This window comes from Zooshikella ganghwensis (assembly GCF_018263875.1).
Lineage (GTDB): Bacteria > Pseudomonadota > Gammaproteobacteria > Pseudomonadales > Zooshikellaceae > Zooshikella > Zooshikella ganghwensis.
The window spans coordinates 1-115,343 of record NZ_JAEVHG010000008.1 but is presented as its reverse complement, the minus strand read 5'-3'; the positions used below and the strand labels follow the sequence as shown (position 1 = coordinate 115,343).

Genomic DNA, 115,343 nt, shown 5'->3' with positions numbered 1-115,343 from the left:
TACTGATAGATCCAATAGGTCCAATAAGTACATCAATGTTTAAAAAAATCATCACTAAGGTTTAATACCGCAGCAGTGGTAGGAGTATGAGGCTTTGACTAAGCTGATACTGAGCTGATTTTCAGGTTATATATGGTGCACTTTCCAAGTAATAAGCTATTCATTTTGGAATGTGCTACCTACAGCAGTTGTTGTGGTGTATAGCTAATTACTTCACGAACAATCCTTTACCCAAATCACTCACCAGATAATTATTTCCATTTTCAAAGGATAATGAAATGGCCGTTCAAGCGCATTCAACAGAAGTGGTACTTTCTCCGACCAAAGTAACCGCAACTGAATTTGAGCTGGTTTTAGCACTTCAACATGGTAACCCCGTATTAACCATAACTGCTGAAGGGTATGCTGAGGGAATAACTGGCGCACATGTCGTTGCTGTTGACCTTAATTCTAAAATACCTGTATTTAAAGTGGTAGCTCATACAACAACCGCTATAGGTTACTTCCCCTATACTGCAAAAAACAGCTTTGAAGGTGTAAACCCAGATTTACAAGAAATTGCAATCCAAACATCTGTAGGTATTACTAAATATAAAGTAACACACTTACTTTCTAATAATGAAACACAAGCTGTTCCAGCATCGGTTAAAGCTTTAAATGAAAATCAGGTAGTGGGATACGCCTATAACCAAAGCAATCTTGATTTAGCTTTTAGCAATGCGGTAAACCAGCTTTATACTAAATTTGCAGGGCATATTTCGGCAAAAGTTGTTGACTCAGGTTTTATCGCTGCCGGTTCTCCCGTAGGTATTGCTTACACCTATGTTGTGGTTGAACAGCAGCAATAAAAGTTAGTATAAATAAAATTATATATCTGTAACGTATTTTTAGTGTACAAAAGATATATATTATATTTCTACATCATCAAGTATTTTAGCTAATTACTTGATGATATACCCAATACGAATGATTTTAAGAGTTTGTTGCACCCTAAAGGGCATCGTAATCATCGCTATTGACGGCCGTTCCTAAAAATAATTCGCTGCGGGTATAGTATTCAGCGATTCACAACTTAATAATATTTTTCTTTAAGGAGAAAGAAATGGCTAATACCAACCAACTAGTTGGCGCATATGGACCTTTTTCATCGAATATTGATAAAGAAGCTCAGGTTGCTTTCAGCGAAGCTATGGAGCATTTCACTGGTGTGAAATATCAACCAGTAGCAGTCGCATCTCAAGTGGTTTCAGGTGTCAATTATGCGTTTTTCTGTAATGCAACACCCGTTTATCCAGGTGCCCCCACGGTCCCAGCAATGGTTACGATCTATAAGCCCCTAAATGAGCCAGCGTGTATTACTCATATTGAAAGACTGCCTTATTAATTAAAGCCATTTTAATATTTATGACTGTCTGTTAACAGGCTTTGGTTGCAGGGTCATTTTTCCCTGTAACCAACTTCATTAAACTATTTTCTTCAAACTTATCTTAATAAGTGACTAGGGTGAAGTATATATTGTAACCTGGTTTCGCTCCTCTATCCGTAATCATGCATCCCAACAACTTCTCATTGCGATTATATACCCAAAACGAAGGATTTTTAGTGGGGCTAGTCTGGTCTGTTAAGACTAGCGATAGCATCAACAGTTTTTTAATGGTGCTAGCTGTGCCGTCAAGCGATGAAGCCCCTGGGCAAGTTTACTGCTGTGAAACTTGCGGTAGCCACTTTAATTGATATAACAGCGCTGCTGGGCGGTTATATTAATAAGTGACTGGGGTGGCAGTTAAATGCTCCTGCATAACCCCCATCGAACATGCCGTAATTCCTCCCCTGGAGACGTGCTTAAAAAATAACAAAAAGCAGGTTAGCTATTCTGGAATCGGCACAGTCTCTTTCCACCACAAACTACTCTTATGACAGATTTGGGTTTAAACTTGAGTACAAAGTTATTAAAAAAGGCAGTATAAATGAGTGGTCTACTAATTTTTTTAGGTATCGTAGTATTACTTTTAACCTTTTGGGAGGTAAAAGAAGAAAAAACGGACATGTCTGGCCTATTTGATTATATCAACCCTTTAGATTACCTAGATATTTCTCGCGATAAAAACCCACTTATATTTTGGAGCATTATACTTATTCAATTTTCTTTTGGAGTGGGCTTAATTATTTACGGACTTGGTGGCTTATAATATCAGGACAACCACATATATACCCTTCACGAATGATTTCTAGGTTTTGTTATCTTCATTCCTCGCCCCAATCACCTATTATTTATAGGCTCATGGGGTCTCGTTACTCGATGGCCGCACCTAAAAAACATTCGTATTGGGTATAGTTTTATTTTAAAAGCCTTTTACTGGAGCACTATTATCCCAAGTATTTATAATTTTTCTCAAATGCACCATAAAACCTTCCCAGAAAGCCTGCTTGTGAAACACAATTAACGGTTTACATAGCTATCAGTTAATTGCATATTACCAATATGTCATGATTACACAAGGAGTTATCTTATGCAGCTACGCTTGTTAGACAAAAAAGACGATAAGGCTTTACTGATGTTTGAACTTAAAAACAAAGCATGGTTTGAGTCCTATATTGAAGCAAGAGAACCCACATTTTATAGTCCAAGGGGCATCCAACAACACATAGCAGACTTCCTTACACAGTACCATAAAGGACAGCGCTTACCGCTACTTATTTTGAATGATGATAATGACATCATTGGTCGGATCAATTTACACAAAATCTGTCGTCAAACAGACAGTGCATATCTTGGTTATCGTGTAGGAAAGAATAATATCAACCGTGGTGTGGCATCTTATGCTGTTAAGCAGATACTCACATTAGCACCACAAAATGGCGTAAAGTATATTATCGCATTAGCTTCAACAGCAAACAAACCCTCCCAAATTGTGTTAATAAAAAATGGATTCTACAAAAAAAGGCTTATATTCAATAAAGCTTTCGTAAATGGCCAACAAATAGACTGTATTGAATACCAAAAAGAAATCAGCCTATAAAGTCACGGTACGGTCTGTAGCGTATAATTACCCCCGCTATAATTGGATCATTTGAGCTGAGGGCATATTTGTACAGGTTTGCAGTACGCCTAGGTTATCACCAACAACAGCGCATATGAAAACGATGTTTGAATACCATACATTTAAAATAATAACTTATTTTTACTAATCCTCCATTTTTTTACCCTGCAATAAAGCCAGCTTTGAAGTTGTCAGTGCTTGTAAATCTATACCTTTTTCCTTAAGCAACTGTTCCAATACTGGATACAGCTTACCTAAACTATCTTCTAATGTAGTTTGTATTGTATCAACAACAACCTGAGTTCCACGCTCTATCTCAATATTGACATTATCACCGGTACGCTTTTCCTCAAAAGTTGTCATACGGCGGGTTTCAGGAATTAACCAAACCTCGAAATAGCCCTTTTCCTTATCAACTTCTGATACTGTCAAACTGGCCCCATTAATTGCAATATAGCCTTTGGGGAAAATATATTTACGCCATGACTCAGGCAGGTCAAACCGAATACGACAGTTGCCTTCCATTTCACTAATTTCTAGAATAGCTGTTCGAAAATCTACATGACCAGATAAAGGATGACCGCCTATCTCTGCCCCTTCTTTTGCAGCTCGTTCAACATTAACCCGATCGCCCTTTTCATGTTCAGCCAGAGTAGTAATTAATAAGCTTTGTAATATGACATCGAACTTCACCACCGTTTCAGTCAGTATTTCAGTAACCGTTAAACATACACCATCAACTGCAATGCTGGCGCCTATTGTAAGGTTCTTACAAAACCCCTCAGGGAATTCAATTTCAAATGTACGAATACTGTCGTGATCGTGAATACATCTAATTGTCGCCACAGATTGAATGATACCCGTAAACATAAAAGCCTCCTGTGTTAAAGGGTAGTCCCCTCAGAGCTATTGCATACATCATGATATTTCGATGCATGGTATGACAACGCTAAGACAAGGTCACGTACGTCGAATATGTGTTATTATGGTTGCAGCTCAGGCTCTGCTTTCCTCTGATAACGACTTCTAATGTCATTCCCGATAACCTGACTATCTATCAGTGTAAACCGAGCAGCCTCTGTCAGTTTTGTAGTCTGCACCTGATAAAGCATTTGCGAGCCTTTCCCCATAAGCATTGGAGCCTGGTAAACAACCAGCTCATCCAACAAATGATGCTGCAAGAACTGACTCATTAAGGTAGGCCCAGACTCAACCATTACCTCATTATACTCCGTTGTTTTTAACCATTGCTGCAATACATTTAGATCAACCCCTTCTGTACTCACTGGCAGTGTAATGACTTCTACCCCCATCGAAGACAACTGTTGTTGCCTTTTTTTATCAGCCAGTCCTTCACCAACAATCACTACTATATTTCTACTGTCTAGGGTTGTGAGTAATCTAGCATCTAGTGGCAGAGAAAGGCGGGTATCTAAAATAATCAGGTCTGGCTGACGCACCATAGGTTTTGGTATTTTATCCAAATGATCTAAGCGCACATTTAAGAGGGGGTTATCCTGAATAACCGTTTTTACACCAGTAAGAATGGCACAGCTTTGCGCTCGAAGTGTCATAACATCCTGACGTGCTTTATCACCCGTAATCCATTTACTTTCACCAGACGCGAGTGCCATCCCACCATCAATACTTATCGCAACCTTACCAAACAGCCAAGGTCCCTGTTGTTTCATTCGTTTAATATAACCACGATTAAGCTGTAAAGCCTCTTCTTCCAATATCCCTACATCAACTTGAAATCCTGCTTGCTTAAGTACTGAAAGGCCTCGTCCTGATACCAGCGGATTTGGATCAGTCATTGCCACAACAACACGTTCTAAATTCAGCTTAGCCAATGTCTGGCAACAAGGTGGTGTTCGCCCAAAGTGCGAGCATGGTTCTAATGTCACATAAGCAGTAGCACCCGTTAAACTATCTTTAGTCTGATTAATCGCTGCAACTTCAGCATGTGGCCCTCCTGCGCGCTGATGAAATCCTTCAGCAATGACTTTACCCTGTTTCACAAATACACAACCCACTCTCGGGTTCGGTGAGGTAGACCACAGTCCTTGGCTAGCTAACGCCAAAGCTCGGCTCATAAATACTTCATCGTTCATCGTCAATCCATACTCAGCTTATAACAACTTCAGCCTACGCATTACCCAGTTCTAGCGATTTTCTACCCGGAAAACACGAGTTATAAATTAGGCTCTAAACTCATTCATTTAACCTGAATAATACGCTTAATCACTGAACCAACAACGTAAGCTATACAACATATGTCCATCTAAATGCAGCTATGCTATCAATATACGTAACATCAACCAAGCGCAATTTCCTTCAACACGAAAAGAAGAAATGCCCTGACAGAGACTTAACGAAAAAACTTATAAAAATGAGTAGTTTTAATTATACGTGAGCGAGAGATAGATGCTCTTAAGAGCTAATCAATAAGGGGGGCATCAGAAGTGACTCCTTTTACATATTTTCACCATTTATTTGAAATAATACTCATAGACAAGACATATCTTTTCCTTGTACAGCACAATCACAATAAATTACTTTTTACTGATATTTTCCGGGCCATAAGTATTCTTTTCAGCTTCAAAAAATGAGTGAGCAAACTTACCCATACCATGCTTACTTAAGTTCTATACTAATGAGTGTATGAAACTTAGTGGACAGTATGATGTTTTTAAAACGTTTCATCATAATATACTTACTTATTATATCGTCTTGCCTGCATGCAGATAATATTCGGATATTAACCTTGTCTTTTCCGCCCTACGCTTATGTCGAGTCAGGTCAAGTTAAGGGGTTTGTTGTCGATATTGTCAAAGAAGCTATGGACAGATTACAGCAAGACTATGAACTTGTAGTTCAACCCTGGGCCAGGTCACTACATGAGATGAAAACGGGCAAAGGCGATGGGTTGTTTCCTATGTTTATCACAGAAGATCGAATTTATTTTACAGAGTACTCCACTAAGCCGTTAACCTATGAATATAAATCACTCTTTATTCGTGCTAGTGACGCTATCCAATATGATGGTGATTTGGCTCTTTTGGGTGATTACCGCTTTTGCCGAGTAAGAGGTTACAGTTCAGGCCCTGTTTTCGACCAAGCTGAATTAAATGGAACACTTCCTTATGTTGATCTTGCTAACTCTTCCTTGCAGAATATTCAAAAAATACTACATAACCGTTGTCAGATATTGGTGGATGACCGAAATGTAGTCGCTCACCTGCTGAAACGTCTAAAACAAAGTAACGAGTTATCTTTGTTGGTTGATCTTGAACGTATTCCTAGTTATATGGGCTTTTCAAAATTTGGCAAAGCTAAATCGCTTGTTAAAAAATTCGATAAAGTACATCAAGGAATGCTTAATGATGGAACCATTGACAAGATTCTTTCAGACTACTTAGGAGACCATTCTCAACGTCAGTGATATACACTACATTTACCATCAAATTAAACTAAAAACATAACCTTGATTGCTTACTTATTATAAAGTTTCCTATACTTCTCATCAATTTCATCTAACACGCCTGTTTTTTTTAAAAGCAACAATTGATTATTTATCTTAGTGTACAGTTCAAAAGCCATCGGTGATCTCTTTGAAATAAATAGATGCAGCGTTTCAGGCTTAATGCTTTTAATACGTGACGCTCTAATTACCTCCGGTACTTTTCCTTTTTCAATAAGCTTTAAACCATAACCAGCCTGAATAGCTAATGGCATAATTTGGCAACGACTTACTTCTAGCATTTTAAAACCTGAAATTATGGATGAAACCCGTACAAATTTAGACTCTTGAGTTAATCCATACTCTTTATAACTATACCCCAAAACACCACAAACTGAGTCAAACTGAGCAAGATCTCTCACTTTATTCACTTCAATACCTTTGGGATATTGCCCTATCGAGTAAAAAACACCAGGATAAACTTCAGTAAATGGTGATGTTATATAATATTTATCAGCTCTTTCTACAGTATATGACCCAGTTGAGAACATTTCATAACGCTTTCTTTTATCATAATTTTCAACTTCAAACAGACATCGCTTCCAGGGTATATGATCAATTTGATAGGTAAAGTCTAGGGAGGCAAATATCGCCGTTAACGTATCTTTAGTAATACCTTTCACTTTTTTTGAAGGTACGTTATTAACTCTTTCATAATATGAATAAGGTGGGTATTCAACCTCATCATCACAAATTTTCACCTCATAGGCAAAAACAACGTTATTTAGCAGCACACCAATAACAGCTAATATCAACATAAATTGTATACAAGGCATTATGATACCCTAAACACTATTAGCCACTTAAATTATTAAGCTTATTACAAACAGGTCTACATAAATCATAAATCTTCTTAAAGAAGAAAGATATTCAAAAAAAAGCAATAAATTAAAAAAGCTAACACATCTTACAAACAGCTATAATCTCAAATAGCACACCCCATAACTAGCTATATAAAAGCCACATAAAATTAACCACAATCGTTTAGTATTTATACTTTTTTTGATATAAGCTCATTAACATCACCTGCAAACACATTATTACAAGTAATACTAATTTATTCTCATTTAAACCCGCTAAGGCTTTTTTATAATTCATCATCCAAAGCCACGAAAAAAAAAGTTTTAACCAGGCTTATCTTTATCATAGCAATACCATTACGATAAAGATTTATTAAAACTCACATCAAGGAATGATGACCATGCAAAACCCAACAAAAACTCTTTGTAAAACAAGTTTTACATTACCACTTTTTGCCTTTGCAACCTCACTATTTGCCAGTGATATTATTCCAGTCTCTATTAACCTCGTTAAAAATTCTGGAACGGGATGCCCATCAGGTACCGTATCGGCCATAGTTGCCCCTGACGGAAAATCATTTGTACTAGGATTTGATGCTTATATTGCTGAGGTAGGCCCCAATATTCCGAGAAGAGAAAGTCGTAAAAACTGCACGCTCACTGCACAGCTGAATATCCCAAATGGTTTATCGTTTACTATTGTTGATGTAAATTATCGTGGCTATGCAGCCCTTGATGAAGGTGTCACTGCACTTCAACAATCTCGTTACTTTTTTGCTGGCTATCCGAAAGAAGCACGGTTTAAAAGAGATTTTCAAGGTCCTTATGATGATGACTACTTAATTAGTGACCGTTTAGGTGTGAGACGATTTGTTTGGTCAAGCTGTGGTGCCAAGGAGCCAGTGGTTGTTACAACGGAACTGCGATTAAGTAATAATGGTAATGTTAATGCCAGAGGCTTAATCACGACAGACACTATTGATGGTAAATTAACCCAGCAGTATGGTATTCAGTTCAGAAAATGTGACGAAACATTGACTACAGGACTGGCTACAGGCTCAAGTACAAACACAGCCTCAGTCAATTACTATTAAACTGTTTTATGTACAAGACTTAAAATAATTCTACTGTTGCCGGACTAAACAGCTTTTCCATTTTCCGGCAGCATTTCTAACAATATCAAGAATAATATACCCAATACGAATGGTTTTTAGGTGCGGCCATTGAGTAACGAAGCCCCATGAGCCTATATTAATAGGTGATTGGGGTGAGGAGAGAAGATAACAAAGCCTAGAAATACTTCGTGAAGGGTATACGTGAGGCGTATATCCTTCAAGAGTCTACCCAACGAATTAAGTATTCTTGCCAATCCTCCTCAGCTACCTGCGTTTCACAAAGTGTTTTACCCCTGACTGAAACACCTTCCTCATGAACACTGTCTGCTTGACCAGTAACTAATGGATGCCAGCCTGGTAAAGGCTTGCCTTCAGCCAATAGACGGTACGCGCAAGTTGGCGGCAACCAGTGAAACTCTTCTATGTACTCTGGTGAGAGAACAGTACACTCTGGAATATGTTGGGTACGATGCTCATATTCTTGGCAACGACAACTATCATCGTCCAATAATCGACACGCAATTTGAGTGTAATACACCTGCCCATCATCTTCGTCTTCCAGCTTGTGTAAGCAACATAGCCCACAGCCATCACATACGGATTCCCACTCAGCTTTGGAAAACTGCTTTAATGATTTTTGTTGCCAAAATGGAATGACTATATCACTCATAACTTATACTTATTCCGGATCATTAAAACACAGTAGCTCATCAGGCAATGCCACTAAATACTCTTCTTTAGGAGGTGGCATTTGCAGATAAAAACCTTGCTCAGTGATTGCATCTAACACCTGATCTGCCGTAACGCGTGCAAGCTTTTTCTCTGAATGCAATACCAACGTCATAACAGGTTGAGGCTCACCAAAAACAGTTAATAATGACTCAGGTATTTTATTTAAACCATCTTGTTTTTTAACATAAAGATAGGTTTCATCTTTACGACTGCTTTTGTAAACAGCAACAACCACTTTGTCTGCAATCACGATACCAAACCTTGTTTTATCTCATTTAAATAAGCTACCAGTTCTTGGCCAAAACAATGATATCGCCAATTATCTTCATCCATTGACCAACGAAATACATTGTCATATAAACCAGAGCGGATTATCGCTTGAAAAGGTTTTTTGGGCATTAATACTTCGACAGGAATTTGTAAAGCTTCAGCTTTAACTGCCAACCACTGCTTTCCTTTTTTAACATAGCGTTTACTTGAAGGAGGAAGTGGTTTCGGAAGACGCTCAGGCAGGTTTTCTTCTTTTATGATCATTCCCTGTCTAACACAGTTTAAAATAGTGTCCCCATCTCGCTTAATGACACTGGATTTAATCCCTTTAATCGTGGCAAGTTGTGCTTTATAACGAGGCTTGCGGCGAGCAATTTGCCACAATAATTGATCGCCCAATAAATGATTACGAGGAATGTCACGTGCTAATAACTGCTGCTCACGCCAAGTGGCCAGTGCTTGTAATATTGCTAACTCCCTTGGATATAAACGCCATGCCTGCTTTATCTGACGATAATAGTTTGTTAAATCCGTAGTAACTTGATATTCAGCACAAAGAGCTGCACCATCGTTCAGTACCCACTGAGTTCGCCCCTGAGCCGCTAGCAATTTAACTAAAGCATAATACAACTGATGTAAATACCATACATCATCTACCGCATACTGTAATTGTGCTGATGAAAGCGGGCGGTCTTGCCAGTTTGATCGTGTCTCTGCTTTACCCAGAGACTTATCCAATACTTCAGCCACCAGCCGTTGATAGCCCACACTATTACCCAGCCCTGCAAGCGCTGCAGCTAACTGAGTATCAAAAAGCGGCTGGGGTAACCGCTTTACTGTACGCTGTAACAACTGAAGGTCTTCAGAACACGCATGCAATACTTTGGTAATTCCAGGCTCAGCTAATAAGGCACCCAAAGGAGTTAAATCAGGTATAGCTATAGGGTCGAGTAAATATACCTTCTTTCCATCACAAAGCTGGATAAGACATGGTTGAGCAAAAAAAGTATGACTACGTTCAAACTCAGTATCCAACGCAATGACTTCAGCGCTTAAACAGTCTGCAACCATTGCTTCCAGCGCTATAGGAGTATCAACCCAATGTACTGGGCAGTCTGTTGTCATTCACCCAATCCCATTTGTTTGCGCCCAGCAAAAGCATGTAGCAGAGTGCCACCGTCAACGTATTCAAGCTCTCCCCCTACAGGCACCCCGTGCGCTATTCGAGTCACTTTAACACCCAGCGCAATAGCTTGTTGTGCAATAAAGTGAGCTGTTGCTTCCCCTTCTACTGTAGGGTTAGTGGCTAATATCATTTCTTCCACAGCACGTTGCTGCAACTGAGCTAACAAGTCATCAACACCGATTTCTTCTGGCCCAATACCATCAATAGGAGAAAGGTGCCCCTGCAGAATAAAATAATGCCCCCGATACCCTCCTGCCTGCTCAATAGCCAACATATCAGCAGGACTTTCAACCACACACAAAATGCTTTTTTCACGCTTGGGATCAGCACAAATTGAACAGTAGTCCAGCTCTGTCAATGTTCGACATGAGCGACAATGGCCTACCTCACTCAAGGCAGTAGCAAGGCTAGCGACAATTCTTTCTGCACCTTTTCGGTCACGCTCCAGCAGGTGAAGTGCCATACGCTGGGCGGACTTTGGTCCAATACCAGGTAAACACTGAAGTGCTTCAATTAATTGTTTAATCAGAGGACTAAAAGCCATCTTTAACTCCACAAGCCAAAGCGCTAATGACAAGCAACGCTCAGTCAATACGCGAAATGCTCATTAAAAAGGCTTAAAGCCGCCTGGAATGTTTAATCCCAGCCCATCCGTTAAACTCCCCATACGTTTTTGGCTTTCTGCTTCTACTTTACGAACAGCATCATTTACAGCAGCCGCAATGAGGTCTTCAAGCATTTCCTTATCTTCTTTTAATAAACTAGGGTCAATCGATACTCGGCGCACATCGTAACGGCCATTCATCGCCACAGCGACCATTCCAGCACCAGCCTCACCTTTTATTTCCAGTTGTTCCAGTTCTTGCTGGTTTTTTTTCATTTGTTCTTGCAGTTTTTCCTGAGCCTGTTGGAGCTGGCCCATTAAATTTTCCATACCACCTTTAAACATACGTACCTCAATAAACGGGTTATGGTAAGTAGTTAATGCTTCTCATCTATCGGGGTGATCGATTGTTCCACGATTGTAGCAGAAAACTGTGCTACCAACGCCTGTACAATATGATCACTTTCAATGCTTTGTTTTGCCTCTGCTAACCGCTTAGCTTTCTTTTCCTGTAGCCAGCGAGCTGGGGTCATATCTGTCACTGGTGCAGTCGATATCTGTAAGCGAACCGATTCGCCAAACCAGTTACTCACTGCCTGTTCAATGCGCGAATGGTGCGTATCACTAAACAACATGGAGTGTTTTTCATCTAACACCAGTGACCATACATTTTGCTCAATGCTCATGAGTGCCATATGCGAACCTAAATTTTGCGTCACCCCCCCTAGCCCCAGCAACCAAAATAGCTCAGGCCACTGAGCACGCGACATGCCTTCAAGTGCTTTAGCTACATTAATATCATTAGCCTGAACCTCTGTAGCTTCAGACGACCCAACCTGCTCACGAGCATCAAGCTGGCCGGCTAAAGAGGCTCTATCAACTGGCGTGTTTTTATCCGTAACGTTTTCTTGTTTTGGGGTTTCTCGTCCACCATGGGCCTGCTGTACAGCTGGTCCTGAAGAGTGAGCTACTCCTAATGGGGGAGCACTCGCCTCCATATCTTGCAGGCTAATATGTTGGGCTGTTGCTGACGGGCTTTCCGCTCTAGGCTGTTCCTGTCCCTTACCTTTTTGTGAAACCTCTGCACTACCCTGATCACCAATATTGCAATAAACATGGCTCGTTGCCTGTTGTGAAGTTACATGTGAACCCTCTGGCTGTTTAGCCAGATGGTCTTCAGGTAATGACTTTGGGGATGAGGGTGTCTCCTTGACGTGTGGCTCACCAAGCTCATCAATATTGGCTGAAGGTGTTGAGGGAGCAGCCAGTGAAGATATCTCAGACGTTTCCGGCTGTTCACCTGAATCCTTGGTGAGAGGCTGTTGAGGTGGCCCCTCCACAGGTGTAGGACGAAATGCCAGCATTCGCAGCATGACCATTTCAAATCCTCCCCGTGGATCTGGGGCTAGCGGCAAGTCTCGCCGTCCTAAGAGACCAATTTGGTAGTAAAGCTGAACATCTTCAGCAGTCATTTTGGCAGCTAATGCTAATAAACGCTGTTGATCACCTTGACTATTATCAACTGCATCAGGAACCATTTGGGCAAGTGCAATACGATGCAAAATAGACAATAAATCAGCCAAGACGCTTATATAGTCAGGTGCAAACTCAGCAAGATGTGCAATTGTGTTCAACAGTTGCTGTATATCGCCCTCAGCAAGTGCTTCGACCACATGAAAAACCTGATGGGGATCAATAGTTCCCAGCATAGCTGCTACATCGGGTTCACGAACTTCACCGTTACCAAAAGCAATTGCCTGGTCAGTTAAACTCAGCGCATCGCGCATACTGCCATCTGCAGCTCGAGCAAGCTGCCAAAGTGCAGGCATATCAAAGCCCACACTTTCTTCAGCCAAAATAAACTGTAAGTGGCCAACAATTCGCTCTGGCGACATATTTTTGAGGGCAAACTGCAAACAGCGAGAAAGGATCGTAACAGGTAATTTCTGAGGATCTGTGGTTGCCAGCAAAAACTTAACGTGAGGCGGTGGCTCCTCCAAGGTTTTTAATAATGCATTAAAGCTGTGGGTAGACAGCATGTGGACTTCGTCAATCAGGTAGACTTTGTAACGGCCACGGGTTGGCGCATACTGGACATTTTCCAGAAGTTCACGGGTATCTTCGACTTTGGTGCGTGATGCAGCATCCACCTCAATTAAATCAACAAAGCGCCCTTCATCAATTTCACGACAAGCGTCGCATTGCCCACAGGGTTCAGAGCTAACACCATGCTCACAGTTCAGGCACTTAGCAAGGATACGCGCGATAGTGGTTTTACCTACACCTCGGGTACCAGTAAACAAATAGGCATGATGTAAACGATCATGATCTAGCGCATTGACCAGCGCCTTGAGCACATGCAATTGCCCTACAAGTTGTTTAAATGTGCGTGGTCGCCACTTACGTGCCAGTACCTGATAACTCATGCAAAGATTTTTCCGCTGTGCACTACTTTAATTGAATAGAGACTACTTAAGCCAAACCGAGTATGTTAGCTGAGAAGCCTCGTAATTGCACCCTCTCCATGGAAAACACATGCTGTCTATCTAAGGTGAAACACTCAGCCAATAACCGCTGTCTTTCGCTAAAACCTTATTTACCGTTACACACCCAAAGTGACAAATACAGCACACGAAACAGCACTGTTAGCAACGATAACTTGTCAGGACTTAAGAACCCTGATTTAATTAGCAATCGTTAAATGCTGCTTATAGCAACAATTTTTTGTGACATTATTTAGTACCTATTGCGGTATTTAGGCTTATTCTGGCTATGTCGCGAAAGCAACATTTAAACCAGTACGTAATATCTAAACCCGTAATAACATCAAGAGTAGGACTGACGTCCTCGCCAACCTGCTGTCCCTAGGCAAGGTGGATTCCGCAAAGCGGAGATGTGGCCCTTAGGCAATTAAATAGGCCCCCTTAGTCAGCGTCAGTTCTCTACAGTTCCAGGAGAACACCATGCAGTGTGATTTTGTGGTAAGCCAGTACGCACCACACCCTAAAAAAACGACACCTGTCCTCTCCCTTCGCGACCAGGCGTCAATGAGTTGGTTTATCCATCACCAACACTATGACTGCTCATTATTTGTCTGGATCTCTCAAGCTTGGCTTAAACAACCCAAAAAATTCAGCTTGCCACGTTATCAAGTTTTTGTGGAGTTTCGTGATAGTAATCGTTGTTGTCGTTACCACGAGTTCACCTTTTCCAGGTTTGAAGAGGCATTACAGTTTATCCATGGACCCTTAGCCCACCACCGCCTGAACAATATTTCACCACAAATGACGCAACTGTATCCTGTAAAAAAAGATAATTGACTTCCCACAGGTGTTTTTCAAGCTATTCACTTTTTCTAACACTCATAAAGAATATGCAATGGCTAGGATAAGGTGTCACTCGCTGGAAAAGGGAGGAGTAAGAGTAAGTTTGGGCTGACCTCACCAGAGGTAGCCCAGTAGCGCTGGTAGGGAACCTTATTCACATGACAGCCCCACTAAAAACCCTTGGTTATGGGTAAATTTAAAAGTGCTTTTAAGCTTGTGGAGTGATCGATAAGATTGATTGCAAAATAGGCTTAAGTCCACCAAAGAAAAACTCCACAGCAATCACCATTACGATCAAGCCCATAATACGCATTAAAACTTTATTACCACTCTCACCTAAACACTTCATGATAGGTTTAGCAAATAATAAGAAAACATAGGTAACGCCGCAGACCCCCATAATGCTCAAAAATAAAACACTGTAATACAACATGTGATTACTCTGGCTCATTAAAATAATAACCGTTGCAATTGCACCAGGCCCTGAAATTAATGGAATGGCTAGGGGGGTTATAGCTAAGTCATTCGTATACTCTTCTGTATCCTCTAGACTGCGCTTGTCAAACTTGGTTCGACTCAGACGCGCCTGAACCATTTCATAGCCCATTAAAAAAAACAACACACCCGCCACAATTTTCAGACTATCCACTGAAATGGAAAATACCTTAAAAATAAACTGGCCTGTTACTGCAAACACCACCAAAATCAAAGCAGCAGTAATAGTTGCTTTTAAAGCAACATGACGAGCATCACTCGGCTCAAGGTCATGAGTCATCGCCACAAAAATAGGGGTAATGCTAAGCGGGTTTATCATAGTAAATAGTGAGGTTATGCAAAGTAGCACAAACTCCAATAATTCATTATACGACAACTGATCTAATACCATAGCTGACTACCTAAATACCTGGTTTACAGGTAACGCAAATATTTATATCCTGCACCAAGGAGAGTTAAAACGCTCACTATGGATGCAAAATTGCAAAACTCATTGCTATCGATCGCACATACTTAACTAGGTGTAATCCCAACACCCAAACGGCTAAAGTGATCCTTTAGAATAAGCACTACGTATAAATAAGGCTCAAGGCTGCGCTTCACACGCTACGTAGTGACTCCATCTCGATTCATTGAAAGAACAATGGCTAAAAAACCAACCGTCTTTCAATAGATCGCTATAGCAATACAGAAACTTGAAGAAAGTCTATTAAAAAGCAATAAACCCTTGTCTGGCTTTTCTTGCAGGATAAGTGTCTACCTACCTTGTCAACTATTTAGGTAGGACCACTGCTCCATCCAAGCTTAACAAGCGTACAGCTCAAAGCACACTGGGGGTTAGTTGCAAACGTATTAGTAAATGTATGAATGAAATTGCTACGTTAGATTTTTTTGAGCACAAGCCTGTGCTTTGGATTATTTTGGCGGCGCCATTATAGTCAAATCTTAGCTAATGAAAAGCTATCCTATGAGAGTTTAGTACAAGTACTTATCTAACCCCATTCACTTTATTAACCATTATTTATTTAGTGGAGATATTGAATATGCTTTAACACCATTACCAAGCTGAGCTGAGCTCATCTCTCACCCCCATGGTTACCCATGTTAGGTTAATCTTTTGTAGTACCTATTAATCTTTTGTAGTACCTAGGAGTTATTGTATGGTTGCATCACGCACAGGAACACTGTGTGCTATAAGTGCCTTTGTTTGGTGGGGACTATCCCCTATTTATTTTAAGCTCATTGGGCATGCATCCCCTTTTGAAATTATCAGCCATCGTGTAATTTGGTCAGTTCTTTTACTGACATTAGTATTAGTTGTTCAAAAACAGCTACACACTCTGAAAAGCATTATCAAAGATCGCCAAAAGTTACTTTTTTTATTGGCTGGAGCCATACTAATAGGCGGAAACTGGCTGATATTTATTTGGGCAGTCACTAACGGACAAATACTCGAAACCAGCTTAGGCTATTTCATCACCCCTCTGGTCACAGTACTGTTTGGCTTTATGCTATTTCGCGAGCTGTTATCTCAAGCCCAGTGGATTGCTGTATCAATTGCTTGTTTAGGTGTCATCATTGAACTTATCCAGTTAGGACGTTTGCCTTGGATAGCACTTATTCTTGCCACTTCATTTGCTTGCTATGGCGCTATACGTAAAAAAGCACAAGCCCCTGCAGTAGCTGGCCTGGCTCTGGAGACCTTAATACTATTACCGGTGGCACTGGTTTACTGTATTTACTCAAATTACACTAGCCAAACAGTCTTTACTGCCTCATTTTATGATGGCTTTATGTTGAGCTTAGCGGGCGTAGTTACAACAATTCCCTTGTTACTATTTACTGCTGCTGCCACTCGGATTCCACTCAGTACATTAGGCTTTATTCAATATATCGGGCCGACCATTACGTTTTTTCTTGCCATCGTAATATATCAGGAACCCTTATCCCTCACGCGCTTATTCTCATTCAGCTTAATCTGGCTAGCGTTAGCATTGTTCACCTTTGATGGCTGGAACCGTTTACGCAAACAGCGAAAAACCTCTGCATCTCTTCCAGAGTAAGATTGCAGAATGCTGTTTAATCCATTAAAGTAATTGCGTAAGCACTTACGTAATTACTTTAATATTAGTTAGTACCTCATTATAGCCAGGCTCTTAAACATGAGCGGTTAATAGCAATCACGTATGCCTGTTGTTAGCAACCACCAACAAATAGAAGCAAACGCCCCCTAGAACAGGGCTAAGAGCAAGAAAGGTAAGTAAGATGGATTTCCTTGCAGAATTAGATTATTTAGCATTAGGTAGTCGTCTAAAGCGGCTTAGCGATCACCTAATCAGCGAAGTAAGTCAAACTTACAAAACCTTAGATATCGACTTTAATCCCCGCCTATTTCCATTACTGCAATTGCTTTATCGCCACGGTCCCAACAGTATCAGTGAACTCAGCCAAGCTTTAGGGGTTACCCACGCGGCTGTGAGTCAAATGGCTCATATGATGGTGAAGTCTGGATTAGCAAGCAAACAACCTGACCCCACTGATGAAAGACGGCAATTTCTGGAGCTGACAGCAGAAGCACATGCACTTTATCAGTCGCTGACACCGCTATGGCAAGCGATGCAATCAACACTGCAACAGTTTGGCAGCCAGCAAGGTTTTTTACTGTTACCTGCCATCACCGCAATGGAGCAAGCTATCAATCAGAGTCCTTTACAGCAAGCCTGGCTCGCTAAGCTCAACGCTATCGAAAATAACCCATCCCAAGCAAACACCAACCCCACTGCGGTCAGGCTGACTGGCTGGCAACCGCAGTGGCGTGAGCAATTTGCAGCTCTCAATTTACAGTGGCTGGAGCGCTACTTTTCTGTCACAGAAGCGGATAAGCATGCGCTTTTTCAACCTGAAGAATATTATCTCAATGATGGTGGATATATTCTGTTTGCAGAAGTTGATAGCCAACCCATTGGTGCTGTCGCTTTAAAAAGAATAAATACGGATATTTTTGAGCTGTCCAAACTCGCAGTGGCAGAAACACATCAGCAGCGGGGTATTGGGCGCCGCCTTATGTTGTATGCAATCAGCATGGCAACCATGGTCGGTGCACAACAGCTGGTACTCCAAAGCAACCGACAGCTGAAAGCAGCACTTCATTTATATCGTGAATTAGGCTTTAAAGAAGCTGTTCCTATCGCCGGTTTACCTGATTTTCCCAGGGCTGATATTTTTATGGAAAAAACCTTACGCTGAAAAACATCAAGAAATAAGCCTCTTTATTCCCAAAGAACAAAATAAAATAATGTAGTTAATTGAGCTGTAAATCCTATGAACACAACTGAATCATTGGTTTCCGAACAAACAAACTATCGCAAACATGCTTTTATATCAGGCGTACACCAGACTATTCCACTGGTCATAGGCGCACTTCCTTTTGGTATTATTTATGGAACACTTGCACTTCAAAGTGGCCTGAGTGAGTGGGCTACCCTCGCCATGTCTTTCTTTGTATTTGCGGGTTCCAGTCAGTTTATTGCAATCGGTCTACTCGCCAGTGGTGTCAGTCTAGAGTTAATTATTCTCACTACGGCTATCGTCAATCTACGACATTTACTCTATGCAGCATCATTGCTCCCTATAGTAAAAAACTTAAATTATCGCTGGCGAGCATTAATGGCATTTGGTCTTACTGATGAAACATTTGCTGTAGTATCAAGCCATTCAGCCAAAATCCAAAATATGCATCAACAGCAGTCTACTGCTGATCATTATTTATTAACCAATCAATATCAACATTGGTTGTACTTAGGCTCGATGTTTACCCTGTATTTTTGCTGGCAAATTGCTACTTTTCTCGGTCTCTACTTAGGCCAAACACTCCCAGCAATTGATCAGCTAGGCTTGGAAATCGCCATGCCAATTACCTTTATTGGCTTGCTTATTCCCCAGTTACGATCAACCCCAATGCTCGCCGCCGCGGTCAGTGCCGCCATCGTCGCCATAATTGGTCAACAATGGCCACATCAGTTAGGACTTATTGCCGCTGCTGTAACAGGCGTATTGATAGGTATCAGTACCACTAAATTACTGGAGGGTAAACAACGTGTTTGAAGTACTATTAATCACGGGGATGTGTGCAGTAACCTACCTCATTCGTAGTTTACTTTTTTTAGCCGCCCAACAAGTTCGCTTATCAACCAATACGCAACAAGCGCTTAGCTTTGTACCTGTTGCCGTGCTCAGCGCTATAATTGCTCCAGCAATTTTGTCCACGAACCAGCATACACTGAATGTATCTATTCATAACCCAGCATTAATAGCTGCAATCGCCGCCATTGCTGTGGCCTGGTGGAGAAACTCTCTACTACTTACTTTAGTCGCAGGTATTAGTATTTTTATGTTGAGCCGTTGGGGGGTAGCAAGTTTTATCTAAATATCTTTGTGACACTTTAGCTATCTTGCTTTAACCGTCAATGTCACCAAAGTGTCATCCTCTATAGGCAAGATCAATTTAACGGGCAAGGAGCAAAGGGTTTTATCAAGGATGATCATTAACAAGGTCTTTAAATATACACTTAGTCTGGTATGTGGCTGGCTACTTACGTGCACACTGTCGTATGCTTCCGAGTGGCTGATATACAATGTGCAAGGTTATACACTAACAACTCAACACCAATTAAAAACCTTTTCAGCACTGCATGTCAGTGATGATAAAGTCAAAGCCACATACCAAAAAGCCAATCAGTGGCAACAGTTACCGGCTTCGGTTACCCGAGTTAACGGTCAAGGGTACGTTGTACTGCCAGGCTTAACAGATGCTCATGGTCACGTCCTTGGCCTTGGTTATAAAAAGCAAAACATTGACTTAACGGCCAGCCGCTCAAAACATGCGGCCCTGCAAAAAATAAAACAATTTGCCGCTGAACATCCTAAACAACAGTGGTTGATCGGCCGAGGCTGGAATCAAATGCGCTGGCAGCCTCAAGCTTACCCTCAGGCTAAAGACTTAGACTTGGTTATACGTGATCGCCCGGTTTGGTTACGGCGGGTTGATGGTCATGCTGCCTGGGCCAACAGCAAAGCCATGGAAATTGCAGGGATTGATGCCAATACCCCCGATCCGGAAGGAGGGCAAATTCTACGCAATGAGAAAGGTAAACCAACAGGCATTTTTATCGATCGCGCTATGGATCTGGTGCGAGCCCATATTCCTGAAGCCCAGCCCAGTGACCAGCAACAATTACTGAAAAATACACTATTACAGCTCGCCAAACTAGGTATCACCAGTGTGCATGATGCAGGCGTTTCTGGAGAAACCCTCTCTTTGTACCAACAACTCGCCCAACAACACCAGCTCCCCATTCGCGTCTATGCCATGCTTTCAGCAAGTGCAGAAGATTACTTGCAATGGCTACCGAAAGCCCCCATTTTCACAGCGGATCACATGTTCACCTGGCGCAGCATTAAACTGATGTTGGATGGTGCACTCGGTAGCCGAGGTGCCGCACTTTATAAAGACTATGCCGATGCACCTAAACAACAAGGCTTACTACATTATTCCCTGGAACAAGCGGTTAAAAAGGTACAACTTGCCTATCAACAAGGACTGCAAATAAATACCCACGCCATTGGCGATCGTGGAAATGGTACTGCAATCAAACTTTATCAACGTTTGGCAAAAGCTAATATCAAGCCCTTAAATGCTGAGCAGCCAGGTCGTCACCGCATAGAACATGCGCAAATTGTTGCCCCTAAGGATATGGACCATTTCAGTCAACTCCACTTAATAGCTTCCGTGCAGCCTACCCATGCCACCAGCGACCGCGATATGGCTGAACAACGCTTGGGAGTTGATCGGCTTGACGGTGCGTATGCCTGGCAACGCTTAAAACAACACGGAATTATCCTCACGGGTGGGTCTGATTTTCCTGTTGAACCTGCTAACCCTTTTTATGGCTTACATGCGGCTGTTACACGGCAGGATCGAACCCTAAAACCGAGAGCAAGCTGGCTTCCTAGCCAACGCCTAAATCGAGAAGATGCTCTGGCACTCTTTACTGTCAATGCGGCTTATGCGGCCTTTCAAGAAGAGGTACTGGGCACACTTGAACCCGGCAAGTACGCTGACTTTATTATTATTGATCGGGACTTATTTAATATTCCTGACAATAGCATCTGGCAAACCCAGGTCATGGCAACGTTTGTAGCGGGTAAACGCGTTTGGCCAAAACAAGACCCATTCCAGCTGAAGGCAGGTGTTTCAAAACAAAGCAACTGACAAAATAACAACACTGACAATTGATCTTGTTTTTATTATGAAGCAATTTTATTAATAGGTTGATGAGTTCTTAAGTATTTTTCCAATCCATCAGGATCAAGTGGATTACAGTACAAATAACCTTGTGCTTCATCGCAAGACAAGTGTTGTAAGTACTGTTGCTGCTCAATGGTTTCGACGCCCTCTGCCACTGTTCTTAGGCCCATTGTTTTTGCCAGGGTAATAATTGAGCGCACAATGACGATATCATCTTCACCCTCAGAGGTTGAAGATGAAATTTGATGGACAAATTGCTTGTCAATTTTGACACAGGAAATAGGTAGGCGATTTAAGTAACTAAGGGAAGAATACCCCGTTCCAAAGTCATCAATAGAAATCCCTACCCCCAATTCCTTAATATCATTGAGCAGCATCACAGAGCTTTCGACATTTGACATTACGGCTGTCTCTGTGAGTTCTAACTCTATATCAGAACCCTGTAATTGATGCTTATTTAACAAATCACGAATATTAGTATGCAGCTGATGATTTTGCAGTTCATAAGCGGATACGTTGATTGCCACTCGGAGTGAATAGCCCTGATGTTTCCAGCTTGCTGCTTGGATAATAGACTGTTCAAGCACCCATCGACCTAGTCGATGAATCAAACCTGACTGTTCAGCGATAGGAATAAACTCGGAAGGAGGTATCATTTGGTATTCAGGATGATCCCACCGTGCTAACACTTCAGCCGCAGTGACTTCACCATTGAGTAAGCTTAAACGAGGCTGATACAGCAAATACATTTGAGAAGAGCCAATCGCATGCTGCAAGTCTTTCTCCAGTCTGGCTCGGCGCTGCATAACCTCGGCTTGCTCTTCCTGAAAGAGTGATACTTCAAGCCCTTTATGTTTAGCTTGATACATCGCCACATCCGCATTTTTAAAGAGTTCAGACAGTGTATCACCATCCTCAGGAAAACAGGCAATGCCTATACTGGCTTCCAGCTGAACTTGATTACCGTGGATATTGCAAGGCTCATGAAAGGTGTCATGAATACGGTTGGCTAAGTCTAGCGCCAGCACAGAGTTACACTCAGGAAGAATCACCGTAAACTCATCTCCTCCCTGACGGCACAGTGTATCCATCTCTCGTAAACAACTTTTAACCCGCCGACCTAGCTCCACTAAAACACCATCTCCCACATCATGCCCCAGCGTATCGTTGATGTGCTTAAATTTATCTAAATCAATTAACATCACAGCCATACTGTGATTGTGGCGTTTAGCGATAGAGAGGCTTTGCTGTGCACGCTCAAGGAGTAAGCGGCGGTTCGGTAAATTGGTCAGGGAATCATAAAAAGCCATGTTTTCAATCTGCTCCATGCGCAATACCCGGTCAGTGATATCCTTGTGGATACCAATAACCCGAGCTGGTTGCTGGTTAACATCATAAGCAACCACTTTAGCGCGAGATAGCATGTGTATGACTTCCCCATTTTTATGGATCATGCGAAATTGAGCTTCATGCTCCCCTTCTTCAACCACTTTATGGAGTAAGAACTCTCGGGCATGTTCCTGATCGTCTGGATGAACATATTTAATCCAGGCATCCAGTGATTGGCCAAACTCATCAGGGCTGTAGCCCATCATGGTGATGTAGCGGGGACTGTAAAATACCCTGTTCTGCTGCAAGTCAATATCCCAGATGCCCTCATCTGCCACTTCAAAAGCATAACGCAGCTGCTCTTCACTGGCTTTGAGCCGCTCTTCGGCTTCTTTTCTTGGGTTAATATTGGATACTGTCCCAAGTAATCGTGCGGGAAAACCTTGCCGGTTAAAGAGAGCTTTTCCTCGCTCCAATACCCAAAAATAATAGCCTTCTTTATGGCGCTTCCGATGCTCACTGATATAAAAGTCAGTATCACCACAGGTATGGTTTTGAAGCTCCCTTAAGGTTTTTACGCGATCATCGGGATGAATAATGGACAACCACTCTTGTCCTTTATTACTCATATCCCCTTCTTCATAACCCAACATGGCATACCAGCGTGGAGAGTAGAAAAATACATTATTCACTACATCCCAGTCCCAAATACCATCCTGACTCCCCTCTAACGCAAGCTGCCAACGCTCTTCAGACTCTTTAAGACGATCTACGGCCCATTTTTGCTCAGTAATGTCAACGCCAAACCCTGTAATCCCCGTAATGTAGCCATCAGAGGTTAGTGTTGGGTAGTAACGCATATCATAGACAATGCGTTCCCCTTCGATCGATAGATAGGCCTGCTGCTTTTGCGAAGTCTCACCTCGCACAATTTGGTTAAAAAAGCGCAGCCCTTCCTCTTTGTTGATAATTTTTTCAGCCAACGCCAAATACTCCATGCCCACGCCAATTTCATTACCTGTTACCCGCTGCATCAGCTGCCGATGGGTTTCATTGAACAGGGTATAGCGAAAGTCCAGATCCAACGAAAAAACCTGAATGACTGGGCTGTTTAACATAGCCTGCACTTGGCTACTGGCAGCATTGATGCCCTCTGCCGTGGTGACTGGTGCATGCATTCTCTCCAGCGTTTCTCGCAGCTGATTGACTTCTTGCTGCATTTCCTTATGGCCAGAGAAAATGGAAAAAAGCTGCTTTTCAGTCTGTCCCTGAGTAGGGAGACTTTCCCACTTGGTGTAGAGCAGCAACGATAAGGTCGCGACCACAACAGCGACGCCTACGCCGATAATGCCAAAATGGGTAATATCTTGAGCATAAAGATAATTTGTAAACGCGGTAAATTCCCTAAACAGCAGGTCGAGCAATAAAACCCCCAAAACGGTAATCATTACTCTGACTACCAAAGGTAACCACGGTTCTAACCTTTGGATACACTCCCAGGTCACTGCAGTTAAAATAAAGGTGATAATAGTGACTAATGCACTCAGTAAGCCTGGTCCAAGTAAAGGCACCATAAACATAGGGTCAACGGCTATTTTTTCTGCAGAGAGGGAAATAAGAAGCAGATTCATGCTTGGTACTAATGCACTAACAACACATATACCAATACCTACGCGTGCAGCAAAATCACCTTCATAGATATACAACAGCAGAATTTGCAACATCATGCTGCTATAAATGGCAATATCTACCAACAATAGTGATTGAGGATCTTTTGATAAACGCAGATCAGCATAGCCAAAGCGCCATAACAGCACACTCAGGATAACCAACATGCTGTAGGTAATGGCTAGGCTCAAATGATGCCGCAATCGAAAGCAAAACAGCACCAACAACTGCATTATGATCGTGATAACAATAAAATTAGCTATCACCCCACCCCCTCGAAGGCTGCTTAACGTCTGACATGGGCTAAGTTATAAAACCTACACTCAACAACTTGCTCATACTAAAGCCGCTTAAATTGTCACACAGGCATCCACCTTCCTTAGCTAACCAGGTCTTTATCTAAATGTAGTTCAGCACCGCTATCGGGCAATAGTTCAGTAAAAAAAAGCGTCAACAATTACCCTAATCTAAAAAATCTTCAATAAAGTAACAAAGAGACTGTCAAATATTTGTATTCATGCCTCTCTTGGAATTTGTAGCCAGTTTTCAACAATATTCTTTAATGCTTATTCAGTGCGTCAGTTGCAAAAAATCATTTACAGAAAAAAACATTCACAGGAAAAAAAAGTACCATCTTCGGTATCATATACCCACAAAACGTTATAAATGAGTAAACAGTTGATGGATACTAGGAGTAAGTAGTTTTGAACACCGAACATCCAAGCCAAAAAACTCTGCCAGCGAACATTCTCTGGGATGAAAACGGGCAGCCTGTATCTGCAGAGTTTGATGATGTCTATTTTTCACGCCAGTCAGGCTTAGCAGAAACCCGCTATGTTTTTTTACAACATAACCAGTTGCATACACGCTGGCAGCAACTTGATACCCATCAACAATTTATTATTGCAGAAACCGGCTTTGGCACCGGACTTAATTTTTTATGTGCATGGCAGCAATGGCTTGAGGCTTGTAAGCCGACGCAATCCTTATCATTTATTTCTGTAGAAAAATATCCACTGACTAAAAATGATTTAGAAAAAGCACTCAAATTATGGCCAGAACTAGACCCTCTTTGTGAACAATTACTTGCTCAATACCCCTCTTTTTTTACTGAAGGTATGCACCGGTTTTATTTTGCCCATGGCAATGTCCAACTAACACTTTTAATTGGTGATGCTTTAGAGCAACTACCACATTTAGCACAGCAACGTAGGCAAGCGGCGCTTAACAACTGGGCTATTGACGCCTGGTTTCTGGATGGTTTTGCCCCCGCTAAGAATCCCAAAATGTGGCAACCTGAATTATTTTCGACCATGGCCTGCCTAAGTAAACCAGGCACCACATTCAGTACATTTACTGCTGCAGGTATAGTAAAAAGAGGCTTACAAGCTGCGGGCTTTTCTATAGAGAAAGTCCAAGGGTTTGGCCATAAGCGCGATATGTTAATTGGCCACTTAACGAGTAATCCATCAATAGCAAAGACGATTCCCTGGTGGCACCCTCCACAGCCAAATGGCTATGCGTTAAATAAAAAATCTAACGACTCAACAAATACAACACTCAATAAAGAAGCCATTATTATTGGTGCAGGTCTGGCAGGAGCCAGTGCTGCATTTTCCCTTGCCCAACGAGGCTGGCATGTTAAGGTCCTTGACCAACATTCAGGACCAGCTCAAGCGGCATCCGGTAATCGCCAAGGCATGCTTTATGCCAAGCTCTCACCTCACCAAACACCACTATCACAACTGATATTAGCGGGCTATCAATACACCACCCGTCTTCTACCACAACTATTACCCTCAGAAACTCATCAAGGCAAAAGCTGGAATAACTGCGGCTTAATTCAGTTAGCATTTAATGAGCAAGAAGCCAAACGTCAGGCAGCCTTAATAAGCAGTCAGTTATTTCCTGAACAATTATTTGAATACCAAACCACAGAGCAATTAACTGAACGTGCAGGCAGCAACATTCAATACCCAGGTTTATGGTGGCCCACCAGTGGTTGGGTCTGGCCACAGGCGTTATGTCAAGCTATGTTGGCCCATCCTAATATCACTACCCACTACCAGCAGCAGGTAACATCACTAGAGCGCCATGAACAACACTGGCAAGTCAATACATCAGATCGATATTGGCAATCAGCCCACGTTATCATTGCCGCAGGCCATACCTGCCAGTCACTATTGCCAGATGTTGAACTACCTATGAAGGCTATTAGAGGTCAAGTCAGTCAACTGCCTTATCAGGGCCTGAGTCCAAAAACAGTAGTATGTGGTGATGGTTATATTTCACCCATGGTTGATAATGTATTACATGTGGGTGCAACCTTTACCCATGACAATGATGCGAATACTTGCTCAGCCCAGGATCGACGGGAGAACTTTCAGCGACTGAGTCAACTTATGCCAGAGCTTTATGAGCTTGCCAAAAACACTTTGGAGCCTGACTCCCTCAATAATGACAAGGTCGGCTTTCGTTGCAGTAGCCCAGATTATTTACCCATTGTAGGGCCAATACCTGACCAAATACCCTTTATTGAACACTATGCCCCACTCCGACAGAATGGCAGTACCACATTCACGACGCCTCCACCTTATCTACCTGGATTATGGATTACCGCAGCTCATGGTTCCAGGGGGCTTATCACCGCACCACTGGCTGGCGAAATTTTAGCAAGTTACCTAGCAGGTGAACCAATACCTCTGACAACAGAAGTATTACAGGCTACTCACCCCTGCCGCTTTTTAATACGAGGATTAAAACGCCGACAAATATAGTGATCCAACATGCTATTGATATACCACTGAAACGAAGTTTAGAAACAGCACCTCCAAACTATGGAGGTACTGATAATAAGGATAATCCACCTATGCTTGATGGCTTCAACTATGATTCGCTAATTCACACAAAAACACATCCTTTGTCGTATTATGCTGCAACACGAAAGCCCTGGACTTGGCCACAACTTCAGGGTGAACAAAGGGTTGATGTGTGTATCATTGGGGCTGGCTTTACTGGCTTAAGCACCGCTTTATCACTGGCTGAGCAGGGTTATCAGGTTGCAGTGCTGGAAGCACATCAAGTGGGCTGGGGAGCCTCTGGACGCAATGGTGGTCAAGTACTAACAGGTATTGGTCATGGACTTGACCCTTTTCGTAAAACCCTTGGTGAAACAGGTATACAACTACTGTGGGATATGGGGCATGAAGCCGTAAAGTGCGTCTCCGATTTAATCCATAAATATCAAATAGACTGTGATCTTACCTGGGGATTTCTTGAAACCGCTTTAAAACCCAGCCATATGAAAGCCATTGCAGAACATATTGAAGCCTGCGAACACTACCATTACCCTCACCGTTTACAACAAGTTAATCAAGAAAATATCCAACAGTATATCAACTCTTCAAGGTATATTGGTGGCCTTATTGATATGGGGGGCGCCCATCTTCATCCATTAAACTTATGTTTAGGCGAAGCCCAGGCTGCCACCAAACTAGGCGTGCAAGTTTACGAAAACTCACCTGTACACAGCATTAGCCGCGGAAAAAAAGTAATCATTCAGACGCCGCATGGCACTATAAAAGCAAACTATTTAGTAGCCGCAGGTAATGCCTATTTAGGTCATTTAATCCCAGAAATCAGTGGTAAAATTCTCCCTGCTGGCAGCTATATGATAGCGACAGAACCATTGGGAGAACTCCGAGCCAAACAGCTCCTGCCTTATAATATGGCGGTATGTGATTTACGAACGGTATTGGATTATTTTCGCTTATCTGCCGATCACCGATTATTATTTGGCGGTCTTTGTACATACACAGGAAAACACCCTAAAAATATTCAACAATCCCTTTACCCTGCCATGCTCAAGGTTTTCCCTCAATTGTCGGACATTAAAATCGATTATGCTTGGGGGGGCTATTTAGGCATTGGTATGAATCGTATGCCACAATTAGGGATCATTGATAATAATATTATTTATGCACAAGCCTATGCTGGTCATGGAGTGAGTGCCAGTCACTTACTAGGTCAATTAATTGCTGAAGCCATTAATGGTGACCATACACGTTTTGCCGTCCTTGAAAAAATTAAACACCATAATTTTCCAGGGGGAAGACGCTTTCGGTCACCCTTACTCGCATTAGGTATGCTGTATTACCAGATAAGGGATTGGCTACATTAACGCAGCATAAAAGCACCATGAGCAGTAGAGACCAAGAAGGTCCTCTACTGCAGGAGGAGTCAATTAACCGGCCTCACCTTTCCATTAGTACTTCCAGTGTCACATCCCTAAAGTCTTTAGCGATTAGCGTAATACGATTTTTTCCCTGCATAAATCGCTCACGGCTAGTGATGATTAAAGCATTTTCTATAATCGTATACTCATAGTCCCACAATTGCGTAGCACCTACTTTGACTCGCTCAAGATGCTGTAACCAGGTCACGAGTGTTTCACTAGACTGATTTGACGCTGAACGGATTTCGACGGCACCTGTTCGCTCATCGAAAAATGCATCGACGTCTGGAGCTTCTACCGCTACTGCCTGATTAAAAGCCACAGCCTCGCCAAAATGTCCATCAGCCAACATATACTTCACTTGATAAGGACGCCCTTGATACTCTTCAGGGTTTAACTGCACAAAGTCGTCAAAGGGTAGATGTTGCCCCTCGACCTCTGCTTCCATTGTGGCATAGGTATAATCTTCCCAACTGTAAAACAATGCCGCAGTATTACCTCTTACCATGGTTTTTTCAGTATTTTCCCATGCATCAATAATACGTTCTACAGCAAGTGTCTTATAGCCAAGTGCTTGCAAAATATAAGCATTACTAACCAAGTCAAAATCAAATACGACAGCAGCATTCATATAAGGCCCTGAGGCTAGTGAATCAGCAGCACTACCCTCAGTCGACATAACAGATGATGCACTGTTATACCCTGCAGCAAACTTTAACGCCCGCTTGGCCGTTTCAAATCCCCAGGCTTTAATCTGTATAGTATGCACCCCTGGGGTCGAAACCACATGATCATTTATCGTCACCAAATTTGAAACAACACGATAGTCGTTGCCAGCCAATACCTTATTATCAATAACAACTTCATAAACAGGGTTTTTAAAACGATAGTTAAAACCTTTTAGTTTAAGGGTAAGCTCCTGCCCTACCATTGGTTGTCGACCATTCGAAACAAAAATCTTAGGGGCTTTTTTGGTCAAGTGGACATTAATAAAACGTGGCTTATAGCCATGAGCTCGCACCACAATTTCATGCACACCATTAAACCCATCAAGGGGAGCCGACTTACTATTTATCAAAATGGCATTATCCCGTAATTGCCATATTAATTCACGCTCATTGGCGGGGTTTCCTAACGCATCTGTTTTGGCTACTTTGTAAATTGCCTGAGACCACGCTGCATCTGGCGCAAAAGAAATCACAAGATCATTACCCAAAGGGGTATCATCAGCAAATAAATACTGAGGTTTGGGTTGATCTGCCGTTAAATCAATTTGCGCCTGTTTTGGATAAATACGGACATTACCAGCCTCATCAAAATAACGGGTATGGTAATCAAAAACCGACATACGTAAATAACCAAAGACTTTATCTGGTGCAGCAAAAACTGATGATACATTGGACAGTAAAACACCAAAAACAACGATTACTTGTTTTTTCATGCTCAACACTCCCTTATCCATTTTTCAACGTCAATAATTGGTGAATCGATCCTTGTGCTGACCTGACTTCTAACCAGGTATCACCAAGATTCCTTACTTCTACCTTCAACACCAATCCTGTGGTATCAACGTTTTGAAAAGTCACTGTTTTTCCATTCAAGAAAAAACGTGCATCAGGGGGGAGTATTTTTTTCAAATGGATGACAGCATAAGCCGTATGTTGAATACGATAAATACCAGAACTATCCGTTCTCATGTATTCATTTACTGTATTTTCAACAATGCTATGGTCAACAGAAGATCCTTCATTCGCACCAAGCACCAGAGGTAAAGTAGCAAAGCCACATACAGATAACCACAAACTACCCTGAATGATAGCCTTATTAAAACGATTCATAATGTGTCCCTATTTGAATCTCAATAACCTAACACTGCGTAATTACCCAATTACACAGTGCACGACTTCCTTTTAACAGGCTAATCCAGTTCAGCGGTTACTTTATGACACCTTGAATTACATGTATAGCCCCTTCACTATGGGCTGAACATAAAGTATACACTCATTATTATTGTTTTATATCCCTTTCATTCGGGACAAAAGCATTGGCGGTAGGTATATTAATTACAGCCATTATAGATGTCCAGTTACATGCACTATTTTTAAAAATTGTTAGTGGTTCACTTTATATACCCAATACGAAGGGTTTTTAGTGGGGCTAGTCTGGTATGTTAAGACTAGCGATAGCATCAACAGTTTTTTAATGGTGCTAGCTGGGTGGTCAAGCGATGAAGCCCCCGGAGCTTATATTAGTTTGGGTGAGCGCTATGAATAGCGCACATAAAATTGATTCGCGAAGGGTATACACACAATAGTTGATTACCAACGCACTACTCATTAACTGGCGTATAATAGCGCCCTTCAGCTTTTGCCTCAGCAATTCGATGATCCATATCAAAAAACTTTTCACGACGTTTATAGCGTTGCCGCCATTTTTTTTCGAGTTCGACTAACTCAACAGAAGGCTTAGCCCATTGTTCTTTTGGTAAAGGCTTAGACCATTCTTCAGCTTCCGGTGAAAATTCAACACTATATAACCGCTCTTTTAAAGCTGCGTATTTAAATGCCCAAAAACGCCCTAAAAACCAATCTGCTAGCAATTGTTTAATCCAATCTCCCCACTCAGCCTGGCGGCGCAGTTTTTTACGTTTCTTATAGTGCAAGGTGGCATCTCGCTGAGTCATATCAACATCAGGGATATGATCAGGGCCTAACTCCATAAATGAACGAATACACTCCCATTGCATAATACCTGCTAATTCAGTACCACAAGGCATTCGCCAAACACCTAAAAACCCATGCGGATCATCGGGGGCAGGTGGTCCCATACCAAATAGCGAACTCCGATACGCGATGCTATCCCCTATTGTACTTGCACTACTCACCCAAGCTTTAAATGATTCCCAGGGCACAAGATGTAGCTGTTTTTTTTCATCAACCCAAGCTACTTCTCGACGCTGTCGATTAATGCGGGTCTGCATGTTCTCTTTGCCATGTTTGTAATGTGAGTAAACAACAATAAAGACACAAATAATTAACCATAACAGCCATAAACAAAAAACTCCCAAAGATGCTGTTACTTGGTCAAACCTTCCTGAAAGCAAGTAGTAAATAAAAAAATAAATAGAAATTAATACTAGAGCAGAGCTAGATAAGCCAAAGTATAGTAATTCAAAAGCAGCTTTAGCATTTCCACTACCAATATCAATGTATACATTATTTTTTTTGACCAAGACACCTAGATGATCTACAGCTCTATAGCCTGTCCATATAGGTAGAGGTGATAATATCAGTGAGGTAACATCATCACTCTGCTCAACATCTGAGAACTTATATTTTTTCATGCTATAAATGTCTTAGTCACAATAATGGCTAGTGCCTTATAAGCAGAACAGCAACGCAGACCCGCTGTTAATATATCCCTATACGCTTGACTATGGCATCCATGCCATAGACAGTCTGCTAATCTGTTCAACTTAGCGGCAAAAACTCCTTCATAAGTAAATTCAAGCTTTTAAAAGCATACAACCACTCTGATTGAAATTAGCACCATGGTTATATGCTGGGGCAGGGTTGTTTATTGAGCAGGTGCCGGGAGCACCGGTAATGTCAGAAGCCAGGGAAGGCTTTCTGACATGAGTGAAATAAATGACCCTGTTTCAGCATCTATACCCACAGTGAAGGATTTTTAGGGGCGGCCGTCAAGCGATGAAGCCCCCGGAGCTTATATTAATAAGTGACTGGGGTGAAGAGCGATGACAACAAACCCTAAAATTGATTCGCGAAGGGTATACACACAATAGTTGACTACCAACGCACTACTCATCAACTGGCGTATAATATCGCCCTTCAGCTTTTGCCTCAGCAGTTCGACGATCCATATCAAAAAACTTTTCACGACGTTTATAGCGTTGTCGCCATTTTTTTTCGAGTTCGACTAACTCAGCAGAAGGCTTAGCCCATTGTTCTTCAGGTAAAGGTTTAGACCATTCTTCAGCTTCTGGTGAAAATTCAACACTATATAACCGCTCTTTTAAAGCTGCATATTTAAATGCCCAAAAACGCCCTAAAAACCAGTCTGCTAGCACTTGTTTAATCCAATCTCCCCACTCAGCCTGTCGGCGCAGTTTTTTACGTTTCTTATAGTGCAAGGTTGCATCTCGCTGAGTCATATCAACATCAGGGATATGATCAGGGCCTAACTCCATAAACGAGCGAATACACTCCCATTGCATAATTCCAGCTAACTCAGTACCACAAGGCATGCGCCAAACGCCTAAAAAGCCATGCGGATCATCAGGAGCAGGCGGTCCCATACCAAATAGCGAACTTCGATACGCGACACTATCCCCTATTGTACTTGCACTACTCACCCAAGCTTTAAACGACTCCCAAGGCACAAGATGTAGCTGTTTTTTTTCATCGACCCAAGCCACTTCTCGACGTTGTCGATTAAAACGGGTCTGCATGTTCTCTTTGCCATGCTGCATATGAGAAATAACAATAAATGATAAGCATAATAAAATTATAAATAGCCAACAACACAGAAGTATTAAAATAACTGTAGAATGACTAAATCGTCCGTAAATAAATACATTTAAAAATAAATAAGACAGCAATAAGATGATAGAAGCTATTGACTGGCCACCATATAAAAGCTCAAATGCCCCTTTAGCATTTCCACTTCCAATATCGATATATACATTATTTTTTTTGACTAACACACCTAGATGATCTGTTGCTTTATAACCCGTCCATATTGGAAGTGGTGACAGTATCAGTGAGGTTACGCCATCACTCTGTTCAACATCAGAAAACTTATACATCTGCTTCACCCTCATCTACGGCATAGTTTAACCAGGCATCATTGATTGAAAATAGTTTCAATGCTTGTTCTCCTGGTAAAGGGTCATCATAATCTAAAACTGGTACTAGACCTGGTTTGTCGTCATCTTCATATTGAAATTCATCCAACTTAACAGTATACCGGACATAATTTTTATCTTGTAGTACAGGCTTATAGGCCATGTCCGGTCTAGAAATAAGCTTAAAGCTAAGACTCGTAGCATTTCTTAAAGCTTCTCTTGATACAAAGCATTTCAGTTGCAGCATATTATTGTTAAATATCGCTTGCGTTGTCGCTAGCATATAATAGGTGACATCTTGTGCCTGGTAGTCATTAGCTGCGGCAATGCCTACTTGTAGAGGGGATTCAAACTGTTGCAATGGTGGAGTTTGCCTGGGTACGACAAAGCTACTGCGTTTAATACCCGGAATGGAAACTGTTACATCTACCATATTATGTGTTAAAACAGATTCAGGATGTTGATTATATACACCCTCTTTTATGTAGCCATCAACATAATACTGAACTTCAATACGTGGACGCATAATAGCATCCGCTAACTGTTGCTGCTCTTTCTGATAACTCCAGCCTTGAGTTTCGTTCCCCCAGTAACAACGCTCAATCCACACCATAATAGGCGGTGACTTATAAATTTCATAAATAGCTTCACCAATCAAAATCAATACACCACCGGTTACTAACCAGGGTATCGCACTGGCAATAGGTGCAGCAAAGCGCGCCAGTGCAGCCCCATAATTCAAGCCATGTAAACGAGCATATTCAAATGCTTTAAAAGCATAATAACCCTGTCGTGCATTACCGATTAAAACTAGAGTATTCCCCACCATCGAGGTAGCGTTGCCAGCTGCTGCTACATAGTCATCATCTTCTAAAGCATCACTCACTTGTTTAACTTTTTTAAAGTTATCTAGTAACGCTCCCACTCCATCAATAAAACTTAACCCTAAAGTAGAAAAGATCACTACCTTCCCAAGCTTATTCACTAAGAAAGGATTACCCCGCTCAATACCACCTTCAATACTTTGTCGCCAAAGTTCTATACCTACAGATGCAGTAGCAGTCATTGCTCCAAATACATCAGCAAGGATTTCAGTAATATCTAACCCTGTTAACGTCTGCTTATACGCAATGTCCTCAATCGTTGAAAACGCATTTAAAATATTGGATATAGCTAATAACGTGGGCAGTATGATGCCCTTAACACTACTTTTTAAGCTCTCTTGTGTATGTCCTTGGTTAAAGTTACCCCAAATTCCACTTCGATAGTTTTCAATATGTTTATGTAGGGTACTAATTTCACCTTGATCTAAACCATCAATTTTAAAACCACTCATCCCCTTGCTGTTGTCTATGGGGGAAATATAAGAACGAATTGTTGCTTCAGCATCTTGTATCGCTTGCCATTTTTCAAATGAAGCTTGTTTTAATGCGTCCAGTTCTGTTCTCAGTATTTTTTCTGTGGCTTTATCACGTCGCTTTAAAGCTTGTTTAATTTTATGCCGTAGTTTTTTACGCTTATCACTTAACCTACCAACGATAGTCTGATCTTTACCTAACTCATTTAAAGCTCTCTCAAATTCATTTGCAGCGGCAGCATCTGGCAAACGAATCATTAAATTATCGTTCACTGCCGCATTAACCAACAACATGTCAAAACCGACACCTGTAGTACGAATAACACGGCGGGCACGTTCGACAGTATCAGCATTACGTACCAAGTTAGATGTGCGAGTTACCTCTTCCAAATAAGCCGGTGTCAATGCCGCAATTAAACTGCCACGTAATTCAATATGCTCTGTTAACTCTGGAAATTGATCTAATTTAAGTCGGGATTTTAATTCAGCAACGTCTTTGGCTGAAGACAGAATAGTCTTAATATCGTCAGCACTACCCGACGCATTATTCATTTCATTGACTGAGAAAATGCTGTAATTGGTAATAAATAACGAAGCCAGATTATCTTCGCCAAACTCTTCAATATACAGCTTATGCGCCAATTTTACGCCTTTGCCCTCAGCATCACCACACAGATTAGCAATACAACAAAAGTGGGTTTCGTGTAAATGCTTTACTTGATCCGACAGCATGGGGTCAAAATACCATGCCGCCTGATTAAATCGAGGTAGAAGTGCGGCGCGATCCTCAGTATTTTCTTCTTCCAGTAGGGTGATATGTTGAGCGAGTGCATCAGCATCGTCTAAAAACCGTTCCATTTCCTCTGTACGGACACGCTGCTGAATACGCGGCACATTCCACATACTGGTGTCCTTGTACATATTGAACTTACCATTATAGTAGTTCTCCACCAATTTTTTATAATGGTCAAATTGGCTACCATGTTTTCGCCTCAACGTTGCTTCTATTCGGAAAGCTTCCTCCTCTTTCGCTTCTGCTTGTGCAACGAGCTCATCATAACGTCGCTTGGCAGCAGATCGTGTATGAGGATCACTATTCCGCGTAACACTACGTCTAAGAATGACTATTGCTTTTTCTCTTAATAGCTTCGCGTCATTGCGTAACTCAGCTATACGGGTAAAAGCATCTAAACTTTCCTGATCCAACTCATCAAGTTTTTGGTAGTCTTCACTTGTTTTTAAGTGGTTATTTAAGTCACCTTTCGTGATATGGTATAACCCACGAATAAATTGTCCTGAATGAAGTGCTTGTTTATTTTTTTCGTACCACTCACGTTTTTCTCGATAAATACACTCAGCATGCATATCAAGATCATGTAATACCCCAAGCATGTCGTGTAATACAAGCAGAGCAGTATTAAATGAAGTACCTTGGGTTTCATTCAACACCTTACCAGTAGACGCTCCTGCCAAAGGTAATGAGGACCAGCTAAAATCTATCCATTCAAAAGGTAAGCTATGTTTACGTTTAGCCGGTTTTTCCGCCTGTTCTTTTCCAATACATTCACTAAGTACATTACCAATTTCACTCAAGGGCACCAGGTGGGTCGCACCATCACCAAAGTCATAATCACTAAGCTGTACCCTTTGCATATACTCATAGCGCAAACGTGGATCAGCCTTTAATTCAGCTATTTTCGAAGCAGACCACGCGACTTCTGAATACGCAACCTCAATATAACCTTGTCGTTTCAACTTGATCGGCTTTTTTAAAAAGCTGGGATTACCTACCTGATCTTTTTGTTCCCAATAACGTGACTGTTCACCATCATGTTGAATCTCAAATGACAGTAGCTCATCAGGCTTTAACGAATGAAAAAGATACACAAACCCTTTGCGGGCTAAACGAACACCAATAGGCTTGATCGTTGCTGAAAAACCTGGACGAAGTGAAGGATAATCAACTTTTTTTTCAACGAGAGCATAGCGTGTTGGGTAAAGGTAGATAAACTCCTCTGTAACCGGACACTGAGCAATGCCATTCACTGTAGCCCCATCCACAATTTCTGCACGGGCTTCTTCACGATTAGCGGGTTTACCATAAGGACTATTATTGCTGGTATCACTCATCTGTTACTTCGATCCATACTGCTTAGCTAGTTCATAGGCTTGTGCTAACCGCTCACTGAGCGGATGTGGGGCTGGCTGGGTAATGAGTTGATACACAGCATCATACTGTTGACTAAAAAATACCTGCTCCCCTAATAAACCAATAATATCCACCAATAAATACTGCTCATTGCGTGTCTGGCACTGTATACCTTGAGTTAATGCATCAAATGCATGGATCACCGGATAACGCTGATTGATGACAACATGATCGTCAGGTACTAGCGCTTGTGTTCGACGACTAAATTGGCCCATAAACTGATAAATAGCAGGCACTAAAGCTTCATGTCGCAGTAGGTGGGGATGATACTGGTGTATATAGTTATACAGCTGCTCTCGTGCTTTAACCTTAGGTGCTTCTTCCATAGCAGTTATTTGGTTAGCCGTAAAGGTTTGTATCTGCCCATAACGATGTACATCATGTATCGGCTGAACGTTGATAACTCGAAGCCATCGATCTTCTGTGACCAGCAATGTATCGTATGGCTCAATTTTTGGTAATTTCTCAAATGTACCATCTGTAATCATGCATTCCACAGAAGCAAAAGGCCCAAGCCAATAAGCATGTTGCTCTGGGGTAGAGGCCGCCAGTAACCGCCAGGCAATGCGGGGATCATAACCACGAAATAGCATTTCTCCACCATCGGGATGATTCATGGTTAACCACCACTGCGCGTGTTGCACGAGTTGTTCAAAAGAATAATCACTGCTGAGTAACAGTCCCCAGTGCTTAGCAATACCCTTATTTATATACTCAGCGAACAAGCCATCATCAATGTCCACTGCTACCAGTAAAGGGGATATGCCCTGTAAATTGGCAAAAGGGGTATGAGCATATAAAGGAAATACTTGAGGCTCTGTTTGCTGGTCAAAAATAAGGCTTAATAACTTGGGTTCAACAGCACCATCTAATAATAAATAACAACGAGCGCCCGGCCGATGATGCTGACGAAGTGATTCAACCGTGAAACTCATTGTGTATTTTTCTCCTGAGCGTCTTGTTGGCATATAGCGCAGAAAGGAGTACTCTCATGCAGCGCTTTGAATAAATTACGCATCTGTTTTTTAGTTGAAATAGGTTGAGCCATTGGTGCTGAAGGACGGCCCGATTTCGCTCGATCAGCCTCTTCAGCCAAAGCAGGACGTTCAGGGGTAATAATATTCACTGGTAGCGGCTGACCTGATGGACCTTGCACATGAATGGTCTTACCATCAATAAATACACCTTCCTGATTAATCGTGATAGTGCTACCACCCGCCACAAAGGTAATTTCCGTATCCGACTCCAAAACCACTTTATCACCAGATTTAAAGTTCATATCTTTAGCTTCAATCCGATGTTCACCATCAACATTCAAATGACGGGTATCCAGTACGGTTTCGTGATAATCCCCTTTCACTACCCGCTCATGGTTTTGATCAACTTTAATGTGTTGGTCTTGCTTTATATGTTTAAAGTCATGTTGGTGAATTTCAACGCTATTATTTCCAACAATATGTTCACGCCGATCATTTTTAATACGAACATCTAAGTCTTTTTCTGCCGTGACCATAATTACTTCTTGGTCTTTTTTATCCTCAAACGTAAATTCATTAAAACCACCACCACCTGGCGTTGAATTCGTTTTAAAACCCGACCGGGTTTTATGGTCTGGCAATTTATACGGCGTTTGATGCCTGCCATGATAGACGACACCGGTCACCACTGGATGGTTCACATCACCATTTAAATAGTCGATGGTTACTTCTTGCCCGATGCGGGGAATGACCATACTACCCCACTGATCACCTGCCCAGGTTTGCATGACACGCACCCAACGCGAGGAGTTTTCATCCAGTTTACCTTCACGATCCCATTTGAACTGAACCTTTACCCGGCCATATTCATCGGTATAGATTTCTTCACCTTCTGGCCCGGTCACCACTGCCGTTTGTTTACCTGGCATTTTCGGTGCTTTGTGTCGCTGCTGAGGACGGTAAACGGTGGTTTTCGGCGTCAATACGCCACGTGAACGATAATAAGCACCCTCGCCTACCGCATATTCATCCGAGCCTTGTGGTTGCCGTCCTTCATGGACGACTTGGTTGATAATGTAGGCTTTATTGATAACTTTGACAGGGTGATCGACGACTTCAGCAGTATAACCAGGCAGCATCGTACGGTAAGTGCCACCCACAATCACAACTTCTTTTTTAAGCTGATGCATTTCACATCGAATGCGGGCATAACGCTGACCGGCTTCCAGTGTCTTATAGTTACCAGGATAAATATGCTCTACCGCGTCGGGGTCACCTAAAGTATGTTCAACTTCCAGATTTAAACTGGGCTTATGAAAGTTGTAGTCGCGCATGACAACCTTTCCGATAGGGTCACTCACACTCTGCCTTAATGAGTCCAAACAGTCTTCATCAGGCACCATGCCGGTTTTCATATGAAAGGCCAAGGTCTCGCTGGCAATGGGTTCCAGGCTTTCATTGCGATCAACAAAAATCAATTTATGGCTGTCAGCGGTATGCTCAAAGTAATAAAAAATACCTTCTTTTTCCAATAGGCGGGATACAAAATTGAGGTCAGACTCATTAAACTGGACGATATACGTCTCTTTTTCATAGTCTTCCGTTAAGCGAAATTCAAAGTCGATGCCTTTCTGAAATTCAGCACGAATCAGCACCTGCTCAACGATTTCTGGAACCGTGAGCTTTTGGTAAGTGCGACAGTCTTCGCGGTATTGTAGAAACCACAACTTGGGCACAATTTTGACAGCATATTCGGTATAACGATTACCTGGGCTTGCTTCGACCAAGGAAGCGACCATTCCATGGATAACTCGGTCCTCTTCTTCACCGCGAATAGTGATACACGCCGTCTTGCGGATGAGATCAAGTTCACCCAGCTCTGGATGACGACTGACCAAGCTAAGCTCAATACTGTACGGGTCTGATATCCCTTCAACACCATTGATCTCCGTTACCAGCAATTCTGCATGGCATCCGGTGATCTCCAATAAAAATACACTGCGATTGGCACCCAATTTCATGACTTCGCCTTACAACCAATAACTGGTCGCTATTGTAGGCGAAAGCCAAGAGGGGCTAAGGAATGGACGTCACAAGGCTACGATCTGTTACAAGACTGTTATTTTGCAAAGGTAGACGAATATCAGTGCGGTTAGAGCTTAGATACAAGCTCATAACCGATTAGCCGCTAATGAATTAAATAAGTTTATTAATGGCTGATTCTAAGTCAGGCATAAAGAAAATATGATTACCCCGATTGCACTCAATGATAAATGCCTTAAGTGCATTACTGTTGTATTTTTCAAATTCGCCGACAATAGCAAGCTGCTTATGATAATTGGAAGCCTTTTGAAGTATTTCCCCCGCAATACCCGTTTTCAAATCAAAGAACAAGGGACCCAAGCTTGCCTCACTGACTATAATTTTGCTTGCACCCTGATAGTCTGCATTCCCCATCAGATCTGTTGCAGACTGAACAGAATTAATTACTGCTTCACTAGATAGTTTTGCAATCTTCGAGCTTCCACACTCAATAATTTCTATGTCCATTATTTTCCTTACACCAAATGTGTCCAGTTTGGGTTGTCCCGTAAAGCTTTAAACTCAGCGCCTAAATACCCCTTATATCCAACAACATACCTGACGACATGCCTTCTGTTAACTCCCATACAGCCTCCCTTTCGTTTTCACTTGCTGGGGTTAATGTAAATCCTGCGATGACTCCATGAAAATCAAGAATAAGGTGCCCTTTAAAACCCTAATAAGTTTCTTCTTTCGATGCACAGTAGCCATACTCAGCCTCTTCTTTATAAACGACTACAATTTTTGCCCGTTTAAAATGGCTTACAGGTAAAGGAAAACCATCAACAATATATATAGGAGCATTGATCGTAACCAGCTCAGTTGTCTCTTGTTTTTGCAACTGTTGCTTTATCGCCCACAAATTAGCCGCTTGTTTCGCAAACTGGCTTCGCGACCCTATGCCTGGAAAATAAGCTTTCCAATGACATACCCTTTCCTTTATATCCCTGTTTTTGCAAAACTTAGGATGGGGTTAGGGTTTGTCATTTCACGTTAATAAAAGTCGAGCATCGCGTTACTATACACAATACGAATGGTTTTTAGGTGCAGCCATCGAGTGAAGAAGTCCCATGAGCCTATTTTAATAGGTGATTGGGGTGAGGAGTGAAGATAACAAAACCTATAAATCATTCGTGAAGGGTATATACAATGTTTATTTAATTACTATGGTGTAACCAGTGTATTTTGTGAGCATTCCTCTGTAGGCGTTTCTCGGTAATTTATGATTTCACCCCTACGAACACGTGCCAAATAATTATTGACCTCTTTCTTAACAGTAGGCGCAAATAAATACAACCCAATGATATTTGGTATAGCGATTAAAAATACTAAAGCATCAGAAAACTCAAGTACCGCTTCCAACATTATCATACTGCCGAGCGCTAAAAAGCCACAGAAAATGATTTTAAAGATGACTTTTACATAAAAGGACTCTCCAAATAAATAAGTCCAACCTTTTAATCCATAATAAGACCACGCGATGGATGTAGAGAATGCAAACAGAAGAGCAGCCAATGCTAATGGATAAGGAGCCCAACTGAAATGATGAGCAAAAGCAGCAGAGGTCAGAGCAATGCCTTCAAGACCACTATTCATAAGCCCCGCAGGATAAGCAGTTGTAATGATCACAAGGGCACTCAATGTTGAGATAAAAATAGTATCGACCAGTGGTTCAAGCAACGACACTAAACCTTCAGAGGCAGGTTCGTCAGTTTGTACAGCAGCATGTGCAATCGCTGCAGAGCCAATACCTGCTTCATTGGAAAACACAGCACGTTGGAAGCCCACCATCATTGCACCCACCATGCCGCCAGTGACACTTTCTGCAGCAAAGGCACTTTCAAAAATTAGTTTAGCCGCATTAGGCAGGTGTTCAACATTCATACCTATAACAATAACGGCGGAAATGACATAAAGAATCGCCATAAAGGGTACAATTTTACCTGCAAACTTAGCGATTGAATGGATACCACCTAAAATCACAACCCCAACAGTAAACGCAAGTAAACAACCAAATAACCAACCTTTATCAACAAAAAAACTATTTTCTCCACCTGTAATCGTGAGCAATTGCATGAAGGCTTGATTAGACTGAAACATATTGCCAATACCTAAGCACCCAATAACCAGTGCAAAGGCGTAAAAGCTGCCCAACCCTTTGCCCAGTTTAGGCCAGTTTCGCACCTGTAAATAATGCTCTAGGTAATACATCGGTCCACCAGAAACCGAGCCATCCGCATTTTGGCGACGGTACTTTACCCCCAAAGTACATTCAACCAGCTTGGCAGACATCCCTAAAAAACCTGCCACAATCATCCAGAAAGTTGCTCCAGGTCCTCCAATACCAATGGCCACAGCAACACCTCCAATATTGCCAATGCCTACAGTACCAGAAATCGCTGTCGCTACTGCTTGAAAGTGGGATATTTCACCTGGCGCCTCGGGGTTATGAAAGTCTCCACGTACCAATCTGATGGCTTGAGGCAAGCCACGAATATTAATAAACCCCAGATACAGCGTAAAAAATAGTGCTGCAAAACTTAACCACAGTACAATCAGTGGTGCCTCTATGCCCATAATTGTAATTTTATAAAAAATCAGTTCAGATAATGCATTCGCTACGGGGCTGATCCATTCATTGACATGTTGATCAAGACTTTGTGCACTCACTTGTTGTATAAAAAAAAATAGGGATAGCATAGACACACGCAGTGCCTTTCCCATAAGTTTTACAAGGCAGTTGTTGTGCATCCTTTTTCCCTTTAGTGTGTAACATCCATGATAGTGTGACAGGACTCAGCCTCTGCTGAGTGAATAGTACGGAAAACAAGAACCGCTCCCTAGGGCCAGTTGGGCGGTATTAATGGGTCCAATCACTGACAGGAAGTATTGACGGGCACCAAATGAAAAAAGAGCAATTGTTTTATGTAAAGTTTACGGCTGGAAGAAGTTTACAATCACAAATAAAAGAAATGTTAGTAGACAACATTTTAGCAGGTTATTTCTGTGAAAATGAAGCCTTACCCTCCTGCCGTAAGCTTGCGCAAAATCTTCAAGTGTCACGAAATACCGTGGTACTGGTTTATGAACAATTAGTGTATGAGGGTTATCTGACTTCTCGTGAGCGACAGGGGTATTTTATTAATACCGACTTTGTTCAAAAACAAACTAAGCCACAATCAATGCTCCCTGAATATAATGGTCAAGTCGATTGGCTCAAACGGCTTCATCATGTGCAACACAATGATAGCCTATGGCGTAAATCTGAAGCCTGGAGTCAGTGTCGCTATCCTTTTATTTTTGGCCAACTTGATCCTTTACTTTTTCCCATCAGCCAATGGCGAGAATGTACACGACAGGCAACCAATAGTTTATTAACCCGTGATTGGTTATGGGACAGTGTGGATGCTGATGACCCTATGCTCATAGAACAATTGCGTTCACGGGTATTACCCCGTCGAGGTATTCGTTGTCAACCAGAAGAAATCCTGGTTACCCTCGGTACTCAACAATCACTGTATTTATTAGCACAGTTATTGGGAGGGAAGGAAACTACGTTAGGCATTGAAAATCCAGGTTATATTGATGTTCGCTCAATATTCACATCAACTCATACGCATTTAAAAAGTTTAAAAATCGATCAATCAGGACTCGTTATTGATGAAACCATTGATGCTTGCGATTATCTTTTTATCACCCCCAGCCATCAAGCACCGACTACCGTGACTTTACCACTGACACGACGCTTAGCGCTACTTGAGCGCGCTTCAATTAATGATCAGGTGATCATTGAAGATGATTATGAAAGTGAAATGAGCTTTTTAGGGCAAGCTACACCCGCAATTAAAAGTTTTGACCATGAACAGCGAGTAATTTATGTGGGCAGTATGTCAAAGACACTGGCTCCTGGTTTACGAATTGGCTACATGGTGGGACCAGCGCCACTCATTCAGGCTGCTCGTGCACTACGACGGCTAATGCTACGTCACCCTCCAGCCAATAACCAACGGACCCTCGCGTTATTTTTAGCTGAAGGCTACCATGATGCATTAGTACACCGCTTACGTCGTGTATATCAAACGCGCTTTGAGTGTTTGCGTGAAGCTCTAGTACATTATTTACCGGAGCTTCGTATGTCACCAACACGTGGTGGTAGTGCAGTTTGGCTGCAAGGACCAAGCAGATTAAGTACTTCTATGCTACACACACAAGCACTTAAAAAGAGCGTTTTTATTGAACCAGGTCTTCCTCATTTTTACCATGATAAACCAAGCTATAATCCACCAGATTATTTTATGCGTTTAGGCTTTTCCATGATTCAAACGGAAAATATTCAACCAGGTATAAAACAGCTGGCTAACTTAGTAAAACAGCAATTAGATAAGAATAAATTGCGTAAAAAAACAACCCAATAATGCATACCCAAAACGCAGGGTTTTTATACCCCAAGGGCACAAGGGGGCGGCCGTCAAGCGATGAAGCCCCATGAGCTTATATTAAGCTGGCCCGTTAGGGTGAGCGCTATGGATAGCGCACATAAAAATGATTCGTGACAGGTATATTAGGAATAACACACCGCCGCGAAGGCCTGATCTAATGTATCAACAATCTGCTGTATATCCTCCCGAGTGACTATTAATGCAGGGCTTAAACAAAGAGTATTATTCAATGACGGCAGTGATCGGTTCGTTCTACCAATGATAACCCCATTCTGCAAACAGTGAGCAGCAATAGCCATGGACACTTGTTCGTCAACAGGTGTCTTACTACTCTGATCTTTAACCAATTCCAAACCTACAAATAAACCTTTGCCACGAACTTCACCAATAACAGGGTATTTTTTTTGCAACGCATATAATTGGCTCAGCAAAAAGTCTCCTTGAACCTGAGCATTTTCAACAAGTTTTTCTCGCTCAATAATGTTTAAGTTAGCCATCGCGGCAATTGGACCTGCAGTACAACCACCAAAAGTAGAAATATCGCGAAAATAATCCATACTCGGATCACCGTCATCATCTTCTACCCATTCAAATACTTGTTCTGTTGTCACTGTGCAGGCTATTGCGGCATATCCTGAGGCAACACCTTTAGCCATCGTTACAATATCGGGTTCAACGCCAAAATGTTGATAGCCAAACCAGGCTCCTGTTCGTCCTAAACCACACACAACTTCATCAATATGCAGTAGTACCTTATATTGACGGCATATTTCCTGAACTCTGTCCCAGTAGCCTGCTGGTGGAACAATGACACCACCTCCGGCAGTGATAGGCTCTAAACAAATTGCGCCAACAGTATCAGGCCCTTCTTCTAAAATAACACGCTCAATTTCGTTAGCCGCACGTAGACCATAATCGTCGACTTTTCCCCATTGCGAACGGTATTCACAACAGTGTGGAACTTCTACAAAACCAGCAGGAAAAGGGCCATACTGCTTGCGACGTTCAACCTGTCCACTCGCAGCTAAACAGCTGATTGTCGTGCCATGATAGTCACGCTCTCGATACAGGATTTTATGCTTTTTTCCACCATATTTTTTAGCCGCAATTTGACGTACCATTTTGAATGCTTTTTCATTAGCCTCTGACCCTGAGTTGGCATAATAAACACGATTTAAGCCAGGCATTTTACTCAATAGCCGTTCAGCAAATTGTGCTGCAGGAATATTTCCAGCGGTTTGTGCAAAATAGTTCATGGTCACTAGCTGATCCCTCACAGCATCAGCTATTTCAGTTCTACCATAGCCAACATTCACTGTCCAAACCCCACCAGAAACAGCATCTAAGTATTCTTTGCCTTTCGCATCCCAAACCCTTAATCCCTCACCTTTAACCATAATCATAGGGTCTTTACCTAAAGACTGAGAGTGAGGTGTTAAGTGATGCCATACATATTGGCGGTCCAGCTCAATCAGTTTTTCTGCGGCAAAGTTCGACACAGCTATCTCCTTATACAAAATGATTCAGGCAGATTTAACTTATTACACATGAAACAGATAGTAGCGGGTTGCTAATGTCATCCAGTAGAGCCAGAGGTAAGCTTTTATTTAGGCCAGCACTTAACATATTTCAACCATGTTATACCCTTCACGAATGATTTCTAGGTTTTGTTATCTTCACTCTTGACCACCAAGGATGGTGGGAATGCAGTTTATGCAGGAGCATTTAACTGCCACCCCAATCAACTATTAATATAGGTTCATGGGGCTTCGTCACTCGATGGCCGCACCCTTGTGCCCTTGGGGTATAAAAACCATTCGTATTGGGTATAGCTATCAATTAATAGTATTGGCCCAATGAAAAAATAACGACTGGCCCTAAGTGTTTTGCTTGAGATCATCTATGGTTAACGACCTAGGGCCTGTTAACACTATTTTAATATCACTGTTATGGGGGTAAAAGCACTAATCTAGGCGCGAAGCGTGAAGTTTAGTTGTTCTAAATGAACAATGAGCAACAACGAGTAGTGCTTTTACCATCATAACCCTTCGGGCCGTGATTATTTTTCCACCTAGCAGCGTTACAAGTCACTTATGTAGAATGACTACACGGCATTCCTTGTGCCTTGCTAGGTGGAAAAATAGTCTACGGCAGTGGTGATTCAAATAGTGTTAACAGGCCCTAAGATATTAAGTGGCTAGTGAGGCAGTCCATGGATGTTATTGATCTCTCCCTGTCAGCAACCTTGCTTACCCTATTTGCCATTTCGCTTGCCTCGATCATTTCCAGCGTGACGGGTATGGCTGGTGGTGTGCTTATGTTTTCTGCGATGAATTTATTTATCCCTTTACGGCCACTGATTGCTATTCATGGGATAGTACAAGTATTTAATAACGCTACTCGTACATGGCTTTTACGCTCCAACGTGCGGTGGTCAATGTGCCTGCCATTTGCTTTAGGTGCAATAATTGGCGCAATGCTTACAACGTTAGTTATTGCGCAATATGCCAGCGAGTTTATTCCTTTATTGCTGTTAGTCAGTTTGATTTTTTATACTTTATTTAAACCGCGACAATTACCAAACTTAAAAATTAAAGATCAGAATTTTTTTTGGGTAGGCATTGCAACAGGCAGTTTAGGTATACTAGCTGGAGCGATTGACCCATTATTAGCAGTATTTTTTATACGCGACGACCTAGATAAAGAAACGGTAGTAGCAAATAAATCAATGATGCAATTGATCACCCACTTAACAAAAGTGCCTGCATTTATTTATTTAGGATTTTCATTTATCGATAATATAGAGCTTATTGCTTTATTTAGTCTGACTGCTGTAATGGCTACCTGGATAGGTGTTCACCTACTATCAAAAATGAAAGATAAACTATTTTTTACCTTAATGTGGTGGGCCTTACTACTTGCTGGAGTTCGGGTGGCTTACCAACTTGTTGAGTTAGTGTAATTAATGCAAGGAAGTGACAAATGAACGGTAGTTTTCGTGTAATTAACCCTTATACAGAACAACAGATTGATGAGTACAATTATTCATCATGGGAAAAAGTAAAAGCCGCTATTGCAATATTAAAAGCTGGGCGACAAACTCAAACATCATTTACAGCCTTTCAACGTGCAAATATTTTAAGACGTTTAGCACAACTATTGGAAGAGCATGCTGAGCCACTGTCTCAACAAATAACTGCAGAAACAGGTAAAACTATTTCTGATAGTCGAGTGGAATTACAAAGAGCAATTAATACAACACAAGCCAGTAGTGAAGAATGCAGGCAAATCAGTGGCGAAACACTGGATTCAGATGCGTATGCACCAGCGCGGCACCGTTTAGGGATTGTGTGCTGGCGTCCTTTGGGTACAATATTATGTATTACCCCCTTTAATTTCCCTTTAAATATCGCTATGCACAAAATTGGACCTGCATTTGCGGCTGGCAATACCATTCTTTTTAAACCAAGTCCACAAAACTATGCTTCGGCAAAAAAGTTGACTACGTTGTGTTATCAAGCAGGGATACCTCATGATGTGCTGCAATTAGCTGTACCAGATATTACCGATATGGCTAAATTAATTGCCCACCCTGATATTAATGCTGTCAATTTTACTGGAGGAACTGCCGCAGCGGATGCCATAGCTTCAGCTGCAGGATATAAAAAGCTGCTATTAGAGCTAGGGGGGAATGACCCACTTATCTTAATGCCCGATGGAGACATTGATGCTGCAGTGAATGCCGCTATCAACCAGCGATTTGCAACTGCAGGTCAACGCTGTACTGCAGCAAAGCGATTATTCATTCATCATACAGTCTATGACTTATTTAGAGAAAAATTATTACATGCCAGCAAGTTATTAAAAGTGGGCGACCCTAGCCAAGAGGATACGTTTATTGGTCCTTTAATTAATAGACAATCTGCAGATAAGGTTAAAGCAAAAATTGATGAGGCCATTGCTCAAGGAGCAACGCTCACATTCGGTGGGCAGCAACAGGGAAACATTATTTATCCAACTGTTTTAGAGCATACTCCTGATAACTGTAGTGTCATGCAGGATGAAGTTTTTGGTCCTGTTATTCCTTTATGCAAATTTGACAACTTAGATGAAATTATTCCACTCATCAATGCCACGCCATTTGGTTTACAAGCAGGTGTTTTTACTCAGGATATTCAAATCATACGACAGTTATTTGATACGCTTGAGGTCGGTACATTGGCTGTGAATGACGGTCCTGGCTTTCGAGCTGAGCACTTCCCATTTGGTGGAGTCAAACAAAGTGGCATTGGTCGTGAGGGAGTAAAATACGCTATTAAAGAAATGAGCTTTCAAAAAGTTTTGGTGTTATAACCTATAAAAACAGGTATACTTTAAGAAGCTTATTGTAAGCAGCAGCATTAACATCAACTTATTTATTTGGACTACACTAACCTCGTAACGAGAAAAATAGCTAAACCAGATAATTAACGTTATTGATTTGACCTTCTCCAACTAAGTCGAGAAGGTCTTAGTTTATACTGAGAACTGATATTTCAAAATAAAGCACACATAATATACCCAATACGAATGGTTTTTAGGTGCGGCCATTGAGTGATGAAGCCCCATGAGCCTATATTAATAGGCGATTGGGATGAGAAGTGAAGATAACAAAACCTAGAAATCATTCGTGAAGGGTATACATACAATTAATAGAAATTGCCCTCTACCATTAGCTTGTTAAACAATCAAGTTTTAACGCTCTCTTCTTAACTATTAAACATTGGCTTTACCGGTCTGATATAGATTTATAGCTAATTTTTCTATCTCTTTAGCCATGTAAATACCTTCACGCCAATGCTTGGGAATAGCTGTAAAACCGTAAAAAGCACCAGCAATTTGCCCACAAATCGCAGCAGTGGTATCAGCATCATTTCCAAGATTAGCTGCTAGCAAGATGCTTTCTTCAAAGGAGTTACTGTTAAAAAAACACCACATTGCAGAAGTTAAGCTTTCAACAACGTAACCACTGCCTTGGTTATCATCATAAGTCAAGTTGATAAATTTCCCCTGGGCAATATCTTCAATTTTTTCACACGAGGATACATATTTACTATTTTGTAAAATATCTGCCTTGCAACTGGAATGAAAAGCACTCAGTATCAAACTTGCGAATAACTTACATGCCTCAATACACTCTAATGATGCATGGGTTGTACGAGAACTTTCCCCTGCATAGAAAATACATTGCTCATAATCACTTTGAAAGAAAATCGGTATTGGGGCCAATCGCATAAGAGAGCCATTACCTGATGAGTATTCATCCTCAGAACCGCTATATGGATTATTTGTTGTAAGGTATTTATTAAGTGCTTTGGTTACTGTTATACCAATATCAAAACATTCACCATTACAGCTCATATAGCCATGTTGATACCAGTTACAATAACGATTCATTTGATCTACAGGGTTAAATCCTTTCTGATAAATCAGGCTATGCGCTAAACATAACGCCATTGAGGTATCATCAGTCCATTGCCCTTTTTCCAGACCAAAAGGACCGCCACCTAGCATATCATTAATTGGCATAAATGAACCTTTTGGCTTGAACTCAAGTGTAGTACCTACTGCATCACCACAAGCCAACCCAACTAAAGCACCTTTAATTCTATCTTCCACACTAACACCTGCTGTCTTAGCTCTCAAATAAGTTTATTAGAGTATCAGACTAATCACAAACGAGATAATTACTCGTTCTAAGTTTGTATAAGACCATTATTTCTTAAGAAAGAATAATATAACAACACTGACAAAATACCATTGTATCATTCCAAGTAACCCTGCAACAAAAATCCCAGTTAAAGAACCATGAGGGAAATATCCAGATAACAGTGCTGCTGGAATACCAGTAATGATTAACCATAAGTGGCAAGCAACTCCAAACTCACCATGATTGGCAAAAAAATACCCATAAAGCGCAAAAAGCATAATAGTGACAAACCAGATAGCATATACAATCACAACCTTTTTTGATAAGTTCACTAATAGCCCACACTGTTTTATCATCAGCAACATTAATGTTATAAATATTTAAGCCCTTCACCGGGAAAATATTCAAATATACTTTCACCCTCTCCATTTCCCTGTATGAGCACCACATGTTTATTTAGCGTTCTACCCATTGTCGACATAAACCTAAATATAACTTTCGCTTTTATTTCCTTGTCTACTTCAGCAGAATTAAAAGTAAACTCTATTTTTTGTGCATTAGCAAAACCACAAACCAACTTAACTGTATTTAATGCAATGACTAACTTATAAGAATATTCAGCACTCACAACTATATTTTTTATATTATCAGGAAGACTAATTTTCTCACTACCTAAGTATAAATTTAATTTAGCTTCAGTACTGCGTAAAAAGTTAATTAATCGTTGCCAATCTTCAAGATTCACATCTTTAATAACTATCTTTTTTAATCCACCTCCCTTTAGAAATACTGATTTATAATCATGCCAATCCATAACCACTAGATAACCTTGCTATCTAATCTCATACGCTTACCCCCTTGGCGAATCAAATAGTTTGTATATACCCTTCACGAATCATTTTTATGTGCGCTATCCATAGCGCTCACCCTAACGAGCCAGCGAAGCTGTTCTAATGTGTTCCCGACACATTAGTAGGGTTTGTTGTCAGCGCTCTTCACCCCAGTCACTTATTAATATAAGCTCCGAGGGCTTCATCACTTGACGGCCGCCCCTAAAAACCCTTCGTTTTGGGTATACTTTCACTAAGTAATTCATTTATCTGCTGCCATAAGTCATCACTTAAGCCTTGTCTGAAAGTCGCCTTTCTAAAATGCTCATGTTCTTCCATGTACATTTTAAGCTTATCGTATCGGCCATATTCTATACAGGCTTGTAAATTCGCTAAACGGTCTGCCACCTTCACAATTAACGCTACCTGCAAATCACCAGTCACATTTTCCATTAAAGAGTATGTCTTCTGTTTTTTTTCTTTTCTATTTATCCCAGGCTGATCAGACAAAATAGCTACAGCATCCGCAATAAATTGATTAAACTCTCTGGCAAGCTCATCAAGCGTTACACTTGTATCCTCAACAACATCATGCAAATAGCCAATAGTTTGTGCAACTTCCCCATATGGCACTAATAACTCAACAACCCTATCCAAATGATAAGCGTATGGCTTATCACCATAAGTTTGATTGCCATGTCTTTCTAGGGCAAATTGCTTGGCTTTATCTATCATTGTTAACCTATCCTCAGACTCTTATCTTTGTACTATAGACCATTAACAAATGCTTTAATTTGTTATCGAAGCCAACAAAGCACAGAATTACACAATGAGTCAGTTTATGCTAAAAACTAAAGTAGTATTACGGATAGATAAAGGCAAGATAACACATGTCAGGCCGTTTACTGCAAGAACACGGCCATCGAGTGACGAAGCCCCATGAGCCTATATTAATAGGTGACTGGAGTGGCAGTTAAATGCTCCTCGGCAATAGCTCCTGCATTGCTCTACTATATGACATCCATGTCATTATGCATAATCTGTATTCACACCATCCTTGGTGATCAAGAGCGATGGTAACAAAACCTAGAAATCATTCGTGAAGGGTTTAGCTACATGATTTGGTGACAGAGATGACGCTCAATAATTTTATCCCGCCCTAATACATAGCTTGCTGTACATTATCTGTTTGTTCAAGCATATGCTTAGGTGCTTGCCACCATTGATTTGCAAGCTTCAAATCCCCTGTCAGGGTCAGCAAAAAAGACTTAATCTGTTGTAACTCTTCTGGCGTTAAGCCGAGCGGCAATATATCAAAATGTGGTCTGGAAGGATGCTGCTCTCGATCATAGTAAGGCGGGGTAGGTTTATTATAGTGCTCTAAGACTTCATCCAGCGAGGCAAACTGCCCACTTTGCATATAAGGTGCAGTTTCAGCAACATTTCTTAAGGAAGGGGTTTTAAAAGCGCCAACGAGTTCAGGTCCTTGTTTTTTTAAATAAAGCATCTCCTGGCAATAGTTTTTGTCCGCATCACTCCATGAGGATAAACACGTAAATTCATCTTTTAACAGTGCTGCAACCCCTTCATAGCGCCCCATATCAACTTGTTTTATATCCGATTCTGGAGCACCAATATTATGGAACTCAAAATTGGTAAAAAGCGGCCCATTATGACAGCTGGCACAGTTGCCTTTTCCCATAAATAATCTTAAACCCGCAACTTCATTCTCTGTTAAAATTTGTTTCAGCTGCTCAATATCACTTGAGTTATTTTCAAGCTGTCTAACAAACAAATCAAAGCGACTAGACAATGGCTGTATTTGTCGCTGGTAAGCCATTAGTAGTTTACCGACATCTGCAAAAACACGATTAATTAAATTTTGCTCTGCATGATTGATAACCTGCCAATTTATTTGAGCTTGTGTTACTCCATTTGGGCTTGCAGGTATTTTAAGCTTCAATAATAATTTTAACTGCTGAAAATATTTCCTGGGTAAGGTATTAGCTGCGCTTTTCGTATTAGAAATAAGTTCTCTATATAACGGTAAATAATGTTGTATGAATACTTGCACCACCTCCAGCCGACTTAATCCATGTTCAACATCTGACTCCATTGGACCCAATGCTTGTGACCATAAGCTATCCTTACGCCCATCCCAAAACTGCCAGGGACTGTATGCACTTCCAATGATTGAAGGTGCATTGCGTCTTGTTTCCCCCATACCTTTTGATACGGCTAATCCATCCGTAAAGTATTGTTGAGGATTATGGCAGCTTGCACATGATACCTGCTGATTTGCACTAAACCGTTTATCGAAAAAGAGCTGCTGCCCAATAGTGGCTGCCGCTAATGAATCCGCATACTGATTATCTTGTGCATCAGGTAATGGAGGTAGATTAGATAAATTAAACTGCGATAAAAACTGAATATCTGCTGCACTAAACTGGTACAGGTTAATATCACTATGGACATGTCCACTCAACATCCATAAAACCAATAAACAGTACAAGCTTTTTATTTTTATAGGTCTGCTCATGATTATAGTAGTAATTGATAAGGCACTTTTTATTATCAGCCCCTATAATACAATATTAAATTTTACTGTATCCAGCTCTTTATTATGTGGTATATCAAACTCCATAACCCACCAACCAATCATTTGAAACTTCACACCTTCTACAAGATAAACGCCAGGTTCAACCTCAGCTGTAATTCTAGGCTGCGTTGGTAAACCATGAACATGACCTGGCATATGGCCTCTTACTTGAATCTTCTTATCCGCAACAGGTTGCCCCTTAAGGTCAGAAATAAATAAATACCACTGATGTATTGTATTTAAGGGTACTGCAGGCTCATTCCCAATAGATAATACTGTTAATTCGCTTGCTACAGGCTCAACATGTGCAAAATAGTGTAAATCTCTAGATAGCTGAAAACTCGATGTATCCAGGGGAGATGGAATTGTTTGGTTATTCATTGCAGGAACTGAAAGCGACATATTAGCAACTGGCTCTTTGACCGTTTGCATTACTTTCGGCATAGAAGGATGAACACTACGAATTTGAGTATTATGCGCTAAAAGCTGGTGCTTAGAAGGTATTAACGATATTTCTCGTTGCAGCTTAATACGTGACTGCCAACGCTGAAACATGGCTTGCGTTAGCAACTTATGACCATAACCTAAATAGCGGCTGCTTTGCTGCCGGTTATCTGCACCTTGCTGTTGCCACTGTGAAATCTGACTAGCGAGTAGATTTGCAGCATCACTCAACTGCTGTTTAGTATATTCATCTTTAGCAGATCTTGCTGAAACTCTTAATTTATTTACATCTTTGCGTAACTGATTTGAACGGCTGATCAGTTTGATTGATGAGAGCTCTAAATTTCTCCCATCATAAATCAGTTGAGATGCAATATCGACAGTGCTTATTATTTGCGGAGGTTTCTCAATTGAAATCTCCGCACTATAAAGCACGTTACTTAACAGTAAGTTTACCGTTATAAACCAACAACCATTGAAGTAATTAATGAGGCCTTTTCTTGACGGTTTACCCCTCATAAGGCCTCGCAATGCGTTAGTTAAGTGTAATATTAACAGAATAATCTTCCACCTCTCCATACTTAAACTCACTACAGGCTGACGGCTCACCATTATAACGCATAGACACCCGAAGCCGTGTTTTCCCCGCTTTAACTGTTGAAGGAATTGTCATAACACCACTTACGGTTGAAGATGTTGCTTCATTAGAGCTAAACACCATTTCTCCAGTGTCATCAAAATCACCATCTTTATTTAGATCAATCCACACTTTCCAGTACTCATTAAATTTTATCCCTGAAAAGCCAGGTTTTAGCTCAACACTACTTTGCCCCGCAGCTAAATTAATCACTTTATCAGTAAAATCAGAGTACTGCTTTGCACCTGAGGTGTGTGAGTACTGACCGAATTTCACTCCAGCAATCCACTCATAATTTGCATTAGTACTTTTAGCATTACAATAGGTTGGGTCCGGATTAGGCTTTTTAATCGCATCCCAGTCAGGATTAACGACAAACAGTCCATTACCAATATCACTTAACACGATATTACCACTATCAAAATAAACGTAATTACTCCATGTACCTGAAAATTGCGCACTATTTGAACCAGGAATAGTATCAAAGTAGGCGACTTCTTCCAGCTTGCCATTTTCAATATCATCGGTGCTTAAAATACGTAATCCAGCACGGTAATTCGTTTCAAAAACAAAGCCATCTTTAGTATAAAGGTTATGGTCAATAGCCGAAGTAGGACCCACATAACGCCCTATTTCTTTTGGATTATCCAACTGTCTAACATCATAAATATATGACGTTGTATTAATACCATTACGTTGTTCATCCAGCTCATCATTCATGATCAGGATGTTATGCTCGTCATTAAGAAACCAGCCCTGGTGAGTATATTGAGAACCTTCATAAGGCGTTCTGGATATTTGTTTAGGATTTAATTTATTGGTCACATCAACAATCGTTATTGTGTCTTCATTGTAACCCACACATATTTCTTGCTGATAATACCGAACATCAGAACCTTTATATACAACACACTGCGTATCATGAGTATAACCATCTGAAGAAAAACATCCTGCATAGGTCGGTCGTTGAGGATCAGACACATTCACCATGTATAGACCACCACTACACTGGTTACTGCCGACAATATAGGCATACCCCGTATCTTCATTAATGGCAATATTATGCGCATTACCAAATCCACCTAAATGCGCTGTTTCCTGTAATGTTTGTCCTGGCGAGGGTAAGTCACGTAATGTTGTTAAATCAAATACCTGTAACCCATGTGTACGATTACCACTGCCATCAGCCACAATAAATGCATGATCGTTATAGGTTTTTATATCTCGCCACGAAGCGGAGCCATTATTATGAGAAGGAAGAAAACCCAGGAAAACAGGCTTAAGCGGATTAGTGATATCAACAAATGATGTACCATTGGTTCTGCCTACAATGGCAATCTCAGCACCTGTGACAGGGTCTGTATAACCCCAAATATCATTAAGATTTGCAGAGCCACCACCCATTTTTTCTTTTGCTAAAAATGACTGCAAATCCACATTTTTACAAGGATAACCACTCGCATTTCCATTTTCACAGTTGGTGGATATATCTTGTAACAACATTTTAGGCTTTTTGCCTTCATTACTGTCATCAAACTTAAACCCGTCGGGAAACATAGCGCTATGTCCATAACTGAACATAGGTAAACTCACACCAGCTATAAAACCTACAAAACTGGTAGTATATGAGTTCCTTCTCATTTGAACGCTCCTTGTTATTATAACTTTAAATCGCTTGAGTTTAAGGTAATGTGCAGTTCTACCTACTTCATAACCTTGTTAAAGACTACTCAAAGCGTTTCCCCTAACTGGGTATATTCACCACATAAAATGGCCCTGAGGATCTGCACTGTGTTTTTTTATATTTATGCACTTTTGTACTAACAGACTTAACGCTATTATTTCTTATTATCATGTAAGCCTAGAACTAATGTATTAACAGTAATTCACTTACAATTATTAGTCCAGCATCTACCAAGTCAGTATATGACTCTTTTTACATCTTTTTTCAACAGTAAACCATTCTCATATTGATAAAGCAGCCTTCACTTTATAGAAACTAATTCAATATAATAATATATGCTTTATAGAAACGCCCCCAATATCTTAAAGGCACTCCAATGAAAGTACATGAAAAAATAAATTACGTCGAATTCCCTGCTCAAGATCTGCTAAAGACAAAAAAGTTTTTTTCTAATGTTTTTGATTGGGTATTTGAAGATTATGGTCCCGACTATACCGCATTTAGTAATCAAGGACTCGATGGAGGCTTTTATCGAGCTGAATTAACTTCTTTAACCAACCACGGAGCCGCTTTGTTAGTTTTTTATAGTCATGACCTGGAAAAAACACAAAGCAAAATAGAAACATATGGTGGAAAAATTACCAAGCCCATTTTTACTTTTCCTGGTGGAAGACGTTTTCATTTTACCGAACCTAGTGGCAACGAGTTTGCTGTATGGTCTGACACATGAAAATAGCGCGCATAAAAATAATTCGTGAAGGGGATAACAAATATAAAAAGACCAGCCTGTAGCTGGTCTTTTTATATTTATATCATTTAAAGCGTACTATTCTTCTCTGCCAAAAATAGTATTTTCTTGCTCTTGCACACGAATAAATGTTGTTCGCTTGGTTAGCTCTTTTAATTTAGCCGCTCCAACATAAGTGCATGTTGAGCGAACACCACCTAAAATATCTTCAATTGTATTGTGAATGGAACCACGGTAGGGCAATAACACTGTTTTACCTTCTGCAGCTCGGTAGTTTGCAACGCCTCCAGCATATTTTTTCATGGCAGAGGCAGAAGACATTCCATAAAAATGAACAAATTTTTGTCCATTTTTCTCTACAATATCCCCACCACTTTCGTCATGGCCCGCTAATAAGCCGCCTAACATGACAAAATCGGCCCCTCCACCAAAAGCCTTCGCAACGTCTCCAGCACAAGTGCAACCACCATCGCCAATGATACGCCCGCCTAAACCATGGGCAGCATCACCACACTCAATAATCGCAGATAGCTGAGGGTAACCAACGCCGGTTTTGACACGCGTGGTGCATACCGATCCAGGACCAATCCCAACTTTAACGATATCAGCACCTGCTAAAATAAGTTCTTCAACCATATCACCCGTGACCACATTACCTGCTGTAATCACTTTATCAGAGAATGTCTCGCGAACTTTTTGCACAAACTCAACCAAGTGCTCAGAATAACCATTGGCAATATCAATACAAACAAATTTTATATGACTCGACAACTGTAGTATTTCTGTTAACTTTTGAAAGTCTCGCTCAGAGGTACCCGTCGACACCATGACATAATTCAATAGTTTTTCATCTGCACTTTCAAGGAAGGAGGCCCACTCAGCAATACTGTAGTGTTTATGAATAGCCGTCATTACCTGATGCTCAGCAAGCGCCTGAGCCATCGCGAAACTACCTACAGAATCCATATTCGCGGCAATAACAGGTACACCAGACCATTGACTACCGCTATGTTTAAAAGTAAAATCGCGGGTTAATTCAACTTGAGATCGGCTATTTAGAGTTGAGCGTTTCGGTCGAAACAATACATCACTAAAGCCCAGTTTCAAGTCGTTTTCGATTCTCATAGTTAATCCTTTCTATTAACTAACCTTCACTGCTCCCTATATAACTTTTCTATTGGCAGATAGTGAAAGTTATACAAAAAGCAGACACAAAAAAACCGGAGCGTTGGCAGACGCTCCGGTTTTCAGCATTATATACAAAAAGGCTGCTTTGGCAACATTTTGTATATGAAAGTTAAAAAGTTAATCCCCTTACCCAATCATTTCTGGTCATCCTATGGCAAGGAGAATTTCTTTGCTCATACCTTTGATTTTTATCACCCACCATTCGGTTAAGCTACATCTGTGGAGGCTGAACAAGATGTTGATTTTGCCTGCGAGGCATTAGTTTTAACCCAGCTTTCATGTTGCCACTCACATCGAGCTTGAAGCTCTTCATCAGGTAAATGACAACTATTATTTGTAAACCAGCTAAACGTATGAAACCCCGTCAACTCAGTTTCTAAGTGGACGGTTGCGGCCACCCAATACATTTTCTTTAGCACAGCTTCGAACTTTTGTAACCACTGCCCCCAATCTCCTTCAACATCACGATAAGAAGCACCAAAGTGAATTACTTGGGTTAAATAAGTGCCATATGAAGGCTCGACACCAGACACTGCAAATAGATCACGTGATAAAAAAGGCCACTCATCATGCTTGGGAAGTGAGTTAATCACTCGAAGGTTATGATAACGACGCTTTAATATTTCATTCTCACTGCCTGATGGCAAATCCTTGATACAACCATAAACAATGGATTCGCGATCCAAAAGCTACTCCTTAACTAACCGACAAAAGTCGTCTATTATGCCCAGCTCCCTATGGGGAAACAACTCAGCGACTCAACATTTTGTTCATTAATCTTCTAACTACCTATTCCTTTTAATGATCTACAAAATAGTGATCTACAAGCCTCTAAATATCATACCGTTAACCTGAAAATCTAGCCTCAAGTAAACAAGGTGCTATTAAAAGGCAAGCAATAGTAGTGCTTGGCATCAGCTAAGTAAAACTCAGCCAAAGCAATTTTGTTGTCACTTCACAGAAAAAATAATTATCAGACTGGGTTAGCCAAATAAATTCTGCCAAAAACCTGGGGTTTTCAATGAGGCTTCACAGTGCTGCAACTGATTTTCATATTGTCTGGCTTTACGCTGGACTCGATGAGCAACTCCTTGCAACCACTGTTTGCGCTTGTATGTTCCTCGGCGGAACCCACCCCAGCCCTCGTGATAAGTCAGATATTGCAAACGTGCATTATCTTGAGAAATACCATTAATCTGGCGGGTTTTTCTGGTATACCAGCCAATAAAGTCAATCGCATCAGAAAAGTCATCACGCACAGCGCCCCACCGCCCCGCTTCACGTAAGTAATCAGTCCAAGCACCATCAATCGCCTGAGCATAACCGTAGGCTGAAGAGCGATGTGGACCAGGAATAAACCCTAAATACCAGCGACGGGGGGGGCGTGCATTGGCTACAAAACTAGACTCATGATACATAATAGCCATCATAACTGGGATGGGGGTTCCCCAACGCTGATGACTGCTATTTGCCGCTTGGTACCAGTCCAAGTTATCCGCAAAAATATCACATAGGTTATGAGGGTTTTCCGGTGGCGGTGTATGAGCACAACCTGATATCAACACACTCAATAACAGTAGCGACAGCTTAAATCGCTGCCGAACTGTCAGGCATCCCGTGGATGCTTGCTTATGTTTCCAGTAGTGCCAATAAATCGCGCTCATCAAGTATCGGAATCCCTAATGACTCAGCTTTGCTTAACTTAGAACCTGCTTTTTCGCCAGCAATAACTGCTGTTGTCTTTTTCGACACAGAACCAGCAACTTTTGCTCCCAGCAATTGTAATTTTTGCTTGGCTTCATCACGACTCATGACGGATAATGTGCCAGTCAACACATATGTTTTGCCAACCAGCTTTAATTTTTCTTGTGTTGGCTGAGACTGCTCAGGCCAATCCACCCCAGCCGTCTTCAGCTGATTTATCACATCCCGGTTATTTTTCTCTTTAAAGAAACACACAATATGATGTGCAACCACAGGTCCAACATCAGGCACTTGCAGTAAGTGCTCTTCTGTCGTATTTATTAAAGCATCCAGGGAACCAAAATAATTGGCTAAGGTTAATGCTGTGGTCTCCCCAACTTCGCGAACACCCAAAGCATAAATAAAACGAGCCAATGTAGTGTGTTTAGAACGCTCAATCGCGTCTATCAAGTTCTGGGCTGACTTATCCCCCATTCGTTCCAGTGTTACCAAATCATCCTTTGGCAAGGCATATAAGTCCGCAGCCGAGTGCACAAACTCTTGATCAACTAGCTGCTCAACCAACTTATCCCCTAGTCCATCAATGTCCATGGCTCGCCGACTGGCAAAATGCTTAATAGCTTCCTTGCGCTGAGCAGAACATACCAGCCCACCGGTACAACGTAACGCGGCTTCTCCGGCAACCCGCTCCAGCTCAGAACTACAAACAGGGCATTCTGTTGGCACGATAATATCTTGCACGTCAGTGGAACGCTGTTCTACGACAACACGCACCACCTTCGGAATCACATCGCCAGCCCGGTGAATAATTACAGAGTCCCCGACTTTAACCCCTAATCGCTCAATCTCATCCAAGTTATGTAAGGTCGCATTACTCACAGTAACCCCGCCAACAAAGACAGGCTTGAGCCGAGCAACTGGGGTCAATGTTCCTGTTCTACCCACTTGAAACTCAACAGCTTCCAATGTCGTCATCTCTTCTTGCGCAGGAAACTTATAGGCAATTGCCCAGCGTGGTGCGCGCGAGACAAAGCCAAGCTCCTCTCTTAATGCTAATGCATCGACTTTAAAGACGATGCCATCGATTTCGTAAGATAATTGCTCGCGGCGTGACAGTAATTGCTGATAGTACTTATCACAGGCTTGAATAGAAGGTAAAACCTCCATTTCCTTGTTTATTTTAAAGCCCCACTTATTAAGTTGATGCAAAATTTGGCTATGATCCCCTGGTAACTCATCACTGCAAACACCTACGCCATAACAGCACATTTCTAAGGGACGTGTAGCTGTAATACGGGAGTCAAGTTGTCTAAGGCTTCCCGCTGCAGCATTGCGCGGATTAACAAATGTTTTTTCCCCTTTAGCCTGGGCTTGCTCATTAAACTGATGGAAACCCGCCTTGGGCATGTACACTTCGCCTCGAACCTCAAGACGATCCGGCACATCTTCACCTAACAGCACCAATGGAATTGAGTGGATCGTTCGTAAATTCTGAGTAATGTCTTCACCACGCTGACCATCACCTCGTGTTGCGCCTCGAACCAGCTTGCCACGTTCATACAATAAGCTAACAGCAATGCCATCCAGTTTTGGCTCAGCGACATACTCAATATCAGTGATATCCAAGCGCTCTTTGCAGCGACGATCAAAATCATGTAATTCATCCGCTGAAAAAGCATTATCCAGCGATAGCATTGGCACTTCATGAGTAACCGTAGCAAACGCACTAGCAGGTTCAGCCCCCACCCGCTGTGATGGTGAGTCAGCAGAAACAAGCTGTGGATACTCCTGCTCTAACTGTTGTAAACGTCGCAGCAGACGATCATATTCTGCATCAGGTACAGCAGGATCATCTAAGACATAGTAACGGTAATTATGCTGATTAATTTCCTGTCGAAGCTGCTCAACTTCACTGACAACATGAGAGGGAGTGGTCATAGCAAAATACCTAATACGTCCAACCGTTAATAAGGCAAGTAAAGATAAATAGTACACCATAAAAAAAGCCGGTACTCATAAAGACCGGCCTCTGCTATACCCTTTTTACCTTGGGTATAAAAATTCAGTGCTAGGTTAATGTACTATAAATCTGGGAATTAATAACCTGCTAAGTGATTAACGCACCATTTGCTTGCGCACCAGGTGACGTCGTTCATAGTCCATAATACGCTGTTTACAGTGTTCAAGTGTTTGTTGAGTCATCACACTACGATTTTCGTCTTTTAAGCTTCCGCCAAATGTTGAGGCAATATCATGGGCTGCTAATGCCATTTGCTCAAATGCCCGCATTGGTTTATCTGGCCCAGGTAGACTCATAAAAAAGCTAACGGCAGGTGTACTGTATTCAGACATATTATCAAGATCAAAAGTACCTGGCTCAATACCATTAGCCATACTGAACATCAAAGCACCTTTTTCACCGCGATTAACTGATGAATCATAGCAGTGAAAAATATTCATATCGCCAAATCGCAAGCCATTTTTAGTCAGCAAGGCTAATAATGCATCACCCGCAAAACTGGTATCAGGCTTAGCAATGACATGAATTACTATAATGTCTTCCACAGCCTTTTTAGTGTCTATTGAGTCTTCAACAGAAGCCGTATCGCTTGCTGTCTTTTTCGATTGCTTCCAGACTTTACTGTCTTTAGCACTTGGCTTAGCGACTGTTTTAAGCCCATCGGCCGCATTTTTGAGTAATGAAGCTTTATGAGTTGACTCACCTTTGGCTAAAACTTTTCGCCGATCATGATAAGCATTGCTGTTCATCGACAGAGGACTGACATGATCTGCCGGGTTTGCGACCAAAGGCTCTTCCGTATCAGCAAAACCGTCATTCACTTTATCAGTGATAACGGGTGGTTCCTGGTCTCCAATAGGAGATACTGGATCTGTAGCACTTTGTTTCTGCCGAGCAGCCTGTTTTTGCCGAGCAGTTTGCAAATGTTGGTGTAAAGCTTCCTGCCTCGTATCAGTAAAGGATTGATCAAAGTGATTACTCGACGGCTCAGAGTACGATTCTTCAGCTGTGTCTTGCTGAAAGTGTGGCTCTACCTTTTTAGGTGCGACTTGTTCTGTATCATCTGCTGCCTGCCCTTTTATCAGACGAGCGCCACCATGAGGTAGCTCACCATTACAATCGTCATAATAATCGCCACCACCACTCAGCCCCAAAGAAAGCTCATCTGCTTTCTTTCGGTTTACCCTCATACGACGGTAGCCGTCAAAAATGATACCGGCAATTAATAGAAAGCCGATAATAAATATGATTTCTCGCAAACCTATATCCATTGTGCCTTAATACCCTCTCGTCGCACACGCACAAGAACGTGGCAAGCAAGCTAGAAACATTATCTTTAATTATGGTCCAGAGATAAAAAAGGTCGCAATAATAGGCGTAAAAAGTTTTCTTTTTTTCTCACCATTTCGTATCAGACTTGCCAACCACTAATTAGTTTAGTCTTTATACAGCGGCAAGTGCTGCTGCTTGCTCAATATCAACAGCCACCAAGCGGGAAACTCCAGGTTCATGCATCGTCACCCCCATCATCTGGTTGGCTGCTTCCATTGCTATTTTATTGTGCGTGATATAGATAAACTGTACTGATGATGACATCTCTTTCACCATGCGTGCATAACGACCAACATTAGCATCATCAAGAGGCGCATCAACCTCATCCAACATACAAAACGGCGCAGGATTTAATTGAAAAATAGCAAAAACGAGCGCAATTGCCGTAAGTGCTTTTTCACCACCCGACAATAAATGTATAGTACTATTTTTCTTACCAGGGGGACGTGCCATAATCGCAACCCCTGTGTCCAGCAAGTCTTCACCGGTAAGCTCTAAATAAGCACTTCCCCCACCAAAAACTTTCGGGAAAAGTGTCTGCAACCCGTAATTAACTCGGTCAAAAGTTTCTTTAAAGCGTGCTTTTGTTTCTCGATCAATTTTGCGAATGGCTTCTTCCAAAGTAGATAATGCTTGAACCAAATCATCATTTTGGCTATCTAAATACGTCTTTCGTTGTGATTGGGTCTGATATTCTTCAATGGCTGCTAAGTTAATCGCTCCCAGCCGCTGAATACGCCCAGCAATTTTTTCCAACTCTGACGCCCATAAGGATTCATTGGCCTCAGCAGGTAAATTGTCCAACACTGTGGTTAAATCAAATTCATCAGCTTGCAGCTGTTCTTGTAGTGATTGACGTTGAACTTCCAAGCTTTGCGCGGTCAGCCGGTACTTTTCCAATGCAGTCCTAACCTGCTGTGCTTGTTGGTCAGCCTGTGTTCTTTGCTGTTCTAGCTGACGCATAGCATGATCGATTTCACTGAGTTGTTGTTTTGCCTCAGTCATTTCTTCCTCGATCATTAAACGCTCTTCAAGCAATGCCTCCAGCTCAACAGTTAAATCATCAACAGGCAGCTCACTTTCCTCAAGGGAGGCCTGAATTGTATGCTTCCTCGCCAATAGCTTTTCAGTTTGCTGTTGTAAACGAACAACACCCTGTAACGTTGATGTAAGCTGAGTACTTAGCGATTGCTGACGGAGTGCTAACTGATGAGCTGCATCTTTGTCATGGCGTGCTTGTTGACGCACTTGATCCAACTGACCTCGAATACTATCCCGCTGCTGAAGTAAAAACTCTCGCCGTTCTTCACCTTGTGCCATTGCATCAATTGCTTCTTGCAATTTTAGCCGTGCCTCAGCAACCCGCTCTTGTTCCAATGTCAGCTGTTCACTTAGCTCGGCTTGTTCAAGCTGTAAGCGCTCGGTTCGTGCTTTGACTTCATCTACTTTTACTTTTTTAGCACTGAGATCAGCTTGTAATGAAGACAGTTCTTGTGCCTCAACACTGCGTTGCTGACGCTCAGCCTCCAATTGCAGCTCAATATCTTTCAGGCATTGCTCTGCAATATGAAAAGCTTCCTCTTCCTGCTGAACCTGACCTGTTATGGTTTCAATGCGTGCATGAAGTTCGACCATTTCCTGCTGCCGTGCCAACATGCCAGCTGCTGCATTTTCTTCTCGCGTCACCCTTAGCCAATGGTGAGATAACCAAATACCTTCAGGTGTAATAATACTTTCACCTCTAGGCAAACTATCCAACAAAGCAAAAGCTTCACCTAAGGAGTCAGCCGTTTTAATTCCATCCAACCATGGCTGTAAATCACAATTCGCTGACGCGACTTTCGATAGCAATGTATTCTGTTCAGCCCTCACACAGTCTGAGCTCACACCATGCTGTGCCGAATTATAGAGAGTCAGCGTTCCTGAGTTAAAGGATGCCAGTGCTTCAGTGAATGATCCAAACTGGTCAACGGCAAAAGCCTGCAGGTAGTCACCTAACACCGTTTCAACCGCTGTTTCCCAGCCTGGGACAACCGTTAAACCTTCTGCTAAACGTGGCTTTCCTTGTAAATGGTATTTAGCTAACCATTGTTGCTGCTCTTCACCATTATCACCCAAAGCCGCCTGCTGTAATGCATCAAGTGACGCATAACGCCCACGCGCTTCCTGCAACGTTTGCTGATATTGGTTTACCTGCTGGTGATGGGTATTTATCGTCTGCCGCTGTTGAGACATCTGCTCCGATAGTGACTGAATCAATGCTTGACCTTGCTCTTGCTCAAGCAGGCGTTCAGCTATACGCTCAGAGAGTATTTCAATTTCATCAACTAGCGGATCAATTTGTACACCCTCTTGCTCTTCACGCAAGCGCAACTGGCGGGCCTGTAGCCGAGCAATCGTCTGCTCCCACTGCTGTATACGCGAACGCTCAACTTCTGCCTGGCGCTTGGGCTCAGCCACTTGCTGGTTGAACTGCTCCCAGTCAGACTGCCAGCGTTGCATTGCCTCTTCAGCTTCCTGTAATGCCTGAGCAGACATTTCCTCTGCCTCACGCAGCAGCTCCAGCTCAGGCTCAAGACCTGCAAGTTCATCAGTCAACTGCAGCTCTAAGTTTTGGTCACTCTCTAATAATTGCTGACTTTCTGCCAAACTGGCTTCCGTTTGTTGCAAATCAGCCTTTAACTCTTGAGCCCTTGTTTTACTGTGCTGAATGGTTTGCTCTATTTTACTAATTTCATTACCTAGACTGTAAAAACGACCTTGTACTTCGTTAAAGCGATCGGTTGCTTCAATATGAAACTGTCGTTTTTCTTCCAGCGTTGCATCGACAGAACGTTGTCCAGCAATATGTTTTTCCAGCTCAACTTCCAGCATACTCACTTGCTTACGCTCTTTAGTAAGCTTTTCATCAAGTGACTTCCATTTTAATGCTTGTAACTGAGCCTTTTTCAAACGCTCTTCTGCTTTATATTCTTTGTATTTTTCCGCAGCCTGGGCTTGACGGTGTAAATGCTGCAACTGTCGATCAAGCTCATCACGTAAATCCGTCAATCGCTCTAAATTTTCCTGAGTACGACGAATACGGTTTTCTGTTTCACGGCGCCGCTCTTTATATTTAGAAATACCAGCGGCTTCTTCAATAAAAACACGGAGTTCTTCAGGTTTTGACTCAATTAAATTGGAAACAATGCCTTGGCTAATAATTGCGTAACTTCTAGGCCCTAAGCCCGTTCCTAAAAAGATATCGGTAATGTCCTTACGGCGACACTTAACACCATTAAGGTAATAGGCATTTTTGGCGTCACGCGTTACTTTTCGGCGAATGGATATTTCGTTGTACTTCGCATATTCACCCTTTAGCGTGCTATCACTATTGTCAAACACCAACTCAACTGATGCCTGTCCAACCGGTTTACGACCCTTGGAGCCATTAAAAATAACATCTGTCATTGACTCTCCCCGCAAATTTTTTGCGGAGCTTTCTCCCATCACCCAACGAACAGCATCAATGATGTTTGATTTGCCACAGCCATTAGGCCCGACAATCCCGCTCATATTGGTGGGGAACGGTACAGTGGTAGGATCTACAAAAGATTTAAAACCAGCTAGCTTAATACATTTAAGACGCATGGAAGTGTGCTTGCCTTAAGTACAACAATTTGAGTCAAAGTCCTAGCGAAACAATCGGGCCATTATCCTGATTTATACGTTACAGTGAATTGTTTTTTGTTGTTAATTGTTAATTAACCACTACAGTTCCAGTGCTTGTTCACATTTATACCCTTTATATGAGGTATATAATCCACAAGTAACGTCGACTACTACAAAACAGCGCCTAGTTTAATCAGCTTTAATCTATGTGTATACACATTAGTCAGCCAAAGTGACTTATTTACAAAGCATTTTGTGTACCATTCTTTGATACGCTCCCACTTGCCTAGCCCACATAGAAGGTAACTGTACGGCTCATTCGCCAAGAGTTTTACATTGCAAAACTAGCTGTCACTTTGCTTATAAAACAACTCGTGCTAGTACTGGTATCCAGTACTAGCACTCCACACAATTTCACCGCACAATGCGAATGAGTAGATAAACTCAGGCAGGGGTCACTTCTGAAGCACAGTGTTCATCAGACATAATGGCTAAAATCAAGTCACGATTACTGTGTGCATACTCTCGTACTAACTGTTCAATACGAGTCAGATCCCGCTGCATAATCGCGATCAGGATTTGATTAAAAAAGTTGAGTGATTGTTCTAATTCTTCTTCACGACGTGACAACGCAAGATGGTAGGTACGATGAATAGCAGGTTGTAGATTATTAAGAATTTGGGCTAGGTATGGATTTTTAACAATGTTATTTGCTAAATCAATAACCACAAAACTACATTTGACGAACTCTTCAACATTTCCCTCTCGAGCAAGATTCTTTAGCCGTTCAAGATAAACTTCAAAAGGCTTCAGTTGGTGTAATTCCTTCCACTTTCCTGCTAACTCAACCGCTAACATGGTATAAAGGTTTTCCACCATCGCGTACAAACAGCGAATCTTATGCTCCGTTAAGTCACTTACCATTGCGCCACGCCGAGGTAAAATATCAATCAAGTGACGACGTTGCAGCAGCAGTAGGGCTTCTCGAACAGATCCCCGGCTGACATCAAGCTCATGTGCAATCTTCAACTCTTGAATACGCTCACGAGATTTTAGCTTACCAGTGATAATTTTATTCGCTAAGTGTTGTGCAATCTGCTCAGTGAGGCTATCAGCAGCTTTGAAAAACATAATCGAAAACAGTCCCCCCATTAAACAGCCAATACAGCGTATGGCGAATAGCTAGATGGGTGAGGCTTGGCTAACAAAGCGTGATTTATGGAAAACAGACTGTGTTACGTGAGCCAGGCCTTGGCCAATATATCCATCCACTACCAGTCACTCACAAGCTGTGTATAACAGCAATAACTCTCTTGTAAGCACATTCTTGTAAGTACATTGGTATCTGGTATTAATTCCACACGCCAAAACCACTAAATTACCCTTCGAATAGACCCAATCAAAAAAAGCGCCTATACCAACAGCAACCTAAGATTTATTCTTTTTTCCTTTTCGGTACTTGAAAAGCTAAAACTTGCTAATGACTAAAATCACTTAACAGGCTGTTAATACAAAACAATATTATGTTAACAACCCGCCAGCAAATGTTACTTCTCTTTATAACACGATACAAAAAACAACACTAGCAATGTAATGCAATTTCACGGCACGAATGGTATTTTTAGTTTAATGACATCTTTTTGGTCTTTAACTGATATCCCAGACTGCTCAATGTGACTATTAACGTGTTTAGGATCACCTGTTGCTGAGACCAGTGCTACTACATCAACCGTGTTTTGTTGTGATAGTTTCAACTCTGGCATCATACTCTGACTATCATCAAGCGTGACTAAACTTGGTAAATCAGCTAGCTGTAAAACAGTGACCGCTACCGGCATTTTTACGCCAACAGGACGAGCCAGCACATAGACTTTTGCCGTTTTGGGTAATGCTGCATCCAGCTTTGGGTCAGCTTCAACCAAAACCTGTAACTTCAAAGCGGCTCCAGTCTCCGAACTTACCTTGCTATCACTCGCTGAAGCCATGGCATTTGTAGACGAGGATGACGAACTCTGTTGTTCAGCGAGTAATTGTCTTGCCTTAGCAATACCCTGCCGAATGGGCTGAGCCTCCCCATCAGCAATACCTGACGCTAATATTTGTTGCCAGTGATCAATCGCTTGCTGATACTGCCCTGACTCAAATGCAGCAATCCCTAGCAAACCAAGCGCTATCTGCTGCTTAGGTTGACGTTGAAGCGCTTGTTTAGCATAAATAACGACTTCGTTGGTCATTCGATTACCATTTGCCAGGTACAGCGTTTCGGCCAGTCTCGCCATAACCTCTGCATCATCAGGCACCAACGTCTGCAGTGTTTGATATGCCTTTAAGGACTCAGAGTAGCGCTGCTGTGCAGCATAGACTCGTGCCAACCAAAACCAACCATCTTTATTGTCGGGCTGCTTTTGGACCGCACTTTCCAGCTTTTTAGTAAGTTCAGGCAAAGATAAGTTAGCCAGCTCTGCAGAAGAAGGCATTGAAGCCACCATAGACAACTCTCGGCTTGCACCAAGCTGCCAGTAAATAGCCAGAGCCAAGCAAGGCACAATAAAAGCTACACCCCACATAGTCAGCCTGGCCACTTTGGACGTTACACCTTGTGTTAAATCAGGGGCTGCTTGGCCTTGAACATCCTTAAGTAATTGTCGTTGAAGCTCAACCACCATTGTCTGGTGATCCACTGTCGATATATCCCCTCGCGCCAAATTACTATCAAGCTCAGCTAACCGCTGCTCATATAAAGTTACATTGAGGCGATTTTGTTGTTTTTCCTGATCCTCACTATCAATGACACTTGTTGTTTCTGCTATGACAGCTGTTTTTCTTAACAGCGGAGACAAAATAAAAAAAACAGCTACTAAGGCAAGTACAATCAGGCTTATCCAATACAACATCATCACGACTTTTCTGACTCCTTAAGAATCGCATTTAACGCAGCCTTTTCTGCTTCAGACAATGCCTGAGGTTGTGGTTGAGAATGCCGGCGCCATAGCAAACGACCCAGTACAAATAACCCAACCATAAGTAAAATAAAGGGTAGGCTCCATAACAGCCAAGTACGTCGATCCCAGGGTGGATTGTAAAGAACAAAATCTCCGTAGCGCGACTGCATAAAGTCAATAATGGTTTTGTCAGACTCACCCGCTTGCAACATGGTGTAGATTTTCCGTCTCAAATCCACCGCAATAGGTGCATTAGAGTCAGCAATATTCTGGTTTTGACACTTTGGGCAGCGTAGTTCTTCTGTTAAAACCTGGAAGCGCTCTCGCTGCTGGTCAGAACTGAACTCATAAGTATCAATTGCAGCCCAGCTCAGTGACGTTGAGCTTACATAGATCAGCAGCACACCAGTCAACCTGAGCAAGGCGATTGCCAAACTCATGATGGATCTCCTTTTGCTTGCAGCTGTTTGACAATCGGCAGAAGTGATTCTTGCCATACCCGCTCATCAACTACACCAATATGCTTGTAACGAATGATGCCTTGCTGATCAACGATATAGGTTTCAGGTGCCCCATATACTCCTAGCTCAATCCCCAAATCACCTGTTTCATCAACAACTGTGGCTTGATAGGGGTTACCCAGTTTTACCAGCCACTGCTTTGCCTGTTGGGTATCGTCCTTGTAGTTAATGCCGACAATACGCACCCCCATCTGTTGAGCCAATTTTAATAAAAAAGGATGCTCCACATGACAAGAGGGACACCATGTTGCCCATACATTTACTAACGTAACATCTCCTTTTAATAAGGATGCATCTAGGGTTTGCTGATTTTCACCTAGGCTGGGTAGCGAGAATGCAGGGAATGGTTTATCCAATAGTGCTGATGGTAACGTACGGGGGTCCTGATACAGTGCCCGATAAAGAAAACCAGCCAGTAATACAAACACCAACAGAGGGATGAATAACTTAAGTCGTTTCATAGCAATACATTACGCATGAGAATAAACAGTTTCAGCGGTTTGCTCGTTAGAAACCACAACCCGCCGACGCCGGTAGCGCTTATCCAGCACCGCTAAAACACCACCCAGCGCCATCACTAAAGCGCCAAGCCAAATACAGCGCACGAAAGCTTTATAGTGAACACGTACAGCCCAGGCGCCCTCATCCAGCGGCTCTCCCAAGGCAACATAGAGATCTCGGGTTATACCTGGATCAATGGCCGCTTCCGTCATCATTGATCGTTGCACCTGATATTGACGCTTTTGGGGATATAACCTGGTGACGACATCACCATCAGCATTGGTCACTTTTATCTCACCCTGATCAGCTTTGTAGTTTGGACCCGTAACCTGCTGCGTTCCCATAAAAGTAAAGGTCAACCCTGACAGCTGTAATTGATCACCTGGAGCCATTCGCAAATCTCGCTCTTCACTGTAAAAGCTGGTTAACACTACACCCAGAATACAGATTGCAAAGCCCATATGCCCCAAATGCATGCCGTAATAGCTTAACGTTAATTTGCGTAGCCCTCGCCAAAGTGAAGACTGATGCTTTAATTTGCGGAATAAATCTGTTAGCGCCGATAAAGCTATCCAGATCACCACAACCAGTCCAATCCAAACTGGCAGTAACCAGCCTTGGGTATGCCAAACACTGAGGGCTGAGCCTAAAACTAAAGCGCCCAGCAACGCCCAGCGTAAATAACCAAACAGTTGCATCAACCGGCTGTGTTTCCAGTTAACAGTGATGCCAATTCCCAGCAGTAGTGCGAGCGCTACCATCAATCCAGGAAAGAACTGGTTGAAATATGGCGGTCCAACAGATAGCTTGCTGCCTGAAAGCGCTTCTGCAAGTAACGGATACAAAGTACCAACAAGAATCAGTGCAGTGGCAATCGTTAACACAATATTATTCAACAACAGTAGTGTTTCTCTCGACCACAGCGAAAATTGAGTACTACTTTGAACGGCAGGTGCCCGAAGCGCATAAAGTAGTAACGAGCCACCTACCACAAATAATAAAAAGGCTAGAATAAATACCCCACGCTCAGGGTCTGTGGCAAAGGCGTGTACTGAAGTTAAAACACCAGAACGGACTAAAAATGCCCCTAACAAGCTAAGTGAGAATGTAGCTATGGCCAGAAAAACGGTCCAGCTTTTAAAAACACCACGCTTTTCAGTCACTGCCAAAGAATGCATAAGGGCTGTACCCATCAACCAGGGCATAAATGAAGCATTTTCGACAGGATCCCAGAACCACCAGCCCCCCCAACCAAGTTCGTAGTAGGCCCACCAACTCCCTAACGCAATACCTACTGTTAAAAAGCTCCAGGCAATGGTTGTCCAGGGGCGGGACCAACGCGCCCATGCAGCATCAAGGCGCCCCCCTAATAATGCAGCAATGGCAAATGCAAACACTACAGAAAAACCAACATAACCCATATACAACATCGGTGGGTGAATAATCAGACCAAAATCTTGCAGCAGCGGGTTGAGGTCTCGACCATCGATAGGGGCATGAGGTAACAAGCGCTTGAATGGGTTGGAGGTAAATAACAGAAAAGCTAAGAAGCCAACACTACAAAGCCCTAAAATACTCAGCACACGAGCAACAAGCACTTGAGGTAAACTTTGACTAAAGACGGCAACAGCCAGTGTCCAGCCAGCAGCCATCAAGCACCAGAGCAAAAAAGAACCCTCATGGGCACCCCAGATGGCACTTATTTTATAAGGCAAAGGCAGTAAACTATTTGAGTTGTGAGCCACATACGCCACTGAAAAGTCATCTGTGGCAAAGCAGTAACCTAATGCCACAAATGCAATGAGCAGCAGTCCAAAGTGCCCTACTGCCAGTGGCTTCCCCATTGCCATCCATAATGTCTGCCTAAGCACCGAGCCCATCATTGGTACTATGGCCAGCACCAATGATAAACAAAACGCCAAAATAACTGCAAAGTGACCGATCTCAGCTATCATAATCTCTGATTCCCACCACTAATTCGTCACAGTTGCTGGAGAGGAGGAAGAAGAGTAGTCCGGATGCCCAGCCTGTTTAAGGGCACCTTCTACCTCTGGGGGCATGTAATTCTCATCATGTTTGGCAAGCACTTGATCAGCCATTAGCTCACCTGATGCATTCAGTTTGCCCACGGCAATCACACCCTGTCCTTCTCTAAAGAGGTCTGGCAGTATGCCCGTATAATGAACCTTTATGATGGCTTGACCATCAGTAATCGAAAACGTATTTGCCAAAGACTGAGTATCTCGCTGATGAGATCCCACCACCACTAGCCCACCGCCCCGAATTGTTTTATCAACAGGCGCTTTGCCCGCCGCTAACTCAACAGGGGAATAAAAATAATTCATGTTTTCATCCAGCGCCATTAGCCCTAAAACTGCAGCCAGACTTGAACCAAACACAATATACAGCACGATCCTCAAGCGGTTTTTTCTGACAGGGTTCATTGCTGTTGGGCCTCCCGTCTTAACTGACGTAAGTAGCGTTGCTTAAATCGTTTCTGCTGTGCAAGTGGCACCCAAATATTGTAAATCATGACCACCGCCGCAATACCATAACAGCTCCATACATAGAGGCCATGCTTGCCCATCGCCCAAAAGTCAGCCCAGGATTCAAAATACATGATAAGTCTCCTTTAGCCTTGATCAGCACTTATTGCTCATCAACGCTTTCACCCAACCTGTCTTATGTTCTCGGTGTAATATTTCTGCTCGCAACCTCAAAATTAAGACCACAGCAAAAAAACAGTAAAACCCCGCAAGACAAATAAAAAGTGGGTAGTACATTTCAGCCGGCATGGCTGGCTTTTCTGTTAATTTAATTGACGCGGTTTGATGCAATGTAAACCACCAGTCAACCGAGTATTTAATGATGGGAATATTAACCAGGCCGACAAGGGCCAACACGGCTGATGCCCGTGCAGCTGTTTTTTTATTATCAATAGCCGCCTGCAGTGCCATAAACCCCAGATAAAGAAACAGTAAAATCAGCATGGATGTGAGCCGGGCATCCCATACCCACCAAGCTCCCCAGGTTGGTTTTCCCCATATAGCCCCCGTTAATAATGCTAATAATGTAAAAGAGGCACCAATGGGTGCACAGCAACTGGCTGCAATTTCAGCCATTTTCATTCGCCAGATGAGTCCCACTCCACCAGCAATAGCCATGAATACATAGGTCGCTTGTGCGAGAAAAGCAGCGGGCACATGAATATAAATAATCCGATAGCTGTTACCTTGAAATCGCTCCGCAGGGGCAAAAGCTAACCCCCATACCACACCTGTCACCAAAAGCAGTAAAGACAGAATAACCAGCCAGGGTAACCAGCGACTGCTGATCTCATAAAACCATTTAGGTGACCCTAGCTTGTGAAACCACGTCCAATTCATTTATTTAAACTCTACACTTGTTTCAGGCTTATCCCGAGGCGGTAATTTTTAGTCCAGCCGCAATAGCAAATGGTGCCAACGTTAATCCCAGCGTCAACAACACAGCAAGCCAGAGTAGCTGGCCCGCTGCTGGTAACCCTTCACTGGCAGCAACAACAGCACCTGTACCCAACAGCAATACAGGTATATATAACGGCAAAATAAGCAATGATAATAACATGCCACCTCGCCGAATGCCGACCGTAAGTGCAGCCCCTATAGCACCTAACAAACTCAATAAAGGTGTTCCCAATGCGAGACTGGCAATAAGCGTCGTATAAGCTTGAGAAGGCAACGATAACATCAAAGCAAGTATTGGTGCTAAAACCAGCAAAGGCAGTCCAGTTAGTAACCAGTGAGCAGTCACCTTAGCCAGCACATGCATAAAAAGTGGCTGTGGAACGATTAATAACAAATCCAGTGCCCCATCTTCATAGTCACCTCGAAACAGGGAATCCATAGCCAGTAGTGTGGCTAATAAAGCTGCAATCCATATCACACCAGGTGCCAACTTGGCTAAAAACGCTGGATCAGGAGAAATACCCAGAGGAAATAGCGTGACAACAATTAGAAAAAATAAAGGCGGGTTAATCAGCTCAGCCTGTCGTCTAAAACCAAGTCGTAAATCACGACAAAGTGTAATCCAAGCCGCTCCCCCAGGACTTACTGCTACAGGCTTTATTGTTAAGGCAGGCACGTTTAATTCACTCACCATAATCAGCAACATTCAGTTTTTTCACGAGACCATCTGGCACATTCAGTTGGTGGTGGGTTGTTAGGATAATGGATCGCCCCTGGCTGGCCTGCTCAGCTAAAAAGGCTTCAAGATGTTGAACCCCTTTTAAATCTATTGCGGTGAAAGGTTCATCCAAAATCCACAATGCCTGATGACTCAAATAAAGCTGGGCGAGCGCAACCCGTCGTTGTTGCCCTGCTGACAGACTGTAACAGGGCACATCTTCATAACCATGAAGACCAACTTTAGCAAGCGCATTTTCAATGGTGTGAAGAGACAGCGATTGATACCAGCCTTGCAGCCAGCGCAAGTTTTCAATGGGCGTCAGTGGACCCTTAATACCTGGCGCGTGGCCTATATACAACTGTTGCTGCCTGTAGGCGATCAGTACCGCCTGTATTGCTTGACCTGCAAAGTAAATTTCGCCCTCATAATCATCAGTAAGTGTAGCTAAAATGCGTAGTAATGAGGTTTTACCACTACCATTGGCACCCGTTACCTGAAGCATTTCCCCCGTGTTAAGTGTGAAGTTCAGACCTTTAAATAACAGGCGCTCATCACGCTCGCATACTAACTGATTGACGCGTAAAAGCTCAGTCACAACAGGTAAACCATCTCCGCTAAGGTTATTCCAGCACAGGCTAGTGAGCACTTATTTCAATGCCTTCTATCCTCTCTCAATATCTTCTATTCACCTTACTGCAAACCCAACCAACCACAATAGCCAGCGACAGGTCTCACTGATATAGAAGACTTTATTGTGTTTTTACTAGACATTGCGCCATAAGATATACAACACATAATGCGCAATGACGAAATAAACTGCCCGCTATTATACCGATCTGATATAGATTGCAAATATTTGACATATACCCTTCGCGAATCAATTTTATGTGCGCTATCCATAGCGCTCACCCTAACAGGCCAGCGAAGCTGTTCTAATGTGTTCCCGACACATTAGTAGGCTTTGTTGTCACCACTCTTGACCACCAAGGATGGTGGGAATGCAGTTTATGCATAATGACATGGATGTCATGTAGTAGAGCAATGCAGGAGCAATTGCCGAGGAGCATTTAACTGCCACCCCTAAAAAATCCTTCGCTTTAGGTAAATATTTACGCTTTGTTTACGGACACTAGCCAAAAAGTGGCTGTTTTTTTTACGGGAAAATTGTTTATTTTATAGCGCCTGTAACCTAACCGAGTGCATCTGATGCTCTGTAAGGTGATTTGCAGTCAACAGAGAATTTGTCTTCGTTGTCAATGACAGCACTGGACCTGAAAAACACAGGATTAACGATGTCATTTGCCAAGCCTGTTATTCGTATCATTGGTATTGTTTTACTACTCCTCGCAGCCTTAATGCTGATGCCCATAGTCTTGTTGGCAGGAAGTCAGGACTGGAAGGTGTTTATCATGTGCTCAGCCATAACAGCAGGCTGTGGCACGCTTGCGATGGGTGTTTGCCGTACCCCTATCAATCGCCTGAACCCAAACCAGCTCTTTCTATTAACGGTTTTTAGCTGGGTTGTAGTGAGTACGTTTGCGTCTCTGCCTCTCATTTTGGTTGAGCAAGGACTCACTGTCACAGACGCCATTTTTGAAACCATATCAGGCATTACTACCACTGGCTCAACGGTCATCAGTGGTTTAGATGGTCTGCCTCGCGATATTTTACTTTGGCGTTCCATTCTGCAATGGCTGGGAGGAATTGGCATTATTGGTATGGCGGTCGCTATTTTACCTTTTCTCCGGGTTGGAGGGATGCGGTTATTCCAAACAGAGTCTTCTGACTGGTCTGATAAAGCCCTTCCACAGTTTCGTGAAGTCGCAAAAACTATCGTACTGTTGTACTTAACACTCACCGTAATCTGTGTGCTCTGTTATCGGTTAGTGGGCATGGACTGGTTTAATGCACTCAACCATGCAATGACTACCATCTCGACAGGTGGTTTCTCCACCTCTGATCAGTCTATGGGGCAATTTACCGCCCCCAGCATTTTATGGATTAGCACCTTGTTCATGGCATGCGGGGCGCTACCTTTTACTATTCTGGTAAGGTTTTGGCATAGTCATGATATTCAACTGTTAAATGACCAACAAATAAAAGGTTTATTAATCAGCTTTGCCGTACCATCAGTGATGCTAGCTGTTTTTTTAGCTCAGCAAACTGACACTGACTTTTTTCAAGCCATTACCGTCACGACATTTAATGTGGTATCAATCATCACCACAACGGGCTACGCATCTACGGACTATACCCTTTGGGGAGAATTCCCAATCGCAATTTTCTTTATTATCACGTTTATTGGTGGTTGCTCAGGGTCTACCAGCGGTGGTGTTAAAATTTTCCGTTTTCAGATTTCATGGTGTTTAGTCCGTGAACAGTTACGTAAGCTTGTTCATCCTTATGCGATCGTCAGCCGACGTTACAACAACCGCAAACTCAGTGATGACATTATTGCCTCAGCAGTTGCTTTTGCTTTTATCTTTTTCCTATCCATTGCTGTATTTACCATTTTGCTGTGCTTACTGGGAGTTGATCTGATGACCAGCCTAACGGGTTCTATTACAGCGTTGACCAATGTGGGTCCCGGACTTGGTGACACCATTGGCCCCGCTGGCAACTTTGCAAGTTTACCAGTAGGTGCTAAATGGTTATTAGCCATTGCCATGATTCTTGGTCGACTAGAGTTACTCAGTGTGCTGGTGGTATTCTCTCGAGACTTTTGGCGACGTTAACTATGAACCTGTTTCCTCCCCAGTGGTTAAGTCACCCTTACTGGCTAGCATTGACCACCCCCATTTTAGCCACAGTGTTGGCCGCGGCTGTGGCTAGCTACCTGCCGATTGCGAACGTTTCACTCATATATTTAACGGCAGTGTTACTCACGGCGCTTCACACCCACACCACACCTGCCATTTTGTGTTCACTCATAAGCTTCTTGACGTACAACTTCTTTTTTATGAGTCCACGTTTTACCCTTGAAATGATTCATCAAGAAGAAATCCTCACAGTCTGTTTTTTTCTACTGATTGCACTCGTGGTTGGACGAATTGGTGGACGTCTTCGGCAACAAATGCAGCTATTACATAGCAATGATAAAATGCTGCATCATCAACTCCAGCTTGCCCAACAGTTGTCGTCTTGCCTATCACAGCAAGCTGTGCTTGATTGTTTATGTCAACATATTAACCAAGTACTCAACGTCAACTGCCAACATTATCCACCTGATAGCCTTCCTCCACTGGAGCCTGCCGCCCTGAGTGCTTTTCAAAGTGCTGCGCAGCACGCTCAACCTTGTGGAGCTGGTGCCTCTAGTTTTAGCCAAAGCCCATATTTATTTTTTCCAGTACAGGGTGATAGTGTCATTTCCGTACTCATGCTCTCTGCCAAAACAGAAGCATCCCCTTTTCCTCCAACTACCATACTTATTCACACCTTTGTCCAACAAGCTGAACAAGCACTTCGCCAATGTGCTTTGATGAATAGCCTGCAACAAGAAAAAATGAATAATGAACGGGAGATGCTGCGGTCAGCCCTACTGTCTTCAGTCTCTCATGACTTACGAACCCCACTGGCCACTATGATTGGTTCAGTAAGTACCTTACAAGCCTTTCATCAGCAACTCAGTGTAGATGACCAGCAAGAGCTGCTGACAGCTATATTAGAAGAAGCTAAGCGCTTAAACCGCTATGTTCAGAATTTACTGGATATGACCCGGCTAGGACATGGTGAATTAAAACTGGAAAGAGACTGGGTCACGATAGAAGATATTATTAATGTCACTCTCAAGCGCAGCAAGCCCCTCTTACAGCACCAATATATTCATGTCACAGGTGTGCAGCCAACACCACTGCTTTATGTTCATCCCGCTCTAATTGAGCAAGCACTATTTAATGTTGTCGAAAATGCCATTAAATTCACCCCTAAGGATGGAGTAATTGAGCTGCAAACAGCCCAGCAAGAGGATACATTGCTCCTGAGCGTAATAGACGAAGGACCAGGTATCCCTGAAGATGAGCGAGAACAAATTTTCGATATGTTTTATACCGTAAGCAGAGGGGATTGTAAGCCTCCCGGTACCGGTTTAGGACTAGCCATCAGTCAAAGTATTCTTCGCGCCCATGGCGGATTCATTGAAGTCACAGCATCATCTGCCCCTAACACAGGAGCAACCTTTGTCTTTCATATTCCTCTCCCCACTCAACAGCCAATAGAGGAGCCTGTCGATGGCACGGATTCTGATCATTGATGACGAACCTCAGATACGCCGCTTTTTACGTATCAGCTTACAATCTCAGCAATATGAAATTATTGAAGCTGAAACCGGACAGCAAGGTATTAATCTTGTGGCGACAGAGCAGCCAGATTTAATCGTGCTCGATTTAGGCTTACCAGACATGGACGGACAGCATGTGTTGCAAGAAATACGACAGTTTGCTCAACAACCAATACTGGTTTTGTCTGTAAGAAACCAGGAGCATGAAAAAGTCATGGCCTTTGATCATGGCGGCAATGATTATGTGGAAAAGCCCTTTGGTATTAAAGAGTTTCTTGCCCGAGTCAAAAATTTACTGCAGTGTTTTGCCAACGTGTCAACACCCACGGTTGAATATCAGCAGCAGGGCCTCTACATAAACTTTGCTTCTCGAAAAGTACTGGTTGATGATCAGCCTGTCCACCTATCAAAAAAAGAGTTTGCACTACTACAAACCCTGCTTAATCACCAAGGTCGCTTAGTAACTCAACAGTTTTTACTTAAGGAGCTTTGGGGGGAGCACCATATTCATGACACTCATTACTTACGCATTTTTATTGCACGACTCAGGCAAAAGCTGCAAGACAATCCTATAGAGCCTCGCTTTATCGAAACAGAGCCAGGAATTGGCTATCGCTTTATAGGAGAAGATACTGAAGGTGTTTCAGTGAGCCAATAGACGACAGCAGCTAGCTATTTTCCGTCATCATTTTTTCATGTATTTCTGGTGCTCAAAGATCAATGACCAGAATTGCCTCTGGCTCATCAGCCAATACCTGTCGAATAAATGGTTTCACTTGTTGATGCTCAGGGTGAGTCAAATACACATCACGTGCAGCCAAATTCTCAAACATCATATAGAAACCATGAGTAAAACCTTGCTGCTTACCTTCTGGACTGATGTTTTTATTAAAAATCACTTGTCGTAAACCAGGTATCTTACCCTCTAGACTCACCAGAGCGCTTTCGAGTTGCAATGTTTCCTGCTCGGTAATTGCAGATTTACATTTCAACAATACAATATGACATACCATTCTGCCCCCTTATATTACTGCTACTTAATACGCTTACCAAGACAGCCTACCAGTTCATGCCCAGGTTATCACTGCGTTATGACTTTAACTGTGCATACTCATGCTTTAACTGCTCCGCCTTACGCCGTTCTGCCCTTGCTTTTTGCTTAAGCATACTTACCCGTCGGTTATCAAAGTGCTGATAAACGGTTATCTCACGAGCCTGCTGCTCATACTCTCGGGCTTTTCGCTCACATTCTGCAATCTGCTGCTTGAGTTTGTTTATTTTGAAGGTTAACTCTGTCATATCAGCCGCCTGCCCTCCCTTAATTAATTGATAACTTATAATTAATTTATAACTTACCTCAAGCCTAGGTAGTTAGCAGATAACAGCAAACAAAACTACGCCGAAAGGCCTCAGCTAACCAACATTATCAATTGACTGCTCGACTACAAGTTGACGAATTAATAATAAAACCTGACGAAACTGTTGCTTGCTAATTTGAATAGGCACATGCTTTTCACCAACACAGGTTAACATTAGCAGCCAGCTAAAACTTTTAGCCAGCGTCTGATCGTTGACCAGTTGACAAAACATGTGATTTAAAAATGCCATTCGCTCCTGATCAACACTTTGCTGGTGATTTGCAGCATAACTACAGTGCTGAGCCCAAGCCCGTATAGCCATCTCCAGCACTAACGCATCAATCCCTTGAAGCTGTGGTATCACTGTTCCTACATCTCGACTGCTGGCAACACTCACCAGCACTTCATCTAAGCAAGCCAGAGGAGCCAAGTGGCGTAGTTGTAACTCTCGAATAGCACGGGTAGCGATATGCTCCCGCCAATAACCTAATAGCTGTTCGGTAAAATCCTGACGACTCTTGAAGTGATGGTAAAATGAGCCTTTCGTCACTCCAAGCAACAATAATAAATTATCAATTGTCAGTTGGTTATGCCCTTTTTTCACCAAAATTCGAAACCCGGCATACAGCCAGTCTTCATGAGTCGCTTTAGTCATACCTTATTTATCCAGTTACTCAAATACCGAACGAACATGCTGTGCTTGCAAGAATGATTGCATGAAAATAAAAACATACGTTATAGTATGGTAGAAAACCATGCATCATACGCTATTTTGGAAAAACTTAAACAGAGAGCAGCATAACCCCCATTCATACGTAATGAATATGGTCACAGTCTGCAATGTTACCTGGGCTTCTTTGTCTTTCTACCATTAAAGTTGCTAAACAATCATTGCAAAGGAAATAACAGACTGAGAGCGATGGACAACTAACACTTTCTTTCCCTTAATAAGCGTACATAACATTACGTATAAAATACTCAATGGCAGCATGGGGTCTTTAACCCTGACAAATTAAAAATTATTTATACATGGTATGCCTGTTTTCAGGTCATTGAAGTCACTAACACTTAAGCAAGGAATTCTTCATGTTTAAACGCATGATGATTGTAATTATCATATTATTAATAATATTTGGTGCTATTTTTGGTCTGAAATACCAGCAAATTACCGAAGGCATGGCTGCATTTGCAAATTACAGCCCTCCCCCCGTTACAGTCTCTGCCGACAAGGCCAAAACTCAAAACTGGCAACCTTATTTAAATTCAATTGGTACACTCACCGCTGTCAACGGTGTAGAAGTGAGTACCGAAGTGGGTGGTACAATTAAAGAAATACTATTCAAATCTGGTGAAGAGGTTTCCCAAGGTCAAATCTTAATTAAAATTGATGATCAAGTTGAGCAAGCAGACTTAAAACGTTTTGAGGCCCAACTAAAACTGGCCAAAATTAATTACGAACGTGATCGAACATTGCTGGCTAAGCGGGCCATTCCTCAAACCACTTTTGACCGCAGTAAAGCAACATTAGAAGAAGCCGTCGCCAGTGTCGAAAGCACCAAGGCCGTTATTGCGAAAAAAACAATTCGTGCTCCTTTTAATGGGAAAATTGGTATTCGTATGGTCGACCTTGGAGAATATGTCTCGCCAGGAACACCTATTGCTACACTTCAGGACACTAACCCTTTATATGTCGATTTTAATTTACCAGAGCAGGACTTCCCTAAATTAGCCATTGATCAAACAGTAGAGTTTACCGTTGAAGCCCACAATAAAGATGTATTCAGAGGAAAATTAATTGCCATTAACTCAAAGGTGAATGAAGAAACACGGAATTTGCTAGTTCGAGCCAGTGTCAGTAATGAGCAAGATAAACTGTTACCTGGTATGTTTGCTAATTTACGTGTTTTATTACCCACCACAAAACCTGTCATTACCGTTCCGCTTACAGCGATTACTTACAGTTTATATGGCGACTCGGTATTTTTAATTAAAGAAGAAGGCAAGGCTGAAGATGGAAACCCCTTACTGACAGTCACCCGCCACTACGTCAAAACCGGTGAAGAGCGCAATGGTGAAGTGGCTGTCCTTAGTGGTCTGGAAGCTGGGGCGCAGGTTGTCACTTCTGGTCAGTTAAAGCTGAATAATGGTACCCGCATCATTATCAATAATGATGTTGAGTTGTAGGCAGGAGCTACGCCATGCATTTTACTGATGTTTTTATAAAACGACCGGTGCTGGCCACTGTCGTTAGTATGATGATTTTATTATTAGGGTTTAAAGCATTTGAAACCCTCAGCATTCGTCAATACCCTAAACTTGAGAATGCAGTGATTAGCATTACTACCACTTATGCAGGTGCCAGCAGTGATGTTATTCAGGGCTTTATTACTACCCCAATCCAACAGGCCATTGCCAGTGCTGAGGGGATTGATTACATCACTTCAAGCAGCCAGCAAAGCGTATCTTCAGTTAAAGCCAACCTTATTTTAGGTTATGACGCCAACGCTGCATTAACTGAAATAATGGCCAAAGTAGCTGAAGTTCAAAATGAACTGCCAGAAGATGCTGATAAGCCTGTGGTCGCCAAAGAGTCAGCAAGAGGCACCGCTTTGCTCTATATGAGTTTTTACAGCGAGGAAATGAATAACGAGCAAGTTACCGATTATCTCACACGTGTCGTACAACCCAAATTAGCTACCATTGAAGGTGTCGCTGAAGCAGAAATATTAGGTAAAAAAACCTTTGCCATGCGTATTTGGTTAGACCCAGTAAAAATGGCAGCTCATGGGATTACCAGTGAAGATATTAATCAAGCCATCCGCACCAATAACTTCCTGTCTGCTGCAGGCGAAACAAAAGGTGAGTTTATTGTTACAGGGGTTAATGCTAAAACAGATTTAACTTCACCTACAGCCTTTGGCAACATCGTTATTGCCAGCCGTGAAGATGCACTGGTACGTGTTAAAGACGTGGCACGAGTTGAACTATCGGCAGAAAGCTTTGATTCCTATGTTGCCTTTAATGGTATTCAGTCCGTCTATATGGCGATTAGCTCAACGCCTTCTGCCAATCCTCTGGAAGTCATTCAGCGGGTACGAAACAAACTACCTGAAGTCAAAAAACAACTGCCTTCTGCCTTAAAAGCAGATATTGTCTATGACGCCACTCGCTTTATTGAAGCGTCTATTAATGAGGTAGTCAAAACGCTGATCGAAGCAACGGTTATTGTTATTTTTGTTGTTTTCCTATTTTTAGGCGCGTTACGTTCAGTGATTATTCCGGTGGTAACCATCCCCTTATCCATGGTAGGTGTTTTATTTTTTATGCTGGTCATGGGTTACTCGATTAACCTACTTACCTTACTCGCCATGGTACTGGCAATTGGCTTAGTGGTAGATGATGCGATTGTCGTACTGGAAAATATTCACCGCCATATTGAAGAGGGATTAAGCCCCTATAAAGCAGCCATTTTAGGTGCTCGAGAAATTGCCATGCCTGTCGTTGCCATGACAATTACGTTGGCAGCAGTCTATGCACCTATTGGTTTCCTAGGAGGGCTTACGGGGAAATTATTTACAGAGTTTGCCTTCACGCTGGCAGGTGCTGTTATTATTTCAGGTATTATCGCCCTGACGCTATCCCCCATGATGTGCTCTAAGTTATTACAGGATGCCAGTCACGAAAGTAAATTAGCCGCTAAATTAGATAAACTCTTCGATAAACTTAAGCAGCGTTTTCAACGTTCATTGGCCAGTGTTTTACAGTACCGTGCCCCCACAGTGGTATTTGCAATTGTCATTTTGTGCAGTTTACCTGTCATGTTTTTATTTATTGAAAGTGAGCTTGCACCAAATGAAGATGAAGGCGTGGTGTTTATTTCTTCATCTTCCCCTCAATATGCCAATATCGATTATATGAATGCCTACACTAAACAGTTTGAGTCTATTTTTAACTCATTTCCCGAGTATGATAGCTCCTTTTTGGTCAATGGCATGGGCGGCGTGAATAATTCCATTGCCGGTATGATTCTCAAGCCTTGGGATGAGCGTGAACGCAGCCAGCTTGAAATACAGCCACAGTTACAACAAAAATTAAATGATATTGCTGGCTTACAAATCTTTTCATTCAATATGCCGCCACTACCTGGATCAGGTGATGGTTTACCCGTCCAGTTTATTGTCAATACGACGGCAGACTACCGAACACTGCATCAGGTTACAGAGCGGGTACTTGCTGAAGCGAGAAAAAGCGGCAAATTCATGATGATCACCAGTGACCTGAAATTCGATAAGCCAGAATGGCAAGTCTGGATTGATCGGGATAAAGCCGCCCGGCTAGGAATAAGTATGGCCGCTATAGGTAATGCCTTAGCAACCATGCTGGGTGAAGGTCGGGTCAACCGTTTTACCCTTGATGGACGCAGCTACAAAGTCATTCCTCAAGCCGAAGCCTTATCACGTATTGATCCAAGCTGGCTGAAGCGTTATTACGTCAGAAACCAGCAGAATGATCTGGTTCCTTTGAGTACAGTTATTTCCACTAAAAAAATCAGTAAGCCTAACCAGCTTAAACAATTCCAACAACTTAATGCTGCAACAATTCAGGGTATTGTCATGCCTGGTGTTGCCTTGGGTGATGCCCTGGCATTTCTGAATGAAACTGCAGATAAAGTCTTTCCCCAAGGCTTTGGTCGCGATTACTCGGGAGTATCTCGGCAGTTCATGCAAGAAGGCAGTGCTTTATTAATCACTTTTGTCTTTGCATTAATTGTGATTTATCTGGTTCTCGCTGCACAGTTTGAAAGCTTTCGCGATCCTTTCGTGGTACTGATCAGCGTGCCCATGTCAATCTTTGGTGCACTGGTTCCGCTATTCTTAGGAGTCAGTACTATGAATATTTACACCCAAATTGGCTTGGTGACACTTATTGGACTGATCAGCAAACACGGTATTCTGATTGTTGAATTTGCGAATCAATTGCAAAAAGAGCGAGGATACAGTGTTCAACAGGCTGTACTGGAAGCGACCGCCATCCGGTTACGGCCGGTGCTTATGACCACAGGTGCAATGGTTCTTGGTGTTGTGCCACTGGTTCTGGCTGATGGGGCTGGAGCCATTAGTCGCTTCAATATTGGCTTAGTGATAGCTACGGGTATGACGGTTGGTACTCTATTCACCTTATACATTGTCCCTACGATGTATACCTTCTTTGCAAGAAAGCATCAGGAAGACACAGAGGTGGATGAACTAGTCGCGCAACCAGCTCATCATTCATCATAGGCTCAACGTCAAACTTCACTAATAGGCGATCACTATGCCTGTTAGTGAAGCCCTCTTTATTGTCTCCACCTTTCCCTGCATAGCCCGCTAGCTTCTTAGCCTACCCAAGCTAGCCTCCTTCAACTAGACTAGAGAAAGATCAAGGAAGCCCCAATAGCTTAATTTTTATTAAAAATCATGGCTGAAAAAACAATTCTATTGGCTCGTCAACCCATCTTTGACACACAGAAAAAAGTCAAAGCCTATGAGTTACTGTTTAGAGATCAAAATGACTATCAAGCCATTTTTGAAGATGGGGATGCCGCCACTTCAAACCTGTTGGATAATGTTATTGGCTCTTTACAGTTAGATGAAGTTATTGGTGAGGTTCCTGCCTATATCAACTTCACTCATCAACTTTTGTTCAACCCACCAGCACTTGATAAAAGCCGTTTTGTCATTGAGGTGCTAGAAGATATTATCTTTGACGAGCAAACTGTTGCTGCCGTAAAACAGCTTCATAATGATGGTTACACCATTGCCCTTGATGACTATCAGCACAGTGAAGATAAACCTTCCGTCCTACCCTATGTTGATATTGTAAAAATTGATGTACTGGATACCCCCAAAGAAGATATTCCCCAGCTCTTGGCTGAATTAAAAGCGTTTAATGTAAAAACCCTGGCAGAAAAGGTTGAAACTTACGGTATGCTTAGCTTTTGCCGAGATGCTGGCTTTGATTTATTCCAAGGATATTTTTTATGTAAGCCAGAACAAATTCACGGTCACCGGCTTGAGTCCAACAAAGCGATCGTGATGCAGCTATTAGCTAAACTGCAAAATCCTGATGTAGAGGTATCAGAGTTAGAGTCCATTATCGATAAAGATCCTACCATTGCGATCAAAATCTTAAGGCTTGTCAACTCAGCCTATTATCGCCGTACAAGAACCGTTGAAAGTATTAAGCAAGCCATCACCATGTTGGGGATTACTCAAATACGCAACCTGGTCATCATGCTTAAACTTAGTACACTGGTCGATAAACCTAACGAGCTTATTGTGCTGGCTCTGCAGCGAGCGTTAATGTGTCAGCTTATGTCACGACACATTAAAGGCTGTGATCCTTCACAGTATTTTCTCGTCGGTTTGCTATCAATGCTTGATGCTTTTTTTGATCAAACATTAGAAAGTGTTTTATCCAGTCTCGCCCTACCCACTGAACATATCGACGCAGCCTTACACTTTAAAGGCACCATGGGGTTTATCTTATCAACCACCATATTATACGAGCAGGCGGCCTGGCAAAAAATAAACTGGGGACGGCTACTTCAACTTAACATTAGCGATTTTATTGTGCGTGATGCCTACCTTGCCAGCTTAAGTGCTGCACACCAACTACAAAAGCTGTAAGCTTATTCTTCATTATATTGATGCACTTTACATGTGGGATTGGCTGAAATTAACCCATATCTTTAAGCGTACAAAATAAGTCAGCCATAAACATTCGTACAAAAGCTTTTATAAAAAGAGCCTTCGTATAAAAATGCCCGCATGTAAAGTTTCTTAATACAAAAGAGGTCTTTTCAACTGTGGAAGCATCATCACCTACTTTGATTGATATTGGTGTCAACCTTGCGGATAAATCTTTTAATAACGATAGAGAGGATGTCCTCTCAAGAGCAAAACAAGCTGGTGTGAATACGCTGATTATTACAGGCACTTCAGTCAATGGCAGTGAGAAAGCCCTAGAGCTTGCCAACCAATATGATGATGTATGTTTCGCCACTGTAGGCATTCACCCACACGATGCAAAACAGGCCAACGCTCAAAGCATGGATCAACTGCGCTCACTGGCAATGGATAAAAAAGCAGTTGCTTTGGGGGAGATGGGATTGGATTTTAACCGTGACTTTTCTCCCCGCCCTCAACAAGAAAAAGTATTTATTCAACAACTAGAGCTTGCCTGTGAATTAAAACTGCCTGTTTTTTTACACGAGCGAGATGCTGATCAGAGAATGCAAGCCATTCTTAAAGATTATCGAGATTACCTTACTAATGCTGTGATTCATTGTTTTACTGGACATAAGCAGGCCTTGTATAACTACTTGGACTTAGATTTACATATTGGTTTAACTGGCTGGATTTGTGATGAACGCCGAGGGCAACACCTACTGGAGCTTATACCCAGCATTCCTAGCAATCGGCTGATGGTTGAAACGGATGCACCTTACCTTTTGCCCAGAACACTTTCTCCCAAACCAAAATCCCGACGTAACGAACCCGCATTTTTACCTGAAGTCATAAAAGCCATTGCTGACTGCCAGCACGTTGGTTATCAAATAATAGCTAACCAAACCAGGCACGTCGCAGAGTCTTTTTTTCAGCTGCCGACCGCCCACTAAATCAGACCTTTATCTTCTAATTGTTATTTGGAGAAACTTTTTACGTTTCTCCTTTTTTATTTTTCGCAGCGTATTTTCAGACAAAAACTATTTTCTATTACCTTTTGCTATTAATTAAAATCAATTCCAAACCAACCAATAAATTTGATTAGGGCCTGTTAACACTATTTGAATCACCACTGCCTTAGACTATTTTTTCGCCTAGCAAGGCACAAGGAATGCCGTGTAGTCATTCTACATAAATGACTTGTAACACTGCTAGGCGGAAAAATAATCACGGCCCGAAGGGTTATGACGGTAAAAGCACTACTCGTTGTTGCTCATTGTTCATTTAGAATAACTAAACTTCACTCTTCGCGCCTAGATTAGTGCTTTTACCGTCATAACAGTGATATTCAAATAGTGTTAACAGGCCCTAGCACAGAATGACTAAAGGGCACCTCTAAATCAATCACCATCATCAACGCAACTAATATCTCACTATAAATAAGATAAGAAATACATATTTTTAGTTAACCGTTTATCTTTATTACATTGATTTACTTCACGAACAAAGTTTTTTTGTGACAAACTTCAAGTCATACTTATGTTTCATTGAGGTAAATTTCTCTCCCACAACTCAGCGTCAATAAATTAAAAAAAGGCACTATTGCCAACACAACCATTAAATCCTACGCACCAAATATATGGTTTTGTTTTTTTAAAATTAAAAAACAAAATCACATTAGCGACGTTAGATTAGGGAAAAGAGGATAGTTATGAACGCACTTGGTAAGGCACTGCTAAGTCCAGTGGCTTTTGCTGTAGCATCTGTATCAACCGTTGCTATTGCAGAGCCTGTTGTCATTGATGTAATGGCCGTATACACCGCCAATACTGCAAATAAAAACGATATGGCTGCCCGGCTCAACGCCTTTGTTGAGTATGCCAACCAAAGCTATATCAACAGTAAAATTAATATGCGGTTACGCTTAGTACACCATAGCGCCTTGCCTGCTAGTGAAGGTTTTGGCGACGTTATCGGTGATGGTGACCTGGAGAAATTAAAAAACAGCGAATATGTTGCCTCACTTCGTGCTCAATACGGTGCTGACTTTGTCTCTCTAGTTGGCCCTGCATCTGGTTACTGTGGCTTAGGTTATGTCGCTCAAGGCGATGAAAAAACCAATAAGCTTTATAGCTATGCCAAATCTTATGCTTTCAACTGGGTAAATATTCAATGTACCAGCTCTTATGCCCACGAATTAGGTCATAACATGAGTCTTAGCCACTCTTATGCACAAGGTAGCAAAGGTGGTGTTTACGACTGGGCACGCGGCCACGGTGAAAATAATATTTTTGTTACAACTATGGCCTACCAGTCAGCTTACTCCAGCGGTAGCTATGTACCCCGTTTACAGTATTTTTCTAATCCCGATGTTTATGCATGTAAAGGCTTAGCCTGTGGTAAACCCATCACAGACAGTAAAGCCGCAAACGCTGCAGAAGCACTTAACCGTCTAGCTGTTCAGCTGGCTGACTTTATGCCAACCAAAGTGGTTGATGAAACAACTTCGACAACTACAGAAACAACAACTGAAACCACTTCAGAGACAAAAACAGAAACAACCAAAGAAACGACTACTGAAACAACCACAACACAAACAACCGTTACCAAAACAGCCTGTAAAAAGCAGCCTGTTACTGATAACTTTGTTAAAGATGGCGACTTTAATGAAAATACTACCCACTACTGGGGAACTACCTATGGTGGTCAATTAGAGGTTGCTGAAATCACTCACGACTGTATTGATAATGTCTTACGTGCCAGCAATGGTCGATACAGTAATGGTGCTTATCAACCTATTGAAGGTTTAGAGCTTAATACTAACTACGACTTTTCAGCTAAAGTCAAAATTGATAGCGCTAACAATGTACGTCGAGATGTTCAGATCTTTTTAGTAATACCTGGTCAGCGTTATAAAACGATTAAAGTAGCATCTGTTACAGACCAGGAATTTACGGTTATTTCTGAGCGGATTAATGTTGAAAAAACCTCAACATTAACAGAGTTAAAGACAGCTTATTTATTCATTCACACACCTTATAATGATGCTGGACTGCTGATAGACGAAGTTAAGTTGACCAAGTCTAGTGAGCAGCCTAAACCTGTTGTTCCTACCTCATTACTCTACAGTAACTTTGAAAATGGTTTACAGAGTTGGGGCGCGGCTTTCCGAAGCTCAATTCAGTTGGCACCGATTTCGGCAGGAGAAGGCTCTTACAGCTTAGCCGTTACCTACCGCCCTTACTGGTACTCTGGCGCACTGTACGATGTCAAAGGTATCATTAAATCAGGCAAAACTTACACAGTATCTGCAGACTTCCGACTTGATTCGGCCGCTACAGGTACTCAATATGCTGATATGAGGTTGTACTACATCGACGATGCTGGCCATCACTGGGTTGTTATCAAACGTCAACCAACAGCTGCCGGTCAATGGCAAGCTATTAGTGGCGACATTTCGTTCAAACCCGTAGGCCAAATTCGCTACGAAAAACTCTTCTTCTTTGGACCTAAATCCGGTATTAAATTTAATATCGATAATGTCAAAGTCTTAGAGAAGCAATAAGCGTATAAAAAGGGGCATATAATGCCCCTTTTTATATAACCAATAAAATTCAAATACTGAAAAATTATTTTACGCTATAAATCTAAAAATTATTTACTGTTATATTCGACTATACTGTTTTCAAGTATCTTTTAAATAGCAGTAGGCGAAGCACTCTTTACCGATTTAATTAAACTAAGCTCACCTGTTTCTGCACACCACATAGAAAAGAAAAGCTACCCATAAAGATTTTCATCGTTTTAGAGGTGCTACCATGACCAAGCATTTAACCACCGCCGTTGTTGCCTTAATTGTTGGAGCAATTGCCGTTATCATTTTTTATCAACCCAGTGACGACGGAGCAATCCCTAAACCTGTTGCTCAAACACCAGAACCGAAAGAACAAACCACACAATCATCACAAACACAGCCATCACAAACTCCAGCATCAGAGCAAATTACGGCTGCAGCAACAACACCTGAACAAAATTTAAAAGATCAAAAACCCATTAATGTCGCGGAAATAGATGCAGCACTCATGCAAAAAGGTTCAGTTGATTACGGTCCCATAAAGGCCTGGGAACTTGACGAGCAAAATCCTATTGTTGAAGAAAATGGGTTACACGTTGCTCATGCGCAAATAAATACAGGCGTGATTGAAAACTTTGCTGTTGGCCAAACGCTTTCTTTACCATTGCCCCATATTAACGATGTGGTTGATATGAAGCTCACCAGTACACGAAATGCTATTGATGATGTAAATGTTTGGACTGGCCAAAAAGTGAACGGAGAAAGTTTTGAAACCGTTTCTATCAGTCGTGGCTCTCAACAAACCTATATGACCGTTGCCACTGCTGCAGGTGTGTATACTGTGACAATAGATAACATATCAGGCAATACTACGATTATTGATGACTCAGAAATAACTTACCTGAATTCCCAAAAAGGCACAGATGCGGTAACTCCACCCTCAATAGAGGAAGTCCCTCCTGAAAATCCAAGCTAGGGCCTGTTAACACTATTTGAATATCACTGTTATGACAGTAAAAGCACTAATACAATCAGCACCCAGAATAAAAAAAAGCCAGCTTATCCGCTGGCCTTTTTTTATCTTCTTATTAAGAACGCTCGACAATGACCCTTGTTCCTCCAAGCGGAGATGATGGTAAATCTACAAATTCCTGGTTAATCCACCGAGCATCTTCAGGAAATAAGCGAACACAACCATGACTTGCATTGTATCCTGGTACATAAGGTGAGCCATGAAGTGCAAAGCCACGGAAAAAGAACATACAGTAAGGCATTGGCGCCCCACCTTTTCCTAAAGGATACTTGGAAGATTTACAACGAGAACCTAATTTACGCTGTATTGAATAAGTTCCTGTCACTGTTCGACAAGGACGTTTTACATCAGGGCACCAGTCTTTACCTCCTGACAGAGGTCCCCAGTGGACTAAACTTCCTCCCTCATCATAAGCTCCCCAGGCTAATACATCTAAATTAACCACAATCATTTTTTCGCCTGAATCGGGAATTTGAGCTTTAAATGGTGAAATATCCATGAGTGTCATTGAATGAAGCTCATTCGGAACGGCAAGTTTCATTCCTGGGCGCAGTCTTACATTCATTCGGTTAAACCGCTGAATTAAATCTCGCCGCGTCGAATCAGGAAAAAGAGAGTGCCAGCTGTCACCTCGTTTTACACGGTAGCAGGTAATCGTTTCATACTCGCAAAACCGCTCTCCATAGTGTGACTTACTGGCAAATAATGGCGTAGTACACAACTGTGCTGTAATAAGCACTGCCAATGAACCTACATAATTCTTATTCATGACAGTAAACCTTTACTTACAACTAAATTTACTACTTAGTAGAACTTAATTTTAATATTATAGATCATTCATTTTATTCTTTTTAAAATAAAACTATCCTTCACTTTTTTTTAACGCATTGCGTTCAGGTGCCTCTTCACAAGGAATCACTCGGAATAATTTTCGCACAATAAAATTTACCGTAGGTAACCTGTGCCGCGCCCAGACATAGGTTGAAAATGGCTTAGCGCCTAAACCTGTTTTTGGTTCCGATGCCGTTCGTCCAAAAGATATAACCTGACACCCCATACTAATTCCGTGTTCAATCACCAATTGCAATAACCGGAAATAAATAGGAAAGGTTTGGTTAGTTTGTTCATCAAAACCGACATAATAACCTTTAGCAATATCTCCATCTTTGATCGTCGAAACAAAGCCTACAATTTCATTATCATGTTTAACTATTGAGCAGCAAAATCCCTTGCCTAAGGCGCTAGCTAAGGCCGAGAAGTAACCTTGTGGTAATGTTGCAGGCCTTACCTCCGCCCGCTCTTCTACTTGTAAATACAAGCGATGGATAATAGCCTCATAAGGGGCTAAATCTGTAACACGCTCATCTGTAATATTGGTCTGCTGTAAGTTTTTTATGACTTTTCTAATTCTGTTACGATACTTTGAGGTCAGTAGCTGCAAATAATCGTCAAATGAATCACAACGTTTTGGTAGATGTAGCACCATATCCGGATCTGTTTGTATCTTTCGATAACTGTAGCGCTCCATTACCATTGAATCATCCAATTCACCTTTATTAAGATCCTTTATTAACACAAAATTAACAGAGCCATTTATCTTCTCACCACGGCGAATACGATACATCAGTTCTGCAGCAATTCGCCATCCTTGCTCAACAGGTAGCTCATCACTAAGAGCTACACCATGCAAACCATTAGATACCAGATTTCCACACACTAATACACGCTCTTGATAGCGCTTAACCACTTTTTCCTTCAGTTTTTTATCAGGTAATACCAATTGTTCCCCACTAATGACCGCAAGCTGAAAAACAAATGCAGCAATGGGCTTTCCATTCTGATAAGCTAACGCGTAACGTTGCTCTGTATTTTTTGGACTATGAGCATCCAATACTTGTAAATACGCCAAACTCATAAATACTGTTTTATTTTTCGTTAGTTCACTCCAATCATCTTTATTTAAAAAATTGATGTTATCAGCGATAACATATTGGTACCCTAGTGACGTATATCTTTCCTTATGCCTTAATTTTTTATCCTTCAAAAGACGGAGTGCGTCCTTCATATTGCTTCCTTCTGAAAATGGCTATCATGTCAGCAGTATAAGCATAGTTTTTATTACGAAGCTAGCCTGGCATATCGTGAGGGATCTAAATTAAACAAAAACACTTAGCACTCCAAAGGAGTCTACACTAATAGTTAATAGTCGCACTCATCAATGTGTAACCAAAATGAAACTATTATGCTTAGTGAAACATTTACTCACGCTGCTTATTATATCGTCATCGCATGTGAGCGCAGCAAATGAATCAAATACCATCGTCTTAACTGTGATGGATTATCCCCCTTACCATAGTCTAAGTATGGAGCAGTTCGGGCCTATTCCTCGTATTATCTCTGCAGCTATCAGTCTTTCAGGTTACTCTCTTGAACTCAAATTTGTACCATGGAACAGAGCGATTGAAGAAGCCAAAACAGGGGAACAAGTAGATGGCATAATGGGAGTTTGGTATTCAGAAGAGCGGACTAAATATTTTTTATACTCTGACCCAGTAATGACTAATAAATGGTCTCTTATTAAAAAGAATGGGACAGCAATTGATCTTGCATCAAGTAACTATCGTCTTGGTACAGTAAGAGGCTATTACATTCCCGAGTCTGTCAAAAACAAGGGGTATGATATTGAGCTCGTTGCAGATGACGAAAAGAATTTACAAAAGCTTTTTTCAGGCCGTATTCAACTTACCCTCTTAGATGAAAACTACCTAAACTATTTAATTAGAGTAAAGCACCACCGTTATAAAGATGCTTTTACTATCATCAAACCACCAGTTGCAATGATGACTCAATATATTGCTATATCAAAAAAAACAGTGGACCCCGAGCAAAAAATTTTAGTCATCAATCACGGACTGAAAAAAATAAAGTCGTCAGGTACTTTTGACAAAATCATTAAACAAGAGAGTATTAACAACTAAGATTAATACTCCTTTTTATCAGTAGTTTTATCACGCAATTTTTTTCATTCTGAGCTTATCAAGCTGTCGACTGCGCATTTTTCTCAGCAGTTCTTCAGCAGGCAAGAAGTCTTTTTCAGCCGATTGTGTTAACAAACAAATCGCTTCACTATGAGCATTCTCATCACCAAGTTTGCCAATTAGCATTAAACTTGCCAGTGTGTACATGGCTTCTGTATGCCCTTGTCCTGCCGCCTTCTGTAACCAGTAAATCCCATCGCTACTTGGCGCTGCCGAGTTTGCTTTGTAAATTTTCCATAAAGTAAATTGAGCTACTGTATGCCCTGCTGTAGCAAGCTCATGAAACAATTCTATTGCTTGTTGATTATCCTGACGAACCCCATCACCGTAGAAGTACATATACGCTAACTTGAGTTTCCACTCTTCTTTACCCACCTGAGCTAAACGCTTAACAGCTCTTATATAACGAGTCCTGAAAGCTTCCGCTTTTTCAACATCAATAGATACACCATCACCATTTTTATAAATAAAATATAAGTACTGAAAAACTTCAGGAATATTATCAGATTCAGCTAACAGTAAAAACTTACTAATAGCCTCATCCATAAAATCTAATTCATACGCCTTGATCGCATCCTGAAGGAGTATTGTCTGTTGATTACTACGCATACTTAATCTATCTCTTCTAATGAACAAACCTTCATAACGCAAGGAACACTATCCCAGAGGCACATCTCACGATGAGACTTTGGCTATTTCATTCAATAATTAACCAGCAGGGCCAGAACAAGGCGCAGATTTTAGCTAGACACGACTAAATCGATCGTGACACACATCACATCAATAAAGATAAATCGATTACCCTTCTATGCTAATTTGCTATAGAAGATACAGAAGCAGTAACGAAAACACTTTGCTTGTAAGCAACCATTTACTTTTCCTAGCGCAACGGAGGTTGCAGTTAAATGTTCCACAGCATTAGCCCCCTACATGGCACTAACACATGACATCCATACCATCTTGCATTCTCACCATCACTATTGCTCAAGAGCGATAATCTAGATGCTCTGTATGGTGCAACAAACCATACCTATGTGTAGAGAACACACTAGAACAGATTTGCTAGTCCGTCAGGATAAACGTTATGGATAATGCACATAAAATTTGTTGGTGAAGGGTATACATTTAAATATATAACTTTTTTATGGGAAACTTTACATGCTTGCTATCGACTTTCATGCGACTAAATGGGTAGTAACTACAGGATTTCTGTTATTACTTTCAATTTCAGTATCCTATGCCCAAAATAACACCATCGTCCTCGCAGCTGAAGACTGGAATCCTTATGTAAATCAAAATGATAAGGACTACGGATTTATCTGTAAAGTAATTACTCATGCGTTTGCCAAAGTGGGCATTCATGTTGAATATCACTTTGTAGCATGGGCTAGAGCTTTAGAGATGGCCCAAAAAGGGACTATTGATGGCACTTTTCTATGGTATAAAACACCAGAAAGAACCCCTTACTTTCACTTTAGTAAAGAGCCTCTCGTTAAAACATCTGTAGTTTTTTTCCACCATAAAGACCTCAGTTTCGACTGGGAAACGTTGGAGGATATTACACAATACAAAATCGGAGCACCAATTGGATCTTATATATCGTCTAAGTTTACCAGGTATGAAAAAAGTGGTTTGCTTACAGTCCAACGGCTGCCCTCAGATATTATTATTTTTAAAATGCTTTTAAAAAACCGAATAGATATTTTTCCCCATGACTATATTGTTGGCTATCATGAGCTATCTAATTTCCTTTCTGAAGAGGCCATTAACAATATTACCAGCCACCCGAAACCTCTAGTAGAAAGAAATACTTATTTACTCATTAGTAAAAAGAAGCATAAAAACACTGAGCTTATAAATTTGTTTAATAAAGGTTTTTCCGAGCTAAAAGAAAGTGGAGAGTATGACCAGTTTCTTGAAGCAGTTATGAATAAGAATAACAACAATCAATTTAGTATTTTTGATCATGTTAAGCACTATATTCTACCTATACTCACAACGAAGGATTTTTAGCGGGGCTAGTCTGGTCTGTTATGACAAGCACTAACAAAGCCGTCAAACAGTGAAGCCTCTGGGTAAGCTTTGCAGTTAAACTAGCAATAGCGACTTTAAGTAATATAAAAGTGCTAATGGGTGCTTATGTTAGTAAGTAAATGAAGAAACAGTTAAATGCTCTACGACAATGGTTCCTTCCTTGCTCTACTATATGACATCCAAACCATTATGCATTAATTGCATTCCCACTATTCTTAGCAACCAAAAGCACTGTCCCCTAATAATGTGTTGAGAACACATTAAACAGCTTCACCGGTCTGTTAGAGTAAGCAATGAGTAGCGCCCATGAAATTGACTTGCAAAGGTATATAATAAGCAAGTAACAGTAATACCTTAGCTTAATCATTACTCATTAATTAGGTATGCTATAGTAAGGCTAATATTAAACAGCCCAAAAAGCTTCCTGGTTTAGTTAGAAAAATTATAATGAAAAATTTCTTTAGACCCACTATCTATATAGTAGCTGCTACAATATCTCTATTTTTTTGTTTACTATTGTCGTCCATTGGTTATGGCAAAACTATTACCCTAGCAGCAGAAAACTGGCAACCTTATGTCTTCAAGCAAGATAAACATAATGGTTTTGCCTGTCGCGTTATAAGTAAAGCTTTTGAAAAAGTGGGTGTTTCCGTCGAGTATCACTTTACTAACTGGGCAAGAGCACTAGAAATGGCTAAGGATGGAACTATAGATGGCACTTTTTTATGGTATAAAACCGCAGAAAGAGAACCATTTTTTTACTTTAGCGAAGCTCCTATACTTACAATATCTGTAGTCTTTTTTCATCGTAAAAATATGCTATTTAACTGGGATACATTAGATAATACGAAGAGTTACCTTATTGGAGCACCAATAGGGTCCCATATATCAGACGAATTTGAGAGGTACGATAAATCTGGATTGATTAACGTAAAACGCATTAGTTCAGATATCACCTTATTTAGAATGCTTATTCGAAGCAGAATCGACCTCTTCCCCCACGATTTTTTTGTAGGGTATAGCCAGCTAAATAATAGTTTCTCTGATGATTTTTCTAGGGTTATTACCAACCACCCAAAACCACTGACAGAGAGGCCATCCTACCTTTTGCTTTCCAAGAAAAATCCTGAAAATAGAAAAATCATTAAATTATTTGACAAAGGTTTTTCTCAACTTATGGAAAGTGGTGAATACGATCAATTCTTAGATGAAGTTCTCACCAAAAAGCAACCAACGCCTTAACCTGAACTTTTGCCATTACCCGCAAAAGTATCATTATATTTCCCTCTTATAAGTGGTTTTTTGCATGCTTTATCGTTCTTCTCATACTCATATTCTACGACACAAGGACCTGGAGCATATGCCTGCTTTTGTTGACTTTTTTATTATAAACTGTCTCTAACCTTATTTTTTATCAACTCCACTCATTAAATGTAAAGTTAAAATAGCAAATCATTATGGAATAATTATTTATCAAGCGCATCCAACTATGGTAACTTTTTTTCAAATGGGCGTTTGATGTAACTACAGATAAAGTTTAAGCGCCTAACTTAACAACAAGACGGGTTTGCTTATATGTTTACTATCTTCACTCATGGAATAAAGCGGATAGTAACTATAGGACTTTTTGTATTTCTGCTAGCCATAATCCCAGCAGCCCAAAGTAAAACGATCACTCTAGCTGCAGATAATTGGGAGCCCTACGTGCTTAAAGAGGAGCAGGAACATGGTATTATCAGTGAAGTGATTACTCGAGCATTTGCTAACGTTGGCATCAATGTTGACTACCACTTTGTACCTTGGGCTAGGGCATTAGACATGGCCAAAAAAGGGGCTGTTGAGGGTACTTTTTTGTGGTACAAAACTCCTGAACGGATGCCTTTCTTTTACTTTAGTGATGAGCCACTAGTAAAATTTTCCGTCGTTTTTTTTCATCATAAAGATCTTAAATTTAACTGGGAATCACTGGATGATTTAACCGAGTATAAAATAGGAGCCCCTATAGGGTCTTATGTTTCCACAAAATTCGCTGAATATGAAAAGAATGGCGTGCTCAACATACAACGTTTCCCTTCTGATCTTATCTTATTTAAGATGTTAATAAAAAACAGAATAGATATTTTTCCTCAAGACATCATCGTTGGTTACCAAGAACTCAATAACCATTTTTCTGATATAGCCAAACAGTATATAACGAACCACCCGAAACCCTTAACACAAAGGGATGCTTACTTATTAATTAGCAAAAGCAACCCTAAAAACAAAAAGTTAATGGCTATGTTTAACAAAGGCTTTTCTGAACTTAAACAAAGCGGTGAGTATAGCCAACTATTTAAGACTGCCATAAAAAATAGTAATAAAAAATTTGATATTTCAAGCCAACGTGAACTCTACACTAGAGTGCTCACTGAGAACCCATCTGTGAACTCTCCAAAAGAATAATCATTCAATATCCCTCTATACTATAGTTAGCTAATGTTAAAATATTACTTTAATTCGAGCATAGGCTATGACACAAACCAACTACATCATAATACATAAAGTCATCGCTATATTATGCCTGCTACTCTCATTAGTAATATCCCCACCCGCACTCAACAACACCATTGTGCTAACTGCAGAAGACTGGCAACCTTATGTCAATCAATCTGCTGAACATCATGGATTTGCTTGTCGCATTATTAGCAAAGCATTTGAAAAAGTAGGCATATCTGTTAAGTATCATTTTACTAAATGGGCGAGAGCATTAGACATGGCGAAAAAAGGAACCGTTGATGGTTCCTTTTTATGGTATAAAACCCCGGAAAGAGAATCTTTTTTTTACTATAGTGAAAAACCCATTCTCACATTATCCGTCGTTTTTTTTCATCGTAAAAGCATGTCGTTTGATTGGGAAACATTAGAGGATACTCAAGGACTCATTATTGGAGCTGCAATAGGATCACATATCTCTGATGAGTTTGATAGATATGAAAAAGAAGGATTAATTAATGTACAACGTATTAATTCACATACCACACTATTTAAGATGTTAAAAATGGGAAGAATTGACCTACAGCCTCATGAGTTTATTGTAGGTTATAACCAACTTGTTAATGATTTGCCTGCAGAATACGCTAAGGGAATCATTAACCATCCCAAGCCACTTACTGAGCGATCATCTTATCTCATACTCACTAAAAAAAATCCTAAAAACAAAAAAATTATCAAACTATTTGATAAAGGTTTTTCTGCATTAGTTAGCAGCGGTGAGTATGATACTTTTTTGGATGATGTCATAAGCAGAAAGCCCACAACCCCATAAATAAATCCATACTAATTTTTAAAAATTGCGTTATTAAAAATAATACAACATACCTTGCAGATTCATTATTGCATGACAACCCTGCTAGTGCCTTTAAAACAAAAATTGTAGCTATCCTAACCCTACAATGGGAAGCAAGGACTGCCATACATTCAAGAAACGGTAATTGATCTACCCTGCCCTCGTTTTACAAATAACAAATAATTACCTGCAGGCTTAGCTATCGCTCCCACTTCCTTGTCCAAGCGGATAAAATGTGTAAATCACTTTCTTCAGTTTGGTTCACCACCGAATAGGTGATGTGTTGATACTCTTCGCTGACGCGGGGTATTAACTGATAACGCGCCGCAATGCTTTTTACAATATCCGTTAATAAAAACTCAGGAGCCGCTTGTCCTGGATGCTGCCAGGTTTTTGTGTTAGGGGCTTTCATTTCTTTGCGCATGTAGAGGGCAACACAATCTGGTGATCACGGTCATCTAACTGGATAGAAACCATATCAGAATCAAAACCTGCACAATCAACCACCTGCAGATTTAATAACCGGGATTTAATCTGCTGAGTAATATCGGTGTTATTCGCAACTATGTTAAACCAGGGTGTTAATCCCATAGTTTCACCTGTGGTTTCATTGGTTGATTAGGTATTTCAGGTAAATTAATGATCGTTCCTGAAGGTAAAATCGTAGGCAATTTAGCCAAGCCAGGATTCGCTTCAAGTATATGCTCTACGACAGCTTCGGTATAACCATAATACCGCCAGGCTATTTCATCCATCGTTTGCCCCTGGGTTGTTCGATAACGGTGCATCATCATCCCCATAGCGACTTAAAGAAAGTTGAAAAGTAATTTTTTGCGGACGACCATCTTCTAAAAAAAAGTTTGCTCAGACTCTATCGACTCAATAACAAAATGGCCTAACACAGAACCTGTCCCTTCGACTAATAGAAAAGGTTGGCCTCTCCCCGCTTCTTTTCGTAGTTGCTCCACTTGTTCCAGACCACCTAAGTAATGCGGATAAATCACGCCGTTAAGTGTTAAGTTCTGCTGTCCTGGACCTATGTATTGGTGAGCTGGAGTGTTCGAAATACGCTCCTGCTGACTCCACCGAAAATGATGAGTTTGCTGACTGGATTGATAAGCAGCCGTATCGCGACTAAACCGAAAACAGACTTGTTGCTGAGAGTTGGTGAGAATTAACATAGGTTGGGGCATAACAAGCTCCTTTAGCTATGCCCAATATTATTAGTGATTTCAGTGTTAAGGTAGGGGAAAAGTTGGTTAGATAAAGTTTTTAAACCATCTTTTCCACTTCAATAACATAGGTTCTTGGTATTTTGTCATGCCAACCTACGGGCCTATCATTTTTGCTTCCAAACGATAACATATCAAAAGGGATCAGCCGGCAAAGTGTACGTATAACCACTTGGAAAAAGTTTGGCTTTAATCCCTGACGATTGACGACTTTAGTTTGTGTTATAAGTTTCCCAAGAGTTCTCCCCCATATTGCTTCCTGAGGAACAAAATAAACGAGAAATGTTATAATGACTATAACTTTCTCATTATATATATACTCTAAATGAGTAGCCTCAAATACATCCAATAAAAGCGCAATAACTATAGCTACAGGAAATGCAGTAATAAATAAAAATATTGAATCAATCACCATATTCATAAAACGCTTCATTGTACCCGCTATTTTTGTCTCTTCAAATACAATGTCATTTTTTGATAGGTCTGCTTCAGGTGACTTATAGACTTGATTATTCATTGATTACTTGCTCACAGGCTATTCATGAATTCAATTGCCCGCATATTAACTTCAGATACTTCCTGCGGACTCACATTACCTTCATTACATGGAATAGCCTCACCATAAATCATCATAAACATTCTACTTTGAGAAGGAGGCAAAACTCTATAATGAGTTTTCTTAATAATACAATTCTCAGCAAATTTTTTGTGATCATCTTTAGGTAAACGACAAGGATAAAAATGAGTTTTATAGCTCATCCCCTTAAACATCATATTATCACGATTAAGTAGCTCTTTATCTTTTAAGTCATTAATATAATATGTATTTGCGCCAGCCTCTTTAAATCTCACAACAAAGAATTTATCAATATCACCATTTGAGTTTTTATGAACAAAGTAATACTGTTCTTTTTTGTCATATGAACCACTAAAACCACTATGATACTGGCTAAATCCCTTACCTTTTGATGATTTTACCAATTCAAATGACTTAGGTATGTTGAGCTGTATAGCTGGCGATGCGTTAGATACCAACACATTATCATTAACGCTTCGCTTTACGTTAATACCACAGCCCGCAAAAAACACTGATAAAACAATAAGTAATAAAGCTTTCTTCATAAATAACCTTACGTAGTGACTGCACAGATACTCGTAAAACGCGGCATATTAGCAGTTAGTTAAGTGGTATCCAATAAGAAGAAAAGCTTATACTGAGCCAGCTCAATATCGGACCTGAAGAGGGTGAATTCTCTAAACCAATTGAACGAACAGTGCTCTCTATAGAAGCGTATGTGCTGGAAGGCTTATCCGTTACGGCGTAGCTGACTCCTTTGGCTATACCTGGCTTACAAAATAAGCACATAAATTTTATTGGGGAATTTAGAAAGTTATTACTCAGGGTTAAAAACCAAGTTAAACTTTCTGTAATTTCTCTCATAAACTTCAGACTTCAACTCGCCTAATTCCTTTATCGGAAACCCATTCTTAATTGCCTCCAAAGCACTTCTATCAAAAGCTGCATTCCCACTTGGCTCAATGACTTTGGAGCTTACAAGTGAGCCATCACTTTTAGTCCGAATCTGAATTTTAACTTGTAACCCCTTTACAATAGGCTCAGGCTTAATCCAGTTTTTTTCAATTCTAGCTTTTATGATCAGCGCTATACTTTTGAGACTCTGGGGAAGCTTAGTTTTTGGTTCGACTACTTTTTTCTGTAAGCCTATACAACCAGTTAACACAACACTTAATAAAACCAGCAACAGATAATATTTTTTCATTCGCAATATTTCTCATTTTTTCAAATTTATTACTTTCGTGCTTGCCGCCAGATCATGTAAACATCTACGTCCACTACCAAAAATAAACAGTGAATCAACCACAAATAGAAAATTAATAATCAAGCTTCCAATCCAAAATAGAAGCATTCTAAAAATTAGTATTATAAATATATTTTGCTTCTCACCATCCTCAGATCTAACAATTGCTATCTTTAAAAATTTTTTCCCAATTGTTTGCCCACCCACAATTAGCAGATACAGATTTAATATAAAGTACAAAAACAACATTAATACCGAAATATAATGCTCATCTTGAAATTTAGAATTATCAACCCCTAACCAATCTAAAAGCAACCATGGAATCGTTATAACACCAAGAAAAATAATTTTATCAATAACTGTAGCCCAAAAACGCCTTGACAAAGAAGCAAGCTCACAATTTTCAGATTGACTTTCTTTTAACTCAGCCTCAGGAGCCTGATATATTTCACTGCTATTCATAGCTAACCATCAAACAATACAAATACTTAGTTTATTTCTACTTCGCTACCATCTCAATTTTATCTGCATTTGCAATATCATTGTATAGGCCAAAAGCTAAAGTAAACACTCGATTGGCTCTCTCTCCTTGGACTAAATAATCACTCAAACTGTAGTCAAAGTAATTTAGAGCACTATCATCAATGTTTCGAGCCAAATTTACAGCACACCCTGTAACAAAAATCAAAACAATAAATACTGCTATAATTTTCTTCATTTTAATTATCAATCACCCACACAAACATAAATACTTTATCATGAATAAAGCCATTGCAAAGATGCATCTTTGCTAAATATCGCCACCATTTTTATTTTAATGCTTAAGTTTCTCATCATCCTTTTCCTCAACCAACTTATCGAGTTCAGCTTCAAGCGCTTTTATTTCTTCAGCGAGATTTTTATTATCTAGATTACCACCATCACCAAATTGAGTAATTACCTCTAAAATATCAATATTACTCATAGATGTGGGGAAAGGTTCAACTGGAAACACATTCGCAATGCATTGTTGTAATGTACCAAAGTCTACTTTTTGACCCTGAAGCTGAATAACCTCTTTAAAGGTACCATCTGAAGCCACAGCAACTAACAAACGGGAGTTGGGTGCTATTTGCTTGATACAGTCCAAAGCTCTTAATTCACTACGAATATATTGCGCATACTCAGAAGAAGATTGCTGCTTAGTCAGTGCTGAGTGGCAACCAGTAAGCTGGCTAGCTATTAGGGCAAAGAAAACAACGAGAATAATTCGCATCATTACAAAGATATCTTAGTCGATTTTACATCATCAGCTATTTGCTTAAAGCGTTCAAAATCTTCAGCTTTTCTTGATCTTAACAGGGTAACGACCTGATCACCCGTTTCATCAGAACCTTTGTGTAATGCTCTCAACTCATACTTTTTCATAGTTAAAATGGAAATTACAAAGCCAATGGCAAATAGCCCAAAACCCAGTAAAGGCATAAAAGCCCAGCCAATCGCAGAGAAGAGAAATGAGAAAGTGAGCACTCTAATCAAGTGATCTTTAACTTTCATCTCCAAAGCATATATATCGATAATCTTACTTAGTTGGTAACTATCTTTACCACTCACTTCAACATTTTTTTTCATGATTAAAGCGTACCTACAAACTTACAAACGATTCATAAACTCAATAGCCCGCATGTTTACGCCTGATATCACGCGAGGGCTGATTTCGTCTGTCATGACTTCATCACAAGGAATCATCTCCCCATACGTGATGATGAACATCCGACGCTGTTGAGGTGGTAATGCTTTGAGGTGTAATTTTTCAATTAAACACCCAAAAACAGAAACGTCCTCCTGCTTTTTAGAGAGCCTTCTTACACGAAAATATGTTTTATAAGTAAGCCCCTTGAAAAACATGTTATCTTTATTGAAAAAATCCCTACTTTTAAGATCATCGCTAAAGTACGTATGAACACCCGCTTCCATAAAACTAACCGATAAAGTACGATTTACATACCCTTTAGTATTTTTACCTTGGAACAAATATATTTCTTGCTTGTTATGTGCACCACTAAAACCATCTTGATACTGGTTAAACTCTTTACCTGAAAATGAATCCACTATTTTATAAGACTTAGGTATGTTGAGCTGTATAGCTGGCGATGCATTAGAAGTTAGCACGTTATCTTCAACGCCACGCTTTACATTAATGCCACAACCAGTGGCTAATACGGATAATAAAACTACTGTAAATAACTTCTTCATTTTATGGATTAACGATTTTTTACTTACTCAACAAATTATAATGCCAGCAATTATCCACAATTTCTTTAAATAAGGGCTGCTGGATGCGCACTTATCTCATCTAAGACTTCCTTGTCCATAGCTATTTAATGCATTAAACCAATAATATCTACCTTTAATCAGTTAGCATAATATGCTTTCACAACATCCATTTGGATATCATTTTATTACAAATAACTAAAAACCTTCTCAACAAATAACTGGCAATTTCTCGAATAAAATGAATAGTCTCCAGAAGAAAAGCCATTACTTCCATAATGACTTTTAAGTGCATTTACATCAAAGTTCCCATCAACCACTTTATGAAAACCACCTCTATACATAAAGCGGTAAGATGACCCTACTAGGTTTTCATCCAATATTAAACCTCCATTACTAAAACCAATATTGAATACCTTTCCAGAACCATCAATAATCATAATATGCTCATGACTTCCACTTAAGTTGAGTATTTTTAGCAGTTTGTTATCAGTTAAACCCTGTAGATCATCTAATGCTATATCTTTTCCATTCAACTGAAAGTTCAGCGGTCTATCACCAGAAAGTATTACTGTCTTCCCAGGAATATGGTAACGTCGAACAAGCTCAGCATTATTCGTTACACGAACTCCACCTGTTTTTATATAGGTTTTATTAAAATTACTCTTAGCAACAGACATGGCATAATTCATAACAAAGACATTATGGACATCTTGTGATGATGCACCAGAGATAGCTGCTAGGTGAGCCTTGTAAGCTGCAGATACAATCCCGCCGCCTCCAGCAAAATCAGCAATACCCGCTAAAAAACCCACAGTTTTCCTAAGTTTCTCGCTTCTCATTAAAGCAGCATCGATTTTCTTCGACATGGGTTCAATACTTCTGTATTTTCGATACAGCTTTACTTCGTAATCACCAAGAGCTTTATTCCTTATTTTACTAACCTGATTTCCACCAAAGCCAATACTAAGGTTACCATTTTCAAACGCCTTATTAACTGCTTTTTGTAACGTATTTCTTACCCCTTTAAAACTAAAGGCATTTTTAACTCCTTTTGCAATTTTCTTTAATGAAAAAAAGCCAGAGGGGTCAAATCGATTAACTGGGTTATTTAACACATAGCTGTAACGGTTATAGCTCTGCAAGTCACCCGCAAACTGTATAAACGGATCGGCACTGAGGAACCGCCCGACGCTAGGATCATACACCCGCCCGTTCATGTGGATCAGGCCCACACCACCCAAATGCTCGTGATTGGTGAAGCCACGCTTAGTAATGGTACTGGTGATTTGCGTAAAATCTATCGCGGCTTGCCAGTCCGTCTGACGGCGTTTACCCCAGGGATCATAACTGAAGCGCTCAACCACTTGACCATTTTGATCGGTAATGGCGGTGAGTGAGTCTAAGTGATCACGATGGAAGTAATTGGTTTTTGTGCCATCTTCGGTGCCGGCATTTTCGGTTTTAGTGATAATGGCGACGTCAGCAATGTAATGCTTGTGCTGTATTTTACCGGTATCACTGACTACTTTTTCATAAACACCTGATTGGTAATAAGTCGTGCTGGTGCCGGTGGGACCTTGATCAATCCGACGCACCCGTTTCTGATCCGGGCCGTACACCAGATCAATTTGATAATCACCGCGGATAATCTGATCCGGTTTATCAAAGGCAGTATAGCGCACGGTACGGCCATTGCCGTTGGTCATGTTACCGTTGGCATCGTAGCAGTAGGTAGCGTTTTGGCTGCCCGTGGTTTTTGTTAATGCATGGGGACCGGCTTGTTGGGAGCCACACTTGCCACCATAGCCATAATCACCGACATCTGATTTATGGGTGATATTGCCTAAGGCATCGTACTGCACGCTGGTGGTTAAGCTGTTACCACTGAGTTGAGCCGTGACTTCCGTTAAACGGTTGAGTTGATCATAAGCAAACGTTTCTTGGATCTTCTGTCGTTTATCTTCCCGCTGAGTGAGGTTACCTAATTCATCGTATGCAAAATGCAGGTCTTCAATTTGCGTGGTACTGCCGATATAGGCACCGCTGTCTTGCAAACGACCGGTTTTCACATCAAACACCCGAAGTGTGGTCGCACCATTACCGTACTGTTGTTGGGTAATATTGCCTAACGCATCCACACCCTGGGCTTGCCAATAGGTGGTGGCATTGCTGGCCTTACCATCGGTAATTGCGGTTAAGTAGCCGCGCTCGTTGTAGGTTTGCTGCGCCGTGAGTCCCGTTGGGAAGGTGGTTTGTAAAGGACGGCTGTATTGATCATAGCTGTAACTGAGGGTAAAGCTTTCGCCAAACAGCGTTTGCGTTTCTGAGGTTAAGCGCCCTAAGTTATCGTAATGATACTGTTGGGTGATGCCATCGACCGTCACTTGATCCAGTAGCCCTTTATGCTGTTGGTCATACTGAAACTCGGAGACCCGCCAGAGTAATTTAGAGCTGGCTTGAGCATTTTCCGTTTGCTTGATTAAGCGATCCAGCTGGTCGTAACTCAGCTTCGTAACCTGACCTTTGGCATCCTGCTGACGAATAAGCCGACCTAAGGCATCATATTCATAGGTCCATGCGCCTTTGTCAGGATCATTCATCGCGACTTTACGGCCCAGTAAATCATATGTCAGGTCGACGGTATTATTGTCAGGGTCGGTGGTTTGGGTGAGATTACCAAAACTGTCGTAGGTGTAGCTGAGGCTACTACCTAATGCATCAATGACCTTAACCAGTTGACCGGCCCCGTTATAGTGCTCGGTTTTGGTCTGGCCTTTGGCATTCGTGAGGACTTTGTTTAAGCCTTGATAAGCCACCTCACTGGTGGTGCCATCGGGTTGCGTGGTTTTGACGATCCGTAGCAAGGGATCATATTGGTACGCGGTCCAGTACACCTCATCACCTTTAAAGTACGGGAATGAGGTTTTCTCCACCTGACCCAGCACGTTATACACGGTGTCCTGGTATTGGGTTTCTCCGGTTAAGGCCTGGGTTTCAGTGCGAAGGGTGCGTTCCAGTTGATCCACATAAACCGTGGTAGGGGCACTGCCCTGGGCTTGGGTTTTCACCCAATAGACGGCACCTGAAGGACATTCTGTCTCTGCATTACACCAGCCCCGCGTGATGGAAGTATTAGTATTATCCGGTGCCGTTTGGCTCGTCAGACGACCAAAGGCATCGTAACCGTATTGCGTCACCAAGCCATTGGCATCGGTAGTGGTTAACGGCACACCCCAGAACGCATCGCTGGTTTGTTGCGCTTTATGGCCTAAGGCATTGGTCGTCGAGGTTAAAAACCGACCTTGGGCATCATAGTTATACGTCTGTTTGCGTGCAGCGACCTTGGCACCTTGAGTTTGCTCTTCAATTAAATTACCAAAGCTGTCATATTTAAAATCCGTGGTCAGGACATAATCGCTTTGGCCTGGTTCCTGAATACGCTGCGTTAAAGCACCAGTCGTAGCATCATAACTAAATTGCGTAGTGCGGGTTTGGCTATCACCGGATACACCCACATTCATAGCTTGCGTTTGTGTGGCTAGCCCAATCAGCCAGTTGCTTTCATCGTTTTGGTAGATATTAGCTGTTATGCTTGTCTGCTGACCTAACGCATCCTTAATGACTTGTTTGGCTTCTGTGGTATTACCCCAGTCGTCATATTTAAAGGTTTCCGTTAGCGTGGATAGCCATTCATCCTGCAATGATTTTTGCTGGGTTTCCCGTGACACTAAATGCGTTTGAAAACGTTTAATGTCCCCATCATCCAGCGTATTCACCTGCCAGGTCTGCTGAGCGTCTTTTAATAAAACACCTGTTGCCGACCAGGTTTGCGAACGGCTTAGCAAACCGGTTTTGCGGTTAGCCACATCCTGTAAATACTGGTCGGTGGTTTTAATCCCTGTTTCTAGTTGCGTGCTGGTAATTTTGGCAAAACCTAAGGCCCCTAAACCACGTTGGTGTCGTTTTAAGCCTTTGTAGTGATATTGGGTGGTGAGTTCACCGCCGATACCATTGGCTTGTTTGACTTCGCTGACAACATACACGGCAGGTTGTACATCTTTTACTGGGTATTGGCTGCCTGTGCTTTTGGTGAAAATGGATTTATCGGTTAAGGGCTTATACGTCAGTGTGGTGGTGTGGTCTAGGCCGTTGGTGATTTGAGTTATTTTAAGTGCACTTTGGCTTAGGTTTAAGGGAATGAATTTTCCATTTGCATAACGAGCAACAATGTCTTGAGCACCATCACCATTGATATCCATAACAAAGTAGCGCTGTCCTGAATTCCAGCCATGCGCATCAGTGAAAGCGGTCTTAGTAGCCTCAAATATTTTAAAGCTTACCCCATCAGATACGAGAGGAATAAAATCACCGAAGGCATTCCTTGCAACAATATCTTGCCTTCCATCACCATTGATATCTATAACAAAATAGCGATGCCCCTCATTCCACCCATGAACATCCTTGAAAGTGGTTTTAGTAGCCTCAAATATTTTAAAGCCTACCCCATCAGACACAAGAGGAATAAAATCACCAAAGGCATGCCTTGCAACAATATCTTGCCTCCCATCGCCATTGATATCCATAACAAAGTAGCGCTGTCCTGAGTTCCAGCCATGCGCATCAGTGAAAGCGGTCTTAGTAGCCTCAAATATTTTAAAACTTACCCCATCAGATACGAGAGGAATAAAATCACCGAAGGCATTCCTTGCAACAATATCTTGCCTTCCATCACCATTGATATCCATAACAAAGTAGCGCTGTCCTGAATTCCAGCCATGCGCATCAGTGAAAGTGGTCTTAGTAGCCTCAAATATTTTAAAGCCTACCCCATCAGACACGAGAGGAATAAAATCACCGAAGGCATTCCTTGCAACAATATCTTGCCTTCCATCACCATTGATATCCATAACAAAGTAGCGCTGTCCTGAATTCCAGCCATGCGCATCAGTGAAAGTGGTCTTAGTAGCCTCAAATATTTTAAAGCCTACCCCATCAGACACGAGAGGAATAAAATCACCGAAGGCATTCCTTGCAACAATATCTTGCCTTCCATCACCATTGATATCCATAACAAAGTAGCGCTGTCCTGAATTCCAGCCATGCGCATCAGTGAAAGTGGTCTTAGTAGCCTCAAATATTTTAAAGCTTACCCCATCAGATACGAGAGGAATAAAATCACCGAAGGCATTCCTTGCAACAATATCTTGCCTTCCATCACCATTGATATCCATAACAAAATAGCGATGCCCCTCATTCCACCCATGAACATCCTTGAAAGTGGTTTTAGTAGCCTCAAATATTTTAAAGCCTACCCCATCAGACACAAGAGGAATAAAATCACCAAAGGCATGCCTTGCAACAATATCTTGCCTTCCATCGCCATTGATATCCATAACAAAGTAGCGCTGTCCTGAGTTCCAGCCCTGTGCATCAGTGAAGCTCGTGGAGATAGCATGGCTGGGTTTAAATTCCTGATAGATTTTTCTCCAGTTAAACTTAGTGAAAGGGAAACAAGTTTGGATAGCGCACTTCTGGATAGAGTCTATTCTTGACTGATCACTATTTTGTGAAGAGTAAGATAAGTTATAAACACTAGTTTTTTCATTATTGATAACTTTTATTTCGATCAACCTCTTCTCAACACTAACTTTACTCCCAGATAAAAAAGAAAGAGAAGGATCCGGTTTTTGCTCATACGTTAATGAGATTATTGATTTAGCATAGTTAATAGTTAGTGGATAATGCTCCCCTATTGTATTATTTTCTTGATATCCATAACTGATAGCATTTCCAAATCGATCTTCAGTTTTATTGATCGCCCAATGTAAAACATCTGATTTGCCTTGAGCTTCTACACGCGCATCATCAGTATTACCAAACTCAGCAATTTCACCGTTTTTATACCAGACTTTAAAATAAGCAGGTCCACTGCCTGCAGAACCATAGGAAATTATTTTTTTATAACTGTTGTGTTCCGTACGGTACTCCGTGCCATTCGCACCATAGTCACCATTAATAGCCACTAAACGCTGGCCATTCAGACAATATTTATCATTATCATCAAAATCAACACCATCAATAAATCCATCTTGTTCTAGCGTTGTTGGACAACGTGTGATGGCAGGAAAACCTGTTAATCGCCAACCAATACCTAATAAGCCATTGCCTTTTTGGCTGTCGTATTCCAGCGCTAAATCAGGCTTTAAACCATTAATACCTGGTGGTAACTCTAAAGGAATACGGTAATTAGCGGCGCCATCCGTGCCGATAGAAAAAGCGCCTGGGATCGTACCCACAGCCTTGGGAGGATCAGCCATTGCAATGGTAGGTATCAATAGCTGGGTAATAAAGAAAAAAAAGCTAGCAAGCGCGATGTTTAAACGATTCATTATGTACTTCTAGTGACGGTGTAATCATTATTTTAAAAAAACCGCCGCATTATACATGGAAATACATCACGTACAACTGTGCCAAATCAGCACACTCTTAATCAACCTCTTTGTACCAGTCGAGTTTGACACGGGATGAACTCTGATCAATGGCACTTGATCAAAAACCAGACAGCAGACTATAATACTGTACATATATACAGTTATTGATTTTATGGCTATGGAACAGACAAATTTAGACACCGCACCGCTCTTCTCATGCAGCGTTTCGGCAGGCTTTCCCAGCCCTGCTGATGACTATATGGAGAAAGAGCTGAACTTACATGAACTCATGGTTAAACACCCTGCAGCGACGTTCTTCTTTCGTGCCAGTGGTGATTCGATGATTCATGCAGGGATTAACAATGGCGATATCCTGGTCATTGACCGCTCGCTGACGCCTCGTAGCGGTAATATTATCGTGGCCGAGGTCGATGGTGATCTTACGGTGAAACAGCTTTACATCAAGAATAACCAATACTGGCTACTGCCGATGAACCCTCAATATCCCAAAATCCGTCTTGATCCCGAGCAGGAGTTTGCTGTCTTTGGCGTGGTGACTTACAGTGTGCATAAGGTAGAGGGGTAGGACTCTCTACCTCAAATAGAGCCAATTTTATTGATTCCATATTTCGGGTGAACGAAAGCTGTATTTATAAAACGCGATCGTTTGGATAATGAGAAATGGAAGCCAAAAAATCGCAAAAATTGCAATCGCAAAATAAGCTCCGTATGGTACAGACTCCAGGAACTGCTCTTCTGCTAGTTCAGAGTACTGATAAAACATCGAATATCCATCCCAAAGAAACACAACAAAAATCATTAAAAACCAAAACTTTCTAACCAGTATTTTTTTGTTAAAAGCAAATCCATACAGTCCTAGAAGAACGAGACCATATATAATAATTTCACCCAATATATTTACGAGTGAAGCTGATTCACCGAATATTAAAGACAATAAAGATATAATTTCCAGTATCAATATTATAAAGAAAAATACTTTCCACCCTATTTTAGATCGGAAATGAAGTTTTTCAGCTTCTTCTTTTTCAATACCAGCCTCAGGGCCTTTATATATATTGGTCATTTGTTATCTCGCAAAACTGCCTACGATACTCGGTATATGATAGTTTTAATACAGCCATACGTCTAACGCTCAAGCATACTGTCACAAATAATACAACACTATAAGTATTGACCTTCCTTGAGAGTTGATATGGCTTTATGTGTGAGGCGTCGAAACCTCACACAAAGCGGTACACACCAACTCCGAAAGCGTTAGTATTTTTATGCCTACAAAATGGATTCACTCGGTTTTATGCCGGGAGGGCGACGAATACAACACCCTTTGGGGAAATAAGTCCGCGGTATCTTTGTGGCCGTTTCGAACCTCCCGACACCATTACTTTTGAAAAAAACACAAAGGAGTCATCGGATGACTACTAGTCTTATAACCCTCTACCCTCAGGTTATTTCTGGTGAAACAGCTGATACTGTGAACGCCCGCGAGCTACATACTTTCCTTGAAGTCGGACGCAAATTCGCAACCAGGATAGTAAATCGTATCAAACAGTATGGTTTTGAAGAGCAGAGAGACTATATTTTGATTTCCCCAAACGGGGAAACCAATGGCAAAGGTGGAGATAGACGCTCACTAGACTACTACCTCACCCTAGACATGGCCAAAGAGCTCGCGATGGTAGAGCGTAACGAGAAAGGCCGTCAAGCTCGTCGCTACTTCATTGAGTGTGAGAAGAAGCTGAAAGAGCAAGTACAAATACCCTCCTCTCTTACAGACGAACAAGCGCTAGAAGCCAAACTACTGGATAGAGTCCAGGTGCTGGTGTTTGAAAAAGGACAGCTTGTATCAACCCACCCGCTTAATAAAGATGATTTGATTACCTCAGGCAAACCAGAACAATTGTCTGAGTTTGTTCAGTTGTGTGTACCTGGTTATGCCCTAGTAAAAAAAAAGAGTGTGTTGAAGGCACAGCAATTGTTAGCCGGGTTAGGATAAGCTGCCGCTCAGCTTGCGTTTCTATCAATACTTCTAAAAGCATTAGCCATACGAATACAAACACACTAGAATTACCGCCTTATTTGACCTCCCATGTCAAATAGGGCCGTACGTTTTAATTATCGATAGAGCTTAACATGAGTAAAACTATCCTATTTTTATCAGCAACATTACTTTCTTCAACACTAATAGCTGCAGAAATCCAAGAAGGAAGCTGGACCAACTATGCTAAAGTTACTTCAGCTGAATTACATGATAACGCAACTTTTAGAATAACAACGGAAACAACCGATATTACCTCTCACTCATGCGCCAGTGCTAATGGGCACTATTGGTGGCCAGCAACAGATGTACTTGCAAAAGAAATGTATTCTACGGCGTTGACAGCATTAGCGAGTGGAAAACAAGTGTCCGTAGTTTTTAAGAATGAGTGTAATATTGGCTCTAAAAGAGTCACACATATGAGAGTTTTATAATTTCTATTATTTTCACTTTTGAGTATTACATGGTTTTTGGTGGTTAGGATAAAATTTTACGAGTATGTAACACTTGTATAAACTGAAAAAACAGGTATTTGCTAACAAGTATTACCTTAAAATATTTTTATATCATATCCTAACCAACCACTCTCTGGTTTTGTTAGTTTTAACTTTCACTCATTTAACTTACACCATATTTTCTCTTGAGTTGCTCAAATAACGAGTCATGGTGGAATGTTCCATTTTTATCAAAGCCTTTACAGCGCCGAGACATTTCATTCCATAAATGAATAGAATATGAGTCACTGAATAAGCAGATATCATTAACAAGTGTGTTATCAAAAACTGTATTCCAATTAGAATAATGAATGGGATAAAAATAAGTAAACGGTTTTGCTTTATCAAATAAATTAAAATAGTTAAGTGGTACGGCCTGAAAACCTTAGACACTTTTTATGGTAAAAATGTAACTTAAACCATAAGAGGTAAATCATGGGTAAAGGTATCCGTTACTCAGGCGAATTTAAACAAGAAGCAGTCAACCAAGTCGT

At 41.4% G+C, this 115,343-nt stretch carries 99 protein-coding genes, 2 pseudogenes and 1 riboswitch; of the genes and pseudogenes, 35 read left to right on the top strand and 66 right to left on the bottom strand.

All coding sequences use genetic code 11. The annotated features are described in order from the left end of the window. Positions 1–278: 278 nt before the first annotated feature. The 4 genes from KHS79_RS12910 (at position 279) to KHS79_RS12895 (ending at position 3,020) form a co-directional block, all read left to right on the top strand. On the top strand, positions 279–848 hold the full coding sequence (locus KHS79_RS12910; protein WP_094786818.1) for a hypothetical protein: 570 nt from the start codon (positions 279–281) through the stop codon (positions 846–848). A 254-nt stretch (positions 849–1,102) separates the two neighbouring features. After that, a complete protein-coding gene (locus KHS79_RS12905) occupies positions 1,103–1,384 on the top strand; it encodes a hypothetical protein (protein WP_027707927.1) in 282 nt (93 codons plus the stop codon). 583 nt (positions 1,385–1,967) lie between these two features. Beyond that, the gene (locus KHS79_RS12900) at positions 1,968–2,189 is read left to right on the top strand and encodes a hypothetical protein (RefSeq protein WP_212719574.1); all 222 of its coding nucleotides are present in this window, start codon (positions 1,968–1,970) and stop codon (positions 2,187–2,189) included. Between the two features lie 321 nt (positions 2,190–2,510). Continuing rightward, a complete protein-coding gene (locus KHS79_RS12895; RefSeq protein ID WP_212719572.1) occupies positions 2,511–3,020 on the top strand; it encodes a GNAT family N-acetyltransferase in 510 nt (169 codons plus the stop codon). A 165-nt stretch (positions 3,021–3,185) separates the two neighbouring features. On the opposite strand, the gene KHS79_RS12890 is transcribed toward KHS79_RS12895, so the two are convergent. Continuing rightward, a complete protein-coding gene (locus KHS79_RS12890; RefSeq protein WP_212719570.1) occupies positions 3,186–3,911 on the bottom strand; it encodes a riboflavin synthase subunit alpha in 726 nt (241 codons plus the stop codon). A 113-nt stretch (positions 3,912–4,024) separates the two neighbouring features. Next, entirely contained in the window at positions 4,025–5,155 is a 1,131-nt protein-coding gene (gene ribD, locus KHS79_RS12885; RefSeq protein ID WP_212719568.1) for a bifunctional diaminohydroxyphosphoribosylaminopyrimidine deaminase/5-amino-6-(5-phosphoribosylamino)uracil reductase RibD, read from the bottom strand. Positions 5,156–5,724: 569 nt separating this feature from the next. On the opposite strand from ribD, the gene KHS79_RS12880 reads away from it, so the two are divergent. After that, positions 5,725–6,486 (top strand): substrate-binding periplasmic protein, encoded by a 762-nt coding sequence (locus KHS79_RS12880; RefSeq protein ID WP_212719566.1) that lies wholly within the window; start codon positions 5,725–5,727, stop codon positions 6,484–6,486. A gap of 50 nt (positions 6,487–6,536) precedes the next feature. Here the strand turns inward: KHS79_RS12880 and KHS79_RS12875 are convergent, their stop codons facing one another. Then, positions 6,537–7,340, bottom strand: coding sequence for a substrate-binding periplasmic protein (locus KHS79_RS12875; protein ID WP_212719564.1), 804 nt, complete (start codon positions 7,338–7,340; stop codon positions 6,537–6,539). Positions 7,341–7,765: 425 nt separating this feature from the next. Here KHS79_RS12875 and KHS79_RS12870 point away from each other — a divergent pair, with 425 nt between their 5' ends. After that, a complete protein-coding gene (locus KHS79_RS12870) occupies positions 7,766–8,458 on the top strand; it encodes a DUF4360 domain-containing protein (RefSeq protein ID WP_212719562.1) in 693 nt (230 codons plus the stop codon). 238 nt (positions 8,459–8,696) lie between these two features. Here the strand turns inward: KHS79_RS12870 and KHS79_RS12865 are convergent, their stop codons facing one another. The 6 genes from KHS79_RS12865 to dnaX form a co-directional block, all read right to left on the bottom strand. Then, complete coding sequence (locus tag KHS79_RS12865; RefSeq protein ID WP_027709652.1) at positions 8,697–9,149, bottom strand: YcgN family cysteine cluster protein; 453 nt, start codon at positions 9,147–9,149, stop codon at positions 8,697–8,699. A 9-nt stretch (positions 9,150–9,158) separates the two neighbouring features. Then, positions 9,159–9,461 (bottom strand): YcgL domain-containing protein, encoded by a 303-nt coding sequence (locus KHS79_RS12860; protein ID WP_325167614.1) that lies wholly within the window; start codon positions 9,459–9,461, stop codon positions 9,159–9,161. Further along, positions 9,458–10,606, bottom strand: coding sequence for a ribonuclease D (gene rnd / locus KHS79_RS12855; protein WP_212719560.1), 1,149 nt, complete (start codon positions 10,604–10,606; stop codon positions 9,458–9,460). Before rnd ends, KHS79_RS12860 begins: the two co-directional genes overlap by 4 nt. Next, a complete protein-coding gene (recR, locus tag KHS79_RS12850) occupies positions 10,603–11,211 on the bottom strand; it encodes a recombination mediator RecR (RefSeq protein WP_027709655.1) in 609 nt (202 codons plus the stop codon). Before recR ends, rnd begins: the two co-directional genes overlap by 4 nt. Before the next feature lie 63 nt (positions 11,212–11,274). Then, a complete protein-coding gene (locus KHS79_RS12845; protein ID WP_027709656.1) occupies positions 11,275–11,616 on the bottom strand; it encodes a YbaB/EbfC family nucleoid-associated protein in 342 nt (113 codons plus the stop codon). 32 nt (positions 11,617–11,648) lie between these two features. Continuing rightward, positions 11,649–13,697, bottom strand: coding sequence for a DNA polymerase III subunit gamma/tau (gene dnaX / locus KHS79_RS12840; protein ID WP_212719558.1), 2,049 nt, complete (start codon positions 13,695–13,697; stop codon positions 11,649–11,651). Positions 13,698–14,089: 392 nt separating this feature from the next. Continuing rightward, positions 14,090–14,195, top strand: a riboswitch (SAM-I-IV-variant riboswitch). 39 nt (positions 14,196–14,234) lie between these two features. On the opposite strand from dnaX, the gene KHS79_RS12835 reads away from it, so the two are divergent. Then, entirely contained in the window at positions 14,235–14,591 is a 357-nt protein-coding gene (locus KHS79_RS12835) for a hypothetical protein (RefSeq protein ID WP_027709658.1), read from the top strand. A gap of 214 nt (positions 14,592–14,805) precedes the next feature. Here the strand turns inward: KHS79_RS12835 and KHS79_RS12830 are convergent, their stop codons facing one another. Then, positions 14,806–15,483 (bottom strand): MarC family protein, encoded by a 678-nt coding sequence (locus tag KHS79_RS12830; protein ID WP_094786806.1) that lies wholly within the window; start codon positions 15,481–15,483, stop codon positions 14,806–14,808. Between the two features lie 769 nt (positions 15,484–16,252). Between KHS79_RS12830 and rarD the strand changes: the two genes are divergently transcribed. The 5 genes from rarD to KHS79_RS12805 all read left to right on the top strand — a co-directional run bounded on the left by rarD (position 16,253) and on the right by KHS79_RS12805 (position 21,363). Continuing rightward, a complete protein-coding gene (gene rarD, locus KHS79_RS12825) occupies positions 16,253–17,155 on the top strand; it encodes an EamA family transporter RarD (protein ID WP_094786804.1) in 903 nt (300 codons plus the stop codon). Between the two features lie 202 nt (positions 17,156–17,357). Beyond that, positions 17,358–18,338, top strand: a complete 981-nt coding sequence (locus KHS79_RS12820; RefSeq protein WP_212719556.1) for a bifunctional helix-turn-helix transcriptional regulator/GNAT family N-acetyltransferase — start codon at positions 17,358–17,360, stop codon at positions 18,336–18,338. A gap of 75 nt (positions 18,339–18,413) precedes the next feature. Continuing rightward, the gene (locus tag KHS79_RS12815; protein ID WP_212719554.1) at positions 18,414–19,196 is read left to right on the top strand and encodes an AzlC family ABC transporter permease; all 783 of its coding nucleotides are present in this window, start codon (positions 18,414–18,416) and stop codon (positions 19,194–19,196) included. Beyond that, on the top strand, positions 19,189–19,518 hold the full coding sequence (locus KHS79_RS12810) for an AzlD domain-containing protein (protein WP_027710472.1): 330 nt from the start codon (positions 19,189–19,191) through the stop codon (positions 19,516–19,518). Before KHS79_RS12815 ends, KHS79_RS12810 begins: the two co-directional genes overlap by 8 nt. Before the next feature lie 111 nt (positions 19,519–19,629). After that, positions 19,630–21,363: an amidohydrolase gene (locus tag KHS79_RS12805; protein WP_212719552.1), complete on the top strand. Its 1,734-nt coding sequence runs from the start codon at positions 19,630–19,632 to the stop codon at positions 21,361–21,363. Between the two features lie 35 nt (positions 21,364–21,398). Here KHS79_RS12805 and KHS79_RS12800 read toward each other — a convergent pair whose 3' ends face one another. Beyond that, positions 21,399–24,662 carry a sensor domain-containing protein gene (locus KHS79_RS12800; RefSeq protein WP_212719550.1) on the bottom strand — a complete coding sequence of 1,088 codons (3,264 nt, stop codon included), beginning with the start codon at positions 24,660–24,662 and terminating at the stop codon, positions 21,399–21,401. A 438-nt stretch (positions 24,663–25,100) separates the two neighbouring features. Between KHS79_RS12800 and mnmC the strand changes: the two genes are divergently transcribed. Beyond that, positions 25,101–27,173, top strand: a complete 2,073-nt coding sequence (gene mnmC / locus KHS79_RS12795) for a bifunctional tRNA (5-methylaminomethyl-2-thiouridine)(34)-methyltransferase MnmD/FAD-dependent 5-carboxymethylaminomethyl-2-thiouridine(34) oxidoreductase MnmC (RefSeq protein WP_212719548.1) — start codon at positions 25,101–25,103, stop codon at positions 27,171–27,173. Beyond that, complete coding sequence (locus KHS79_RS12790) at positions 27,173–28,576, top strand: NAD(P)/FAD-dependent oxidoreductase (RefSeq protein WP_325167615.1); 1,404 nt, start codon at positions 27,173–27,175, stop codon at positions 28,574–28,576. Before mnmC ends, KHS79_RS12790 begins: the two co-directional genes overlap by 1 nt. 73 nt (positions 28,577–28,649) lie before the next feature. On the opposite strand, the gene KHS79_RS12785 is transcribed toward KHS79_RS12790, so the two are convergent. The 10 genes and pseudogenes from KHS79_RS12785 to KHS79_RS12740 all read right to left on the bottom strand — a co-directional run bounded on the left by KHS79_RS12785 (position 28,650) and on the right by KHS79_RS12740 (position 42,870). Then, the gene (locus KHS79_RS12785) at positions 28,650–30,071 is read right to left on the bottom strand and encodes a hemoblobin-interacting domain-containing protein (RefSeq protein ID WP_212719546.1); all 1,422 of its coding nucleotides are present in this window, start codon (positions 30,069–30,071) and stop codon (positions 28,650–28,652) included. Positions 30,072–30,084: 13 nt separating this feature from the next. Beyond that, positions 30,085–30,468, bottom strand: coding sequence for a hypothetical protein (locus tag KHS79_RS12780; protein WP_212719545.1), 384 nt, complete (start codon positions 30,466–30,468; stop codon positions 30,085–30,087). Between the two features lie 491 nt (positions 30,469–30,959). Beyond that, positions 30,960–31,973 carry a hypothetical protein gene (locus KHS79_RS12775; protein WP_212719543.1) on the bottom strand — a complete coding sequence of 338 codons (1,014 nt, stop codon included), beginning with the start codon at positions 31,971–31,973 and terminating at the stop codon, positions 30,960–30,962. 474 nt (positions 31,974–32,447) lie between these two features. After that, positions 32,448–33,455 (bottom strand): hypothetical protein, encoded by a 1,008-nt coding sequence (locus tag KHS79_RS12770; protein WP_212719541.1) that lies wholly within the window; start codon positions 33,453–33,455, stop codon positions 32,448–32,450. Then, entirely contained in the window at positions 33,448–36,981 is a 3,534-nt protein-coding gene (locus KHS79_RS12765) for a toxin VasX (RefSeq protein ID WP_212719539.1), read from the bottom strand. Before KHS79_RS12765 ends, KHS79_RS12770 begins: the two co-directional genes overlap by 8 nt. A gap of 3 nt (positions 36,982–36,984) precedes the next feature. Further along, positions 36,985–37,995: a DUF4123 domain-containing protein gene (locus KHS79_RS12760; RefSeq protein ID WP_212719537.1), complete on the bottom strand. Its 1,011-nt coding sequence runs from the start codon at positions 37,993–37,995 to the stop codon at positions 36,985–36,987. After that, positions 37,992–40,058 (bottom strand): type VI secretion system Vgr family protein, encoded by a 2,067-nt coding sequence (locus tag KHS79_RS12755; RefSeq protein ID WP_212719534.1) that lies wholly within the window; start codon positions 40,056–40,058, stop codon positions 37,992–37,994. Before KHS79_RS12755 ends, KHS79_RS12760 begins: the two co-directional genes overlap by 4 nt. Before the next feature lie 175 nt (positions 40,059–40,233). Further along, the gene (locus KHS79_RS12750; protein ID WP_212719531.1) at positions 40,234–40,587 is read right to left on the bottom strand and encodes a DUF4180 domain-containing protein; all 354 of its coding nucleotides are present in this window, start codon (positions 40,585–40,587) and stop codon (positions 40,234–40,236) included. A gap of 44 nt (positions 40,588–40,631) precedes the next feature. Then, positions 40,632–41,044, bottom strand: a pseudogene (locus KHS79_RS26435) (transposase); the annotation flags it as partial. A gap of 239 nt (positions 41,045–41,283) precedes the next feature. After that, complete coding sequence (locus tag KHS79_RS12740; protein WP_233468410.1) at positions 41,284–42,870, bottom strand: alanine/glycine:cation symporter family protein; 1,587 nt, start codon at positions 42,868–42,870, stop codon at positions 41,284–41,286. A 152-nt stretch (positions 42,871–43,022) separates the two neighbouring features. Here KHS79_RS12740 and pdxR point away from each other — a divergent pair, with 152 nt between their 5' ends. After that, positions 43,023–44,534 (top strand): MocR-like pyridoxine biosynthesis transcription factor PdxR, encoded by a 1,512-nt coding sequence (gene pdxR / locus KHS79_RS12735; protein ID WP_212719525.1) that lies wholly within the window; start codon positions 43,023–43,025, stop codon positions 44,532–44,534. A 146-nt stretch (positions 44,535–44,680) separates the two neighbouring features. On the opposite strand, the gene KHS79_RS12730 is transcribed toward pdxR, so the two are convergent. After that, the gene (locus KHS79_RS12730) at positions 44,681–46,057 is read right to left on the bottom strand and encodes an aminotransferase family protein (protein ID WP_325167616.1); all 1,377 of its coding nucleotides are present in this window, start codon (positions 46,055–46,057) and stop codon (positions 44,681–44,683) included. 713 nt (positions 46,058–46,770) lie between these two features. Here KHS79_RS12730 and KHS79_RS12725 point away from each other — a divergent pair. Together KHS79_RS12725 and safD are read left to right on the top strand one after the other, a co-directional pair. Then, positions 46,771–47,520, top strand: a complete 750-nt coding sequence (locus KHS79_RS12725; RefSeq protein ID WP_212719522.1) for a sulfite exporter TauE/SafE family protein — start codon at positions 46,771–46,773, stop codon at positions 47,518–47,520. Positions 47,521–47,540: 20 nt separating this feature from the next. Beyond that, positions 47,541–48,911: a sulfoacetaldehyde dehydrogenase SafD gene (safD, locus tag KHS79_RS12720; protein ID WP_212719519.1), complete on the top strand. Its 1,371-nt coding sequence runs from the start codon at positions 47,541–47,543 to the stop codon at positions 48,909–48,911. Between the two features lie 402 nt (positions 48,912–49,313). Here safD and KHS79_RS12715 read toward each other — a convergent pair whose 3' ends face one another. From KHS79_RS12715 to KHS79_RS12685, 7 genes are all read right to left on the bottom strand, one after another. Beyond that, positions 49,314–50,216, bottom strand: coding sequence for an ADP-ribosylglycohydrolase family protein (locus tag KHS79_RS12715; protein ID WP_212719517.1), 903 nt, complete (start codon positions 50,214–50,216; stop codon positions 49,314–49,316). Positions 50,217–50,312: 96 nt separating this feature from the next. Then, positions 50,313–50,579, bottom strand: a complete 267-nt coding sequence (locus KHS79_RS12710) for a hypothetical protein (RefSeq protein ID WP_212719515.1) — start codon at positions 50,577–50,579, stop codon at positions 50,313–50,315. A gap of 38 nt (positions 50,580–50,617) precedes the next feature. Next, positions 50,618–51,061, bottom strand: coding sequence for a hypothetical protein (locus KHS79_RS12705; RefSeq protein WP_212719513.1), 444 nt, complete (start codon positions 51,059–51,061; stop codon positions 50,618–50,620). A 238-nt stretch (positions 51,062–51,299) separates the two neighbouring features. Next, positions 51,300–51,812: an HD domain-containing protein gene (locus KHS79_RS12700; protein WP_212719512.1), complete on the bottom strand. Its 513-nt coding sequence runs from the start codon at positions 51,810–51,812 to the stop codon at positions 51,300–51,302. 424 nt (positions 51,813–52,236) lie between these two features. After that, positions 52,237–53,565, bottom strand: a complete 1,329-nt coding sequence (locus KHS79_RS12695; protein ID WP_212719510.1) for a cytochrome-c peroxidase — start codon at positions 53,563–53,565, stop codon at positions 52,237–52,239. Positions 53,566–53,658: 93 nt separating this feature from the next. Then, entirely contained in the window at positions 53,659–54,639 is a 981-nt protein-coding gene (locus KHS79_RS12690; protein ID WP_212719508.1) for a FixH family protein, read from the bottom strand. Between the two features lie 16 nt (positions 54,640–54,655). Further along, entirely contained in the window at positions 54,656–56,398 is a 1,743-nt protein-coding gene (locus KHS79_RS12685; protein ID WP_094786780.1) for a choice-of-anchor B family protein, read from the bottom strand. Between the two features lie 419 nt (positions 56,399–56,817). On the opposite strand from KHS79_RS12685, the gene KHS79_RS12680 reads away from it, so the two are divergent. Continuing rightward, positions 56,818–57,171 carry a VOC family protein gene (locus KHS79_RS12680; RefSeq protein ID WP_094786779.1) on the top strand — a complete coding sequence of 118 codons (354 nt, stop codon included), beginning with the start codon at positions 56,818–56,820 and terminating at the stop codon, positions 57,169–57,171. 96 nt (positions 57,172–57,267) lie between these two features. Here KHS79_RS12680 and KHS79_RS12675 read toward each other — a convergent pair whose 3' ends face one another. The 16 genes from KHS79_RS12675 to ccmA form a co-directional block, all read right to left on the bottom strand. Continuing rightward, on the bottom strand, positions 57,268–58,314 hold the full coding sequence (locus tag KHS79_RS12675) for a GMP reductase (protein WP_212719506.1): 1,047 nt from the start codon (positions 58,312–58,314) through the stop codon (positions 57,268–57,270). A gap of 269 nt (positions 58,315–58,583) precedes the next feature. Beyond that, positions 58,584–59,063, bottom strand: coding sequence for a hypothetical protein (locus tag KHS79_RS12670; protein WP_051311592.1), 480 nt, complete (start codon positions 59,061–59,063; stop codon positions 58,584–58,586). Positions 59,064–59,360: 297 nt separating this feature from the next. Continuing rightward, on the bottom strand, positions 59,361–60,041 hold the full coding sequence (locus KHS79_RS12665) for a transglycosylase SLT domain-containing protein (protein ID WP_233468409.1): 681 nt from the start codon (positions 60,039–60,041) through the stop codon (positions 59,361–59,363). Then, positions 60,007–62,019 carry an NAD-dependent DNA ligase LigA gene (gene ligA, locus KHS79_RS12660; protein WP_212719504.1) on the bottom strand — a complete coding sequence of 671 codons (2,013 nt, stop codon included), beginning with the start codon at positions 62,017–62,019 and terminating at the stop codon, positions 60,007–60,009. Before ligA ends, KHS79_RS12665 begins: the two co-directional genes overlap by 35 nt. A 177-nt stretch (positions 62,020–62,196) precedes the next feature. Continuing rightward, the gene (gene zipA, locus KHS79_RS12655) at positions 62,197–63,372 is read right to left on the bottom strand and encodes a cell division protein ZipA (protein WP_212719502.1); all 1,176 of its coding nucleotides are present in this window, start codon (positions 63,370–63,372) and stop codon (positions 62,197–62,199) included. 172 nt (positions 63,373–63,544) lie between these two features. Further along, positions 63,545–67,063, bottom strand: a complete 3,519-nt coding sequence (smc, locus tag KHS79_RS12650; RefSeq protein WP_212719500.1) for a chromosome segregation protein SMC — start codon at positions 67,061–67,063, stop codon at positions 63,545–63,547. A gap of 465 nt (positions 67,064–67,528) precedes the next feature. Beyond that, positions 67,529–68,215, bottom strand: coding sequence for a GntR family transcriptional regulator (locus KHS79_RS12645; protein WP_212719498.1), 687 nt, complete (start codon positions 68,213–68,215; stop codon positions 67,529–67,531). 470 nt (positions 68,216–68,685) lie between these two features. Then, entirely contained in the window at positions 68,686–69,981 is a 1,296-nt protein-coding gene (gene ccmI, locus KHS79_RS12640) for a c-type cytochrome biogenesis protein CcmI (RefSeq protein WP_233468416.1), read from the bottom strand. After that, complete coding sequence (locus KHS79_RS12635) at positions 69,981–70,466, bottom strand: cytochrome c-type biogenesis protein (RefSeq protein ID WP_212719494.1); 486 nt, start codon at positions 70,464–70,466, stop codon at positions 69,981–69,983. The genes ccmI and KHS79_RS12635 overlap by 1 nt, the downstream gene beginning before the upstream one ends. Then, complete coding sequence (locus tag KHS79_RS12630) at positions 70,463–71,008, bottom strand: DsbE family thiol:disulfide interchange protein (RefSeq protein ID WP_094786772.1); 546 nt, start codon at positions 71,006–71,008, stop codon at positions 70,463–70,465. Before KHS79_RS12630 ends, KHS79_RS12635 begins: the two co-directional genes overlap by 4 nt. A gap of 9 nt (positions 71,009–71,017) precedes the next feature. Then, the gene (locus tag KHS79_RS12625) at positions 71,018–73,003 is read right to left on the bottom strand and encodes a heme lyase CcmF/NrfE family subunit (protein WP_212719492.1); all 1,986 of its coding nucleotides are present in this window, start codon (positions 73,001–73,003) and stop codon (positions 71,018–71,020) included. An 18-nt stretch (positions 73,004–73,021) separates the two neighbouring features. Next, a complete protein-coding gene (ccmE, locus tag KHS79_RS12620; protein ID WP_212719489.1) occupies positions 73,022–73,492 on the bottom strand; it encodes a cytochrome c maturation protein CcmE in 471 nt (156 codons plus the stop codon). Next, a complete protein-coding gene (gene ccmD / locus KHS79_RS12615) occupies positions 73,489–73,668 on the bottom strand; it encodes a heme exporter protein CcmD (protein WP_027709141.1) in 180 nt (59 codons plus the stop codon). Before ccmD ends, ccmE begins: the two co-directional genes overlap by 4 nt. 22 nt (positions 73,669–73,690) lie before the next feature. Continuing rightward, positions 73,691–74,434, bottom strand: coding sequence for a heme ABC transporter permease (locus KHS79_RS12610; RefSeq protein ID WP_027709140.1), 744 nt, complete (start codon positions 74,432–74,434; stop codon positions 73,691–73,693). 28 nt (positions 74,435–74,462) lie between these two features. Further along, positions 74,463–75,188 carry a heme exporter protein CcmB gene (gene ccmB / locus KHS79_RS12605; protein WP_084611305.1) on the bottom strand — a complete coding sequence of 242 codons (726 nt, stop codon included), beginning with the start codon at positions 75,186–75,188 and terminating at the stop codon, positions 74,463–74,465. Next, complete coding sequence (ccmA, locus tag KHS79_RS12600; RefSeq protein ID WP_325167617.1) at positions 75,178–75,861, bottom strand: cytochrome c biogenesis heme-transporting ATPase CcmA; 684 nt, start codon at positions 75,859–75,861, stop codon at positions 75,178–75,180. Before ccmA ends, ccmB begins: the two co-directional genes overlap by 11 nt. Before the next feature lie 646 nt (positions 75,862–76,507). Between ccmA and KHS79_RS12595 the strand changes: the two genes are divergently transcribed. From KHS79_RS12595 to KHS79_RS12585, 3 genes are read left to right on the top strand one after another with little or no spacing between them, the layout of a single operon-like run. Continuing rightward, entirely contained in the window at positions 76,508–77,950 is a 1,443-nt protein-coding gene (locus KHS79_RS12595; protein ID WP_212719486.1) for a TrkH family potassium uptake protein, read from the top strand. Between the two features lie 2 nt (positions 77,951–77,952). Continuing rightward, positions 77,953–79,464, top strand: a complete 1,512-nt coding sequence (locus KHS79_RS12590; protein ID WP_212719483.1) for a sensor histidine kinase — start codon at positions 77,953–77,955, stop codon at positions 79,462–79,464. After that, a complete protein-coding gene (locus KHS79_RS12585; RefSeq protein ID WP_027709311.1) occupies positions 79,442–80,149 on the top strand; it encodes a response regulator in 708 nt (235 codons plus the stop codon). Before KHS79_RS12590 ends, KHS79_RS12585 begins: the two co-directional genes overlap by 23 nt. A 52-nt stretch (positions 80,150–80,201) precedes the next feature. On the opposite strand, the gene KHS79_RS12580 is transcribed toward KHS79_RS12585, so the two are convergent. From KHS79_RS12580 to KHS79_RS12570, 3 genes are all read right to left on the bottom strand, one after another. Further along, positions 80,202–80,504, bottom strand: a complete 303-nt coding sequence (locus KHS79_RS12580) for a Dabb family protein (RefSeq protein ID WP_027709310.1) — start codon at positions 80,502–80,504, stop codon at positions 80,202–80,204. A gap of 76 nt (positions 80,505–80,580) precedes the next feature. Beyond that, entirely contained in the window at positions 80,581–80,790 is a 210-nt protein-coding gene (locus tag KHS79_RS12575) for a hypothetical protein (protein WP_027709309.1), read from the bottom strand. A 114-nt stretch (positions 80,791–80,904) separates the two neighbouring features. Then, a complete protein-coding gene (locus KHS79_RS12570; RefSeq protein WP_212719480.1) occupies positions 80,905–81,504 on the bottom strand; it encodes a TetR/AcrR family transcriptional regulator in 600 nt (199 codons plus the stop codon). 431 nt (positions 81,505–81,935) lie between these two features. Here KHS79_RS12570 and KHS79_RS12565 point away from each other — a divergent pair, with 431 nt between their 5' ends. The 6 genes from KHS79_RS12565 (at position 81,936) to KHS79_RS12540 (ending at position 92,106) form a co-directional block, all read left to right on the top strand. Continuing rightward, complete coding sequence (locus KHS79_RS12565) at positions 81,936–83,033, top strand: efflux RND transporter periplasmic adaptor subunit (protein ID WP_027709307.1); 1,098 nt, start codon at positions 81,936–81,938, stop codon at positions 83,031–83,033. A 14-nt stretch (positions 83,034–83,047) separates the two neighbouring features. Then, a complete protein-coding gene (locus KHS79_RS12560) occupies positions 83,048–86,128 on the top strand; it encodes a MexW/MexI family multidrug efflux RND transporter permease subunit (RefSeq protein WP_212719477.1) in 3,081 nt (1,026 codons plus the stop codon). 177 nt (positions 86,129–86,305) lie between these two features. After that, positions 86,306–87,517 (top strand): EAL and HDOD domain-containing protein, encoded by a 1,212-nt coding sequence (locus KHS79_RS12555; protein WP_094786764.1) that lies wholly within the window; start codon positions 86,306–86,308, stop codon positions 87,515–87,517. Positions 87,518–87,696: 179 nt separating this feature from the next. Continuing rightward, the gene (locus KHS79_RS12550) at positions 87,697–88,509 is read left to right on the top strand and encodes a TatD family hydrolase (RefSeq protein WP_212719474.1); all 813 of its coding nucleotides are present in this window, start codon (positions 87,697–87,699) and stop codon (positions 88,507–88,509) included. A 758-nt stretch (positions 88,510–89,267) separates the two neighbouring features. Then, positions 89,268–91,121: a biofilm-associated metzincin protease Mep72 gene (gene mep72, locus KHS79_RS12545; RefSeq protein WP_212719471.1), complete on the top strand. Its 1,854-nt coding sequence runs from the start codon at positions 89,268–89,270 to the stop codon at positions 91,119–91,121. A 253-nt stretch (positions 91,122–91,374) separates the two neighbouring features. Next, positions 91,375–92,106 carry a hypothetical protein gene (locus tag KHS79_RS12540; RefSeq protein ID WP_027709302.1) on the top strand — a complete coding sequence of 244 codons (732 nt, stop codon included), beginning with the start codon at positions 91,375–91,377 and terminating at the stop codon, positions 92,104–92,106. 112 nt (positions 92,107–92,218) lie between these two features. Here the strand turns inward: KHS79_RS12540 and KHS79_RS12535 are convergent, their stop codons facing one another. Both KHS79_RS12535 and KHS79_RS12530 read right to left on the bottom strand, forming a co-directional pair. Beyond that, positions 92,219–92,932 carry a L,D-transpeptidase gene (locus tag KHS79_RS12535; protein ID WP_027709301.1) on the bottom strand — a complete coding sequence of 238 codons (714 nt, stop codon included), beginning with the start codon at positions 92,930–92,932 and terminating at the stop codon, positions 92,219–92,221. A gap of 93 nt (positions 92,933–93,025) precedes the next feature. Further along, positions 93,026–94,228 (bottom strand): GNAT family N-acetyltransferase, encoded by a 1,203-nt coding sequence (locus tag KHS79_RS12530; protein ID WP_212719468.1) that lies wholly within the window; start codon positions 94,226–94,228, stop codon positions 93,026–93,028. A gap of 226 nt (positions 94,229–94,454) precedes the next feature. Between KHS79_RS12530 and KHS79_RS12525 the strand changes: the two genes are divergently transcribed. Next, complete coding sequence (locus tag KHS79_RS12525) at positions 94,455–95,141, top strand: transporter substrate-binding domain-containing protein (protein WP_212719465.1); 687 nt, start codon at positions 94,455–94,457, stop codon at positions 95,139–95,141. A gap of 30 nt (positions 95,142–95,171) precedes the next feature. Here the strand turns inward: KHS79_RS12525 and KHS79_RS12520 are convergent, their stop codons facing one another. Beyond that, a complete protein-coding gene (locus KHS79_RS12520; protein ID WP_212719463.1) occupies positions 95,172–95,810 on the bottom strand; it encodes a tetratricopeptide repeat protein in 639 nt (212 codons plus the stop codon). A gap of 549 nt (positions 95,811–96,359) precedes the next feature. On the opposite strand from KHS79_RS12520, the gene KHS79_RS12515 reads away from it, so the two are divergent. From KHS79_RS12515 to KHS79_RS12500, 4 genes are all read left to right on the top strand, one after another. Beyond that, positions 96,360–97,214 (top strand): substrate-binding periplasmic protein, encoded by an 855-nt coding sequence (locus tag KHS79_RS12515; RefSeq protein WP_212719461.1) that lies wholly within the window; start codon positions 96,360–96,362, stop codon positions 97,212–97,214. A gap of 468 nt (positions 97,215–97,682) precedes the next feature. Then, positions 97,683–98,477 (top strand): substrate-binding periplasmic protein, encoded by a 795-nt coding sequence (locus KHS79_RS12510; RefSeq protein ID WP_212719459.1) that lies wholly within the window; start codon positions 97,683–97,685, stop codon positions 98,475–98,477. 462 nt (positions 98,478–98,939) lie between these two features. Then, complete coding sequence (locus KHS79_RS12505) at positions 98,940–99,677, top strand: substrate-binding periplasmic protein (RefSeq protein WP_212719456.1); 738 nt, start codon at positions 98,940–98,942, stop codon at positions 99,675–99,677. Between the two features lie 67 nt (positions 99,678–99,744). Then, positions 99,745–100,539 carry a substrate-binding periplasmic protein gene (locus tag KHS79_RS12500; protein WP_212719454.1) on the top strand — a complete coding sequence of 265 codons (795 nt, stop codon included), beginning with the start codon at positions 99,745–99,747 and terminating at the stop codon, positions 100,537–100,539. Between the two features lie 220 nt (positions 100,540–100,759). On the opposite strand, the gene KHS79_RS12495 is transcribed toward KHS79_RS12500, so the two are convergent. The 13 genes from KHS79_RS12495 to KHS79_RS12435 form a co-directional block, all read right to left on the bottom strand. Then, the gene (locus tag KHS79_RS12495; protein ID WP_212719450.1) at positions 100,760–100,984 is read right to left on the bottom strand and encodes a hypothetical protein; all 225 of its coding nucleotides are present in this window, start codon (positions 100,982–100,984) and stop codon (positions 100,760–100,762) included. Next, positions 100,969–101,151, bottom strand: a complete 183-nt coding sequence (locus KHS79_RS12490; RefSeq protein WP_212719446.1) for a hypothetical protein — start codon at positions 101,149–101,151, stop codon at positions 100,969–100,971. The genes KHS79_RS12495 and KHS79_RS12490 overlap by 16 nt, the downstream gene beginning before the upstream one ends. Beyond that, positions 101,142–101,354 carry a tail protein X gene (locus tag KHS79_RS12485; RefSeq protein ID WP_233468407.1) on the bottom strand — a complete coding sequence of 71 codons (213 nt, stop codon included), beginning with the start codon at positions 101,352–101,354 and terminating at the stop codon, positions 101,142–101,144. Before KHS79_RS12485 ends, KHS79_RS12490 begins: the two co-directional genes overlap by 10 nt. A 54-nt stretch (positions 101,355–101,408) precedes the next feature. Beyond that, complete coding sequence (locus KHS79_RS12480) at positions 101,409–101,753, bottom strand: phage tail protein (protein WP_212719443.1); 345 nt, start codon at positions 101,751–101,753, stop codon at positions 101,409–101,411. A 79-nt stretch (positions 101,754–101,832) separates the two neighbouring features. After that, positions 101,833–102,309 (bottom strand): RDD family protein, encoded by a 477-nt coding sequence (locus tag KHS79_RS12475; RefSeq protein ID WP_212719440.1) that lies wholly within the window; start codon positions 102,307–102,309, stop codon positions 101,833–101,835. A gap of 11 nt (positions 102,310–102,320) precedes the next feature. Next, positions 102,321–102,914 carry a hypothetical protein gene (locus tag KHS79_RS12470; RefSeq protein ID WP_212719437.1) on the bottom strand — a complete coding sequence of 198 codons (594 nt, stop codon included), beginning with the start codon at positions 102,912–102,914 and terminating at the stop codon, positions 102,321–102,323. Between the two features lie 272 nt (positions 102,915–103,186). Then, a complete protein-coding gene (locus KHS79_RS12465; RefSeq protein ID WP_212719434.1) occupies positions 103,187–103,573 on the bottom strand; it encodes an energy transducer TonB in 387 nt (128 codons plus the stop codon). Positions 103,574–103,585: 12 nt separating this feature from the next. After that, complete coding sequence (locus KHS79_RS12460) at positions 103,586–104,074, bottom strand: RDD family protein (protein WP_212719431.1); 489 nt, start codon at positions 104,072–104,074, stop codon at positions 103,586–103,588. 37 nt (positions 104,075–104,111) lie between these two features. Continuing rightward, positions 104,112–104,330, bottom strand: coding sequence for a hypothetical protein (locus KHS79_RS12455; RefSeq protein WP_212719429.1), 219 nt, complete (start codon positions 104,328–104,330; stop codon positions 104,112–104,114). A gap of 96 nt (positions 104,331–104,426) precedes the next feature. Then, positions 104,427–104,870: a hypothetical protein gene (locus KHS79_RS12450; RefSeq protein WP_212719426.1), complete on the bottom strand. Its 444-nt coding sequence runs from the start codon at positions 104,868–104,870 to the stop codon at positions 104,427–104,429. After that, positions 104,870–105,223 carry a hypothetical protein gene (locus KHS79_RS12445; protein WP_212719423.1) on the bottom strand — a complete coding sequence of 118 codons (354 nt, stop codon included), beginning with the start codon at positions 105,221–105,223 and terminating at the stop codon, positions 104,870–104,872. The genes KHS79_RS12450 and KHS79_RS12445 overlap by 1 nt, the downstream gene beginning before the upstream one ends. A gap of 21 nt (positions 105,224–105,244) precedes the next feature. Then, on the bottom strand, positions 105,245–105,847 hold the full coding sequence (locus KHS79_RS12440) for a hypothetical protein (RefSeq protein WP_212719420.1): 603 nt from the start codon (positions 105,845–105,847) through the stop codon (positions 105,245–105,247). Between the two features lie 206 nt (positions 105,848–106,053). After that, the gene (locus KHS79_RS12435; protein WP_212719418.1) at positions 106,054–112,257 is read right to left on the bottom strand and encodes a SpvB/TcaC N-terminal domain-containing protein; all 6,204 of its coding nucleotides are present in this window, start codon (positions 112,255–112,257) and stop codon (positions 106,054–106,056) included. A gap of 214 nt (positions 112,258–112,471) precedes the next feature. Here KHS79_RS12435 and KHS79_RS12430 point away from each other — a divergent pair, with 214 nt between their 5' ends. Continuing rightward, a complete protein-coding gene (locus KHS79_RS12430) occupies positions 112,472–112,885 on the top strand; it encodes a LexA family protein (protein WP_212719416.1) in 414 nt (137 codons plus the stop codon). A gap of 27 nt (positions 112,886–112,912) precedes the next feature. On the opposite strand, the gene KHS79_RS12425 is transcribed toward KHS79_RS12430, so the two are convergent. After that, entirely contained in the window at positions 112,913–113,383 is a 471-nt protein-coding gene (locus KHS79_RS12425) for a hypothetical protein (RefSeq protein ID WP_212719414.1), read from the bottom strand. Positions 113,384–113,731: 348 nt separating this feature from the next. Here KHS79_RS12425 and KHS79_RS12420 point away from each other — a divergent pair, with 348 nt between their 5' ends. Together KHS79_RS12420 and KHS79_RS12415 are read left to right on the top strand one after the other, a co-directional pair. Continuing rightward, entirely contained in the window at positions 113,732–114,313 is a 582-nt protein-coding gene (locus KHS79_RS12420) for an antA/AntB antirepressor family protein (protein WP_212719413.1), read from the top strand. Between the two features lie 137 nt (positions 114,314–114,450). After that, a complete protein-coding gene (locus tag KHS79_RS12415; protein ID WP_212719411.1) occupies positions 114,451–114,789 on the top strand; it encodes a hypothetical protein in 339 nt (112 codons plus the stop codon). 184 nt (positions 114,790–114,973) lie between these two features. Here KHS79_RS12415 and KHS79_RS26365 read toward each other — a convergent pair. Beyond that, a pseudogene (locus KHS79_RS26365) lies at positions 114,974–115,171 on the bottom strand (hypothetical protein); the annotation flags it as partial. Positions 115,172–115,343 lie beyond the last annotated feature (172 nt).

Coding starts and splice junctions, on each gene's coding strand:
- KHS79_RS12835 (WP_027709658.1), top strand. CDS start 14,235: ATGCAGTGTGATTTTGTGGTAAGCCAGTACGCACCACACCCTAAAAAA.
- KHS79_RS12485 (WP_233468407.1), bottom strand. CDS start 101,354: ATGATGATGCACCGTTATCGAACAACCCAGGGGCAAACGATGGATGAA.
- ccmE (WP_212719489.1), bottom strand. CDS start 73,492: ATGAACCCTGTCAGAAAAAACCGCTTGAGGATCGTGCTGTATATTGTG.
- KHS79_RS12815 (WP_212719554.1), top strand. CDS start 18,414: ATGAACACAACTGAATCATTGGTTTCCGAACAAACAAACTATCGCAAA.
- KHS79_RS12900 (WP_212719574.1), top strand. CDS start 1,968: ATGAGTGGTCTACTAATTTTTTTAGGTATCGTAGTATTACTTTTAACC.
- KHS79_RS12770 (WP_212719541.1), bottom strand. CDS start 33,455: ATGTATAAGTTTTCTGATGTTGAACAGAGTGATGGCGTAACCTCACTG.
- KHS79_RS12585 (WP_027709311.1), top strand. CDS start 79,442: ATGGCACGGATTCTGATCATTGATGACGAACCTCAGATACGCCGCTTT.
- KHS79_RS12555 (WP_094786764.1), top strand. CDS start 86,306: ATGGCTGAAAAAACAATTCTATTGGCTCGTCAACCCATCTTTGACACA.
- ribD (WP_212719568.1), bottom strand. CDS start 5,155: ATGAACGATGAAGTATTTATGAGCCGAGCTTTGGCGTTAGCTAGCCAA.
- ccmD (WP_027709141.1), bottom strand. CDS start 73,668: ATGTATTTTGAATCCTGGGCTGACTTTTGGGCGATGGGCAAGCATGGC.
- KHS79_RS12875 (WP_212719564.1), bottom strand. CDS start 7,340: ATGCCTTGTATACAATTTATGTTGATATTAGCTGTTATTGGTGTGCTG.
- KHS79_RS12535 (WP_027709301.1), bottom strand. CDS start 92,932: ATGAATAAGAATTATGTAGGTTCATTGGCAGTGCTTATTACAGCACAG.
- recR (WP_027709655.1), bottom strand. CDS start 11,211: ATGGCTTTTAGTCCTCTGATTAAACAATTAATTGAAGCACTTCAGTGT.
- KHS79_RS12560 (WP_212719477.1), top strand. CDS start 83,048: ATGCATTTTACTGATGTTTTTATAAAACGACCGGTGCTGGCCACTGTC.
- KHS79_RS12565 (WP_027709307.1), top strand. CDS start 81,936: ATGTTTAAACGCATGATGATTGTAATTATCATATTATTAATAATATTT.
- pdxR (WP_212719525.1), top strand. CDS start 43,023: ATGAAAAAAGAGCAATTGTTTTATGTAAAGTTTACGGCTGGAAGAAGT.
- KHS79_RS12760 (WP_212719537.1), bottom strand. CDS start 37,995: ATGAGTTTCACGGTTGAATCACTTCGTCAGCATCATCGGCCGGGCGCT.
- KHS79_RS12465 (WP_212719434.1), bottom strand. CDS start 103,573: ATGAAAAAATATTATCTGTTGCTGGTTTTATTAAGTGTTGTGTTAACT.
- smc (WP_212719500.1), bottom strand. CDS start 67,063: ATGCGTCTTAAATGTATTAAGCTAGCTGGTTTTAAATCTTTTGTAGAT.
- KHS79_RS12725 (WP_212719522.1), top strand. CDS start 46,771: ATGGATGTTATTGATCTCTCCCTGTCAGCAACCTTGCTTACCCTATTT.
- KHS79_RS12705 (WP_212719513.1), bottom strand. CDS start 51,061: ATGGATTGGCATGATTATAAATCAGTATTTCTAAAGGGAGGTGGATTA.
- KHS79_RS12630 (WP_094786772.1), bottom strand. CDS start 71,008: ATGAAACGACTTAAGTTATTCATCCCTCTGTTGGTGTTTGTATTACTG.
- KHS79_RS12755 (WP_212719534.1), bottom strand. CDS start 40,058: ATGAAATTGGGTGCCAATCGCAGTGTATTTTTATTGGAGATCACCGGA.
- ligA (WP_212719504.1), bottom strand. CDS start 62,019: ATGACCACTCCCTCTCATGTTGTCAGTGAAGTTGAGCAGCTTCGACAG.
- KHS79_RS12765 (WP_212719539.1), bottom strand. CDS start 36,981: ATGAGTGATACCAGCAATAATAGTCCTTATGGTAAACCCGCTAATCGT.
- KHS79_RS12880 (WP_212719566.1), top strand. CDS start 5,725: ATGATGTTTTTAAAACGTTTCATCATAATATACTTACTTATTATATCG.
- KHS79_RS12645 (WP_212719498.1), bottom strand. CDS start 68,215: ATGTTTTTCAAAGCTGCTGATAGCCTCACTGAGCAGATTGCACAACAC.
- KHS79_RS12785 (WP_212719546.1), bottom strand. CDS start 30,071: ATGAAAAAACAAGTAATCGTTGTTTTTGGTGTTTTACTGTCCAATGTA.
- KHS79_RS12435 (WP_212719418.1), bottom strand. CDS start 112,257: ATGAATCGTTTAAACATCGCGCTTGCTAGCTTTTTTTTCTTTATTACC.
- KHS79_RS12695 (WP_212719510.1), bottom strand. CDS start 53,565: ATGTTGAGTGGACATGTCCATAGTGATATTAACCTGTACCAGTTTAGT.
- ccmI (WP_233468416.1), bottom strand. CDS start 69,981: ATGATGTTGTATTGGATAAGCCTGATTGTACTTGCCTTAGTAGCTGTT.
- KHS79_RS12775 (WP_212719543.1), bottom strand. CDS start 31,973: ATGAAAAAATATAAGTTCTCAGATGTTGAGCAGAGTGATGATGTTACC.
- KHS79_RS12625 (WP_212719492.1), bottom strand. CDS start 73,003: ATGATAGCTGAGATCGGTCACTTTGCAGTTATTTTGGCGTTTTGTTTA.
- KHS79_RS12680 (WP_094786779.1), top strand. CDS start 56,818: ATGAAAGTACATGAAAAAATAAATTACGTCGAATTCCCTGCTCAAGAT.
- KHS79_RS12490 (WP_212719446.1), bottom strand. CDS start 101,151: ATGGGATTAACACCCTGGTTTAACATAGTTGCGAATAACACCGATATT.
- KHS79_RS12590 (WP_212719483.1), top strand. CDS start 77,953: ATGAACCTGTTTCCTCCCCAGTGGTTAAGTCACCCTTACTGGCTAGCA.
- KHS79_RS12445 (WP_212719423.1), bottom strand. CDS start 105,223: ATGAAAAAAAATGTTGAAGTGAGTGGTAAAGATAGTTACCAACTAAGT.
- KHS79_RS12470 (WP_212719437.1), bottom strand. CDS start 102,914: ATGAAGAAAGCTTTATTACTTATTGTTTTATCAGTGTTTTTTGCGGGC.
- rarD (WP_094786804.1), top strand. CDS start 16,253: ATGGTTGCATCACGCACAGGAACACTGTGTGCTATAAGTGCCTTTGTT.
- KHS79_RS12890 (WP_212719570.1), bottom strand. CDS start 3,911: ATGTTTACGGGTATCATTCAATCTGTGGCGACAATTAGATGTATTCAC.
- KHS79_RS12830 (WP_094786806.1), bottom strand. CDS start 15,483: ATGGTATTAGATCAGTTGTCGTATAATGAATTATTGGAGTTTGTGCTA.
- KHS79_RS12820 (WP_212719556.1), top strand. CDS start 17,358: ATGGATTTCCTTGCAGAATTAGATTATTTAGCATTAGGTAGTCGTCTA.
- KHS79_RS12440 (WP_212719420.1), bottom strand. CDS start 105,847: ATGAAGAAGTTATTTACAGTAGTTTTATTATCCGTATTAGCCACTGGT.
- KHS79_RS12805 (WP_212719552.1), top strand. CDS start 19,630: ATGATCATTAACAAGGTCTTTAAATATACACTTAGTCTGGTATGTGGC.
- KHS79_RS12415 (WP_212719411.1), top strand. CDS start 114,451: ATGAGTAAAACTATCCTATTTTTATCAGCAACATTACTTTCTTCAACA.
- KHS79_RS12455 (WP_212719429.1), bottom strand. CDS start 104,330: ATGAAGAAAATTATAGCAGTATTTATTGTTTTGATTTTTGTTACAGGG.
- KHS79_RS12570 (WP_212719480.1), bottom strand. CDS start 81,504: ATGACTAAAGCGACTCATGAAGACTGGCTGTATGCCGGGTTTCGAATT.
- KHS79_RS12895 (WP_212719572.1), top strand. CDS start 2,511: ATGCAGCTACGCTTGTTAGACAAAAAAGACGATAAGGCTTTACTGATG.
- KHS79_RS12575 (WP_027709309.1), bottom strand. CDS start 80,790: ATGACAGAGTTAACCTTCAAAATAAACAAACTCAAGCAGCAGATTGCA.
- dnaX (WP_212719558.1), bottom strand. CDS start 13,697: ATGAGTTATCAGGTACTGGCACGTAAGTGGCGACCACGCACATTTAAA.
- KHS79_RS12515 (WP_212719461.1), top strand. CDS start 96,360: ATGCTTGCTATCGACTTTCATGCGACTAAATGGGTAGTAACTACAGGA.
- zipA (WP_212719502.1), bottom strand. CDS start 63,372: ATGGATATAGGTTTGCGAGAAATCATATTTATTATCGGCTTTCTATTA.
- KHS79_RS12685 (WP_094786780.1), bottom strand. CDS start 56,398: ATGAGAAGGAACTCATATACTACCAGTTTTGTAGGTTTTATAGCTGGT.
- KHS79_RS12500 (WP_212719454.1), top strand. CDS start 99,745: ATGACACAAACCAACTACATCATAATACATAAAGTCATCGCTATATTA.
- KHS79_RS12510 (WP_212719459.1), top strand. CDS start 97,683: ATGAAAAATTTCTTTAGACCCACTATCTATATAGTAGCTGCTACAATA.
- KHS79_RS12520 (WP_212719463.1), bottom strand. CDS start 95,810: ATGCGTAGTAATCAACAGACAATACTCCTTCAGGATGCGATCAAGGCG.
- KHS79_RS12450 (WP_212719426.1), bottom strand. CDS start 104,870: ATGATGCGAATTATTCTCGTTGTTTTCTTTGCCCTAATAGCTAGCCAG.
- KHS79_RS12420 (WP_212719413.1), top strand. CDS start 113,732: ATGACTACTAGTCTTATAACCCTCTACCCTCAGGTTATTTCTGGTGAA.
- KHS79_RS12700 (WP_212719512.1), bottom strand. CDS start 51,812: ATGATAGATAAAGCCAAGCAATTTGCCCTAGAAAGACATGGCAATCAA.
- KHS79_RS12870 (WP_212719562.1), top strand. CDS start 7,766: ATGCAAAACCCAACAAAAACTCTTTGTAAAACAAGTTTTACATTACCA.
- KHS79_RS12580 (WP_027709310.1), bottom strand. CDS start 80,504: ATGGTATGTCATATTGTATTGTTGAAATGTAAATCTGCAATTACCGAG.
- KHS79_RS12750 (WP_212719531.1), bottom strand. CDS start 40,587: ATGGACATAGAAATTATTGAGTGTGGAAGCTCGAAGATTGCAAAACTA.
- KHS79_RS12460 (WP_212719431.1), bottom strand. CDS start 104,074: ATGAATAGCAGTGAAATATATCAGGCTCCTGAGGCTGAGTTAAAAGAA.
- rnd (WP_212719560.1), bottom strand. CDS start 10,606: ATGACAACAGACTGCCCAGTACATTGGGTTGATACTCCTATAGCGCTG.
- KHS79_RS12610 (WP_027709140.1), bottom strand. CDS start 74,434: ATGAATTGGACGTGGTTTCACAAGCTAGGGTCACCTAAATGGTTTTAT.
- KHS79_RS12780 (WP_212719545.1), bottom strand. CDS start 30,468: ATGAATCGTTTTAATAAGGCTATCATTCAGGGTAGTTTGTGGTTATCT.
- KHS79_RS12425 (WP_212719414.1), bottom strand. CDS start 113,383: ATGACCAATATATATAAAGGCCCTGAGGCTGGTATTGAAAAAGAAGAA.
- KHS79_RS12910 (WP_094786818.1), top strand. CDS start 279: ATGGCCGTTCAAGCGCATTCAACAGAAGTGGTACTTTCTCCGACCAAA.
- KHS79_RS12495 (WP_212719450.1), bottom strand. CDS start 100,984: ATGCGCAAAGAAATGAAAGCCCCTAACACAAAAACCTGGCAGCATCCA.
- KHS79_RS12475 (WP_212719440.1), bottom strand. CDS start 102,309: ATGAATAATCAAGTCTATAAGTCACCTGAAGCAGACCTATCAAAAAAT.
- KHS79_RS12865 (WP_027709652.1), bottom strand. CDS start 9,149: ATGAGTGATATAGTCATTCCATTTTGGCAACAAAAATCATTAAAGCAG.
- safD (WP_212719519.1), top strand. CDS start 47,541: ATGAACGGTAGTTTTCGTGTAATTAACCCTTATACAGAACAACAGATT.
- KHS79_RS12740 (WP_233468410.1), bottom strand. CDS start 42,870: ATGCACAACAACTGCCTTGTAAAACTTATGGGAAAGGCACTGCGTGTG.
- KHS79_RS12635 (WP_212719494.1), bottom strand. CDS start 70,466: ATGAGTTTGGCAATCGCCTTGCTCAGGTTGACTGGTGTGCTGCTGATC.
- KHS79_RS12430 (WP_212719416.1), top strand. CDS start 112,472: ATGGCTATGGAACAGACAAATTTAGACACCGCACCGCTCTTCTCATGC.
- KHS79_RS12595 (WP_212719486.1), top strand. CDS start 76,508: ATGTCATTTGCCAAGCCTGTTATTCGTATCATTGGTATTGTTTTACTA.
- KHS79_RS12905 (WP_027707927.1), top strand. CDS start 1,103: ATGGCTAATACCAACCAACTAGTTGGCGCATATGGACCTTTTTCATCG.
- KHS79_RS12675 (WP_212719506.1), bottom strand. CDS start 58,314: ATGAGAATCGAAAACGACTTGAAACTGGGCTTTAGTGATGTATTGTTT.
- ccmB (WP_084611305.1), bottom strand. CDS start 75,188: ATGGTGAGTGAATTAAACGTGCCTGCCTTAACAATAAAGCCTGTAGCA.
- KHS79_RS12540 (WP_027709302.1), top strand. CDS start 91,375: ATGACCAAGCATTTAACCACCGCCGTTGTTGCCTTAATTGTTGGAGCA.
- KHS79_RS12480 (WP_212719443.1), bottom strand. CDS start 101,753: ATGCCCCAACCTATGTTAATTCTCACCAACTCTCAGCAACAAGTCTGT.
- mep72 (WP_212719471.1), top strand. CDS start 89,268: ATGAACGCACTTGGTAAGGCACTGCTAAGTCCAGTGGCTTTTGCTGTA.
- KHS79_RS12690 (WP_212719508.1), bottom strand. CDS start 54,639: ATGAGGGGTAAACCGTCAAGAAAAGGCCTCATTAATTACTTCAATGGT.
- KHS79_RS12665 (WP_233468409.1), bottom strand. CDS start 60,041: ATGAGCGCGATTTATTGGCACTACTGGAAACATAAGCAAGCATCCACG.
- KHS79_RS12845 (WP_027709656.1), bottom strand. CDS start 11,616: ATGTTTAAAGGTGGTATGGAAAATTTAATGGGCCAGCTCCAACAGGCT.
- KHS79_RS12530 (WP_212719468.1), bottom strand. CDS start 94,228: ATGAAGGACGCACTCCGTCTTTTGAAGGATAAAAAATTAAGGCATAAG.